Origin of the sequence: Streptomyces sp. NBC_00057 (genome assembly GCF_045041165.1) — a bacterium.
GTDB lineage: Bacteria > Actinomycetota > Actinomycetes > Streptomycetales > Streptomycetaceae > Streptomyces.
In genome coordinates this window covers 6897415-7012757 of the sequence record NZ_CP108256.1, presented here as the reverse complement: position 1 = coordinate 7012757, position 115343 = coordinate 6897415, and the positions used below count along the sequence as shown (strand labels likewise).

96 protein-coding genes, 1 tRNA gene, 1 pseudogene and 1 riboswitch (2 of these 99 only partly in view) are annotated in these 115343 nt (G+C 70.4%); of the genes and pseudogenes, 51 read left to right on the top strand and 47 right to left on the bottom strand.

Annotation, left to right across the window (positions count from 1 at the left end; genetic code table 11):
* Positions 1 to 1335 carry the 5' portion of a cation acetate symporter gene (locus tag OG953_RS32955; protein ID WP_405688880.1) on the bottom strand. It extends 306 nt beyond the left edge of the window, so only the first 1335 of its 1641 coding nucleotides appear in the window; its start codon is at positions 1333 to 1335; its stop codon lies off the left edge, out of view.
* Positions 1332 to 1697, bottom strand: coding sequence for a DUF485 domain-containing protein (locus OG953_RS32950; protein WP_405688879.1), 366 nt, complete (start codon positions 1695 to 1697; stop codon positions 1332 to 1334). The genes OG953_RS32955 and OG953_RS32950 overlap by 4 nt, the downstream gene beginning before the upstream one ends.
* A gap of 335 nt (positions 1698 to 2032) precedes the next feature.
* Here OG953_RS32950 and OG953_RS32945 point away from each other — a divergent pair, with 335 nt between their 5' ends.
* Together OG953_RS32945 and OG953_RS32940 are read left to right on the top strand one after the other, a co-directional pair.
* Positions 2033 to 3568, top strand: coding sequence for a S8 family peptidase (locus tag OG953_RS32945; protein ID WP_405688878.1), 1536 nt, complete (start codon positions 2033 to 2035; stop codon positions 3566 to 3568).
* Positions 3569 to 3671: 103 nt separating this feature from the next.
* Positions 3672 to 5093: a CoA transferase gene (locus OG953_RS32940; RefSeq protein WP_405688877.1), complete on the top strand. Its 1422-nt coding sequence runs from the start codon at positions 3672 to 3674 to the stop codon at positions 5091 to 5093.
* Here OG953_RS32940 and OG953_RS32935 read toward each other — a convergent pair.
* The 3 genes from OG953_RS32935 to OG953_RS32925 are packed head-to-tail and all read right to left on the bottom strand — an operon-like array spanning position 5083 to position 7712.
* Positions 5083 to 6126 (bottom strand): zinc-dependent alcohol dehydrogenase family protein, encoded by a 1044-nt coding sequence (locus OG953_RS32935; RefSeq protein WP_405688876.1) that lies wholly within the window; start codon positions 6124 to 6126, stop codon positions 5083 to 5085. The genes OG953_RS32940 and OG953_RS32935 overlap by 11 nt on opposite strands.
* Positions 6127 to 6147: 21 nt before the next feature.
* On the bottom strand, positions 6148 to 6837 hold the full coding sequence (locus tag OG953_RS32930; RefSeq protein ID WP_405688875.1) for a lysoplasmalogenase: 690 nt from the start codon (positions 6835 to 6837) through the stop codon (positions 6148 to 6150).
* Positions 6834 to 7712: a sterol desaturase family protein gene (locus OG953_RS32925; RefSeq protein WP_405688874.1), complete on the bottom strand. Its 879-nt coding sequence runs from the start codon at positions 7710 to 7712 to the stop codon at positions 6834 to 6836. The genes OG953_RS32930 and OG953_RS32925 overlap by 4 nt, the downstream gene beginning before the upstream one ends.
* A 149-nt stretch (positions 7713 to 7861) precedes the next feature.
* Here OG953_RS32925 and OG953_RS32920 point away from each other — a divergent pair, with 149 nt between their 5' ends.
* Positions 7862 to 10957 (top strand): NACHT domain-containing protein, encoded by a 3096-nt coding sequence (locus OG953_RS32920; RefSeq protein ID WP_405688872.1) that lies wholly within the window; start codon positions 7862 to 7864, stop codon positions 10955 to 10957.
* On the opposite strand, the gene OG953_RS32915 is transcribed toward OG953_RS32920, so the two are convergent.
* The 8 genes from OG953_RS32915 to OG953_RS32880 form a co-directional block, all read right to left on the bottom strand.
* On the bottom strand, positions 10954 to 11667 hold the full coding sequence (locus OG953_RS32915) for a VIT family protein (RefSeq protein WP_405688871.1): 714 nt from the start codon (positions 11665 to 11667) through the stop codon (positions 10954 to 10956). The two genes, OG953_RS32920 and OG953_RS32915, sit on opposite strands and share 4 nt — an antisense overlap.
* 51 nt (positions 11668 to 11718) lie before the next feature.
* Entirely contained in the window at positions 11719 to 12333 is a 615-nt protein-coding gene (locus OG953_RS32910; protein WP_266736360.1) for a hypothetical protein, read from the bottom strand.
* Positions 12330 to 12638, bottom strand: coding sequence for a hypothetical protein (locus OG953_RS32905; RefSeq protein WP_383708679.1), 309 nt, complete (start codon positions 12636 to 12638; stop codon positions 12330 to 12332). The genes OG953_RS32910 and OG953_RS32905 overlap by 4 nt, the downstream gene beginning before the upstream one ends.
* Positions 12617 to 17812 carry a caspase family protein gene (locus tag OG953_RS32900; RefSeq protein WP_405688869.1) on the bottom strand — a complete coding sequence of 1732 codons (5196 nt, stop codon included), beginning with the start codon at positions 17810 to 17812 and terminating at the stop codon, positions 12617 to 12619. Before OG953_RS32900 ends, OG953_RS32905 begins: the two co-directional genes overlap by 22 nt.
* Before the next feature lie 88 nt (positions 17813 to 17900).
* The gene (locus OG953_RS32895; protein WP_405688868.1) at positions 17901 to 19130 is read right to left on the bottom strand and encodes an amidohydrolase family protein; all 1230 of its coding nucleotides are present in this window, start codon (positions 19128 to 19130) and stop codon (positions 17901 to 17903) included.
* The gene (locus OG953_RS32890) at positions 19130 to 20407 is read right to left on the bottom strand and encodes an amidohydrolase family protein (RefSeq protein ID WP_405688867.1); all 1278 of its coding nucleotides are present in this window, start codon (positions 20405 to 20407) and stop codon (positions 19130 to 19132) included. The genes OG953_RS32895 and OG953_RS32890 overlap by 1 nt, the downstream gene beginning before the upstream one ends.
* Positions 20408 to 20417: 10 nt before the next feature.
* On the bottom strand, positions 20418 to 21302 hold the full coding sequence (locus tag OG953_RS32885) for an SDR family NAD(P)-dependent oxidoreductase (RefSeq protein ID WP_405688866.1): 885 nt from the start codon (positions 21300 to 21302) through the stop codon (positions 20418 to 20420).
* Positions 21299 to 22099: an acetoacetate decarboxylase family protein gene (locus OG953_RS32880; protein ID WP_405688865.1), complete on the bottom strand. Its 801-nt coding sequence runs from the start codon at positions 22097 to 22099 to the stop codon at positions 21299 to 21301. Before OG953_RS32880 ends, OG953_RS32885 begins: the two co-directional genes overlap by 4 nt.
* Positions 22100 to 22249: 150 nt before the next feature.
* Between OG953_RS32880 and OG953_RS32875 the strand changes: the two genes are divergently transcribed.
* From OG953_RS32875 to OG953_RS32850, 6 genes are all read left to right on the top strand, one after another.
* Positions 22250 to 22924, top strand: coding sequence for a TetR/AcrR family transcriptional regulator (locus OG953_RS32875; RefSeq protein WP_405688864.1), 675 nt, complete (start codon positions 22250 to 22252; stop codon positions 22922 to 22924).
* Between the two features lie 29 nt (positions 22925 to 22953).
* Positions 22954 to 23952: a DEDDh family exonuclease gene (locus OG953_RS32870; RefSeq protein ID WP_401991794.1), complete on the top strand. Its 999-nt coding sequence runs from the start codon at positions 22954 to 22956 to the stop codon at positions 23950 to 23952.
* Between the two features lie 64 nt (positions 23953 to 24016).
* Complete coding sequence (locus OG953_RS32865) at positions 24017 to 24250, top strand: hypothetical protein (protein WP_405688863.1); 234 nt, start codon at positions 24017 to 24019, stop codon at positions 24248 to 24250.
* A 71-nt stretch (positions 24251 to 24321) separates the two neighbouring features.
* On the top strand, positions 24322 to 25146 hold the full coding sequence (locus tag OG953_RS32860) for an SURF1 family protein (protein WP_405692190.1): 825 nt from the start codon (positions 24322 to 24324) through the stop codon (positions 25144 to 25146).
* Between the two features lie 120 nt (positions 25147 to 25266).
* Positions 25267 to 27066 (top strand): glycoside hydrolase family 15 protein, encoded by a 1800-nt coding sequence (locus OG953_RS32855; RefSeq protein ID WP_405688862.1) that lies wholly within the window; start codon positions 25267 to 25269, stop codon positions 27064 to 27066.
* A gap of 5 nt (positions 27067 to 27071) precedes the next feature.
* Positions 27072 to 27827 carry an SDR family oxidoreductase gene (locus OG953_RS32850; protein WP_405688861.1) on the top strand — a complete coding sequence of 252 codons (756 nt, stop codon included), beginning with the start codon at positions 27072 to 27074 and terminating at the stop codon, positions 27825 to 27827.
* An 83-nt stretch (positions 27828 to 27910) separates the two neighbouring features.
* Here OG953_RS32850 and amaP read toward each other — a convergent pair whose 3' ends face one another.
* The 5 genes from amaP to OG953_RS32825 are packed head-to-tail and all read right to left on the bottom strand — an operon-like array spanning position 27911 to position 30225.
* Positions 27911 to 28489: an alkaline shock response membrane anchor protein AmaP gene (gene amaP / locus OG953_RS32845; protein WP_405688860.1), complete on the bottom strand. Its 579-nt coding sequence runs from the start codon at positions 28487 to 28489 to the stop codon at positions 27911 to 27913.
* Between the two features lie 5 nt (positions 28490 to 28494).
* Positions 28495 to 29181, bottom strand: coding sequence for a DUF6286 domain-containing protein (locus tag OG953_RS32840; protein WP_405688859.1), 687 nt, complete (start codon positions 29179 to 29181; stop codon positions 28495 to 28497).
* Positions 29178 to 29540, bottom strand: a complete 363-nt coding sequence (locus OG953_RS32835) for a hypothetical protein (protein ID WP_405688858.1) — start codon at positions 29538 to 29540, stop codon at positions 29178 to 29180. The genes OG953_RS32840 and OG953_RS32835 overlap by 4 nt, the downstream gene beginning before the upstream one ends.
* Positions 29537 to 29728, bottom strand: coding sequence for a hypothetical protein (locus tag OG953_RS32830; protein ID WP_405688857.1), 192 nt, complete (start codon positions 29726 to 29728; stop codon positions 29537 to 29539). Before OG953_RS32830 ends, OG953_RS32835 begins: the two co-directional genes overlap by 4 nt.
* Before the next feature lie 32 nt (positions 29729 to 29760).
* On the bottom strand, positions 29761 to 30225 hold the full coding sequence (locus OG953_RS32825) for an Asp23/Gls24 family envelope stress response protein (protein WP_405688856.1): 465 nt from the start codon (positions 30223 to 30225) through the stop codon (positions 29761 to 29763).
* A 92-nt stretch (positions 30226 to 30317) separates the two neighbouring features.
* Between OG953_RS32825 and OG953_RS32820 the strand changes: the two genes are divergently transcribed.
* Positions 30318 to 31019, top strand: a complete 702-nt coding sequence (locus OG953_RS32820; RefSeq protein ID WP_405688855.1) for a hypothetical protein — start codon at positions 30318 to 30320, stop codon at positions 31017 to 31019.
* A gap of 71 nt (positions 31020 to 31090) precedes the next feature.
* Here OG953_RS32820 and OG953_RS32815 read toward each other — a convergent pair whose 3' ends face one another.
* From OG953_RS32815 to OG953_RS32805, 3 genes are all read right to left on the bottom strand, one after another.
* Entirely contained in the window at positions 31091 to 31882 is a 792-nt protein-coding gene (locus OG953_RS32815) for an enoyl-CoA hydratase/isomerase family protein (RefSeq protein ID WP_405688854.1), read from the bottom strand.
* Positions 31883 to 32033: 151 nt separating this feature from the next.
* Complete coding sequence (locus OG953_RS32810; RefSeq protein WP_352163566.1) at positions 32034 to 32255, bottom strand: helix-turn-helix domain-containing protein; 222 nt, start codon at positions 32253 to 32255, stop codon at positions 32034 to 32036.
* A 341-nt stretch (positions 32256 to 32596) separates the two neighbouring features.
* Positions 32597 to 34195, bottom strand: a complete 1599-nt coding sequence (locus tag OG953_RS32805; protein WP_405688853.1) for an ABC-F family ATP-binding cassette domain-containing protein — start codon at positions 34193 to 34195, stop codon at positions 32597 to 32599.
* Between the two features lie 272 nt (positions 34196 to 34467).
* Here OG953_RS32805 and OG953_RS32800 point away from each other — a divergent pair.
* Both OG953_RS32800 and OG953_RS32795 read left to right on the top strand, forming a co-directional pair.
* Positions 34468 to 35274: pseudogene (locus OG953_RS32800) on the top strand (neutral zinc metallopeptidase).
* A gap of 145 nt (positions 35275 to 35419) precedes the next feature.
* Positions 35420 to 35833 (top strand): VOC family protein, encoded by a 414-nt coding sequence (locus OG953_RS32795; RefSeq protein ID WP_405688852.1) that lies wholly within the window; start codon positions 35420 to 35422, stop codon positions 35831 to 35833.
* A 57-nt stretch (positions 35834 to 35890) separates the two neighbouring features.
* Here OG953_RS32795 and OG953_RS32790 read toward each other — a convergent pair whose 3' ends face one another.
* The 3 genes from OG953_RS32790 to OG953_RS32780 all read right to left on the bottom strand — a co-directional run bounded on the left by OG953_RS32790 (position 35891) and on the right by OG953_RS32780 (position 39295).
* Positions 35891 to 37201 carry a hypothetical protein gene (locus OG953_RS32790; protein WP_405692188.1) on the bottom strand — a complete coding sequence of 437 codons (1311 nt, stop codon included), beginning with the start codon at positions 37199 to 37201 and terminating at the stop codon, positions 35891 to 35893.
* Positions 37202 to 37386: 185 nt separating this feature from the next.
* Complete coding sequence (locus OG953_RS32785) at positions 37387 to 38514, bottom strand: alpha/beta hydrolase (protein WP_405688851.1); 1128 nt, start codon at positions 38512 to 38514, stop codon at positions 37387 to 37389.
* Between the two features lie 121 nt (positions 38515 to 38635).
* Positions 38636 to 39295 carry a class II aldolase/adducin family protein gene (locus OG953_RS32780; protein ID WP_405688850.1) on the bottom strand — a complete coding sequence of 220 codons (660 nt, stop codon included), beginning with the start codon at positions 39293 to 39295 and terminating at the stop codon, positions 38636 to 38638.
* Positions 39296 to 39557: 262 nt separating this feature from the next.
* Between OG953_RS32780 and OG953_RS32775 the strand changes: the two genes are divergently transcribed.
* The 9 genes from OG953_RS32775 to cobI all read left to right on the top strand — a co-directional run bounded on the left by OG953_RS32775 (position 39558) and on the right by cobI (position 52853).
* Entirely contained in the window at positions 39558 to 40823 is a 1266-nt protein-coding gene (locus OG953_RS32775; protein WP_405688849.1) for an anion permease, read from the top strand.
* 35 nt (positions 40824 to 40858) lie between these two features.
* Positions 40859 to 41089 carry a hypothetical protein gene (locus tag OG953_RS32770; protein ID WP_405688848.1) on the top strand — a complete coding sequence of 77 codons (231 nt, stop codon included), beginning with the start codon at positions 40859 to 40861 and terminating at the stop codon, positions 41087 to 41089.
* 171 nt (positions 41090 to 41260) lie between these two features.
* A riboswitch (cobalamin riboswitch) is annotated at positions 41261 to 41392 on the top strand.
* A gap of 144 nt (positions 41393 to 41536) precedes the next feature.
* A complete protein-coding gene (locus OG953_RS32765) occupies positions 41537 to 42565 on the top strand; it encodes a cobalamin biosynthesis protein (RefSeq protein ID WP_405688847.1) in 1029 nt (342 codons plus the stop codon).
* Positions 42562 to 44118 (top strand): cobyric acid synthase, encoded by a 1557-nt coding sequence (locus OG953_RS32760; protein WP_405688846.1) that lies wholly within the window; start codon positions 42562 to 42564, stop codon positions 44116 to 44118. Before OG953_RS32765 ends, OG953_RS32760 begins: the two co-directional genes overlap by 4 nt.
* A gap of 8 nt (positions 44119 to 44126) precedes the next feature.
* Positions 44127 to 47777, top strand: a complete 3651-nt coding sequence (gene cobN, locus OG953_RS32755) for a cobaltochelatase subunit CobN (RefSeq protein ID WP_405692187.1) — start codon at positions 44127 to 44129, stop codon at positions 47775 to 47777.
* A 172-nt stretch (positions 47778 to 47949) separates the two neighbouring features.
* Entirely contained in the window at positions 47950 to 49959 is a 2010-nt protein-coding gene (locus tag OG953_RS32750; RefSeq protein WP_405688845.1) for a putative cobaltochelatase, read from the top strand.
* On the top strand, positions 49959 to 50558 hold the full coding sequence (gene cobO / locus OG953_RS32745) for a cob(I)yrinic acid a,c-diamide adenosyltransferase (RefSeq protein ID WP_405688844.1): 600 nt from the start codon (positions 49959 to 49961) through the stop codon (positions 50556 to 50558). The genes OG953_RS32750 and cobO overlap by 1 nt, the downstream gene beginning before the upstream one ends.
* A 10-nt stretch (positions 50559 to 50568) precedes the next feature.
* The gene (locus OG953_RS32740; RefSeq protein WP_405688843.1) at positions 50569 to 52110 is read left to right on the top strand and encodes a cobyrinate a,c-diamide synthase; all 1542 of its coding nucleotides are present in this window, start codon (positions 50569 to 50571) and stop codon (positions 52108 to 52110) included.
* Positions 52107 to 52853: a precorrin-2 C(20)-methyltransferase gene (gene cobI, locus OG953_RS32735; RefSeq protein ID WP_266362423.1), complete on the top strand. Its 747-nt coding sequence runs from the start codon at positions 52107 to 52109 to the stop codon at positions 52851 to 52853. The genes OG953_RS32740 and cobI overlap by 4 nt, the downstream gene beginning before the upstream one ends.
* A 23-nt stretch (positions 52854 to 52876) precedes the next feature.
* On the opposite strand, the gene OG953_RS32730 is transcribed toward cobI, so the two are convergent.
* Positions 52877 to 53599 (bottom strand): ZIP family metal transporter, encoded by a 723-nt coding sequence (locus OG953_RS32730; RefSeq protein WP_405688842.1) that lies wholly within the window; start codon positions 53597 to 53599, stop codon positions 52877 to 52879.
* Between the two features lie 97 nt (positions 53600 to 53696).
* Here OG953_RS32730 and cobM point away from each other — a divergent pair, with 97 nt between their 5' ends.
* Genes cobM through cobC form a run of 6 tightly spaced genes read left to right on the top strand, consistent with a single transcriptional unit; the run spans position 53697 to position 60098 of the window.
* Entirely contained in the window at positions 53697 to 54545 is an 849-nt protein-coding gene (gene cobM / locus OG953_RS32725) for a precorrin-4 C(11)-methyltransferase (RefSeq protein WP_327275920.1), read from the top strand.
* Positions 54542 to 55798 carry a precorrin-6y C5,15-methyltransferase (decarboxylating) subunit CbiE gene (cbiE, locus tag OG953_RS32720; protein ID WP_405688841.1) on the top strand — a complete coding sequence of 419 codons (1257 nt, stop codon included), beginning with the start codon at positions 54542 to 54544 and terminating at the stop codon, positions 55796 to 55798. Before cobM ends, cbiE begins: the two co-directional genes overlap by 4 nt.
* Positions 55795 to 57519 (top strand): precorrin-3B C(17)-methyltransferase, encoded by a 1725-nt coding sequence (gene cobJ, locus OG953_RS32715; RefSeq protein WP_405688840.1) that lies wholly within the window; start codon positions 55795 to 55797, stop codon positions 57517 to 57519. Before cbiE ends, cobJ begins: the two co-directional genes overlap by 4 nt.
* Entirely contained in the window at positions 57516 to 58124 is a 609-nt protein-coding gene (locus OG953_RS32710) for a precorrin-8X methylmutase (RefSeq protein ID WP_405688839.1), read from the top strand. The genes cobJ and OG953_RS32710 overlap by 4 nt, the downstream gene beginning before the upstream one ends.
* Entirely contained in the window at positions 58121 to 59026 is a 906-nt protein-coding gene (locus tag OG953_RS32705; protein ID WP_405688838.1) for a sirohydrochlorin chelatase, read from the top strand. Before OG953_RS32710 ends, OG953_RS32705 begins: the two co-directional genes overlap by 4 nt.
* Positions 59010 to 60098: an Rv2231c family pyridoxal phosphate-dependent protein CobC gene (gene cobC / locus OG953_RS32700; RefSeq protein ID WP_405688836.1), complete on the top strand. Its 1089-nt coding sequence runs from the start codon at positions 59010 to 59012 to the stop codon at positions 60096 to 60098. Before OG953_RS32705 ends, cobC begins: the two co-directional genes overlap by 17 nt.
* 140 nt (positions 60099 to 60238) lie before the next feature.
* Here cobC and OG953_RS32695 read toward each other — a convergent pair whose 3' ends face one another.
* Positions 60239 to 61225, bottom strand: a complete 987-nt coding sequence (locus OG953_RS32695) for an SCO1860 family LAETG-anchored protein (RefSeq protein WP_405688835.1) — start codon at positions 61223 to 61225, stop codon at positions 60239 to 60241.
* A gap of 335 nt (positions 61226 to 61560) precedes the next feature.
* Positions 61561 to 62637: an amidohydrolase family protein gene (locus OG953_RS32690; protein ID WP_405692185.1), complete on the bottom strand. Its 1077-nt coding sequence runs from the start codon at positions 62635 to 62637 to the stop codon at positions 61561 to 61563.
* A gap of 132 nt (positions 62638 to 62769) precedes the next feature.
* Between OG953_RS32690 and OG953_RS32685 the strand changes: the two genes are divergently transcribed.
* The 6 genes from OG953_RS32685 to OG953_RS32660 all read left to right on the top strand — a co-directional run bounded on the left by OG953_RS32685 (position 62770) and on the right by OG953_RS32660 (position 68593).
* The gene (locus tag OG953_RS32685; protein WP_405688834.1) at positions 62770 to 63876 is read left to right on the top strand and encodes a pyridoxal-phosphate-dependent aminotransferase family protein; all 1107 of its coding nucleotides are present in this window, start codon (positions 62770 to 62772) and stop codon (positions 63874 to 63876) included.
* 394 nt (positions 63877 to 64270) lie between these two features.
* Entirely contained in the window at positions 64271 to 64735 is a 465-nt protein-coding gene (gene ectA, locus OG953_RS32680) for a diaminobutyrate acetyltransferase (protein WP_405692183.1), read from the top strand.
* Positions 64736 to 64829: 94 nt separating this feature from the next.
* Positions 64830 to 66098, top strand: a complete 1269-nt coding sequence (gene ectB, locus OG953_RS32675) for a diaminobutyrate--2-oxoglutarate transaminase (RefSeq protein ID WP_405688833.1) — start codon at positions 64830 to 64832, stop codon at positions 66096 to 66098.
* 67 nt (positions 66099 to 66165) lie between these two features.
* The gene (locus OG953_RS32670) at positions 66166 to 66564 is read left to right on the top strand and encodes an ectoine synthase (RefSeq protein ID WP_405688831.1); all 399 of its coding nucleotides are present in this window, start codon (positions 66166 to 66168) and stop codon (positions 66562 to 66564) included.
* Positions 66565 to 66567: 3 nt separating this feature from the next.
* The gene (gene thpD, locus OG953_RS32665) at positions 66568 to 67461 is read left to right on the top strand and encodes an ectoine hydroxylase (protein WP_405688830.1); all 894 of its coding nucleotides are present in this window, start codon (positions 66568 to 66570) and stop codon (positions 67459 to 67461) included.
* Positions 67462 to 67567: 106 nt separating this feature from the next.
* The gene (locus OG953_RS32660; RefSeq protein ID WP_405688829.1) at positions 67568 to 68593 is read left to right on the top strand and encodes a VOC family protein; all 1026 of its coding nucleotides are present in this window, start codon (positions 67568 to 67570) and stop codon (positions 68591 to 68593) included.
* 37 nt (positions 68594 to 68630) lie between these two features.
* Here the strand turns inward: OG953_RS32660 and OG953_RS32655 are convergent, their stop codons facing one another.
* From OG953_RS32655 to OG953_RS32640, 4 genes are all read right to left on the bottom strand, one after another.
* Positions 68631 to 69692, bottom strand: coding sequence for an aminotransferase class V-fold PLP-dependent enzyme (locus tag OG953_RS32655; RefSeq protein WP_405688828.1), 1062 nt, complete (start codon positions 69690 to 69692; stop codon positions 68631 to 68633).
* A gap of 119 nt (positions 69693 to 69811) precedes the next feature.
* Positions 69812 to 70531: a DsbA family oxidoreductase gene (locus OG953_RS32650; protein ID WP_405688827.1), complete on the bottom strand. Its 720-nt coding sequence runs from the start codon at positions 70529 to 70531 to the stop codon at positions 69812 to 69814.
* 265 nt (positions 70532 to 70796) lie between these two features.
* On the bottom strand, positions 70797 to 71558 hold the full coding sequence (locus OG953_RS32645; RefSeq protein ID WP_405688826.1) for a hypothetical protein: 762 nt from the start codon (positions 71556 to 71558) through the stop codon (positions 70797 to 70799).
* Positions 71559 to 71602: 44 nt separating this feature from the next.
* Positions 71603 to 75085: an FG-GAP-like repeat-containing protein gene (locus OG953_RS32640; protein WP_405688825.1), complete on the bottom strand. Its 3483-nt coding sequence runs from the start codon at positions 75083 to 75085 to the stop codon at positions 71603 to 71605.
* A gap of 726 nt (positions 75086 to 75811) precedes the next feature.
* Here OG953_RS32640 and OG953_RS32635 point away from each other — a divergent pair.
* The 4 genes from OG953_RS32635 to OG953_RS32620 all read left to right on the top strand — a co-directional run bounded on the left by OG953_RS32635 (position 75812) and on the right by OG953_RS32620 (position 84486).
* Positions 75812 to 83047 (top strand): putative adhesin, encoded by a 7236-nt coding sequence (locus OG953_RS32635; protein WP_405688824.1) that lies wholly within the window; start codon positions 75812 to 75814, stop codon positions 83045 to 83047.
* A gap of 25 nt (positions 83048 to 83072) precedes the next feature.
* Positions 83073 to 83531, top strand: coding sequence for a hypothetical protein (locus tag OG953_RS32630; protein ID WP_405688823.1), 459 nt, complete (start codon positions 83073 to 83075; stop codon positions 83529 to 83531).
* A 458-nt stretch (positions 83532 to 83989) separates the two neighbouring features.
* Positions 83990 to 84241 carry a hypothetical protein gene (locus OG953_RS32625; RefSeq protein WP_405688821.1) on the top strand — a complete coding sequence of 84 codons (252 nt, stop codon included), beginning with the start codon at positions 83990 to 83992 and terminating at the stop codon, positions 84239 to 84241.
* A gap of 20 nt (positions 84242 to 84261) precedes the next feature.
* Positions 84262 to 84486, top strand: a complete 225-nt coding sequence (locus OG953_RS32620; protein ID WP_405688820.1) for a hypothetical protein — start codon at positions 84262 to 84264, stop codon at positions 84484 to 84486.
* A 57-nt stretch (positions 84487 to 84543) separates the two neighbouring features.
* On the opposite strand, the gene OG953_RS32615 is transcribed toward OG953_RS32620, so the two are convergent.
* Positions 84544 to 86136, bottom strand: coding sequence for an ABC transporter substrate-binding protein (locus OG953_RS32615; RefSeq protein ID WP_405688819.1), 1593 nt, complete (start codon positions 86134 to 86136; stop codon positions 84544 to 84546).
* Positions 86137 to 86922: 786 nt separating this feature from the next.
* On the opposite strand from OG953_RS32615, the gene OG953_RS32610 reads away from it, so the two are divergent.
* Both OG953_RS32610 and OG953_RS32605 read left to right on the top strand, forming a co-directional pair.
* On the top strand, positions 86923 to 87333 hold the full coding sequence (locus OG953_RS32610; protein ID WP_405688817.1) for a multiprotein-bridging factor 1 family protein: 411 nt from the start codon (positions 86923 to 86925) through the stop codon (positions 87331 to 87333).
* Positions 87285 to 87440 carry a hypothetical protein gene (locus OG953_RS32605; RefSeq protein WP_405688816.1) on the top strand — a complete coding sequence of 52 codons (156 nt, stop codon included), beginning with the start codon at positions 87285 to 87287 and terminating at the stop codon, positions 87438 to 87440. The genes OG953_RS32610 and OG953_RS32605 overlap by 49 nt, the downstream gene beginning before the upstream one ends.
* Before the next feature lie 24 nt (positions 87441 to 87464).
* Here OG953_RS32605 and OG953_RS32600 read toward each other — a convergent pair whose 3' ends face one another.
* Both OG953_RS32600 and OG953_RS32595 read right to left on the bottom strand, forming a co-directional pair.
* Entirely contained in the window at positions 87465 to 88076 is a 612-nt protein-coding gene (locus OG953_RS32600; protein ID WP_405688815.1) for a DUF1349 domain-containing protein, read from the bottom strand.
* A complete protein-coding gene (locus OG953_RS32595; RefSeq protein ID WP_405688814.1) occupies positions 88073 to 89593 on the bottom strand; it encodes an aldehyde dehydrogenase (NADP(+)) in 1521 nt (506 codons plus the stop codon). The genes OG953_RS32600 and OG953_RS32595 overlap by 4 nt, the downstream gene beginning before the upstream one ends.
* 155 nt (positions 89594 to 89748) lie before the next feature.
* Between OG953_RS32595 and OG953_RS32590 the strand changes: the two genes are divergently transcribed.
* The 4 genes from OG953_RS32590 (at position 89749) to OG953_RS32575 (ending at position 94131) form a co-directional block, all read left to right on the top strand.
* Entirely contained in the window at positions 89749 to 90519 is a 771-nt protein-coding gene (locus tag OG953_RS32590) for an IclR family transcriptional regulator (protein ID WP_405688813.1), read from the top strand.
* A gap of 2 nt (positions 90520 to 90521) precedes the next feature.
* On the top strand, positions 90522 to 90995 hold the full coding sequence (locus OG953_RS32585; protein ID WP_405688812.1) for a GNAT family N-acetyltransferase: 474 nt from the start codon (positions 90522 to 90524) through the stop codon (positions 90993 to 90995).
* 102 nt (positions 90996 to 91097) lie between these two features.
* Entirely contained in the window at positions 91098 to 92549 is a 1452-nt protein-coding gene (locus OG953_RS32580; protein WP_405688811.1) for a peptidoglycan D,D-transpeptidase FtsI family protein, read from the top strand.
* 340 nt (positions 92550 to 92889) lie between these two features.
* Positions 92890 to 94131, top strand: a complete 1242-nt coding sequence (locus OG953_RS32575) for an MFS transporter (RefSeq protein ID WP_405688810.1) — start codon at positions 92890 to 92892, stop codon at positions 94129 to 94131.
* Here OG953_RS32575 and OG953_RS32570 read toward each other — a convergent pair.
* On the bottom strand, positions 94114 to 95292 hold the full coding sequence (locus OG953_RS32570; protein ID WP_405688808.1) for a hypothetical protein: 1179 nt from the start codon (positions 95290 to 95292) through the stop codon (positions 94114 to 94116). The genes OG953_RS32575 and OG953_RS32570 overlap by 18 nt on opposite strands.
* Positions 95289 to 96248, bottom strand: coding sequence for a 5-dehydro-4-deoxyglucarate dehydratase (locus OG953_RS32565; protein WP_405688806.1), 960 nt, complete (start codon positions 96246 to 96248; stop codon positions 95289 to 95291). The genes OG953_RS32570 and OG953_RS32565 overlap by 4 nt, the downstream gene beginning before the upstream one ends.
* Positions 96249 to 96579: 331 nt before the next feature.
* On the opposite strand from OG953_RS32565, the gene OG953_RS32560 reads away from it, so the two are divergent.
* From OG953_RS32560 to OG953_RS32550, 3 genes are all read left to right on the top strand, one after another.
* Positions 96580 to 97389, top strand: coding sequence for an NAD-dependent epimerase/dehydratase family protein (locus OG953_RS32560; protein ID WP_405688805.1), 810 nt, complete (start codon positions 96580 to 96582; stop codon positions 97387 to 97389).
* A gap of 67 nt (positions 97390 to 97456) precedes the next feature.
* Positions 97457 to 97675, top strand: a complete 219-nt coding sequence (locus tag OG953_RS32555; protein WP_405688804.1) for a hypothetical protein — start codon at positions 97457 to 97459, stop codon at positions 97673 to 97675.
* A gap of 80 nt (positions 97676 to 97755) precedes the next feature.
* A complete protein-coding gene (locus OG953_RS32550; RefSeq protein ID WP_405688803.1) occupies positions 97756 to 98967 on the top strand; it encodes a TerD family protein in 1212 nt (403 codons plus the stop codon).
* Between the two features lie 108 nt (positions 98968 to 99075).
* Here the strand turns inward: OG953_RS32550 and OG953_RS32545 are convergent, their stop codons facing one another.
* The 5 genes from OG953_RS32545 to OG953_RS32525 all read right to left on the bottom strand — a co-directional run bounded on the left by OG953_RS32545 (position 99076) and on the right by OG953_RS32525 (position 104612).
* Positions 99076 to 99306, bottom strand: coding sequence for a hypothetical protein (locus OG953_RS32545; protein ID WP_037711258.1), 231 nt, complete (start codon positions 99304 to 99306; stop codon positions 99076 to 99078).
* A 78-nt stretch (positions 99307 to 99384) separates the two neighbouring features.
* Entirely contained in the window at positions 99385 to 100965 is a 1581-nt protein-coding gene (locus OG953_RS32540; RefSeq protein WP_405688802.1) for a TROVE domain-containing protein, read from the bottom strand.
* A gap of 355 nt (positions 100966 to 101320) precedes the next feature.
* Positions 101321 to 101402, bottom strand: a tRNA-Ile gene (locus tag OG953_RS32535).
* Positions 101403 to 101477: 75 nt separating this feature from the next.
* Positions 101478 to 102938, bottom strand: coding sequence for an alkaline phosphatase PhoX (locus tag OG953_RS32530; RefSeq protein WP_405688801.1), 1461 nt, complete (start codon positions 102936 to 102938; stop codon positions 101478 to 101480).
* 219 nt (positions 102939 to 103157) lie between these two features.
* Positions 103158 to 104612 carry a hypothetical protein gene (locus OG953_RS32525; protein WP_405688800.1) on the bottom strand — a complete coding sequence of 485 codons (1455 nt, stop codon included), beginning with the start codon at positions 104610 to 104612 and terminating at the stop codon, positions 103158 to 103160.
* Between the two features lie 197 nt (positions 104613 to 104809).
* Between OG953_RS32525 and OG953_RS32520 the strand changes: the two genes are divergently transcribed.
* Entirely contained in the window at positions 104810 to 106657 is a 1848-nt protein-coding gene (locus tag OG953_RS32520) for an endonuclease/exonuclease/phosphatase family protein (protein WP_405688799.1), read from the top strand.
* 13 nt (positions 106658 to 106670) lie between these two features.
* Here OG953_RS32520 and OG953_RS32515 read toward each other — a convergent pair whose 3' ends face one another.
* On the bottom strand, positions 106671 to 107384 hold the full coding sequence (locus OG953_RS32515) for an antibiotic biosynthesis monooxygenase (RefSeq protein ID WP_405688798.1): 714 nt from the start codon (positions 107382 to 107384) through the stop codon (positions 106671 to 106673).
* Between the two features lie 136 nt (positions 107385 to 107520).
* Between OG953_RS32515 and OG953_RS32510 the strand changes: the two genes are divergently transcribed.
* Positions 107521 to 108654 (top strand): lipid II:glycine glycyltransferase FemX, encoded by a 1134-nt coding sequence (locus tag OG953_RS32510; protein ID WP_405688797.1) that lies wholly within the window; start codon positions 107521 to 107523, stop codon positions 108652 to 108654.
* Between the two features lie 48 nt (positions 108655 to 108702).
* On the opposite strand, the gene OG953_RS32505 is transcribed toward OG953_RS32510, so the two are convergent.
* Complete coding sequence (locus OG953_RS32505; protein ID WP_405688796.1) at positions 108703 to 109332, bottom strand: DUF4232 domain-containing protein; 630 nt, start codon at positions 109330 to 109332, stop codon at positions 108703 to 108705.
* Positions 109333 to 109541: 209 nt separating this feature from the next.
* On the opposite strand from OG953_RS32505, the gene dapA reads away from it, so the two are divergent.
* Positions 109542 to 110426 (top strand): 4-hydroxy-tetrahydrodipicolinate synthase, encoded by an 885-nt coding sequence (gene dapA, locus OG953_RS32500; RefSeq protein WP_405688795.1) that lies wholly within the window; start codon positions 109542 to 109544, stop codon positions 110424 to 110426.
* Here dapA and dapD read toward each other — a convergent pair.
* Together dapD and OG953_RS32490 are read right to left on the bottom strand one after the other, a co-directional pair.
* Positions 110423 to 111412 (bottom strand): 2,3,4,5-tetrahydropyridine-2,6-dicarboxylate N-succinyltransferase, encoded by a 990-nt coding sequence (gene dapD / locus OG953_RS32495; RefSeq protein WP_405688794.1) that lies wholly within the window; start codon positions 111410 to 111412, stop codon positions 110423 to 110425. The two genes, dapA and dapD, sit on opposite strands and share 4 nt — an antisense overlap.
* Positions 111413 to 111501: 89 nt before the next feature.
* Positions 111502 to 112731, bottom strand: a complete 1230-nt coding sequence (locus OG953_RS32490; protein ID WP_405688793.1) for an MFS transporter — start codon at positions 112729 to 112731, stop codon at positions 111502 to 111504.
* A gap of 111 nt (positions 112732 to 112842) precedes the next feature.
* Between OG953_RS32490 and OG953_RS32485 the strand changes: the two genes are divergently transcribed.
* A complete protein-coding gene (locus OG953_RS32485; protein ID WP_405688792.1) occupies positions 112843 to 113730 on the top strand; it encodes a winged helix-turn-helix transcriptional regulator in 888 nt (295 codons plus the stop codon).
* 100 nt (positions 113731 to 113830) lie between these two features.
* Here the strand turns inward: OG953_RS32485 and OG953_RS32480 are convergent, their stop codons facing one another.
* Together OG953_RS32480 and OG953_RS32475 are read right to left on the bottom strand one after the other, a co-directional pair.
* On the bottom strand, positions 113831 to 114367 hold the full coding sequence (locus OG953_RS32480; RefSeq protein WP_114243907.1) for a TetR/AcrR family transcriptional regulator: 537 nt from the start codon (positions 114365 to 114367) through the stop codon (positions 113831 to 113833).
* A complete protein-coding gene (locus OG953_RS32475; protein ID WP_093899538.1) occupies positions 114367 to 114687 on the bottom strand; it encodes a multidrug efflux SMR transporter in 321 nt (106 codons plus the stop codon). Before OG953_RS32475 ends, OG953_RS32480 begins: the two co-directional genes overlap by 1 nt.
* A gap of 110 nt (positions 114688 to 114797) precedes the next feature.
* Here OG953_RS32475 and OG953_RS32470 point away from each other — a divergent pair, with 110 nt between their 5' ends.
* Positions 114798 to 115343: the start of a hypothetical protein gene (locus tag OG953_RS32470; RefSeq protein ID WP_405688791.1), read on the top strand. The gene runs 558 nt beyond the window's last position; only the first 546 of its 1104 coding nucleotides appear in the window; it begins with the start codon at positions 114798 to 114800; its stop codon lies off the right edge, out of view.

Sequence of the window (115343 nt, the reverse complement as noted above, 5' to 3'; positions counted from 1 at the left end):
CGGCAGATTGGCGGAGGCGGCGACGGCGAAGGCGAGCGCCACCAGCCCGGCGACGTTCATGTCGCGGGCGAAGGCGCCCAGGGCGATCGCGACCGCACCGATGAGGACGGTGGCCCAGCGGGCGGCCCGCATCTCCTCCTTCTCGGTGGCCTTCCCCTTGCGGATGACATTGGCGTAGATGTCGTGCGCGAAGGAGGACGAGGAGGCGAGGGTGAGCCCCGCGACGACGGCGAGAATGGTGGCGAAGGCGACGGCCGAGATCACGGCGAGCAGCACGGCGCCACCGGTGGAGCCGACCCCGCCGAGGTACTCGGCGAGCTGTGGGGCGGCCGCGTTGCCGGCCGGGTTCTTCGCCTTGATCTCGTCCGGGCCGATCAGGGCCGCGGCGCCGAAACCGAGCGCGATCGTCATCAGGTAGAACGCGCCGATGATGCCGATGGCCCAATTGACCGACTTACGGGCGGCCTTGGCGGTCGGCACCGTATAGAAGCGGATCAGGATGTGCGGCAGGCCGGCGGTGCCGAGGACCAGGGCGATGCCGAGGGAGAGGAAGTCCAGCTTCGAGGTGCCGGTGGCGCCGTACTTGAGGCCGGGCTCCAGGAACGCCGCTCCGTGGCCGCTCTTCGAGGCGGCCGTGCCCAGCAGGTCGGAGATGTTGAAGTTGAACTTCAGCAGCACCAGGAAGGTCATCAGGAGGGCACCGGCGATCAGCAGCACGGCCTTGACCATCTGGACCCAGGTGGTGCCCTTCATGCCGCCGATGGTGACGTACACGATCATCAGTACGCCGACCAGCGCGACGATGAGGATCTTGCCCGCGTCGCTGGTGATGCCGAGGAGCAGGGAGACCAGGACGCCCGCACCCGCCATCTGCGCCAGCAGGTAGAAGATCGAGACGATGATGGTGGAGACGCCGGAGGCGGTACGGACCGGGCGCTGCCGCATCCGGTAGGCGAGGACGTCGCCCATCGTGTAGCGGCCCGAGTTGCGCAGCGGTTCGGCGACCAGCAGCAGGGCCACCAGCCAGGCGACGAGGAAGCCGATGGAGTACAGGAAGCCGTCGTAGCCGAAGAGTGCGATGGCCCCGGCGATCCCGAGGAACGAGGCCGCCGACATGTAGTCGCCGGAGACGGCGAGTCCGTTCTGGAAGGCGGTGAACTGGCGGCCGCCGGCGTAGAAGTCGGAGGCGCTCTTGGTCTGCCGTCCGGCCCAGACGGTGATGCCCAGGGTCGCGGCGACGAACACGGCGAAGAGCGTGATGATCAGCGGCCGGTGCTCGGTGGTCGAGGAGGCGGCCAGTTGGAGGGCGGGGTGCGAGTGGTACGCGGCGCTCATGCGTCGGCCTCCATACGGGACTTGATGGCCTCTGCCTTCGGGTCGAGCTTCGCGGCTGCGTGGCGCGAGTAGAGCCAGGCGATGAGGAATGTGGTGACGAACTGGGCGAGGCCGAAGACGAAGGCCACGTTGATGTTGCTGTACACCTTGGTGCCCATGAAGCCGCCCGCGTAGTTGGACAGCAGCACGTACAGCAGGTACCAGAGGACGAAGGCGATGGTCAGCGGGAAGGCGAACGAGCGGTGGGCGTGGCGCAGTTCGCCGAACTCCGCGCTCTCCTGCGTCGCGATGAACGCCTCGGTCGTGGGCTCGGCAGGGCGGGTTTCCGTAATGCCCTCGGGCGGCGGTGCATCGGTAGCCACGGAATCTCCTCGCGACGCGGGTGCGGTGGTGGTGGAGGCGGTGGATTTCACTGGGGAACCTCGATGTCGGGGATGGTGGTGCGTCTCCCCTGACAACGGCACGGAGAGCGCGGCGAAGCGGTTCACCGCGAGTTCGCACTTCTCGAACTCGCCTCTCCGTCGCGGCTCCGTCGCGGCTTCGTCGCGGCCTCGTCGCCTCTTCGCGCCCATCCGGTCGAACCGAGTGCCCCCAACTCATTGAATAGTGGGGCTGATCAGCGATAACTTCACTCGTCATGTACGCGACTGGGCACATCCTGTGTCCGGTCGACAGGCACGGATGATGTGGAGACCCCATGGCTCATCTGGGATCCAGACGGACGCGCGCACTGACGCTGCCCGTCGGACTGGCACTCACGGCCTCGCTCGGCTTCCTGCCGACGGGTGCCGCTTCTGCCGCACCGGTGGACGCGCAGCCCACGGCGGCGGTGTCGACGGACGGCCCGAAGCTCTCGTACGTCGTCAACACGCGGAGCAATCACGGCACCGTCAAGCAGGTGAAGAAGGCGATAGCCGAGGCCGGCGGCACGGTGGTGATCGCCTATGAGCAGATCGGCGTCATCGTCGTCGAGTCGCAGAACCCGGACTTCGCGCAGTCGATCCGCCGGGTCAAGGGTGTCGATTCGGCGGGGGCCACCCGCACCAGCCCCATCGTTCCGCAGGCCACCACGGACATCGGGGTCGAGCAGCCGCTCACCGCCGAGCAGGCCCGGAGCGCGGCGGCGGAGGCGACGGCGGACCAGGATCCGATGGAGCCCCTGCAGTGGGATCTGCCCGCCATCAAGGCGGACCAGGCGCACCGGGAGACGCTGGGCAGCAGCAAGGTCACCGTCGCGGTCATCGACACGGGTGTCGACGACACCCACCCGGACCTGGCGCCGAACTTCAGCCGCGGGGCCTCCGCGAGCTGTGTGTCCGGGGCGCCGGACACGACGGACGGTGCCTGGCGCCCCAAGGCCGGTGAGAGCGACCACGGCACGCACGTGGCGGGCACCATCGCCGCCGCGAAGAACGGCGTTGGGGTGACGGGGGTCGCCCCGGGCGTGAAGGTCGCCGGAATCAAGGTGGCGAACCCGGACGGCTTCTTCTACACCGAGTCGATCGTCTGCGGCTTCGTCTGGGCCGCCGAGCACGGTGTCGATGTCACCAACAACAGCTACTACACCGACCCGTGGATGTTCAACTGCAAGAACGACCCGGACCAGGGCGCCCTGGTCGAGGCCGTCGCCCGCGCCACGCGGTACGCGGAGCACAAGGGCACGGTCAACGTCGCCTCGGCCGGCAACAGCAAGTTCGACCTGGCCTCCGGCGCGATCGACGACACGACCAGCCCGAACGACACCACGGCCGTGACCCGGACGATCAACCCGCGCGAGTGCCTCGACATCCCGGCGATGCTGCCGGGCGTCGTAACCGTCTCGGCAACCGGTGCCAAGGGTCTGAAGTCCTCGTACTCGAACTACGGGAACGGCGTCATCGACGTCGCAGCTCCCGGCGGCGACTCGACGGTCTACCAGACGCCCGCACCGCCCGCGACGAGCGGTCTGATCCTGTCCACGCTGCCGGGCGGCAAGTACGGCTACAAGGCCGGTACGTCGATGGCCTCCCCGCACGTCGCGGGCGTCGCGGCCCTGATCAAGTCGACGCACCCGCACGCTTCGGCGGCTGCCGTGAAGTCGCTCCTGACGGCCGAGGCCGACGCCACCGCGTGCGGCGCACCGTACGACTACAACGGTGACGGCAAGATCGACGCCGTCTGCGAGGGCGGCAAGAACCGCAACGGCTTCTACGGGGCCGGTGTGGTGAACGCGCTGAACGCGGTCCGCTGGTAGGGAATGTGACGCAGTCGGGAGGGGCGGCCGAAGGCTCCGGCCCCTCCCACTGGCCTCCCCAGGTCTCTTCCGGGTGAGTGACACTCAGTGCCATAGTGCGGGGATGAGCAACGCACGTATGTCCGGTACGGAGCAGGCCTGGGCGGCACTGGGCGGGGATCCCGCGCTTCTCGCGCACATCGTGACGAGCGGTCCCGACGGGCTGCTGCCCGCCCGGCTGCCCACCATGGAACTGGCCCGTTCCGCCGTTACGGTCTGCTCACTGGCCGCCGCCGAACTGGCCGCCCGCCGCACCGCGCGCCCCGTGCCGCAGGTCCTGGTCGACGACGGTGCGGTGGCCACGGCGTTCACGAGCGAGCGCCATCTGCGGATCGACGGACGCGCACCGACCAACTTCGCCCCGCTGTCCCGGTTCTGGCGCACGGCGGACGGCTGGGTCCGTACGCACGCCAACTACCCGCACCACCGGGCCCGGTTGCTCGCCACGCTGGGGCTGCCCGCGGACACCTCGGACGACATCGCCGTGGACGCCGTCGCCGCCTCGTTCGCCGGGCGCCGGGGACCGGAGATCGAACAGACGGTGTACGCCGCGGGCGGGCTGGCCGTGGTCGCTCGTACGCCCGAGGAGTGGGCGGCCGACCCTCGGGGTGCCGCGGTCGCGGGCACGCCGCTGGTGGCCAGGGACCGTATCGACAGCGCGCCGGTCCGCCGGACGGCGGCGCTCGCCGGTGAACCGCTGCTGCCCGCTGCCGGGTTGCGTGTGCTGGACCTCACCCGGGTCATCGCGGGGCCCGTCGCCACCCGTACGCTCGCGCTGCTCGGCGCGGATGTCCTGCGGATCGACGCCCCGCAGCTCCCGGAGAGCCAGGACGCGCACAGCGACACCGGTTTCGGGAAGCGGTCGGTCATCCTGGATCTCGGCAGCCGCTCCGGTGCGGCCGCGTTCGACGAGCTGCTGGCCGGCGCGGATGTGGTCGTCATCGGCTACCGGCCCGGTGCGGTCGAACGGTTCGGCCTGACGCCGGAGTCCCTGGCCGCGCGCAGGCCGGGGCTGGTGATCGGGCGCCTGTCCGCCTGGGGGCACGGTCCATGGGCGCAGCGGCGCGGCTTCGACAGTCTGGTGCAGGTGGCCACCGGCATCGCCTCGGTCGAGGCCGCGGCAGGACCCGAGAACCCGCCCGGTGCGCTGCCCGCCCAGGCGCTCGACCACGGCACGGGCTATCTGCTGGCCGCCGCCGTGCTGCGCGCACTGACCGAGCAGCACGACGACGGCGGCTCCCGGCTGGTCACGCTCTCGCTCGCCCGTACCGCCGCCTGGCTGCTCGACGAGCTGCCCGCTCGGCAGGTGCCCGAGACCGGGGCCGGGGGTTCGTACGACCCGGAGAAGTGGCTCACGGAGACGGACAGCCCGCTGGGCCGGCTGCGTCACGCCCTGCCGCCGGTCGCCTTCGACGGTTCCCCCGCCGACTGGTCGCGCCCGCCCGGCCCGCCGGGGGCGGACGCGACCGCCTGGCTCACGGCTTGATGAGCACCTTCAGCGCCGTCCGGTTGTCCATCGCCTTGTAACCGGCGGGGACGTCGTCGAGGCCGATCGTCAGGTCGAAGACGGGCGACGGGTCGATCGTGCCGGACAGCACGTCGGGGAGCAGCTCCGGAATGTACGTGCGCACGGGGGCGACGCCGCCGCGCAGGGCGATGTTCCGGCCGAACATGACGCCGAGGTCCAGGCCGGTGCCGCTGCCGTGCGGCACGCCGACGTAGCCGATGGAGCCGCCGTCGCGGGTGATCCCGACGGCGGTGCGCATCGACTGCTCGGTGCCGACGGCCTCGATCACGGCGTGTGCGCCCTCGCCGCCGAGCAGTTCCCGTACGGCTTCGACGGCCGCTTCGCCGCGCTCGGCGACGACGTCCGTGGCGCCGAAGGTGCGGGCGATGTCCGTACGCTCCTGGTGGCGGCCGAGCGCGATGATCCGCTCGGCGCCGAGCCTCTTGGCGGCCATGACACCGCACAGTCCGACCGCTCCGTCACCGACGACCGCGACCGTGGTGCCGGGCTTCACGCCCGCGCCGACGGCGGCGTGGTGTCCGGTGCCGAGCACATCGGACAGGGCCAGCAGCGCGGTGAGCAGGTGGTCGTCAAAGGCCGCGGCGGCGGGGAGCTTGACCAGAGTGCCGTCGGCGAACGGGACGCGCACGGCCTCGCCCTGCCCGCCGTCGGAGCCGACCGAGCCCCAGAAGCCGCCCTGCGGGCAGGAGGTGGTCAGACCCTCCGCGCAGTACGCGCAGGTGCCGTCGGACCAGACGAAGGGCGCGACGACGAGGTCACCGACGGCGAAGCCGACCACCTCGGAACCCGCCTCCTCGACGATCCCGAGGAACTCGTGCCCGATGCGCTGGCCGGGCTGCCGGGCGGACTCGCCGCGGTACGCCCACAGGTCGCTGCCGCAGATACAGGCCCGCAGGACCCGCAGCACCACATCGGTGGGCTGCTGGACCGTGGGGTCGGGCACCTCCTGCACGCGTATGTCGTGGGGGGCGTGGATGACGGTGGCGCGCATGCGTGGGGGTCCTTGCCGTTCTCAGCTACTGATACTCCGTTCACGGTACGCCCCAGGGGTGGCACCAGCCCTTTTCGCATCGGGTGCGAGGCCTCCGAGGGTCAGCAGGAACTGTGCGGCGATGTAGGTGAGCATGACCCAGAAGTCGGGGGCGGGCAGCTGCGGCCAGTCGGCGATGCCGGTGGCGATGAGCGCGTCGGAGAGCAGGAAGAGCGCCCCGCCGGCGGCCGCGTACCGGCCGAGGGTGCCGGCGCGGTACGCCATCGCCGTGAGCAGCAGGCTGTAGCCGGAAATCGGAATCCGCATGTCCGCCGGCAGCCCGCTCCAGAGCAGCGCGATGAAGGTGGCCAGGACGGCGGCGTACACGGCCCCGGCGAGCAGCGAACTGCGGGCACGTCCGAAGAGCCACAGATAGCAGATGTGACCTGCGGCGAAGGAGCCCATCCCGATGAGGAAGGCGACATCGGAATCGGGCAGCAGGAACGTGTCGCCGCCCCAGCCGAACAGGAGGGCCGCGACGAGCAGCCGGGGGCCGCGCCGTGCGGCGGCGTACCCGGCCAGCAGCGGCATCAGCAGGGGCTTGGCGACGATGTGGGCGACCGAGACGCCGGCGAGGACGCCGAAGAGGTCGACGGCCGAGGCCACGAAGAAGGCGATGAGCAGCGGGCGTACGAGACGTTCCCGCCGGTCCGTGACGGCTGCGGCGCTCATCCGATGCGCTCCTGGGCGGGGACGGCCGTACGGGCGGCCGTTTCGGCCGGCTGCCAGCCGGGCCCGCGGAAGATCCGCCCGGCCCGCTCGCTCCAGCTGCCCGCCGCCCGCACATCGCGGGCGATGGCGGCGTACTCATGGGTGGCGACACGGAGCGGATTGAAGGTGTCGATGTTCTTGGTGAGGCCGAACACGGGCCGCTCGGTCTCGGCGGTGAAGGACCCGAAGAGCCGGTCCCACAGGATCAGGATGCCGCCGAAGTTCCGGTCCAGGTAGCCGCCCTGCGATGCGTGGTGCACCCGGTGGTGGGAGGGCGTGTTCAGTACGTACTCGAAGGGTCTGGGCAGCTTGTCGATGCGCTCCGTGTGCACCCAGAACTGGTAGACGAGGTTCGCCGACGAGCAGAAGGCGAGCGCGGCCGGATGGACACCGCAGGCGATGAGCGGCACATAGAACGGCCAGACGGTCAGCGAGGTCCAGGGCTGGCGCAGCGCGGTGGAGAGGTTGAACTTCCGGCTGGAGTGGTGGACCACATGGCAGGCCCAGAGGATCCGGATGATGTGGTGGCCCCGGTGCGACCAGTAGTAGAAGAAGTCCTGCGCGAGCAGCATCAGCAGGACGGTCCACCACAGCACGGGGACACGGAGCGGGGTCAGCTCGTAGACCGCGGTGTAGATGGCGACGATGGGCACTTTCCACAGCAGGTCGAAGACCAGGCTGCCGAGCCCCATGGTGATGCTGGTGACGGCGTCCTTCGCCTCGTACCCGGCGGCTTCGTCATCGGGATGGAAGTGGTGGAGAGCCACTTCGAGGACAGTGAGCAGGACGAAGGCCGGTATGGACCAGAGTACGACATCGGGCAGGTTCGGCGGCATGCGAGCACCGTAGAGCCGCAGGTCGGCCGGGCACCAGACGTTGTTACCAACAAGTATGCGAGACGCGGTGTCAGCAGTCTTTGGTGACTTCTGCCAATGCGGGCATCGTACGATCCCTGTACTGGAGCTTCCGTGGGGGAGGAACTGCCGTGCAGGGTCTGGAAGTTGCGATGTTTCGGCTGGCCACTACGGTGATCGGCACGGTCACCAGATCGCTGGTGACGCCGAAGCCCGGCGCGGGCCTGGTCCCGGACCCGGTGCGCCCGCTCCCCCGCCCGGCGAAGCCGGACCGCCTGGCGAAGGTGCTCGGCGGGCGGCTGGCCCAGTCGTACGCCGGAGTGCCGGAGCACGAGCGGCTGGCCGCCGTGGAAGCGGTACGGGACACCTTCGCGGCAGCGGGCGAACTGACGGCGGACCGGCTGTTCGCCTTGGACCTGGAGCCCGAGCGACTGCGCGCCGAGCTGTCGGCGCCCGCCACGGGCCTCTCGGAACGTGCGGTCGAGCTGTACGAGGAGCTGCTCGGCCGGTGCTGCGCGCATGTCGTGGAGCAGCTGACCGCCCAGCCGTCGTTCGCGGCGCGGGCGGCGGTGGAGCAGGTCCGCGCGGCGGAGCGGACACGGGAGCTGGTGGAGGACGTCCGGGCCCGGGTGGGCCCGCGCCCGGACGCGGCGGCGCTGGACTTCGAGCGGCGCTACGCGGAGTTCGTGGCCGCGGCGAACAGCCGGATGGGGTTGTTCGGGCTGACGCTGGGGCGGTCGGCGAGTGAGTGGCGGCTGGAGACGGCGTACATCAGTCTGGCGGTGAGTTCCCATGACACCAGTCCGCAATGGTGGGAGCTGTCCGCGCCGGACCGGGTGACGGTCAGGGCCGAGCAGGCGCTCCTGGAGACCAACCGGCTGCTCCTGCACGGCCCGGCGGGTTCCGGGAAGAGCACGCTGGTGCAGTGGCTGGCGCTGAATGCCGCACGCCGCACGTTCGACAGCGAGCTGATGGACTGGAACCGCTGCGTACCGTTCGTCCTTCGGCTGCGCGCCTTCACCTCGTACGAGACCCTGCCCGCCCCGGACGACTTCCTGCGCGCGGCCGGTATTCCGCTGCACGGCGCGGCGCCCGCGGGGTGGGCGGACCGGCTGCTGACCGAGGGCCGGGCGCTCGTCCTGGTCGACGGGGTGGACGAGGTCCCGATGCGGCTGCGCAACCGGACCGAACGCTGGCTCAAGAACCTGATCGCGGCGTACCCCCGGGCCCGCTACGTGGTGACGACCCGGCCGTCCGCCGTCCCGGACGGGTGGCTGGGACAGCAGGACTTCGTCGCGCACTCGCTGCTGCCGATGGAACGGGACGACATCCGCGCGTTCATCGGGCACTGGCACGATGCGGCGAGGGCGGAGTGCCCGTCCGACGACGACCGGGCGCAGCTCGACACGTACGAGGGCTCGCTGCGGCGGGCGGTCGGAATGCGCCGGGATCTGGGCCGGCTGGCGACCAATCCGCTGATGTGCGCGCTGCTGTGCGCGCTGAACCGGGACCGGCGGATGCAGTTGCCGCGCGCCCGCAAGGAGCTGTACGACGCGGCGCTGGACATGCTTCTCGTACGCCGGGACACCGAGCGCGAGATCGTGGGCGTCGAGGGCGTCGACCTGACCCGGGAGGAGCAGACGGCGCTGCTCCAGCGGTTGGCGTACTGGCTGATCCGTAACGGGCAGGTGGAGGCGGATGGCGAAGAGGCCGTCGCGATGGTGGCGGAGTGGCTGCGGGCGATGCCGCAGGTGCGGGGCACGGCGGAGCAGGTCTTCTCGCATCTGCTGATCAGGAGCGGACTGCTGCGCGAACCGGCCCCGGGCGCCGTGGATTTCGTACACCGGACGTTCCAGGACTACCTGGGCGCGAAGGCGGCGGTGGAGGCGCGGGACTTCGGGGTGCTTGTGCGCCATGCGCATGATGACCAGTGGGACGACGTGGTGCAGATGGCAGTGGGGCATGCGCGGGTGGACGAACGGGCTGTGCTGCTCGGCAAGTTGTTGCGCCGCGCGGACCAGGAGCCCGACCATGAGCACCGGCTGGTGCTGCTGGCGGCGGCGAGCCTGGAGCACGCTCCGGAGCTGGACCCGGACATACGGCAGAGGGTGGAGGACCGCACCGAGGGCCTGCTGCCGCCGGCCACGGTCGAAGACGCCGAGGCGCTCGCGAAGGTCGGTGAGCTGGTGCTGGGGCTCTTGCCGGGTCCGGATGAGGTGAACGAGAACGAAGCGGCCGCGATCGTACGGACTGCGGCAAAGATCAAGGGAGACGCGGCGTACGAAGTCGTCTGCCGCTTCGGGGGCGATGGGCGGCAACAGGTTGCGGTGGCCCTTTCCGAGGCCTGGAGTTCCTTCGCCGCGGATCTGTACGCGCGCGACATCATGGCGGGCCATGCCTGGGACGACGGCAGATACGCCTACGTCCAAACCAGGGACCAGCTGGCCGCGCTGCGTCATCTCCCGCACGCCCGGTGGGTGCATCTCCAGGGCGACCACGAGGACTTCCCGCAGGTGACGTCACGACCGGACGTGGAACGGCTCTTCGTCTTCCGCAACCGGGAACTCGACGATCTGAGCCGTATCGCGGCCATGCCCCGGCTGCGCGAGATAGGCCTCAGCATGTGCCCGTGGGTCGAGGATCTCGGACCACTGGCCCGGCCGGGTCTTGAATGGCTCTCCCTGGTCGAACTGCATCCGCTGCTGGACCCGGGCCCGATCGGGGACATGCCCGACCTGCGGCAGCTCACACTCAGCCACCCATTTCTCATCGAGAGCATCGGCGAACTCCCCGTACTCCACCGGCTCACCAACCTGTCCCTGTACCAGCAGACCAGGTACGTGAGCCTGGACGGGCTCGAACACTGGTCGGCCCTGCGTGAATTGACTCTGAGCGGCACCACGCATGTGCGGCAACTGGCGAGCATGGCCCCGCTCGGCAGGCTGGAGTCCCTCACCCTGCATCAGCTGTCCCCGCTCGACCTCAGACTGCTCACACCACTCACCGAGCTGGGTACGCTCTGCCTCTTCCAGTGCGAGGCACCGGACGGATTGGCACCACTGCGCGAGTTGACCGGCCTCATGTCGCTGGAACTCGCCGCGTACTCCGGCCCCGTGGACCTGACGCCGTTGAGTGGCCACACCGAGCTGACCATCACGCTCTCGTACGGCACCGTGGCCACCGGCACCGAACTCTTCCCGCCCGAGCGCATCGTCCGCCGCTCCTAAACGCCCACCGCCCCCAGCAACTCCCCCGCCCCATAGGTGACCGCCATCGCCACCGCTCCACCGCCCATGTTCCGCAGCACCGCGGGCCCCGGCGCCGCATCCCCCAGCCGTGCGCTCCACCAGCCCGTCAGTGCCAGCGCCGCCAGTACCGACAGCACGGTCACAAGGAGCCGCAGCGACGACGGGGGCAGCACGATCGCCAGCAGGGGCAGCAGCGCACCCGCCGTGAACGCCAGGAAGCTCGCGCCCGCCGCATGCCACGGGTTCGTCAGCTCGTCCGGGTCGATGCCCAGCTCGACCTCCGCGTGGGCGCGCAGCGCATCGCGTTCGGTGAGCTGGAGGGCGGCCTCGCGGGCGACCTCACGGCTCAGCCCCTTGCCCTCCAACAGGCCGGTGAGTTCGACCAGTTCGGCCTCCGGGGCCTCCGCCAGCTCCCGTTTCTCCGTGGCCAGCGCGGCCCGCTCCGAATCGCGCTGGGTGGAGACCGATACGTACTCGCCCGCCGCCATCGACATGGACCCGGCCAGCAGTCCCGCCAGGCCCGCCGTGAGCAGGATGCCGCGGTCCCCGGTCGCCCCGGCCACGCCGACGACCAGGCCCGCGGTGGAGACCACCCCGTCGTTGGCGCCGAGCACCGCGGCACGCAGCCAGTTCAGCCGCGCGCCGAGGCCGTTGCCGTGCGGTTCGTCGTGCGCCTGGGTATCCGTCACCCCGGGATGGTCTCACTCCGCCCGGTCACCGGACGCGTACCGACACCACGCTCAGCACTGTGGTGTCGGCGTGAGCGACCGGACATCACCTGCCGGTATGCGCCGCAACTTCCCCTTGCCGCCCGTCTTGATGGTCACCGCGTCGCCATTGCTCAGCACCAGTTCGCCGCATGTGATGCCGACGGGCGTGGAGACCAGGACTTTCGGCCCGGCCGGCTTCTCGTCCTTGGCCGCTTCGGCCGGCACGACCCAGGAGACCGCGATGGCCGCCACGATCGCCGACAGCCCGACGACCGAGCAGCGCCGCGCCGCGGTCAGTGCGTCGTGGGTGTGCTCGACCTCGTCCATCACGGCAGACAGCAGCTTGTCCCCGCTCAGCCACATGCGCTGCCCGAGCTGACCGTGCGCGGCACGCACCGCGACGAGCGCTCCGGTGAGCAGCAGAGCGAACGCCAGAACGAGGAGCGCCGCCGTCGTCCAGCGCCATGTCGCGGGCATGCCCGCGACGCTTTCGCGGCCCTTGAGGACGAAGACGACGCCGACGAGCCCCGTCAGTGCCGTGAGCCCGTTCCGCCAGCCCTCGGCCTGTTTCCGTACGGCGGTGAGCTGTTCGAGCTGGAGCTGCTGGCCGAGCTGCGCGAACCGTTTCCTGGTCAGATCGGTCATGGCACCGGCACGTCCCAGAACGCGCCGCAGCCGGTGTCCGGCAATTCGGACGGCCGGTCCGGATGCGGGAATCCGCACTGGCAGTAGACGAGGATGCTGCCGGTGAGCCGCTCCGGTGCGCGCCGTCGGCCTTTGTACGGGCCGAGCACGCCGTACGCCACCCGGAACACACTGCTCGCGTGGCAGTTCGGGCAGGGGCCCGTGACCGTGTACCAGCGGCCGTCGGCGGAGAGCGCGACGGTGGGGCTGCCGGCCGGCGCGAGCTCCTGTTCCCGGAACGGTGTCAGATCGTGGGCCGGGGGCATCCGGTGCTCCTTTCGTTCGCCGCCGCGCGGTACGGCTCCGCGGGCGGTGTCGGTGCCGGGGCGTCGGGGTACGTGTCGGGCACTTCCAGGCCGAACACTCCCGCGTACAGCTTGAGCCGCTCGACGACTGCGGCGGTGGCCCATTCGAGTTCCCGCGCGCTGACGGCGATCCGCTCGCCGGAGACCCGGCCGCCGAGCGCCGGGGCGCGGCCGGTGTACTCCTCGGTGAGCAGGATCAGATCCTGCCACAGCGGGATCCCGGGGAACTCCGGTCGCTCGACGAGCAGTTCGACCCCGAAGGGACGGTAGAGCGCGAGCCGGTCCCAGGCCCGGTCCATCGGCCAGCCGAAGCGCGCGGCGACCCGCAGGAGATCGATCGGGCCAACCGGCCGGTCGCCGGCCAGGTCGTCGAGGAACATCGCCGTGTCGTGCTGCGTGGGACGCCACTGCGCCCACTCCGCGGTGGCCATGTCGTCCTGGGGCGTCCATGGGCTGCCGAGCACAGCGAACCGGCTCAGCTCCCGCACGCTGTCTCCGAGCGTGCCCTCCCTGCTCCGGGAATGCTCCACCAATTTGCGCACATCGGGCCCTGGGAGCCATTCCGGCCCGGCCGCCGCCCCTGTGCAACTGGCCTCGACATCTGCCATGCTGACGCGGGCGTCGACGAGTTGCGCGGGCAGCGGGCTGGTCTCCGGCTCCATGCCCAGCAGTGGTCCCAGTTCAGAGAACTTCGCGTACACCGAGCCGAGCGGGAGTTGACACGCAGCGGCCACCAGCAGTGCATAGGCAGAGTCCAGACGCGTCGGGCCGCCCGCGTTCTTGAGCCACTTCACACCCCACGACCACGGCATCAGCAGGTTCATGTCCTCCTGGGGAACGGTGAGCCAGCGATCGACAAGCTCCCCGGCCCTGTCGTCCACCAGCCCGGACTCCGCCAGGTTCGTCAGACTCGCGACGATTTCGGCCGTACCGGCCTGGGACCTGCGCACATTGACAGCGATTTCGGAGAGCGGCGCCAGATAGGGGGGTGGGATCTCCCGTCCGCTGCACACCTCGTAGGACTCGGTAGGGATGGTCGGATCCTCCAGCAGCTCGGCCTCCAATTTACTGAAGACCCTGCCCTTCAGGCCACCCGGCTCAGGAAGCTGCATTTCTCTCGATTTGAACCATGGAGCGAAACGCTCGTACACCTCGCCTACGGTTTCTGATTCCACAGAAGAGGCCCTGGCCCAAGTCCGCAGAGCCGGACCACGCGTTTTCCAGAATCGCTGCCCGAATGCAATATTCACCTGTTCGAATGTCAGGGTCGATTTACCCTCGGGAACGATTCCTTCCATCTCGCCGTCGGTCGAGATCCCGAGCCATCCGTATCGAGTCACCACATTTTCGTACTCTTCTCGAGAAAACATCTCCTCGCCTTCGATCCGCCACCCCATTTCGACAAACTTCGGATGGCGGGATAGGATCGATATTTCTCGACGAGTCGCGACCGAATGTTCAGGAACGTCATCAAGCTCGACATCCAACGGGGCCAAAGGAAATCCTAGTGCAGTGAATCGCTTCGCCCGCGCCAGCGACTCACGCCAAGAAAGTTCCCCCTGCACCGAGAATCGGCTCAGCACAGACACAACATCACCGAACGGTCGACTCTCGTCCTCGTCCACCCCCGTCCACAGCCGGATCAGCGGTGTGCCGAGTCCCTCTCGACCATCCGTGAGCAATGCGCAGTCCACCGAGTCGAGTTCCGTGCTGTGCGCGACTTCGAGATCGGGAACAGAGGGAACTCGAACACCGGCAATCACGTACCGCCGCAATCGGCGCACTAGTTCCGCGAATGTCAGAGGGCGATCCCCGGTCCGTGACACCGTCGCCTCTTCGAAGTGAGCTCTTTCCCTGAAACGAAAGGCGGCCATCCGGCTCTCCCAGGAAACCGGCTGCGGGTACCCCGCCAGCGAGTCCGGCACCGGCGCGTCGGCCCATTTACTACCCACCGGGATACGGACAGAGCGCAGGACAGCCGCCCGCCACGCCAGCAGTCCGGGTGGGACCCACTCGAGGACCTCCCTCAGATAGCTGGGGAGCGTCCCGTCTCTGAGCATATAAATATCCATCGGAATGCATCCGACTTTACGCAGTGGAACTTCCGCACCCCGATCCCAGCCACTCGTACTGACAATCAGCGCATCGTCATCGAGAAGTCTGGCGACCAGCAGTTCCGCACTACCGAAGTCACTGATCGCGAATTTCCAAAGCCACTCCACGGTGAACCACGGAGGAAATTCCATGCGCTGAGCCAATTCGCGAACGTGGCTCGTCATCCAATTTTTGTCGAACTTCAGGATCTGGGTCCTGCTGGTGTTCAGATCCGGAGAATGAGTCTCCCTGAGGTCCACGACGCAGCCGTACGGAACCGCATCCGAAGACGAATAGTTCCCTACATACCCGGGCGACCTGCTCGGCGCCTCTTCGCGGCTGTTTGTCGGCGTCCAGATGCCGTCGACGAGCAGGCAGCCCTGCCCAGGAACCCACCACACGTGCTGACCAGCCCTTACCGGCCCCGAAGCCTCCCCGTCGTAGTAGAGGACGCCCTTCTCCCACTCCTTGACCACGGCGCCGTTCCGCTCCACCCGCATGGTGTAGTCGCAAAGCCATACCCGCTTGGCCAGTTCGTTCGCCACGTCGATCACGTCGCCATTGAGATAGAGGCGCACCCGGGTCCCGCCTCCCGGCTGGGCGGCGTCGCTCTCCTTGATACGGAAGAGGCTTCCGCTCGACGCGATGTCCACCCGCAGCCCGCGGCTGGATTCCGGGCGGCCGAACTCGTCCGTGACGCGGGTCCAGATGCTGATCTCGTCGGCCAGCATGAAGTAGCTGAACACACCGATCCCGAAGCGGCTGTTCGGATAGAGCCTGAGGTCCTTGTCCACCGCGCGCCAGCGGGCCTGTTCCCTGCGGTACTCCCTGGACTGCTCGAACCGGCGGCCCGCACGCGAGAAGGTGCTGCGCAGCGCGGTCTGGCCCATGCCCACGCCGTTGTCCTCGCACTCCACGTACGGGCGGCCGTCCTCGTCGACACCTTGCCGGAAGACGATCTCGCCGTCCCAGCCCTGCCGGATGCCTTCCTTCTGCTCGCCGTACAGCACCCGTGCGTTGCGGTAGCGGCAGGCGTCGAGGGCGTTCTGGTAGAGCTCGCGCAGGGCCAGGGTCCGGTCGCCGTACAGCTGGGAGCCCATGAGGAGTTCACGCATCTCGTCCTCGGCGAGGCTGAAGCGCATGAGCGGCAGTCCGTAGGCGTCGCCGCGGCCCGCGGCGTCGTACTGAGGGCGCAGTCTGCGGCAGGTCACACGTTCGGGGAGGTGGGTGAGCGGGCCTCCGGTCTCGCCCGACGCGAGGTGCTGCTTGATGTGCTGCACGGCGTCGTCGGCCCAGCCGGTCAGCGTCTCCAGTGCGGCGTGCACCGCGGGGTGCGGGCACGGCAGGTCCAGGTCGAGCGAGGTCCCGAGGCGGTCCCTGGACCAGCGCAGCTCCTGGACACCGGCGACCGCCTGGGCGGGGACGAGGCCGTCGGTGACTCCGATGTTGTCCACCAGGACGCCCGGCATGTCACGGAGGTCTCCGCCGAGGAGGCCCGCGAGGCCGATCAGCCAGGACAGTTCACGCGGCCGCCATCGTTCGGCGGGGCCGTTGCGCGGCAGGACCTGCTCCGGCCCCTGCGGTCCCTCGGCGGGTTCGCGCTCCCCGGCGTACGGCTGCGACGGCACCACGGCGGTCTGGCGGCAGACCCGCATCAGCCCGTCCATGAGTTCCGCGGACCGGACGGACGCCTCACCGGTGCCGAGCAGCGCGGAGGCGAGCGGGGCGAGCAGGCCCGGCGCGTAGGTGTCCCAGAGCTCTTCGCGCCCCGCGACATGGCGGTGCATCAGCCAGGCGGCGACGGCCCCGGCCTCCTCCTTCGCGCCCCGGCCCGCCAGTTCGCGCCCCTTCCGCCAGATCAGCGGATGCGCGGCGAAGGTGTGTTCGAGGTCGATCCGGGCCTCGTCGCGCCCCGGTTCGCCCGCCGCCGGTTCGAGCTGGAAGGGATTGGCGGCCGCCGCCTCCTTGACGCCCATCGCGTAGACGGCCTCGCGGACGAACGGCGCGGCCATGAGCACGGCGAGCTCTGACGGGTCCAGCAGCGGACCGCCGTGGGTCACCGACGGAGCCAGCAGCGCCCGCAGTCCGCTCGTCAGCACCCGTACCGGAAAGCCGTCGTCGGCCCAGGGGTCGGGGATCTCGGTCAGTGACTGCGCCCGCAGCCTGGCGCACTCCAGGGCCAGCCGCTCCAGGGCCTTCTGCAGTTCGTTTCTGCGGTCCTCACCGCACTGGACGGCTGCCCAGAGCTCCGGGTCCCGGATCGCGACCGACCACTCCTCCTGAAGTGTCTTTCCGGTGCAGAGTTCGGTGCCGGCGATGGCCGCGGGGCCGCTCGGTGCGTAGTGCACGGTGGGCCGTTGCTCGTGCTGGGCGGTCCGGGCGAACTCCGCGGTTCTGCGGACGGTGTGGGAGATGACGTCGCTGACGGTCCGCGGGGACGTGTCCGAGGCCAGGGCGTCCGCGAGCGCCCTGGTGAAGTGGCTGCCCTGGAGTTCGTCCGAACCGCAGGTCTGGCCCGCCGCACAGCCGAAGACGACGGCCACCCGGTCCCGCCACGACGGAAAGTTGGTCGCGGGCCCGCCGAAGGAGCCCACACCGTCGGGTTGTTGCGCATCACGGCAGGCGTCGATGGTGAGCAGGACCGTGCCCGCCTTGCAGCCCTTGAGCAGCGTCGTCAGATCGAGGCCGATCAGGCTGTCGGCGTCGACATGCGGCGGATCGGTGGACCAGTTGAGCTGTGCCTCCGAGGGCACGAGGTAGTCGGCGCCGTCGACGGACAGTCCATGGCCGGTGAAGTGGATCAGTACCGTGCCGTCCTCCGGCGCCGTGCAGCAGACCCGGCTGATGGCGCTGACGATCCGGGATCGCAGAGCCGGCCGGTCCGAGGAGAGCCCCAGTGTCTCGACGCTGTATCCGGACGAACGCAGCGCGGCATCCATCAGCTCGACGTCCCGCTGCACGGCTTGGGTCAAGTCCGTGAAATGGTCGCTCAGTTCGTACTGCGGCACAGCGATGAGCAGTGCCTGCCTGCTGTTCCCCACGGCCGTCGCCTCCCCCCGTCGGGCCTGATCGTGCAGATCACCATGCCACAGGTGAACGGCGGACCGGACGGGGTTCGGCGACCACGGGTCACCAGACGCGTACCGACCCGCCCGGCGCGAAGGCGGGGCTGGTCGCGCCGGCCGGGATCTCCTTCAGTGGTTCGGCGATCGCCTCGACCGTCGGGCCGACCTCGGCCGCGATGCGGTCGAGCGCCGCCAGGTCGAAGCCGTAGACGCGGGCCGCGTTGCCGCCGGTCATCGCCGCGACCTCCTCGGGCTCCACGCCCGCGTACGCGATCCGCAGGGCCTCCCGTGTGTACGGGGCGGTGCCCTCGTCGTGCGGGTAGTCGCTGCCCCACATGATCTTGTCGAGGCCGATCCGGTCGCGCAGCGGCACCTCGTGGGGGCGCATGAAGCTGGCGCCCACGTAGCAGTTGTCGCGCCAGACCTCGCTGGGGCTCGCGCCCATCGAGGCGGCCAGGCCCGCACCGAACCTGGATTCGGCGGTGGTTGCCCGGGTCGCCGCCGCGACCAGGCGGCCGTGGTAGTAGTCGAGCATCTCGACGACGCCCGGGATCCAGCCGGAGCCCTGTTCGGTGAGGACCAGTTTCAGTCCGGGGTGGCGGCGGAAGGCCCCGCAGAAGATCAGGTGCCACAGCGCCCGGTGGGAGAACCAGGTCGTCTCCACCATGAAGACGGCGCGGGCCGCCGGTTCGTCGCCGAGCGGCGGGGAGGCCGAGCCGCCGTGGTGGTTCACCGGTACGTCCAGCTCCTCGCAGACGGCCCACAGCGGGTCGTACACCTGCGAGTACAGCTCCGGGACGCCCGAGCCGGGCGGGGCGCCGGGCAGCAGGATGCCGCCGGTGAGGCCCGCCTCCTTGGTGCGGCGGACCTCGCGGACCGCTTCCGCCGGGTCGTTGAGGAGGATCTGTGCCACGCCCGCGCGCCGGCCCGGTGCCTGCGCGCAGAAGTCGGCGAGCCAGCGGTTGTGGGCGCGCAGGCCGGCCCAGCGCTGTTCGTACTCCTGCCGGGAGGGCGCGGGCGCCATCAGGGAGGCGGAAGGGAAGAAGGGCGGGATGGTGTTGGGAAAGACGACCTCCGCGACGATGCCGTCCGCCTCCAGTTCGGCGAGGCGGCGCTGCGAGTTCCAGTTGCGGTCGGCGGTATCGGCGACCAGGTCCTCGTACGGGTTGACGTAGGCCGCCGCCCAGGCGTCGAAGTCGTCGCGGTGCTTCGACTCCAGGTAGGGCCTGTAGTCCAGGAGGTCGGCGCCGGCGTGGCAGTCGGCGGAGATGACGGTGTAGCGCTCGCGGTCCATCAGTCGGCCCCCAGGACCGGGAAGTCGTGGCCGGTCAGCCAGTGCCGGCCGGTCTCGCGCGAGCGCGCCCAGGACGCCTCGACCGCCGCCTGGTCGGTGCTCTGGCCCAGGTCGGCGGGGGTGGGGCCGATGCGCTCGGCGATCGGGGCGAGCTTCGACGTGTCGAAGCCGAAGACCTCGGCCGCGGCGAGGCCCAGCATGCGGCGCGTCTCGGCCACCGGGATGTCGTGGAAGGTGTTGCGCAGCCAGTTCGCGGTGTTCGGCCAGGTGCCTTCGGGGTGCGGGAAGTCGCTGCCCCACAGGATGTTGTCGACGCCGATCTCGTACCGCTGGGCGAGTTCGCGGCGTTTGGTGTTGGTGGCGCAGATGAAGACCTGGCGGTCGAGGTACTCGTGCGGGGGCCGCTTCAGTTCGGCGAACGGGGAGAGTTTCTTTCCGCCGTGGGCGCCGAGGTAGAGCCGGTCCATGAACCAGAGGAGGTTCGGCAGCCACCAGCAGCCGGACTCGGCGACGCCGAACCTCAGCCCGGGATGGCGTTCGAAGGCGCCCGACCAGAGCAGGAACCAGAGCGGGCGGGAAGGCCACCAGGTGACCTCGGAGACGTAGATCCCGAGATGGTCGCCGTACTCGTGGCGCGGGGCCGCCCCGGAGTGCGTGACCACCGGCATGGCCGTCTCGGCGGCAGCCGCCCACACGGGGTCGTAACGGCGGTCGTGGTACGGGGCCTTGTCCACCCACATGGAGGGGATCATGAGCGCACCGAGTCCGGACTCCTTCGCCCGGTGGATCTCCGCGACGACCCGGTCGACCTCGCCGGTGACGGGCAACAGGGCGACCCCGCAGTGGCGTTCGGGGTTCTGCGAGACGAATTCGGCGAGCCAGCGGTTGTGGGCCTGCGCTCCCGCCATGCCCAGTTCCGGGTCCTGGTCGCCGGAGAGCCCGAGGCCCACGCCGAACGGGGCGGCAGTCCGGCTGTCGACGGCGTCCGCGTCGGGGAAGACGACCTCGGCCGCCACCCCGTCGCCGTCCAGTTCCTTCAGGCGCCGGGCGGCGTCCCAGCCCCCCTTCAGGCCTTCCTCGTTGTCGTGGAACCACTTGTCGGCGAAGGCCTCGTTGCGTACACCGAGGCGGGTCATCTCCTCGCGGCGGCGGTCGCGCCCGGCGAGGAAGTCGTCGAAGTCCCGATGGAAGCGGGGGTCGAGATAGGGCCGGTACTCCTCGGTGGGCAGCCCGGCGTGGCAGTCGGAGGAGATGATCAGGTACGGGTCGTCGGTCATCGCTCGCTCCTCAGTCGAGTACGAAGTTCTCCAGGTACGACGGGTTGGTCCGGTCGAGCATCGACTGCGACCTGGCGCGGATCTGCCGGTCGCTGTGCTCGCTGTCCGGCAGCATCCAGAAGCGGTCGGCGCGTATCCCGTCCACGACGGTCCCCGCGACGTCCTCCACCGGGGTGAACTCCACCTCGTTGCCCGCCGCCCGCATGGCGGACTCCCACTGGTCGAGGCTGCGGTACGGGGTCCTGCGCGGGCGCTCCTTGGCGTACCGCTCCGGCCGGTTGCGGTGAGACTCCCACAGTCCGGTACGGAGCATGTGCGGGCCGGGGAAGAGCACCGAGGCGCCGACCGGCGCGCCCTCCGCTCTCAGATGTGCGTACAGCGACTCGGTCATCGTGACGACGGCGGACTTGGTGACCGCGTACACGGCGGCGGTCGGCAGCGGGGCGATCCCGCCGTCGCCGGACGAGGTGTTGACGACATGGCCGGGGCCGCCGCCCGCGATCATGCGCGGCACGAACGCCTGGATACCGTGGAAGACACCCCACACATTGACCGCGAACGCCCACTTCCAGTCGTTCGGCTCGTGCTCCCACATCCGGCCCTCGGCCCCGGAGCCGACACCGGCGTTGTTGCACAGCACATGAACGGCGCCGAAGGTGTCGTACGCGGCTTCGGCCAGGGCCTGTACGGATTCCCGCTCGCCGACGTCGACGACCCTGGCCAGTACCTGCGCACCGTCCTGGCGCAATTCGCCCGCCGCCTTGTCGAGCGCGCCCTCCTCCACATCGGCGAGGACGACCTTCAGCCCCTCGGCAGCGAACCTGCGTGCCATCGCGAGGCCGATGCCGCTCGCGGCGCCGGTGACGACGGCGACCTGGCCCTCCTCCAGTCTCATCGGACGCTCCCTTCCGGCGGGCCGTCGTGGATCTGCTGCGGGTCGTCGTAACGCTGGTGGATGTACGGCAGCAGGGCCTCGGCGCTCACCCGCTCCACGGCCCTGCCCTGCTGGTCGCTGGTCTTCTCGCCGATGGTGAGGTCGACCAGCCGTCGTACGGGGAGGTCGGCGACCGGGTCGTACATCGACTCGCGCAGCACCACATCGCCCGAGATGCGTTCCAGTCTGCGGACCTTCTCGTGACGGGTGCAGTGGATCAGGACGGGGTCGGAGTCGAAGCCCTCACCGTCCACCGCGGGCAGGAATTTGAAGTAGAAGTCGAGCTTGACCGTCGGTCGGGGCAGCGGGAGCGATCCGCTGACCACGCCCCGCACCTCGACGAACGCGATGCCGTGCCGGGCGAGCGCGGCCCGGACGACGAGGCCGTCGCGTTCGACGGTCACCTCGCCGAGCTTCTTCGGTTCGCCGAACACCTCACGGCCGCCGATCAGCGCCCGTTCATGGGTCATCGGCATGACGAGCGGATACCAGCCCTCGTGGCCGTCGTGGACGGCGGCGACGGCGACGGAGCCCGCACCGAGTGGGTAGCCGGGGAGATCGACCGTACTGATGTTGGCCCGGACGAGAGGGCGCTGCGCGGGTTCGAGAGGCGGCGGGAGGACGGCCGCCACCGCGTCGGGGTCGCTCTCCCAGAGGGCCACCACGCCGGTGGACCAGATGTCGGGGAGTGTGGAGCGGGCCGCGCGGGCCGCCGCGATCTCGGCCTCGGTGCGCGCGCCGTACCGTGCACGTGCCATGCCGTACCACCCTTCTCGATCGTCCGTGAATCCGTTCTCCGTGTCTCCGTGTCCCGGTTCTCCGCACCGGGTCCTGTAACACAGTTACACCGACGTCGATGAAGGGTAAATAGGCATGCACGTAATGGAGTTCGAGAATCAAGGAGCGCTGTGGCGCGTTCGTCACTGACCCGCGAAGAGGTCCTGGACACGGCCGGCGCCCTGGTGAAGCGGCACGGCCCGCAGGCTCTCACCATGCGCGCTCTCGCCGCGGAACTGGGCACCGCGGTCACGTCGATCTACTGGCACGTCGGCAATCGTGAATCGCTGCTGGACGCCCTCGTCGAGCGCACCGTGCAGGAGATGGGCACCCTCCGCCCGGCCGGCCGGACCCCGGCGGCCCGTATCGTCTCCGTCGCCCGCGGCCTGCGCCGCGAACTGCGGGCCAGGCCGCATCTGATCGCGATGGTCCACGAACGAGGGCTCACCGAGCGGATGTTCCTCCCCGCGCAACAGGCCCTCGTCCACGAGGTGCACGCCGCGGGGCTGCGCGGGACGCGGGCGGCGGCAGCGGTGCGGGCGGTGCAGTTCCAGACCGTCGGCTTCCTGCTCGTCGAACGCAACCGGGAGCGGTCCCCCGTCCAGTCACCCGGCGAGGGCGATCTGTGGGCCGCGTCCACCGCGGACGACGACCCGGCACTGGCCCGTGCACTGGCCCGGCCCGCCGACCCGGACCGACTGTTCGCGGATTCCGTACGGGCCCTGGTGGAGGGGTTGCTGGCGGGCCCCGTACAACAGGGGTCGCGCCGCGGTACCGGCATGCGGGGGCGGGAGACAGCCGAATAGGGGACTGTCAGTCGCGGCCCGTATTCTCTGTGACCATGCTCGACGACCGCCAGACCGCAGCACCGTGGCCGACCGCCTACCCGCAGGGGTACGCGGTCGTCGACGTGGAGACCACCGGACTCGCACGGGACGACCGGATAGTGTCCGCTGCCGTCTACCGCCTGGACGCGCAGGGCAATGTCGAGGACCACTGGTACACCCTCGTCAACCCTCAGCGTGATCCCGGTCCCGTCTGGATCCACGGACTGACCAGCGATGTCCTCGAAGGCGCTCCGCTCTTCCCGGAGGTCGCCGCCCAGCTCTCCGAGCGGCTCGCCAACCGCGTGCTCGTCGCGCACAATGCGGCTTTCGACTGGTCGATGCTGGCCCGGGAGTACGCACGGGCCTCGGTCACCGCCCCCGTCGAGCAGCGACTGTGCACCATCGCGCTCTCCAAGGAGCTGCGGCTGCCGCTGCCCAACCACAAGCTGGAGTCGCTGGCCGCGCACTTCGGAGTCGTGCAGCAGCGCGCCCACCATGCCCTGGACGACGCCCGGGTGCTGGCCGAGGCGTTCCGGCCGAGTCTGCATGCGGCGGCGCGGGGCGGGGTGCGGCTGCCGTTGCTGGAGTGCCGGCCGCTGACCGAGTGGTCGGACTCCCCGGTCACACCGCGGGTCGGCTACCAGCCTTCGTACGGTCAGAACAGCTGGCGTCCCTCGCGCAAGCGTCCGGCGTGCCCGTATCCGAACCCCGGACGGTACGAGAAGGACAAACCTCTCATGCAGGGCATGCGGGTGGCGTTCTCGGGGGACACCTCCGTCGACCGCGAACTGCTGGAGGACCGGGCCGTGGAAGCCGGGCTGCACGTGGCGACCAGTGTGTCCCGGCTGACCAGCCTGCTCGTCACCAATGACCCGGACTCTGCGACGTCGAAGACGGTGAAGGCGAAGTCGTTCGGCACACCGGTTCTGGACGAGAGCGCGTTCACCCACCTGTTGCGCGATGTGGCGCCGGCGTCGACGCGGGCGGCCGCGCCGTCATCGGAGTGAACCGGGGCCGACTCGCCCACCCGCCGCTCGCCCGCCGCCGCCCTTGCGTCCCACCCTGTGGCGCATGGCACGTTGCGAGGTTTGCGGAAACGACTACGGCATGTCCTTCGAGGTGCACGCGCAGGGCTCGGTGCACGTCTTCGACTGTTTCTCCTGCGCCATTCACCGCATGGCGCCCATCTGTGAACACTGCAGGGTCCAGATCATCGGCCAGGGAGTCGAGGTCGACGGGCACTGGTTCTGCGGCGGTCACTGCGCCCGCGCCGAGGGGAAGGTGGGCATCATCGACAAAGTCTGATCACCGGCCACCGCGCCCCCTTCCCCCACCCCTCCGCGATGCACCCCATGACGCAGTTGTACCGTCATGGGGTGTACCGCTTCCTGTTGACCCGGCAGTGGCTGATCCTCGCCCTCCTCTCCCTCGTCCTGATTCCCACGATGGTCGAGCTGGGCTTCTGGCAGCTGCACCGGCATGAGCACAAGGTCGCGCAGAACTCTCTGATTTCCCACAACCTCAAGGCAAAAACGGTTCCGGTCACCTCGCTCACCTCCCCGGGTCACACGGTCCCGCGCTCCGACTACTGGCGAGCGGTGACGGCCACGGGTACGTACGACACCGCACACGAGGTGGTCGTACGCCGCAGGACCTCCACCGACGGCCGGATCGGCGTCCATGTACTGATCCCGCTCGACCTCAAGGGCGGCGGCACGGTCCTGGTCAACCGCGGCTGGGTACCCTCCGCCGAAAGCCAGCGCACCTTCCCCGACGTACCGGCCGTGCCCAAGGGCGAAGTGACCATCACCGGGCGGCTCAAGGCCGACGAGACGACGAGCGCCAGCGGCATCAAGGACATCTCGGACCTGCCGGACCGCCAGGTGATGCTGATCAACAGCGCCCAGGAGGCCAAGAGGCTCTCCCGGCCCGTGCTCGGCGGCTACATCGAGCAGACCGGGCCCGAGCCCTCCGGCGACTCCCCGGAACTGATCGCGGCTCCTGACGACAGCTCGATCGGCCCGCACATGGCGTACGCCGTGCAGTGGTGGCTGTTCGCCGCCGGTGTCCCGGTCGGTTTCGTGGTCCTCGCCCGCAGGGAGAAGCGCGACCGGGTGGAGGCCGCGGCCAAGGCCGCCGCCGGGGAGCAGGATGCCTCCGAGCCGAAGAAGCCGGAGCAGCCGGAACCCGCGACGGCCTGACACCGGCTCCGCCCGGGTGTCGGCGAGCTGTCCGAGGGCCGGCATCGGCTGTCCGTCGGAGTGACCCCCATCTCTCCTGGGACTGCTTAGCGAGGCCCAGGTTCGGGAACACGCCAGAACGTGACCCCACGCATCGAGGACTATGCCCTCATCGGCGATCTCCAGACAGCCGCCCTGGTCGGCAGGAACGGTTCTGTCGACTGGCTGTGCCTGCCCCGCTTCGACTCGGGCGCCTGCTTCGCGGCCCTGCTCGGCGACGAGGACAACGGCCACTGGCGGATCGCCCCGAAGGGTGCCGACACCTGCACCCGACGCGGCTATGCGGGTGACTCCCTCGTCCTGGAGACGTTCTGGGAGACCCGTACCGGCACGGTCAAGGTCATCGACTTCATGCCGCAGCGCGATCAGGAACCCGATGTCATGCGGATCATCGAGGGCATCAGCGGCACCGTCGAGATGAGCTCCGTGATCCGGCTGCGCTTCGACTTCGGCTCGGTCGTGCCGTGGGTGCGCCGCTCGCAGGGGCACCGGGTGGCGGTCGCGGGGCCGGACTCGGCCTGGCTGCGCAGCGAGCCGCCGGTCAAGACATGGGGCCAGCAGTTCTCCACCTGCTCCTCGTTCACCGTCTCCGCGGGCGAACAGGTGGCATTCGTCCTGACCTGGCACCCCTCGCACTCGCCCCGCCCCGATCTCGTCAACCCGTTCGAGGCGCTGAAGAGCACCCTGTCCGACTGGGCCGAGTGGTCCGCGCGGTGCAAGTACCGGGGCCCGTACCGGGAGGCGGTGATCCGCTCGCTGATCACGTTGAAAGCGCTCACCTTCGGTCCGACCGGCGGCATCGTGGCAGCTCCCACCACCTCGCTGCCCGAGGAGATCGGCGGTGTACGGAACTGGGACTACCGCTTCTGTTGGCTGCGGGACTCCACCCTCACCCTCGGCGCCCTCATCTCGGCCGGCTATCTGGAGGAGGCCGCCGCCTGGCGGGACTGGCTGCTGCGGGCCGTCGCCGGGGACCCGGCCGACCTGCAGATCATGTACGGCCTGGCGGGCGAACGCAGACTGCCCGAGTCGGAGCTGCCGTGGCTGAGCGGATACGAGAACTCCAGCCCGGTCCGGATCGGTAACGCCGCGGTCCGCCAGCGTCAGCTCGATGTGTACGGAGAGGTCATCGACTCGTTGCGGCTCGCGCGCGAGGCGGGCCTGGACGACAAGCCGCACGCCTGGAGTCTTCAGCTCAGCCTGCTCGGCTTCCTGGAGTCCACCTGGCGCGAGCCGGACGAGGGGCTGTGGGAGATCCGAGGCCAGCGCCGCCACTTCGTGCACTCCAAGGTGATGGCCTGGGTCGCCGCCGACCGTGCCGTACGCACCCTGGAGAAGAACCCCTTGCTGGCCGGCGACGCCGACCGGTGGCGGGCGATGCGGGACGCCGTGCACCGGGAGGTGTGCGAGAAGGGGTTCGACCCGGTACGGAACACCTTCACGCAGTCCTACGGCTCCCGGAATCTGGACGCCGCGACGCTGCTGATCCCCCGGACCGGTTTCCTGCCGCCGGACGATCCCCGGGTGGTCGGGACGGTCGACGCGGTCCGGGACGAGCTGGGCAGCGGCTGCCTGGTCCGCCGCTACAGCACGGACGGCGCCTCGATCGACGGGCTGCCCGGCAGCGAAGGGGCCTTTCTGGCGTGCTCGTTCTGGCTGGCCGACGCCCTGCGCCTGACCGGGCGTGCCGAGGAGGCCAGAGAGCTCTTCGAGCAGCTCCTGGCACTCCGTAACGATGTGGGGCTGCTCGCCGAGGAGTACGACACCGTCGGGCACCGGCAGGTCGGCAACTTCCCGCAGGCGTTCAGCCACATCGGGCTGGTGGGCACCGCCATGGCGCTGGCCGGGGAGGACACGCTGGAGGGCGACACGGCAGGATAGGGCCCATGGATCTTGGACTGAAGGACCGTGTGTACATCGTCACCGGAGCGAGCCGGGGGCTGGGCAACGCCACGGCGCGGGCGCTGGCCGAGGATGGCGCGAGGGTGATCATCACCGGCCGGGACGAGAAGCGCGTCGAGGCGGCCGCCGCCGAACTGGGGCCGGACGCCGTCGGCCTCGCCGCGGACAACGCCGACCCCGCCTCCGCGCAGCGTCTGGTGGACAGCGCGCACGAGCGGTTCGGGCGGCTCGACGGCATTCTCATCAGCGTCGGCGGGCCGGCGCCCGGCTTCGTCACCGACAACACCGACGAGCAGTGGCAGTCGGCCTTCGAGTCGGTGTTCCTGGGCGCGGTACGCCTTGCCAGGGCCGCGGCGGCCACGCTCGGCGAGGACGGGGTCATCGGCTTCGTGCTCTCCGGCTCCGTGTACGAGCCGATCGCCGGGCTGACGATCTCCAACGGTCTGCGCCCCGGCCTGGCCGGTTTCGCCAAGTCCCTGGCCGATGAGCTCGGCCCCCGGGGCATCCGCGTGGTGGGGCTGCTGCCGGGCCGGATCGGCACGGACCGGATGCGTGAGCTGGATGCGCTCTCGGGCGATGCGGAAGCCTCTCGTACGGCCAATGAGGCAGGTATTCCGCTGCGGCGCTACGGCACTCCGGAGGAGTTCGGTAGGACTGCGGCGTTCCTGCTCTCGCCCGCAGCGTCCTACCTGACGGGCATCATGCTGCCGGTCGACGGCGGCTCCCGGCACGGCTTCTGAACCGGCCCGCTCCGCCCTGGATCGCCGGACGGGTTCGCTTCCTCAAGCCCCTCCGGCGATCGGGGGCGCCACGGCAACGGACGTCAACTCACCCTTTCCGCACGGTGCTTGACCGCCCTCAACCGCACCTCGGCCGGGAGCTCCGCCAGCCCGGCCGAATCCCGCGCATGGGCCAGTGCCTCGTCGGTGAGGCGGCCGAGCGCCTCGTCCGGCGCCGCGTGCGGCTCCATCAGCAGGCGGATCCTGGCGTGCGGCGAACTGCGCCGGCCGGTCAGCACGACCTGGGCGCGAGCCACCCCGTGCAAGGTCCCCGCCTCATCGGCGAGCACCCCCTCCAGGGCCCGGCCCCGCAGGAGCGCGCCCTCGCCGTCGCCGCTGTCCACCAGCACCTCGGCGAGACGGGCGCGGCGCAGCTGGGCCAGCAGCCACCACAGGGCGAGGACGACCACGACGGCCAGGAGCGCGATCACCGTCGGCCACCACCATCCCTCGCCGCGCCAGCGGTCCCGGTCGGCCTCGCTGAGGAGCACATCGTCCTTGCCGTACCAGGGCCACCAGGACGGCACGGAGAGGCCGAGCCCGGCCGCGAGCACCGCACCGCCGCCGCAGATCAGCACCAGCCCGGCCAGGCCGAGCAGTACCCGGTTGACGGTCCTGAGCAACGGGCTCACCCCTTCTTCGCGGGACGGCGGACATGTACGGACAGGCTCGGTGGCCTGGCCAGGCCCAGTTCCTTGATGCCGGTCCCGAGCACGGTGTCCAGATCGGCCCGTACGTCGTCGAGTTCACGGAAGTGCGACACCGCACGCACCCCGACCTTGCCCCGGCCCATCCGGACCCGTACCGACTGCACACCCGACACCTCGATGGCCCGGTCCCGCAGGACCAGTGCGGCCGCGGCCCGGTCGAGGCCGGCCCGTACGCCGGGGCGGTCGCGGCGCATCGGCAGCAGGTCGCGGAGTCCGGGGGTGACGGCGAGCACGAGCAGCCACAGGCCGATCGCCACGGCGGCCGCCGCGCCGGCCAGCACCCAGACGTTGTCCAGCGGCCGGCCGGCGAGCTCGTCGGCCAGCGTGCGGCGCCACTGCATCGCCGGGTGGTCGGCCCGTACCGCCGCCACGTCGTAGAGCAGCAGACCGGTGCCGCCGAGGACCACCAGGGCGAGGATCGCCGCAGGGATGCGGCGCGCGGACCAGAAACGGCCCGCCCTGCCGCCGCCCTCCTGCTGCGCGGGCACCGGGTCGTGGGCGGCGGACGAGGCGGACCGGTCGAGTTCGAGCACGGTCCCCTGCTCGACGGACGGGGTGGTGGGCAGCGGTTGCGTACGGTGTTCCGGTTCGTGGGGTTCGGTCATCGGATCCTCCCCTGTGCCGCGATGCTCGCTCCCGTCGGATGCAGGCGCTCGACCTGTACGGCAACCTCGGGCACTTCCATCCCCGCCAGCGCCTTTACCCGCTCGGTGACATGCCGACGTACCCCGCCGCACTGGCGGCCGATGTCGCAGGGGTATCCGAGCTCCAGGCTCACCCGGACCCGGGCGGTGTCGCGGTGCACCGTGACCGTGGCGCGCGGCGAGGCGCCTTCCTCCGGCGGCTCGTCGATCGCCTCCTTCGCCGCCTGTGCGGCGATCTTCGCGACCACCCGGTCGGCGATCCGGGTCTCCCCGCGCTCACCGGCGGCGACCCGGCCGCTCGCCTCCGACAACGCCGTCACCGCCGTCGGTCGCCGCGCTCGCGACTCCGGAAGAAGTCGCCGGGCTCCAGGTCGCCCTCCAGGAAGCGACCGACGATGAAGCCGATCGCCCCCAACGCGGCCACCAGCACAAAGGCCCCGAAACCGCCGAAGTACCCGGCGAATCCGAGCGCCATGCCGGCCACCATGCCGACCACAGCCATGTTCATCCTGCGCTCCTCAACTGCCTCGGTCAGGAGGCCTACTGGAGATGTGGCTCGGGTTCTTCTTCCTCGTCGGGCAGCTTCACATCGCTGACCGCGATATTGACCTCTACGACTTCGAGGCCCGTCATCCTCTCGACCGCCGCGACCACGTTCTCCCGTACGTCACGGGCGACATCGGCGATCGACACGCCGTAGTCGACGACGATCTCCAGGTCGAGGGCGGTCTGTGATTCGCCGACCTCCGCCTTGACCCCTCGGGTGACGGACTTCCCACCTCCGGGTACCCGTTCGCGCACCGCTCCGAACGTACGCGCGAAGCCGCTGCCCATCGCATGGACACCGACCACGTCACGTGCCGCCATTCCCGCGATCTTCTCGACCACGCCGTCGGCGATGGTCGTACGGCCACGGGTGGCGGGGGCTCCCCCGCCGCGCTTGGTGATCGGGCTCGATTCCTTGTCGGGGCTCTCAGGACGGTTCCGCTGTGGGGTGTCGGTCATCGCCACTCTTCCCTTCGGGGCAGGTTGGACCTCGCTGCCCACATTAAGTGCGCTTGCCCCGTCTCGCGCCGTGGATGCGGCAGGCTGGGGAAATGACGACGGCTGACAGCCCGCACAGGGCCGACGGATGGACGGCAGCGGTTCGGCGACGGCTCGGCCTCGGCCGACTGCTTCCGCTGGGCGGTCCGGCGGACGGGGCCTGGATCTCGGAGCGGGCCGCGGCCTGGGTGTTGCGCGACGCGGTGGGCGGGCCGGGACCTGGACCGGCGCTCGGGGAGCTCAGGATCTCCGTGGCTGATCCGGACCGGGCCCCGGACGCGGAGGTGGAACCGCCGCCGAGTGCGCTGCCGCCGGGGCCGCTGCGGATCGAGGCGACCATGTCGGCGATGTCCGGCCGGCCGCTGCCCGCCGCGGCCGCGGAGCTGCGCTCGGCGCTGCTGACGGCGGCCGCGCACCGGCTGGGCCTGGTGGTCGCCGAGGTGGATCTCCGGGTGACGGAGCTGCTGGACACACCACCCGAACGGCGGGCGCCCGCACCGGCCGAGGTGCGCTCGGCGAGGCCGGAGGGGGCGGCGGGGCTCGCTGCCGCGGGTGTTCCGGGTGTCGTGACGCTGACCCGGGTGCTGGGCGACGCGGTGCACGAGGGCCCGGACCGTGTACGGGTCGAACTGGCGACGGACTCCGGCCACCGGGCGCTCGATGTGGCACGTGCGGTACGGGGCGCGGTGGCGGATGCGGTGAAGGGGCGTCCCTCGGTCGCGGTGCTGGTCACGGCGGTGGTGGAGCGGGACTGACCATCGGACGGGGCTGACCGCCGGACGGGCCCGAGGAGCGAGCCCGCCCGGCGATCGAGGGCGCAGCCCTCTCAGTCGGTGATGCCCGCCAGGTCGCGCAGACGGCGGCCCTGCGCGGCGCGCTCGGCGACGCGCTGCTCCTCGTAACCACGGGAGACGGCACCGCTCAGCAGCGCCTTGGTCTCCACGACCGCGTCGCGCGGGGCAGCCAGCAGTGCGCCGGCCAGATCGCGGGCGGCGGCGTCCAGTTCGTCGGCGGGGACGACGAGGTTGGCCAGGCCGGTGCGCTCGGCCTCCGCAGCGTGCACGAAGCGGCCCGTGGCGCAGATTTCGAGCGCGCGGGCGTACCCCACCAGGTTGACCAGGGGGTGTGTGCCGGTGAGGTCGGGAACCAGACCGAGGCTGGTCTCGCGCATGGCGAACTGCACGTCCTCGGCGACGATCCGCAGATCGCAGGCGAGGGCGAGCTGGAAGCCGGCACCGATCGCATGCCCCTGGACCGCCGCGATCGACACGATGTCGTTGCGGCGCCACCAGGTGAACGCCTCCTGGTACTCGGCGATGGTCGCATCGAGCTCGGCCTCCGGGCCTCGCGCCATGTCGAGGAAGGACGGCTCGCCGTCGAACCCCTCGGGGGTGAACGCCTGCCGGTCGAGGCCCGCGGAGAAGGACTTGCCCTCGCCGCGGAGCACAACGACCCGCACATTGCCGGGCAGTGCCCGTCCGGCCTCTGTCAACGCCCGCCACAGAGCGGGGGACTGAGCGTTGCGCTTGGCCGGATTGGTGAGGGCCACCGTGGCAACCGCGTCATCGACGGTGAGTCGTACGCCGTCCTTGTCGAGCACAGAGTCGAGCGAGGTCATGGGGCGCCTCCGGATCGGGTCAGTCAGCACTTCGAGCTAAGTGACTGAACAGTAACCACCCGGCCGACATCACGATCGACCGGGTGGCCACCGCCGAAACCGGTGAGCCCCGGGGCGGGCCGGACGACCTTCCCCGATCCGCCGAAGGCCGTCAGGCCGTGGCGGCCTTCTTGCCTCGTGTCGCTCCGCCGCGTCCACGCAGCGCGACTCCGGACTCACTGAGCATCCGATGGACGAATCCGTAGGAGCGGCCGGTCTCTTCGGCCAACGCCCGGATGCTCGCACCGGAGTCGTACTTCTTCTTCAGGTCTGCCGCGAGCTTGTCACGCGCGGCGCCGGTAACCCGGCTGCCCTTCTTCAGAGTCTCGGCCACCCGTGCCTCCTCATGGGAAGTGCGCTCTGGACTCTCATGATCACCCCTCGGAGGCTTCCTGGCCACCCATTCGGCAAGGTCCGTGCAACCGGATTCCCGCCCGGAGAACGGGCCCACACGACCGGAATCCTGCATTCCGCGGGGCTGTGGGGGCGAGTGGGGACAGGCTCGGGATGAACCTCCAGGTCAGGGCCACACGGGGATCGCGGCCCCAAATGGGTGCGCCCGGCAGGCATCTGCCGGGCGCCGCGCCGAGGTACGAGACGTACTCACGCAGATGATGGATCACGCATAGGCCGAATGATCCAGACGAAGTGGATCAGACGGTGACGGGGCCGGGATCAGGCCAGCGCGACGAGGTCCTGGTAGTCCGCGCCCCACAGGTCCTCGACACCGTCCGGCAGCAGGATGATGCGCTCCGGCTGAAGCGCCTCGACCGCTCCCTCGTCGTGCGTGACGAGGACGACGGCGCCCTTGTACGTACGCAGCGCGCCGAGGATCTCCTCGCGGCTGGCCGGGTCGAGGTTGTTCGTCGGCTCGTCCAGGAGCAGCACATTGGCGGAGGAGACCACCAGGGTCGCCAGTGCGAGACGGGTCTTCTCGCCGCCGGAGAGGACGCCGGCGGGCTTGTCGACGTCGTCGCCGGAGAAGAGGAACGAGCCCAGCGTCTTGCGGACCTCGACGAGGTCGAGATCCGGGGCGGCGGAGCGCATGTTCTCCAGGACCGTGCGCTCCGGGTCGAGGGTCTCGTGCTCCTGGGCGTAGTAGCCGAGCTTGAGCCCGTGGCCCTCGATGACCTCGCCGGTGTCGGGCTTCTCGGCACCGCCGAGGAGCCGGAGCAGGGTGGTCTTGCCCGCACCGTTGAGGCCGAGGATGACGACCCGGGAGCCCTTGTCGATGGCGAGATCCACATCGGTGAAGATTTCGAGCGAGCCGTAGGACTTGGACAGTCCCTCCGCCATCAGGGGGGTCTTGCCGCACGGCGAGGGCTCGGGGAAGCGCAGCTTGGCGACCTTGTCGGAGACCCGGACGGCCTCCAGGCCGGAGAGCAGCCGCTCGGCGCGCTTGGCCATGTTCTGCGCGGCAACGGTCTTGGTGGCCTTGGCGCGCATCTTGTCGGCCTGCGAGTTGAGGGCCGCGGCCTTCTTCTCGGCATTCTGCCTCTCGCGCTTGCGGCGCTTCTCGTCGGCCTCGCGCTGCTGCTGGTAGAGCTTCCAGCCCATGTTGTAGATGTCGATCTGCGAGCGGTTGGCGTCGAGATAGAAGACCTTGTTGACGACCGTCTCGACGAGCTCGACATCGTGGGAGATCACGATGAAACCGCCGCGGTAGGTCTTGAGGTAGTCGCGCAGCCAGACGATCGAGTCGGCATCGAGGTGGTTCGTCGGCTCGTCGAGCAGCAGGATGTCGGCGTCCGAGAACAGGATGCGGGCCAGCTCGACGCGGCGGCGCTGACCGCCGGAGAGTGTGTGGAGCGGCTGTCCGAGCACCCGGTCGGGCAGGCTGAGCGCGGCGGCGATGGTGGCGGCCTCGGCCTCGGCGGCGTATCCGCCCTTGGTGAGGAACTCCGTCTCCAGGCGCTCGTACTTCTTCATCGCCTTCTCACGGGTGGCGCCCTTGCCGTTCGCCATCCGCTCCTCGTTCTCGCGCATCTTGCGCAGGATCTCGTCGAGACCGCGGGCGGAGAGGATGCGGTCGCGGGCGAGTACGTCGAGGTCGCCGGTGCGCGGGTCCTGCGGGAGGTAGCCCACCTCGCCGGAGCGGGCGATGGTGCCGCCGGCGGGGTTGCCCTCGCCTGCGAGGCACTTGGTGAGGGTGGTCTTACCCGCTCCGTTGCGGCCGACGAGGCCGATGCGGTCGCCCTTGGCGATACGGAAGGAGGCGGACTCGATGAGGATGCGGGCGCCGGCGCGCAGCTCGATGCCGGAAGCGGTGATCACGGTAAAACTCCAGGGCGGTGTGGACGGCGGGCGGGACGATGACAGAGTTCGACTCGACGCCGTTACTCATGCACAAGGAGATTTGCCATACGGGTCATTCTACTGGCGGTGTGCAACTGCTTTTCCGCATGCACTCACGGCACTTGCCGAAATCTCGCTCAGCGCTGCGGCTCCACTCCACCGCGCGACCAAAAAAGGGCATTGCGGTGTGAACTACCTAATACTCGGCGGAGGTGGTGAGACCACCACGGCCGGAGCAGAGGGTGGTGCCCATGCAGTTCGACGACGACGCCGATCTGGACACGTCCGAGGTCCAGGATGTGCGTGGCAGCCGCATCCCCGGCGGCAAGGCCACCGTGGGCGGCGGCATCGCCGGTCTCATCGCACTGATCCTGGGGCTGTTCTTCGGCGTCGGCCCCGATCAGCGCGGCCTGTCGTCCGGCGACTCGGGTACGAGGCGACCGCGTCCTCGGCGGCACAGGTGCAGCAGTCCTGCCGGACCGGGCAGGACGCGAACACCAGGGACGATTGCCGGACCGTCGCGGTGGTCAACAGCAGCCACCGCGTGCGGCACCGCGACCTCGGCGGTCGGGCCGTTCTACTGCCCGGGTGACCGAAAGGTCTATCTGGACCTGGGTTTCTTCGACGAGCTGCGGACGAAGTTCGGCTCCAGCGGCGGCCCGTTCGCCCAGGCGTACGTCGTCGCCCATGAGTACGGGCACCATGTGCAGGACCTCATGGGGACGCTGAGCCGCTCACAGGACAGACCGACCGGCGCCAACAGCAAGGCGGTCAAGGTGGAACTGCAGGCGGACTGTTACGCCGGGGTCTGGGCGCATCACGCGACGACCATGCCCGACGAATCGACCGGGCGGCCGCTGATCACCTCGTTGACACAGGCGGACATCCGGGACGGGCTCGACGCGGCGGCCGCTGTCGGCGACGACCGGATCCAGGAGAAGTTCCAGGGCCGGGTCACGCCTGAGTCCTGGGCGCACGGCTCGGCCGCGCAGCGGCAACAGTGGTTCACCACCGGCTTCCGCAGCGGCGACATGGCCGATTGCAACACCTTCCGCTGAGCCGGGCCGTTTGCAGCCGGGCCGTCCGAGCCGGGCCTCTTGAGCCGAGCCGGGCCGCTGTCAGCGGCCGGTGGAAGACTGAGATGCAGATCACAGAGACAGGTCACAGAAACAGGTCACGGGAGTACGAGAAGGGGTGAGCGCGATGGCAGGCGCACCGGCCGGCGTTCCGACGATCTATCCGACGATTCTGTACGACGACGCGAAGGCCGCGATCAGGACGCTGACGGAGGGCCTCGGCTTCAGCGAGGAAGCGGTGTACGAGGGCGAGAACGGCACGGTGCTGCATGCGGAGCTGTCCTGCGGCAACGGCAGGGTCATGCTGGGCTCCAAGGGCCGCGAGGGTGTCTTCGCCAAGGCGATGCAGGGCGCAGGCCCGGCCGGTGTCTACGTCGTGGTGGACGAGGTCGATGAGCACCACGCCCGGGCCGTGGAGTACGGGGTGGAGATCCTGATGCCGCCCACGGACCAGGACTACGGCTCCCGCGACTTCATTGCGCGGGACGCGGAGGGCAATGTGTGGAGCTTCGGGACGTACGCACCGGGGTCAGCGGACTGACGGGCGGTCGGCCGGACGGGCTTGGGGCCGAGCCCGTCCGACGCGGACTCACCCGCGCTACGCGCCGCCCGTGTGCACCTGGAACGCGGCCCGGCGCACCGCTTTGGCCAGCGCGGGGTCCGGGTGCGCGGCGGCCAGGGCCACCAGGACCTGCACGGTGCGCGGGTGGCCGACTGCCCGTACCTCGTCCAGCAGCGCCGGCACCGTGCCCTGAACGGCCGAGTCGAGATGGCGGACCAGCAGCCCGGTCTCGCCGTGGTCCGCGACGGCCGCCGCGGTGTCGACCCAGAGCCAGGTGGCTTCCTCGCGGCTGAGGACGTCCTGGGCGTCCTCGGGGTCCGCTCCGCCGTACTCGGCCAGCCACAGCAGCGCGTAGGGGCGCAGCGAGGGGTCGCCCACGACGGAGCGCACCTCGGGCTCGGCGGGGGCGCCGACGACCCGGAGTGCCTCGAAGGCGAGCCCGCGCAGCAGCGCGTCCTCCCCGCGGGCGACGCCGAGGAGTTCGGCAACGGCGCTGCCGACGGGACGGGCGGCGAGCCAGGCTCGGTATTCGGCGCGGGCCGGGCCGGGGGTGAGCCGGGCGCAGCCGAGCAGCATGTCCGCGGCGGACTGCTCGATGTTCCCGGCCGGGCTCTGGGCCGCGACGCAGATCTGTTCCAGCTTGACCCAGACCGCCCAGTTGCCGAGCGGGGTGAGGGTGGCATGTCCGGCGCCGAGGGTGAGCGCGCCTACCGCGGCCAGTCCCTCAAGGGCCCAGTCGAGAAGGAGGGCGACCAGGGCTGCGGGGTGTGCCGCGGGGGCGGATTCGGCCGGTGCGGGCGGCGCCTGCGGCCCGTACGGCACCTCGCAGCGCTCCTCGTGGAGTTCCGCGACACGCTGGCCGAGAAGGTCCAGGAGCGCGGGCACGGTGACCGGGCCCGCCGAGAGCTGGAGGAGGGAGAGCACCTGCGGCACGGCCTCGACGGCCTCTGCGACCGCGGTGGACTCGATGCCCTCGGGCGCGGGGTGGACGAGCGACCACGCGTCGAAGAGCGCCACCCAGCCGCGGAGCACGGCGGAGTCGTCACGGTCCCAGGCGCGCAGCCGCCAGCCGGGGCGTGCGGTGTCGCCGTGCAGTTCGACCAGACCGGCGAGCCGGGCCCGGTCCCAGCCGGAGCGCACCTGGGCCGGGGACAACTCCAGGGCTGTCGCGGCCCGTTCGAGGGCCTGGGCGGCCAGGGGCGGCGCGCCGGGGATCGCGCCGTCGGCTGCCCAGCGGGCGATCCGTACGGCGTCGGCGAGGGCCGTCCTGGCCTGGCGGGCCAGTTCCGCCCTGGGGGGGGTGCCCTCCGGGGGGCGAGGAGCCGGCCTGGTGCGCCGGGTGGTCACGGCCTTGCGAGCGGTGGCAAGGGGTCGCGGGCGGACAAGTCGCAGCCTGGAGTCGCGCGGGGTACGGGACGTCACGGGGAGCAGTCTTGCCCCTGACGGCCCGAAAGCCCAAACGGAACCCGAATTCGCGGTGGAAGGGGGTGACGGGCGGGGTCCGCACCAATCGGCCGATCCCTGGCATCAGGTCACATCAGGGGCGTGAGGAAGCGGCGCAGGGCCTCTTCGTAGTGGACCGGATCGGCATTCCACATCGCCGCATGCGGAGCCTGCGGTACGGCGCGCAGGGCGACCAGGTCCGGGCGGCGGGCGGCGAGATCGCGGGACGGCTGCCAGGGGGCCAGGGTGTCGTTCGGGCCGTGGAAGATCAGGGTCGGGACGTGCAGCGCCGTTGCGACGGAGCCGTCCAGGAGCCGGGCGCCGCGCAGCCCGGTCTGTCCCTGGGCCGCGCGGACGGCGAGCGGCAGCAGTGCGGTCGGGACACCGCGGGCGACGGCCAGGGCGCGCAGCGTGGTGACCCAGTCCAGGACCGGGGAGTCGAGGACGAGACCGCAGATCCGGTTGCGGAGCGCGGAGTTGACGGCCGCGTGCAGCGCCATCGAGGCACCGGTGGACCAGCCGTGCAGGACGACCTTCTCGGCTCCGTACCGCACGGCGAAGCGGATCGCCGCGTCCAGGTCGCGCCATTCGGACTCGCCGAGGTGGGCGAGGCCGTCCGGGGAACGCGGCGCTCCGGCGTCGCCACGGTAGGCCAGGTCGAGCACGGGCAGGCGCAGATCGTGCAGGAACTCCATGACGTTCATGGGGTGTTCCCTGGTGGTGCCGAGGCCGTGCACGGTGATGACCCAGGTGTCGCGGGGGCCGGGCAGGAACCAGGCGGGCAGGGGGCCGAGTTCGCCGGGGATCTCGACTTCGTTGTGATCCAGTCCGAGGGCCGACGAGGGGTCGCCGCTGTGCAGCTGCGGGGTGATGCGGACCTTGGCGCCGGTTTCCAGGCTTCCGCGGTTGACTCGTTCCAGTCTGCGGACGACGGTGTCGGGGGCGTGGTGGGCGTGTTCGATCACCGGGCCGACGACGGCGTGGACGTCGTCGGCCACCAGTCCGTACGTACCGGGCCGCAGGGCGGCGAAGGAACGCGTCAGGGTGACCTGCCCGGCCGCTGTGGCGTGCACGGTGAGTCTGCGGTCGGCTGGGAGCGGTCGTCCGGACGGCGCTCCGAGTGCGGCGTCGCTGGCGTACCGGCCGGCTGCGACCGCTGCCGCACCGACGCCGAGGATCGTGGTGACGGCTGCTGCCGTGACTGTTGCCGGGCGCACTGCTTCAGTGTCGTGGGGTGCGCCGCACCCTGCCAGCGGACGGGGCCGTCCGGTGCCCCGGCAGGGGCAGCGGACGGATGGGATGGGACAGCCAGGACAGCGGGGACAGGCAGGGGTCGGGTCAGCCCGGTTGTCCGTATCCCTTCAGTGCCTCCTGTACGTCGCGCAGCTGGGCCGGGGAGAGCAGGGTCGGGGCGTGTCCGGGGACGGAGCTCGCGGTGAGCCAGAGCCGGCAGAGCCATTCCAGCTGGGCGGTCCTGTCGTACGCCTCGTCCAGGGTCGCTCCGTAGGTCACGGTTCCGTGGTTCTGGAGCAGGCAGCCCATACGGCCCTGCAGAGCGTCGAGCATGTTCTCGGCCAGCTCCTCGGTCCCGTAGCGCGCATAGGCCGCGACCCGGACGGGGCCCCCGAGCACGGCGGCGGCGTAGTGGACCGAAGGGACCTCGGGGACCAGGGTGGAGACGGCCGTGGCGTGCACCGCGTGGGTGTGCACGACTGCGGCGGCGTCGCTGTTCCGGTAGACCGCGAGATGGAGCGGGAGTTCGCTGGTCGGGGCCAGTTCGCCGAGGACGCGGTTGCCTTCCAGATCGACGCCGACGGCGTCCTCGGGGCGGAGCCGGTCGTACGGCACTCCGCTCGGGGTGACCAGGACCGTCCCGCCGACCCGCGCCGACACATTTCCCGAGGTCCCGACGACGAGGCCGTCCGCCGCCGTCCTGCGGGCGGTGGCGACGACACCGTCCCAGGCACGTTCGATCGCGTCCCGTTGCTGATCGCTCATGCGGAGATCCTGTCAGCCCTGGAGGCGAACGGGTAAGCGATCGGCGGGATAAGTCACAAACCGGAGAAGTTCACAAAAGGGGTTACGGGGGGCGAATCAGGCCCGAATCGGCCCTGCGCCCGGCCCGCACCGCCCCGCGAAGGACAAACGGAACGACCCGACCCCAGTTGGAGTCACCACAGCGCCCCGCCCAGTTCACCTTCCGTTCATCCAGGTTGCCTACGGTCCACATGCCAATGACGTCGAACGATTGCCTGGGTAGATGGAACACATCACGCTGCTACTCGCGATTGTGATCGTGACAGCTCTAGTGTTCGATTTCACGAACGGTTTCCACGACACCGCCAACGCGATGGCGACCACCATCTCGACCGGTGCACTCAGACCGAAGACAGCGGTGGCCATGTCCGCCGTTCTCAACCTCGTCGGCGCGTTCCTGTCGGTCGAGGTCGCCAAGACGATCTCCGGCGGGATCATCAACGAGGACGGGCTGCGGACAGAAGTCATCTTCGCGGCACTCGTCGGCGCCATCCTGTGGAATCTGCTGACCTGGCTGGTCGGACTGCCGTCCAGTTCCTCGCACGCCCTGTTCGGCGGTCTGATCGGCGCAGCCGTGATGTCGGCGGGCTGGTCGTCGGTCAACGGCGACACCGTCGTCACCAAGGTGCTGCTCCCCGCGGTCGCCGCCCCGATCGTCGCCGGTCTGGCCGCACTGCTGGCCACCAGGCTGACGTACCGGATCGGCGGGAAGATCCGCAACGACGCCCAGGAGAAGGCCACTGCCAAGGGCTACCGTGCCGGCCAGATCGCCTCGGCCGGACTGGTCTCCCTCGCCCACGGCACCAACGACGCGCAGAAGACCATGGGCATCATCACCCTGGCCCTGGTCACCGGTGGCGTCCTGCAGCCCGGCTCCAACCCGCCGGTCTGGGTCATCGTCTGTGCCGGTACGGCCATCGCACTCGGCACCTACCTGGGCGGCTGGCGCATCATCCGCACCATGGGCAGCGGCCTCACCGACCTCAAGCCGCCGCAGGGCTTCGCCGCGCAGACCAGCGCGGCCACGGTCATCCTGGCCTCCTCGCACCTCGGCTTCTCCCTCTCCACCACCCAGTCCTGCTCCGGCGCCGTGATGGGCGCGGGCCTCGGCCGCCAGGGCGGCGTGGTCCGCTGGTCCACCGCCACCCGGATGTTCGTCGCCTGGGGTCTGACACTGCCGGCCGCGGGCCTGGTCGGCGCGGGCGCGGAACTCCTCACCAAGCAGGGCACCTGGGGTGTCGTGGTCGTCGCGGCGCTGCTCGTCGTGGGCTCCGGGGCGATCTGGCTGGTATCGCGCCGCAAGCCGGTCGGCCACGGCGATGTCGCGCCGACGGGCGGCGACGCCGAGCCCGCGGGGGTCGTCACCACGGCCATCGCCGCCGTCAGCCCGCCGCTCACCGCGGCCCAGGCAGCGGCCCAGGACCTCAAGACCACCATTCCGGCTCCGGCCGGAACCACCCAGGACCCGGCGCGACCCGCCACCGTCTAGGCCAGCCGCCTAGGCAGGCCGTCTAAGGATTCAGCATGAACATCGACTGGGCAGCCCTCGGCTCCGTCTTCGGCGTCTCCCTCGTCGTCACCGTCGCGCTGGTGGGTTTCTTCACCCTGGGCATCGTCGGTCTCTCCAAGCAGCCCGAACCGGCGGCGCAGGGCGGCTCCGGCGGCTCGCTGCTGCTGGCCCGCGTCGGCGCGTACGCCTGCTTCGCGCTGTGCGCTGCGGCGGTCGCGTACGGCATCTATCTGATCGTCGCCTGAGCCCTCCTCCGCGTACTCCCCCGTCGGGCCGGACACACCTCGTGTGTCCGGCCCGTTGTGGTGTGCCCGGCCCGATGTGGGGCTCAGCACACTGCACCGTCGCAGGTCAACGGCAAGTTGACGGGCGTTCGCGGAGCGTGGTGGACTGCCGGAGCCAATTACGGCGACAGCAGAGGAAGCCGGTGCGAATCCGGCGCGGTCCCGCCACTGTCACCGGGGAGCAGTCCCCCACACCGGAAGTCACGGCACGCGCGAGCGGGTTGGAAGGCCGGGGGAACTGCGGATCCGGGAGCCAGGAGACTCTCGTCGCCGGTCACGTCGAACCAGGGCGCGGACCCTGAGTGAGGACATATCGCCATGCCTGGCTGCCGTGCGTCCGTTGCTGTGGCGCTCTCGACGAGAGCCGCCTGTACGAAGGTCCTTCGAGGCGTAACGGCCGGTTGAGCCGTGCGTGCCGACCGCATTTTCGCGTACGGCGCCACGGCCGGTCTGATCGGCGATCTGCTGCTCGGTGACCCCCGCAGGGGACATCCGGTCGCCGCCTTCGGGCGGGCCGCAGCAAGCGTCGAGCGCTGTCTGTGGCGCGACCACCGCGGGTGGGGCGCGCTGCACATGCTCGTCTGCGCCGGAGGCGCCGCGGGTGGTGCCGCGCTGATCACCCGTGCCGTACGCAGCCACCCCGCCGCCTCCGTCGCACTGACCGCGGCCGCCACCTGGTCCGTCGTCGGCGGTACGTCCCTGGGGCGTGAGGCCCGGGCGATCGGCGGCGCCCTGGCCGCCGGTGACATCGAGTCGGCCCGTGAGCGTCTGCCGCATCTGTGCGGGCGCGACCCGTACTCCCTCGACGGACCGCAGATCGCCCGTGCCGTGGTGGAGTCCGTGGCCGAGAACACCTCGGACGCCGTGGTCGGCGCCCTGGTGTGGGGTGCGCTGGCCGGTGTGCCCGGCCTCGTCGGCTTCCGGGCCGCCAACACCCTCGATGCCATGGTCGGCCACAAGTCGCCCCGCCACCGACGCTACGGCTGGGCCTCGGCCCGCCTCGACGACCTCGCGGGCTGGCCCGGTGCCCGGCTCACAGCCCTGCTCGCCGTGGCCGCCGGGGGGCGGCCACGTGGAGCGGTACGGGCGTGGCGGGCCGACGCGGCGAAGCACCCGAGCCCCAACGCGGGCCCGGTGGAGGCCTCGTTCGCGGGTGCGCTCGGCGTACGGCTCGGCGGGACCCTCGCGTACGGCGGCCGGGTCGAACACCGCCCCGTCCTCAACGAGGCGACGGGCCGGGCGGTGGAGACCGAGGACATCGAACGCGCGGTACGGCTGTCGCGCCGGGTGAGTGCGCTGGCCCTCGGCGTGTGTGTGGCAGGACGACTGGGTGCGGGCCTCGCCGCACGACGGATCGCAGGACTTCGGTCCGCAGGACTTCAGGTCACGGGGCTTCAGATCACAGAACGTCGGATCGCAGGACGGAGACGGACATGAGCGGCGGGCTGCTGGTCGCCGGAACCACCTCGGACGCGGGCAAGAGCGTCGTCACGGCAGGCATCTGCCGCTGGCTCGTGCGCCGGGGCGTCAAGGTGGCGCCCTTCAAGGCGCAGAACATGTCGCTGAACTCGTTCGTCACCCGCGAGGGCGCCGAGATCGGGCGCGCCCAGGCCATGCAGGCCCAGGCCGCCCGGGTGGAGCCGACCGCGCTGATGAACCCGGTCCTGCTCAAACCCGGCAGCGACCGCTCCAGCCAGGTCGTCCTGATGGGCAGACCGGTGGGCGAGATGAGCGCACGCGGCTACCACGGAGGCAGGCAGGAAGCGCTTCTCGGCACGGTCGTGGACTGTCTGGAGCAGCTTCGGGGCACGTATGACGCAGTGATCTGCGAGGGGGCGGGCAGTCCGGCCGAGATCAATCTGCGGCGTACGGACATCGTGAACATGGGCATCGCACGGGCGGCACACTTCCCGGTGGTGGTCGTCGGCGACATCGACCGCGGTGGCGTCTTCGCCTCGTTCTTCGGTACGACGGCGCTGCTCGACGCCGAGGACCAGTCGCTGATCGCCGGCTACCTCGTCAACAAGTTCCGCGGCGACGTGTCGCTGCTGGAGCCCGGCCTGGAGATGCTGCGCGGGATCACCGGACGGCAGACCTACGGGGTGCTGCCCTTCGCCCACGGCCTCGGCATCGACGAAGAGGACGGGATGGGGGTCCCCCCTGCTCGAACGCAGTTGAGAGCTTGGGGGAGGGTCTCGCTGCGCGGAGCCGTACGCGAATCGGTCGTCGCGCCGCCGCACGGCGACGACGTGCTGCGCGTCGCGGTGTGCGCCGTACCCCTGATGTCGAACTTCACCGATGTGGACGCACTGGCCGCCGAACCGGGCGTCGTCGTCCGGTTCGTGGACCGCGCCGAGGAGCTGGCCGACGCCGACCTCGTCATCGTGCCGGGCACCCGCGGCACCGTGAACGCGCTGGCCTGGCTGCGCGAGCGCGGCCTCGCCGACGCCCTGGTGCGGCGTGCCGCCGAGGGCCGGCCGGTCCTCGGTATCTGCGGCGGCTTCCAGATCCTCGGTGAACACATCGAGGACGACGTCGAGTCGAGGGCCGGGCACATCGACGGCCTCGGCCTGCTGCCCGTACGCATCCGCTTCGACCGCGAGAAGACCCTCGCCCGCCCCGCCGGCGAGGCGCTCGGCGCCCCCGTCGAGGGGTACGAGATCCACCACGGCGTCGCCGATGTACGCGGCGGCGAACCGTTCCTGGACGGCTGCCGAGTCGGCGCCGTATGGGGCACCCACTGGCACGGCTCGCTGGAGAGCGACGAATTCCGCCGCCGCTTCCTGACCGAGGTCGCGCGGGCCGCCGGCCGGCGCTTCGTCCCCGCCCCCGACACCGGCTTCGCCGCGTTGCGCGAGGAACAGCTCGACCGCCTCGGCGACCTCATCGAAGAACACGCGGACACCGACGCGCTGCTGCGGCTCATCGAGTCGGGCGCACCGTCAGGACTTCCCTTCATCGCCCCCGGAGCACCTGGAGCACGCGCATGAACGCCCCTATGAGCACCGTGCTGTTGCTGTCGACCGCCGACACGGACCTCCTCGCCGCCCGCGCCTGTGGCGCGCGGTACCGGATCGGCAACCCCGCCCGCATCGACGCCCACAAGGAACTCCCCGCACTGATCGAGGGTTCCGCCGTCGCCGTCGTCCGCCTCCTCGGCGGCAAGCGCGCCTGGGAGGACGGGCTGGCTGTCCTCAAGGCGTCCGGCATCCCCACCGTGCTGCTGGGCGGCGAGGCCGTGCCGGACGCGGAGCTGATGGCCGAGTCGTCCGTACCCGCCGGTGTCGTCGCCGAGGCGCTGCGCTACCTCGTGGAGGGCGGTCCCGGAAACCTCGTAGAACTGGCCCGCTTCCTCTCCGACACCGTCCTGCTGACCGGCCACGGCTTCGCCGAACCGCAGAAGATGCCCGAGTGGGGCCTGCACGGCAGCCGCGAGTTCGTCGAGGGCCGCCCGACCGTCGGCGTGCTCTTCTACCGGGCGCACCAGCTGTCCGGGAACACCTCGTTCGTGGACGTCCTCTGCGACGCGGTCGAGGCCCGTGGCGCCAACGCCCTTCCCGTGTACTGCGGTTCGCTGCGCGGCGCGGACACCGGTCTCTACGAACTGCTCGGCAGGGCCGACGCCCTGGTCGCCACGGTGCTCGCGGCAGGCGGCACCCGTGCGTCGGACGCCTCCGCCGGGGGCGACGACGAGGCCTGGGACATCGGCGCGCTCGCCGATCTGAACGTCCCTGTGCTGCAGGGCCTGTGCCTGACCTCCGCGCGCGCCGCGTGGGACGCCTCCGACGCCGCGCTCTCCCCCATGGACGCCGCGATGCAGGTCGCGATCCCCGAGTTCGACGGCCGTCTGATCACCGTCCCGTTCTCCTTCAAGGAGCAGGGTCCCGACGACGTACCCGTGTACCGCGCCGACCCCGAACGGGCCGCGCGCGTCGCAGGAATCGCGGTGCGCCACGCCGTCCTGAAGCACAGGACGAACGCCGAGAAGAAGCTCGCCCTCGTCTTCACCGCCTACCCGACCAAGCACTCGCGCGTCGGCAACGCCGTCGGTCTGGACACGCCCGCATCGGCGGTGCGGGTCCTGGACGCCCTGCGCGACGCCGGTTACGCGGTCGACGGGCACCCGGACAACGGCGACGAGCTCATCCACCGACTCATCAACGCCGGTGGCCACGACGTGGAGTGGCTGACCGAGGAGCAGCTCGCGGCGGCCCCCGCGCGTGTGCCGCTCGCCGACTACCGGGCCTGGTTCGACAAGCTGGAACCGCAGTTGCGCGACTCGATGCTGGAGCACTGGGGCGAGCCGCCGGGTTCGCTGTACGTGGACGGGGACGACATCGTCCTCGCCTCGCTCCGGTTCGGGAATGTGGTGGTGCTGATCCAGCCGCCGCGCGGCTTCGGCGAGAACCCGATCGCGATCTACCACGACCCGGACATGCCGCCGTCCCACCACTACATGGCGACGTACCGCTGGCTGGAGAACTCCTTCGGCGCGGATGCCGTCGTCCACATGGGCAAGCACGGCACGATGGAGTGGCTGCCGGGCAAGGGCCTCGGCCTGTCCGCCGGTTGCGGCCCCGACGCCGTGCTCGGCGAACTGCCGCTGATCTACCCGTTCATCGTCAACGACCCGGGCGAGGGCACCCAGGCCAAGCGGCGTGGGCACGCCACGGTGGTGGACCATCTGGTGCCGCCGATGGCGCGCGCCGACACCTATGGCGACCTGGCCAAGCTGGAGCAGCTGCTCGACGAGTACGCGCTGGTCAGCGATCTCGACCCGACGAAGGCCCCGTCGGTGCGGGCGCAGATCTGGACGCTGGTGAAGGCCGCCGAGCTGCATCACGACCTCCATGTCGACGAACAGCCCGGCGACGACGACTTCGACTCGTTCGTCATGCACATCGACGGCTACCTCTGCGAGATCAAGGACGTCCAGATCCGGGACGGCCTGCACATCCTGGGCGGCGGTCCCGTCGACGAGGCGCAGGTCAACCTGGTGCTGGCCGTGCTGCGCGCCTCCCAGGTGTGGGGCGGTACGGCGAACGCGCTGCCGGGGCTGCGGGCGTCGATCGCCGAGTACTTCGGGCTCGGCGAGAAGGAGTTGCTGGCCGAGCCCGGCGCCGCGGTGAAGGTGCCGGTCGAGCTGACCGAACTGGTCGACGGCCCGGCGCGTACCGGTGCGGATGCGATCGATCTGCTGGAGCAGCTGTGCCGCCGGCTCGCTGAGGGCATGGAGGAGCGCGGCTGGGACATCGCGGCTGCGGCGGGGCTGGTACGGGACGTACTGGGCGTCGAACTCCCGGATGCGGTGGCCGTATTGGGCTTCGCGTGCGAGGAGGTCGTACCGCGTCTGGCCCGGACGACGGACGAGATCGACCACATTCTGCGGGCGCTGGACGGCGGCTTCGTACCGGCCGGTCCGTCCGGATCGCCCACGCGCGGGCTCGTCAATGTGCTGCCGACGGGCCGCAACTTCTACTCCGTGGACCCGAAGGCGATTCCGTCGCGGCTGTCGTGGGAGGTCGGCCAGTCGCTCGCCGACTCCCTGATCGCCCGGTATCTCGCCGACACGGGCGACTACCCGAAGTCGGTCGGCCTGACCGTGTGGGGCACCTCCGCCATGCGTACCCAGGGCGACGACATCGCGGAGATCCTTGCGCTGCTCGGCTGCCGGCCGGTGTGGGACGACGCGTCGCGGCGGGTGACCGGGTTCGAGGTCGTACCCGTGAGCGAGCTGGGGCGCCCGCGCATCGATGTGACCGTGCGGATCTCCGGGTTCTTCCGCGATGCGTTCCCGCATGTGGTGGGGCTGATCGACGATGCGGTACGGACGGTGGCGGAGCTGGACGAGCCCGCCGACGCCAACTACGTACGGGCGCACGCCGACGAGGACACGGCGGAGCACGGCGACCGGCGTCGGGCGACGGCACGCATCTTCGGGTCGAAGCCGGGGGCGTACGGAGCGGGGCTGCTGCCGCTGATCGACGCGCGGAACTGGCGGAGCGACGCGGATCTGGCCGAGGTGTACGCGGTGTGGGGCGGTTACGCGTACGGGCGCGGGCTCGACGGGCGGGCGGCGCGCGGGGACATGGAGACGGCGTTCCGGCGGATCGCGGTGGCGGCGAAGAACGTGGATACGAGGGAACACGACATCCATGATGCGGATGACTATTTCCAGTACCACGGCGGCATGGTGGCCATGGTCCGGCATCTGACTGGCGAGAGCCCCGAGGCGTATGTCGGTGACAGCGCCACGCCCGACCAGGTGAAGACGCGGACACTCGGCGAGGAGACGCACAGAGTCTTCCGCGCGCGGGTCGTGAACCCGCGCTGGATGGCGGCGATGCGGCGCCACGGGTACAAGGGTGCCTTCGAGATGGCCGCGACCGTCGACTACCTCTTCGGGTACGACGCCACGGCGGGGGTCGTCGACGACTGGATGTACGAGAAGTTGTCGGCGGAGTACGTGTTCGACCCGGAGAACCGGGAGTTCATGCAGAAGTCCAACCCCTGGGCGTTGCGCGGGATTTCGGAGCGGCTGCTGGAGGCGGCCGAGCGGGGGCTTTGGGCGGAACCGGACCAGGAGACCCTGGACCGGCTCCGGGCGACCTACCTCGAACTTGAGGGAGATCTGGAGGGAGGCGAGTGACTGCCTCTTCTGGAATCCCCGCATCGGCGGGGAGCAGTCGACCAGGTCGTGTTCCCGTGTGTCGACGTCCGGACCACCTCCGCATCGGCGGGGAGCACGTCTTGACCATTGCAGCTCGACAGCCGGAGCCCATGGTGACCTGGCATGAATCACCCGGAGGAGTGATCAGCGCGTGAGTACCCCCTACCCCTTCACCGCCATCGTCGGGCAGGACGATCTTCGGCTCGGGCTGCTGCTGAACGCCGTCTCGCCCGCCGTCGGCGGCGTGTTGGTGCGCGGCGAGAAGGGCACCGCCAAGTCCACCGCCGTGCGTGCGCTCGCCGCGCTCATGCCGGAGGTTCCCGTCGTAGCCGGGTGCCGGTTCTCGTGCGACCCGGCGTCGCCCGATCCGGCGTGTCCCGATGGCCCCCACGAGGCCGGAGCCGGCGTGTCGCGGGATGCGCGGATGGTCGAGCTGCCCGTCGGTGCGTCCGAGGACCGGCTGATCGGCGCCCTCGACATCGAGCGGGCGCTCGCGGAGGGGGTGAAGGCGTTCGAGCCGGGGCTTCTGGCTGACGCACACCGCGGTCTCCTGTACGTCGACGAAGTCAATTTGCTGCATGACCACTTGGTCGACCTCCTGTTGGACGCCGCCGCCATGGGCGCCTCGTACGTCGAGCGCGAGGGTGTGTCCGTACGGCACGCGGCGCGTTTCCTGCTGGTCGGGACCATGAACCCCGAAGAGGGTGAGTTGCGACCCCAGCTTCTGGACCGGTTCGGGCTGACCGTCGAGGTCGCCGCGTCCCGCGAGACCGATCTGCGGGTCGAGGTCGTGCGGCGGCGTCTCGCGTACGACGACGATCCTGCGGGTTTCGCCGCCGAGTGGGCCGACGAGGAAGGCGCGTTGCGGGACCGGATCGTTGCCGCGCGTGCACTGCTTCCCGAAGTGCGTCTCGGGGACGGGGCGTTGCGGCAGATCGCGGCCACCTGCGCGGCCTTCGAGGTCGACGGGATGCGCGCGGACATCGTGATGGCGCGGACGGCCACCGCCCTGGCCGCGTGGGCCGGGCGGACCGACGTGCTCGCCGAGGATGTGCGGCAGGCCGCCCTGCTCGCGCTCCCCCACCGGCGCCGGCGCAATCCGTTCGACGCGCCGGGTCTGGACGAGGACAAGCTCGACGACACGCTGGAGCAGAACAGCGGCGAGGACGACGACCCGGACCCGGACGGCCCCGGTGGCGGCGGCCGGCCCCCGCAGGGCGACGGGCCCGACACACCGCCGCAGCCCGAGGGCGAGTCGGGCGACACGCCCGCGCAGTCCGTTCCCGAGCAGGGGCAGGGGCAGCAGTCTTCCGGGGGCGGCGAGCAGCAGCCCGTACGCGCCGCCGAGCCGTTCCGTACAAAGATGCTGAGCGTGCCGGGTCTGGGCGAGGGCGCGGCGGGCCGGCGATCCCGGGCGCGTACCGAGCACGGGCGTACGACCGGTGCGCGGCGCCCGCAGGGCGCCCTGACCAAACTGCATCTCGCCGCGACCGTGCAGGCCGCTGCCCCGCATCAGCAGGCGCGGGGGCGGTCCGGGCGGGGACTGGTGGTCCGGCGGGACGATCTGCGGCAGGCGACCCGGGAGGGACGCGAGGGAAACCTCGTTCTCTTCGTGGTGGATGCGTCCGGATCGATGGCTGCCCGGCAGCGTATGAGTGCCGTGAAGGGTGCGGTCCTTTCGCTGCTGCTGGACGCGTATCAGCGGCGGGACAAGGTCGGGCTGATCACCTTCCGGGGCAAGGATGCGGAGGTGGTGCTGCCGCCGACGTCGTCGGTGGACGCTGCGGCGGCACGGCTGGAGATGCTGCCGACCGGTGGGCGTACCCCCGTCGCGGCCGGGCTGTTGAAGGCCCATGACGTGCTGCGGGTGGAGCGGCTGCGTGATCCGTCGCGGCGGCCGTTGCTGGTCGTGGTGACCGACGGGCGGGCGACCGGGGGGCCCGAGCCGGTGGCGCTGGCGTCGCGGGCGGCGCGGCTGCACGAGGTCGATGGCACCGCGTCCGTCGTCGTGGACTGCGAGTCGGGGCCCGTACGGCTCGGTCTCGCGGGAAGCCTCGCGCGCGATCTGGGGGGCACCGCCGTCACGCTCGACGAACTGCGGGCCGACTCGATCGCCGGGCTCGTCAAGGACGTTCGGGGAACCAGCAGGAGGGCCGCGTAATGCCGCAGGGACAGCCGACCACCGTGCCGGACGACGGGCTCACCACCCGTCAGCGCCGCAACCGCCCGCTGCTGGTGGTGCACACCGGAATCGGGAAGGGGAAGTCGACGGCGGCCTTCGGGCTCGCGCTGCGCGCCTGGAATCAGGGGTGGCCCATCGGGGTCTTCCAGTTCGTCAAGTCGGCGAAGTGGAAGGTCGGCGAGGAGACCGCGCTGAAGGTCCTCGGAGCCAGTGGCGAGGGTGGGTCCGTCGCCTGGCACAAGATGGGCGAGGGCTGGTCGTGGGTCCAGCGCGACAAGCAGCTGAACAACGAGGAGGCGGCTCGCGAGGGCTGGGAGCAGGTCAAGCGCGACCTGGCCGCCGAGACGTACCGGCTGTACGTCCTGGACGAGTTCGCGTACCCGATGCACTGGGGCTGGGTCGACACCGACGAGGTGATCGAGGTGCTGCGGAGCCGTCCCGGTACGCAGCATGTGGTCATCACCGGGCGCAACGCGCCTCAGAAGCTGGTGGAGGCCGCCGACCTGGTGACCGACATGTCGAAGGTCAAGCACCCGATGGACGCCGGTCAGAAGGGTCAGCGGGGCATCGAATGGTGAGGGGCCCGGGGTGAACGTTCCGCGTCTGGTGATCGCCGCGCCCTCGTCGGGGAGCGGCAAGACGACCGTGGCCACGGGGCTGATGGCGGCCTTCGCGGGGCGGGGACTTGCCGTGTCCGCTCACAAGGTCGGGCCCGACTACATCGATCCCGGCTATCACACGCTGGCCACGGGGCGGCCGGGGCGCAATCTCGACGCGTACATGTGCGGTCCAGAGCTGGTCGCTCCACTGTTCGCGCACGGGGCGCGCGGCTGCGATCTGGCGGTCGTCGAGGGCGTGATGGGGCTGTACGACGGGGCGTCGGGGAAAGGCGAGCTGGCGTCGACCGCTCAGGTCGCGAAGCTGCTGCGGGCGCCTGTGGTGCTGGTGGTCGACGCGTCGTCGCAGTCGCGGTCCGTGGCCGCGCTGGTGCACGGCTTCGCCTCGTGGGATCCGCAGGTGCGGATCGGTGGCGTGATTCTGAACAAGGTCGGCTCCCAGCGGCACGAGGTGCTGTTGCGGGAGGCGTTGGACGAGTCGGGTGTGCCGGTGCTGGGGGTGTTGCGGCGGGCCGAGCAGGTGGCTGTGCCGTCGCGGCATCTGGGGTTGGTGCCGGTGGCCGAGCGGCGGGGCGACGCGGTGGGCGCCGTCGCGGCAATGCGGGGGCAGGTGGTGGCGGGGTGCGATCTGGAGGCGCTGATGGCCTTGGCGCGGTCTGCGCCTGCGGTGCCGGGTGAGGTGTGGGATGCGGTGGGCGCGGTGGGCGCCTGCGGCGGGGCTGTTCCCCTGCCCATCCGCAAGCTCTCAACTTCGTTCGAGCAGGGGAGACCCCACTCTTCCCACAACCGGGGCTCCGCCCCGGACCTCGGTCCTCAAGCGCCGGACGGGCTGAAAGATGCCCTTGACCGCCCGGCGGACCGGGGTGTGCCGGAGGGGCTTGGTGGGCCGGAGGGAGTGGGTGCGCCGGAGGGGCCGAATGTGGTCGCTGTCGCTGCCGGGGCGGCGTTCACCTTTTCCTACGCCGAGCACACCGAACTGCTTGCCGCCGCCGGCGCCGAAGTCGTGCCGTTCGATCCGTTGCGGGACGAGGCGTTGCCCGAGGGCACTCGGGGGCTGGTCATCGGTGGCGGATTTCCGGAGGTGTACGCGTCGGAGCTGTCCGCCAACGCGGCACTGCGCAAGGCCGTTGTCGAGCTGGTGGAATCCGGGGCTCCGGTGGCTGCCGAGTGTGCGGGGCTGCTCTATCTGGCGCGTTCGCTCGACGGGCTGCCGATGTGCGGGGTCCTCGATGCCGAGGGGCGGATGTCCGAGCGGCTGACGCTCGGCTACCGGGAGGCCGTGGCGGTCTCCGACAGTGTGCTGGCGGCGCCCGGGACGCGCGTGCGCGGGCACGAGTTCCACCGGACCGTGCTGGAGCCGGGCGCCGGGGCCGAACCGGCGTGGGGTCTGCATCAGCCGGAGCGTCGCGTGGAGGGATTCGTACAGCAGGGCGTGCACGCGAGTTATCTGCATACGCATTGGGCTTCGGCGCCCGGTATGGCCCGCCGATTCGTTGAGAGGTGCAAGGGATGAACCACGGTCACGGTACGAGCAGGCTGGTCGGCGTCGGTGTCGGACCCGGTGACCCGGAGCTGGTGACCGTCAAGGGTGTGAACGCGCTGCGTGGTGCCGCGGTCGTCGTCGTGCCGGTGATGGACACCGGTGAGCGGGGGCGGGCCGAGGCGACCGTCCTGCATTACGTGGCGGCGGACAAGGTCGTACGTGTGGTGTTCGCGCTGAATGAGCGGACGGACCGGGCGCGCCGGGAGGCGGCGTGGGACGCGGCGGGTGAGCGGGTCGCGGAGCTGCTGCGTACGCATGGTTCGGTGGCGTTCGCGACGATCGGCGACCCCAATGTGTACTCGACGTTCACGTATCTCGCGCACACGATAGGTGAGCTGCTGCCGGGTACGGCCGTGGAGACCGTTCCGGGGATCACGGCCATGCAGGATCTGGCCGCCCGCAGCGGTGCGGTGCTGACGGAGGGCACGGAGCCGCTGACGCTGGTACCGGTGACCGCCGGGGCCGCGGTGCTCAAGGAGGCTCTGGAAGGTCCCGGCACGGTCGTCGCGTACAAGTTCGGGCGGCTGGCCGCGGAGGTGGCCACGGCACTGCGTGAGACGGGGCGTACCGAGGACGCGGTGTGGGGTTCGGCGCTCGGGCTGCCCGAGGAGTCGATCCGGCCGGCGGCGGAGCTGGCCGAGGGGCCGTTGCCGTACCTGTCGACGCTGATCGCGCCCGCGCCGCGCGACGGCGGGCGGGGCGGGAAATTGTGAGGCGCCCGGGTGCGGCGCGGTGGTCAGTCCGCGATGCCCACCACAAACCAGATGAGGCCCACCCCGGCCACCGTGCACAGCAGCGTGGAGCGGGCCGGGTGTTCGTGGTGTGCCTCGGGGAGGATCTCGGCGGCGGCCAGGTAGAGCAGTGCGCCGCCGAAGAAGCCGAGATAGCAGCCGAGCGGTTCCTCCGGAAGAGTGAACAGCAGTGTCGTCGCCGCGCCCACGAGCGGGGCCACGGCGTCCGCGAACAGCATGAACACGGCCTTGCGGCGGGCGTTCCCGTACAGGCTGGTGATCGTGTAGGTGTTGAAGCCGTCGGCGAAGTCGTGCGTGATGACGGCGAGGGCGACGGCGGCTCCCATGCCGGCGCCCACCTGGAAGGCCGCGCCGAGCGCGACACCGTCCATCAGGCTGTGGCCGACCATCGCCGCCGCTGCCGTGAGTCCGACCTGCGGCACCCTCTCCTCGCCCGCGCCGTGTGCCGCCTGGCGTACGGCGAGCAGACGCTCCACCAGGTGGGCGACCAGGAAGCCGCCGACGAACAGCAGCAGGGCCGCCGGGACGCCGAAGACCGGATCGCCCGCGGCGTCGATCGCCTCCGGCAGCAGGTCCAGGCCGACCACGCCGAGCATCAGTCCGCCGGCGAAGCCGAGCACCAGGTGGCGGCGGTCGGTGACGCGTTGGGCGACCCAGCCGCCGGCCAGGGTCATCAGGAACGCGCCGAGCGCCACGAACACCGCCATGCGCTCTTGCTAGCCGATTGACCCCGGTGCGCGCATCTCACCGCGCCCTGCCGTCCGTCCCACCCTTCTGTCCCGTTTTCCGAAAGGACCCCGTCCCATGTCCGAAGCAGTCGACGCAGCCGGCACGGTCGCCGCGCCCACCCACGGCAAAGTGACGTTCGTCGGTGCCGGCCCCGGCGCCGCCGATCTGCTGACCTTCCGGGCGGCGCGGGCCATCGCTGATGCCGACATCGTCATCTGGGCGGCCAGCCTGGTGCAGGCGGAAGTTCTGGAGCATGCCCGGGAGGGCGCGGAGATCCTCGACTCGGCGCAGATGTCGCTGGAGCAGGTCGTCGCCGTGTACGAACGCGCGGCCGCCGAGGGGCTGAAGGTGGCCCGTATCCACTCCGGCGACCCGGCGCTGTGGGGCGGCACGCAGGAGCAGGTCGACCGGTGTGCCGGGCTGGGGGTCGCGGTCGAGATCGTGCCGGGGGTGTCGTCGTTCTCGGCCGTCGCGGCGATCGCGCAGCGGGAGCTGACGATTCCGGAGGTCGCGCAGTCCGTGATCCTGACCCGTCTCGGTGGCGGCAAGACGCCGATGCCGCCGGGCGAGGAAGTACGGGAATTCGCGCGCCACGGCACGACGATGGCGCTGTTCCTGTCGGCCGCCCGGTCCGGGCAGCTCACCCAGGAGCTGCTGGAGGGCGGCTATCCGACGTCGACGCCGGTCGTGATCGCATACCAGGCGACCTGGCCGGAGGAGCTGATCCTGCACTGCACGATCGAGACCCTGGAGGAGACGGTCAAGGAGCACAAGCTCTGGAAGCACACCCTCTTCCTGGTCGGCCCGGCGCTTTCGGCTTCGGGAACACGTTCGCACCTCTACCACCCGGGGCACTTCCACGGTTTCCGCAAGGCCGACAAGGCGGCGCGGGCCGAACTGCGCGCCCAGCGGTCCGGCTCGTGATCCGGGTCTTCGGTACGGGGACGGGCGAGCCGCTCGGTCCCGAGGTCCAGGACGCTCTGGCCGTGGCCACGTCGGTGGTCGGCGCCCGGCGTCATCTGGAAGCCGCGGGGCCGCCGGAGCAGGTCGAGCGCATCGTGCTCGGTCCGCTGGCGCCGGCGCTCGACCGGATCGCGGAGCATGCGCACGGGGGCGGGGGGCGGGTGGTCGTGCTGGCCTCCGGTGACCCCGGATTCTTCGGGATCGTACGGGCACTGGCCGATCGTTTCGGGGCGAGTGCGCTCGATGTGCGGCCGGGTTCGCCTTCCGTCGCGGTCGCGTTCGCCCGCCTCGGGCTGGCGTGGGACGACGCGGTCGTGGTCAGTGCGCACGGCCGCGACCCGCGTACCGCGGTGAACGCATGTCTGGCGCACCCGAAGGTGGCCGTCCTGACCGGGCCCGGCGCCGGGCCCGCGGAGCTGGCGGCCGGGCTGGCGCACGGAGCCGAGGGGCGCACCCTGGTCGTGGCGACGGCGCTCGGCGATCCGGAGCGGGAGCGCATCGAGCGGCTGACCCCTGCCGAGGCGGTGGCCCGCGACTGGCCGGATCCGGTGAGTGTGGTGCTGTGTCTGGACGAGTCCCGGGTGCTCTCCCCGGTACGGACCGTCGCGGGGCCGCCCGCAGGGCCCGGCCGGTGGGCGCTGGACGAGACGGAGTTCGAGCACCGCGACTCGATGATCACCAAGTTCGAGGTGCGGGCGCTGGCGCTGGCCCGGCTGGGACCGCGCACCGGTGACCTGGTGTGGGACATCGGTGCGGGTTCGGGTTCGGTTGCGGTGGAGTGCGCGCGGCTCGGCGCGGCCGCCGTCGCCGTGGAGAAGACCTCGGACGGGGTCGAGCGGATCAGGGCGAACGCGGCCGCGCACGCGGTGTATGTGCGTGCGGTGCACGGCTCCGCGCCCGCCGTGCTCGACGGTCTGGGCGACCCGGACGCGGTGTTCATCGGGGGCGGCGGGCGTGAGCTGCCCGCCATCGTGACGGCGTGCGCCCGGCGGGCGCGACGCTCGGTGGTGGTGGCGCTGGCGGCGCTGGACCGGGTGCCTCAGGTGCGTGCGGCGCTGGCCGGTGCCGGGCTCGTGCCCGAGGGCGTGCTGCTGCAGTCCTCCCGGCTGGCGCCGCTGCCCGGCGAGGTGACGCGGCTCGCCGCGACCAACCCGGTCTTTCTGCTGTGGGGCACCCGCCCCGCGGTCCGTGCAAGTGAAGGAGCAACCCATTGATCGGCCTGATCTCCGCCACGGCGGCGGGCACCGTCGCCCGCGACCGGCTGGCCGCGGCCTGGCCCGGCCGCACCGTGGTCTACGAGGGACCGGTGCGCGAGGCCGTGCAACGGGCGTTCGCCGAGTGCGAGCAGCTGGTGTGTTTCCTGGCGACGGGGGCCGTGGTGCGGCTGCTCGCACCGCTGCTGTCGGACAAGGCCTCGGACCCGGGTGTCATCTGTGTCGACGAGGCGGGTCGCCATGCTGTGGCGCTGCTCGGCGGGCACGGTGGCGGGGCGAACGCCCTGGCCGGGGCGGTCGGTGAGGTGCTGGGCGCGGCGCCGGTCGTGACTACGGCGACGGACGCGGCGGGGGTGCCGGGGCTGGACATGCTGGGCCTCCCCGTGGAGGGCGATGTGGCCGGGGTGTCGCGCGCGATGCTCGACGGGGCGGGGGTGGAGCTGCGGGCGGATGCGGTGTGGCCGTTGCCGCCGTTGCCGTCGAATGTTTCCCCCGGCGCCGCGGGTGCCGCGGTGCTGCATGTCACCGACCGGATCACGGAACTCGGGGCGCGGGCCGCCGTGTTGCGGCCCGCGTCACTCGCTGTCGGGGTCGGCGCGTCCAAGGGCGCGCCGGTCGAGGAGGTCGCCGGGCTGATCCGGGACGCCCTGCGCGAGGCCGGGCTGTCGCCGCTGAGCATCGTAGAGTTGGTGACGGTCGATGCGAAGGCGGACGAGCCGGGGATCGTCGGCGCGGCCTCGCAGCTCGGCGTACCGCTGCGGACGTACGCCGCCGACGAGTTGGCCCGTATCGAGGTGCCCCATCCGTCCGGCGCACCGCTCGCCGCCGTCGGAACGCCCTCCGTCGCGGAGGCCGCCGCACTCGCCGCGGGGGGTGAACTCCTCGTCCCGAAGCGGAAGTCGAACCCTGTGGGGCGGGCCGCGATGGCCACGTGTGCGGTGGTGCGCCGCAGCCCGCGCGGGCGCCTGGCCGTCGTCGGTCTCGGCCCGGGTGCGCGCGATCTGCTGACCCCGCGGGCCCGCGAGGAGCTGCGGCGGGCCTCGGTGCTGGTCGGGCTCGATCAGTACGTCGACCAGATCAGGGACCTGCTGCGGCCCGGCACCACCATTCTGGAGTCGGGGCTCGGCGCCGAGGAGGAGCGGGCCCGTACGGCGGTCACCGAGGCGCGCAAGGGGCATGCGGTGGCGCTGATCGGCAGCGGTGACGCGGGCGTGTACGCGATGGCGTCGCCCGCGCTCGCCGAGGCCGGCGCCGATATCGATGTGGTGGGTGTGCCTGGTGTGACGGCCGCGCTGGCGGCTGCCGCGATCCTGGGCGCCCCGCTGGGCCACGACCATGTGTCGATCAGCCTCTCCGATCTGCACACTCCGTGGGAGGTCATCGAGCGCCGGGTACGGGCCGCGGCCGAGGCCGACATCATCGTGACGTTCTACAACCCGCGCAGCCGCGGCCGCGACTGGCAGCTCCCGAAGGCCCTGTCGATCCTGTCCGAGCACCGGGAACCGGCGACACCGGTCGGTGTCGTACGCAATGCCTCGCGCCCTGACGAGAGCAGCCGGGTGACCTCGCTCGCCGGTCTGGACCCGGCGACGGTGGACATGATGACGGTCGTGACGGTCGGCAACACGGCCACCCGGGAGATCGCGGGCCGCATGGTGACACCGCGCGGCTACCGCTGGCAGTCGGCCACCACGGCCCCCGCACAGGAGGGAGCCGAGTGAACCGGCCCTGGGAGAGAACCGTTCACCCCATCGAGCAGGAGTCGTTCCGGCGGCTGCGCGCCCGCCTGGACACCTCGCACTTCGCACCGCTGACCCGGGCCGTCGTGGAGCGGGTCATCCACTCCGCGGCGGATCTGGAGTACGCGACGGACCTGGTCTGCGACGAGGCGTCGCTCGTCGTCGCACATGCGGCGCTGCACGCCGGTGCGCCGGTCGTCACCGATGTGGAGATGGTCGCGGCGGGCATCACCCGCCGCGAGACCGTGTGCCGTCTCAAGGAGGCCAGGTCCGGCCTGGGGCTGACCCGTTCGGCACATGCGATCCGGCTCGCGTACGAGCAGGTCGGGCCCGGCGCGATCTGGGTGATCGGCAATGCGCCGACCGCGCTGGAGGAGCTGCTCGTCCTCGATGCCGCGCCCGCGCTCGTCATCGGGCTGCCGGTCGGTTTCGTCGGTGCGACCGAGTCGAAGGCGGCGCTGCGCGAGAGCGGTCTGCCCGCCGTGAGCAATGTGTCCGAGAAGGGCGGCTCGGCGGTCGCGGCCGCCGCTCTCAATGCCCTGCTGTACCACCCCGTGCCCCCCACGAACACCGAGGAGAACCTGTGACCACCCCGTCCACCCAGCCCGCACTGCTCATCGCCGGCCACGGCACCAGGGACGAGGGCGGGGCCGCGGCGTTCCGTGACTTCGTGACCGAGCTGGGCGAGCGCCACCCCGAACTGTCCGTCGCGGGCGGCTTCATCGAGCTGTCCCCGCCACCGCTCGGCGACGCCGTGACCGAGCTGGTCGAGCGCGGTGTGAAGCGCTTCGCCGCCGTGCCGCTGATGCTGGTGTCGGCCGGGCATGCCAAGGGCGACATTCCGGCGGCGCTGGCCCGTGAGAAGGAGCGCCACCCCGGCATCTCGTACGCCTACGGCCGTCCGCTCGGCCCGCACCCGGCGCTGCTGAAGGTGCTGGAGCGCCGGGTCGACGCGGTGCTGGGCGACACCGACCGGTCCGAGGTGACGGTGCTGCTGGTCGGGCGCGGTTCGACCGACCCGGACGCCAACGCCGAGGTGTACAAGGCGGCGCGGCTGTTCTGGGAGGGCCGTGGTTACGCGGGGGTGGAGACGGCGTTCGTCTCGCTCGCGGCGCCGAACGTACCGTCCGGTCTCGACCGTTGCGTGAAGCTGGGTGCCGGGCGCATAGTCGTTCTGCCGTACTTCCTCTTCACCGGCATCCTGCCGGACCGGGTGCGTCATCAGACCGAGGAGTGGGCCGCCGCCCACCCGGAGCTCGATGTCCGCTCGGCCGAAGTCATCGGTGCGGCCGAGGAACTGTACGACCTGGTCATGGAGCGCTACCGGGAGGCCGTCAAGGGCGATCTGCGGATGAACTGCGACTCATGCGTGTACCGGATCTCGCTGCCGGGCTTCGAGGACAAGGTGGGGCTGCCGCAGCAGCCGCACTTCCACCCCGACGACGACGGCCATCACCACCCCCACGGCGGTCATGCACACTCACACTGAAAGACCCGACGCCACAGGCGCGGGCACGCACGATCTGCGGCACCACGGTGACGCGGAAGTACGGGGCCGGGATCTGACCGACCTCGCCGTCAACGTACGGGCCGATACGCCCCCGGCCTGGCTGAAGGCGCGGATAGCCGCGTCGCTGGTCACGCTCGCCGCGTACCCGGACGGCCGTCCGGCGCGGGCGGCGGTCGCGGCCCGGCACGGGCTGCCGGTGGAGCGCGCGCTGCTGACGGCGGGTGCGGCAGAGGCTTTCGTGCTGATCGCACGGGCGCTGCCGGCCTGCCGTCCGGTCGTGATCCATCCGCAGTTCACCGAGCCCGAGTCGGCACTGCGTGCGGCCGGGCATGAGGTGCGGCGGGTGCTGCTGTCGGCCGAGGACGGTTTCCGGCTGGACCCGGCGGCGGTGCCCGAGGACGCGGATCTGGTGGTGGTCGGCAATCCGACGAACCCCACGTCGGTCCTGCATCCGGCGGCCGTGCTGGAGGAACTGGCGCGCCCCGGGAGGACGTTGGTGGTCGACGAGGCGTTCATGGACGCGGTGCCGGGCGAGCGCGAGGCGCTGTGCGGGCGTACGGACATCCCGGGGCTCGTGGTGCTGCGCAGCCTCACCAAGACCTGGGGGCTCGCGGGGCTGCGGATCGGCTACGTACTGGCCGCCCCGGAGACGATCCGCGCGTTGGAAGACGCGCAGCCGCTGTGGCCGGTGTCGTCCCCGGCGCTGGCGGCGGCCGAGGCGTGCATGGAGCCGCGGGCCCTGGCCGAGGCGGCTGCCGCGGCGGAGCGGATCGCGGTGGACCGGAACCATCTGGTCGCGGGACTCAGGGAGTTCACCGAATTGCGGGTGGTGGAACCAGCCGAGGGATCGTTCGTCCTGGTGCGGCTGGAGGGGGCCGCCGAGGTACGGGAGCGGTTGCGGGCGCTGGGGTTCGCGGCGCGGCGTGGCGATACGTTTCCGGGGCTCGGTCCGCTGTGGCTGCGGCTGGCGGTACGCGACCGTACGACGACCAACCGCTTCCTGCAGGCACTCGACCAGGCACTGCAGACGCTGACCGCGGTCACACGCTGACGGGACGGCCGCGCTCCGTCTCACACCGACGGGGAGCGGCACTCCGCACGCTCACGGGGAGCGGCGTTCCATCACGCGAACGCCGCTCCCCGCTCCCCTCCTGACCTACGACTGCCCCCCTCGGGCCTTGGGTTGCGGGGTCAGCCCTGGGCGCGGCGCCTGGCCACGACCATCGCCCCCGCGCCCACCGCCAGCAGCACGGCCGCGCCGCCCGCGATGTACGGGGTCGTGGAACTGCCGCCCGTCTCCGCGAGGTTGGAGTCGACGGCCGGGGCATGACCGGTGCCGGTCTGGGGCTTCACATCGCCGCCGTCACCGCCCGTGCTGCCACCGCTGCCGGAGGTGCCTCCGCCACTCGTCCCGCCGTTGCCGGAACCGCCGCCGCTGGAGCCGCCGTTGTCGCCGCCTCCGGTCGCCTTCGGCGTCTCGCAGGTCGCCTCGGCGAGCGTGACCTCACCCTGCACATCGGCGACATTCAGCTTGAGCGGGTTGACCGAGACCTTCAGCTGAAGCGCGGCCGCCGCTGCCGTGCGCGAGGTGGTGTGCGTCTTCGACAGGTCGAGGGTCACCTCGCCGACGCCCGGCACCTTCACCTGTGTGGTACCGCCCGCGGTGAGGGTGATCCGCTTGCCGAGGACCGACACGTGCCCCAGCACGTTCGACTCGGCGACCGGCTTCCTGCCCACCTCGCAGACCGCCTTGGAGGTGACCTTCTCGACCTCGATCAGCGAGAGCAGCGGCAGTCCGGGCACATGGACCCGGGCCTTCGCGAGATTGCTGTAGCCCTCGGCCCTGTGCTTGCCGACGGTCGCCCTGGCGGTGGCCACATCGGCGCTCAGCACGCTGAACGGCTGTCCGTGGTCCACCCCGTCGAGCCGCACGCTCAGCGCGGTCTTGTCGGCGCTGGCAGGTGCCTGCACTTCATTGAGCGTGGCCTTGAGCGGCACATCGATCGTCTTGTTCAGGAGCGAGACGTCGAGTGCGGTACGGAGCACGACCGCGCTCGCCTTCCCGTCGCCGGTGGTCGTGGTGGTCGCGGTGGCGGCCTGCGCCGGGACGGCGACCAGCAGGGCGACGGGAGCGGCGGCGACCGCCAGGGCGGCCAGGCGGAAGGTATTGCTGTTCAAGATGGTGGAACCCCCACAAGAGACATGGAGCCACCGGCGCCGTCCAATGGGGGACATCGCGGGCACCGGTGACCTCGACCCCGAAAGCTTTACGCACGGAGGGTGAACTGGCAGACACCTGACGTGAGTTCACTCCAAAGGGGGGTTTTCGCGTCTGTATTCGATTATCTCGGTACGTTCGTTCCTCGGAGTCACCCGATCCACTGAGCGCGGACGGCGCGGAGACCGACTGCGCCGGGGTGCGCGCAAGGGTGATTCAACGACATGGCAGGGATTCGGTAACTGCCTGTCAATACGGCACACCCCGGTCGGGAGGCGGCTCCGTGAGCCGTCACTCAGCCGATCACCCGCCCGTTCAGCACCACGCGTCGCGGCGCCGCCAGCACCCGTACGTCCACCCGCGGGTCCTCGTCGTACACCACCAGGTCCGCCGGTGCGCCCTCCTCCAGCACCGGCCGCCCGAGCCACTGACGCGCAGCCCAGGTCGTCGCGGACAGCGCGTCCAGGGCCGGGATGCCCGCCTTCACCAGCTCGGCGACCTCGTCCGCCACCAGCCCGTGGGCGAGCACCCCGCCCGCGTCGGTGCCGACGAAGACCGGGATCCCGGCGTCGTACGCGGCGCGCACGGTGTCGTAACGCCGCTCGTGCAGCCGCCGCATATGGGCCGACCAGCGGGGGAACTTGGCGTCGCCGCCCGCCGCGAGCGAGGGGAACGTGGCGATGTTGACCAGCGTGGGGACGATCGCGACACCGCGCTCGGCGAAGAGCGGAATGGTGTCCTCGGTCAGCCCGGTGGCGTGCTCGATGCAGTCGATGCCGGCCTCGACGAGATCGCGCAGCGAGTCCTCGGCGAAGCAGTGTGCGGTGACCCGGGCGCCGAGCCGGTGCGCCTCGGCGATGGCCGTCTCGACGGCCTCGCGCGGCCAGCAGGCGGTCAGATCGCCCACCTCCCGGTCGATCCAGTCGCCGACCAGCTTCACCCAGCCGTCGCCACGGCGCGCCTCCTGTGCGACGTACGCGACCAGCTCGTCCGGCTCGATCTCGTAGGCGTAGTTCCGGGTGTATCTGCGGGGCCTGGCGATATGGCGGCCGGCCCTGATGATCTTCGGCAGGTCCTCGCGGTCGTCGATCCACCGGGTGTCGGACGGCGAACCCGCGTCCCGCAGCAGCAGCGCACCCGCCTCCCGGTCGGCGATGGCCTGCTTCTCGCTGGTCGCCGCGTCGACGGCACCGTGATGGTCGAGCCCGACGTGACAGTGGGCGTCGACCAGCCCCGGCAGCGCCCAGCCGGTGACGGTCACCGCCTCGTCCGCGCCGGCCGGCCTCCCGTACGAGATCCGTCCGTCGACGACCCAGAGCTCGTCGCGGACGTCCTCCGGTCCGACGAGCACCCGCCCCTTCACGTGCAGCACCTGCGGCGCCTTGTGATCACTCATGAACAGCACTGTACGAGGCACCGCGCGGCGCCCTGGGTACGCTTCGACGGAAGCACTGTCCGTACGCAGCACCGCGGCGCACCGACCCGATCCGAAGAGAGCACCACCGTGACGCACCCCTTCCTCGACCTCGCCCCGCTCACCGCCGCGCATTTCGCGGCCATCGAGAAGCGGGTGGCCGGCCTCCTCGCCACCGAGCAGGACGTCGTCATCATGCAGGGCGAGGCGCTGCTCCCCCTCGAAGGCTGCATCCGGGGCGGCGCCCGGCCCGGCTCGACCGCGCTGAACGTCGTCACGGGGCCGTACGGACAGACCTTCGGGAACTGGCTGCGCGACTGCGGTGCCAACGTCGTCGATCTGGCGGTTCCGTTCCACACGGCGGTCACCGCCGACCAGGTCGCACGCGCGCTGGCCGAGCACCCGGAGATCGACTTCGTCTCCCTGGTCCACGCCGAGGCGGCGACCGGCAACACCAATCCGGTCGCCGAGATCGGCGAGGTGGTCCGTTCGCACGGGGCACTGTTCATGCTGGACGCCGTCGCCTCGGTGGGTGCCGAGCCGCTGCTGCCGGACGTGTGGGGCGTCGACCTCTGTGTGATCGGCGCGCAGAAGGCGATGGGCGGCCCGGCCGGGGTGTCGGCGGTGTCGGTGAGCGAGCGGGCCTGGGAGCGGATCGCCGCCAACCCCCAGGCCCCGCGCCGCTCGTACCTCTCCCTCCTGGACTGGAAGGAGCGCTGGATCGACGGCGGTCGCAGGGCGCTGCTGCACGCCCCCGCCCAGCTGGAGATGCTGGCTCTGGAGGCCTGTGTGGAGCAGATCGAGGCCGAGGGTCTGGATGCGCTGATGACCCGGCACGCCTCGGCTGCCGCGGCGACGCGTGCGGGTGCGGTGGCGCTCGGCGGCGGTCTGTCGCCGTATGTGCACGAGGCGAAGGACGCGGCGCCGGTCGCGACGACGCTGCGCGCCCCGGCGGGCGTCGATGCCTCCGGACTGGTCGCGCGGGCACTCGCGGCCGACCCGTCGCTGCCGCTGATCGCGGGCGGCGGTGCGCTGTCCAAGGAGATGATCCGGGTCAATCACTACGGTGTGGACGCGACGCGGGGCGCGGTCCAGTCCTCGCTCGCGGCTCTGGGGGCGGCGCTGGCCGATGCGGGCCGGCAGGTCGACTTCGAAACTGCCCGCAAAGCCGTTTCGGAAACCTGGCCGAGCGAGTAGATCCGCACCGGAACGTCAATATTCCATAAATGCGGGGAGCTGCTCTATTCAGAGCAGCTCCCCGCATTCTTCTGCCCGCTTTCCCGGACCCTAAACACCCAGGTTTCCAGAAGCCCGATCCACACAATTCCGTTGCTTCACGCGAGAGTTACGACCTTGTGACCGACTCCACAACGCGGCCGTTATGCCGGATAAATAGCACCCAAATCAGAAGAAAGCACAGCCGGATCGCACCGGTGCACGCGCCCGCGTGATAACACAAAGGAGCACTCCACCCAACCCCTTACGTCGATGCAATTTCAGAATTTGCTGGGTAAATTCAATTCGCATGACCGCAGCACCAGCAGATTTTGCAAGTGCCCGAAGCGAATTCCTCACCATCGACACCCCACGAGTGGAGGACGGAGCCGCGATCTGGCGCATCGCCCGCGACTCCGAGGTCCTGGACCTCAACTCCTCGTACAGCTACCTGCTGTGGTGCCGTGACTTCGCGGCCACCTCCGTGGTCGCCCGCGACGAGACCGGCGGGCCCGTTGCCTTCGTGACGGGATACCTCCGGCCGGACCGCCCCGAGACACTCGTCGTCTGGCAGGTGGCCGTCGACCACGGCCACCGCGGGACCGGACTGGCGGGAAAGCTGCTGGACGCGCTGACCTCGCGGGTCGCAGCCTCGCAGGGCCTGGCCTCGGTCGAGACGACCGTCACCCCGGACAACACCGCGTCGGACCGGCTGTTCACCTCCTACGCGCAGCGCCACGACGTGGCCCTGGAGCGTGAAGTGCTCTTCGACGGCGGGCTGTTCCCCGAGGGAACGCATCTGCCGGAAGTGCTGTACCGCATCGGCCCGTTCCACGCCTGAGCGCCTCGGCCCGTTCCACGTCCGAGCACCTCGGCCCGTTCCGCACCTGGGCACACCGCCGCCCGTCACACCCCCCTCAAGCAGGAGATTCCCTGTGACCATCACCCCGCCCGCGCTGAGTGTCTTCGAGACCCTGGAGTCGGAGGTACGGAGCTACTGCCGCAGTTGGCCCGCAGTGTTCGACCATGCGCAGGGCGCCCGACTGACCGACGAGGACGGCCACACCTACCTCGACTTCTTCGCCGGCGCCGGATCGCTCAACTACGGCCACAACAACCCGGTGCTGAAACGCGCGTTGATCGACTACATCGAGCGCGACGGCATCACCCACGGCCTCGACATGGCCACCACCGCGAAACGCGCCTTCCTGGAGTCCTTCCAGAACAACGTGCTGCGCCCGCGTGATCTCCCGTACAAGGTGATGTTCCCCGGCCCGACCGGCACCAACGCGGTCGAGGCGGCGCTGAAGCTGGCCCGTAAGGTGAAGGGGCGCGAGTCGATCGTCTCGTTCACCAACGCCTTCCACGGCATGTCGCTGGGCTCGCTCGCCGTCACCGGCAACGCCTTCAAGCGGGCCGGGGCCGGTATCCCGCTGGTGCACGGCACCCCGATGCCGTTCGACAACTACCTCGACGGCCGGGTACCGGACTTCCTCTGGTTCGAGCGGCTCCTGGAGGACCAGGGCTCCGGTCTCAACCAGCCCGCCGCCGTGATCGTCGAGACGGTGCAGGGCGAGGGCGGCATCAATGTGGCGCGCCCCGAGTGGCTGCGGGCGCTCTCCGACCTGTGCCACCGCCGCGACATGCTCCTGATCGTCGACGACATCCAGATGGGCTGCGGACGCACGGGGGCGTTCTTCTCGTTCGAGGAGGCCGGCATCACCCCCGACATCGTCACCCTGTCCAAGTCCATCAGCGGCTACGGACTGCCCATGTCGCTCTGCCTGTTCAAACCGGAGCTGGACATCTGGGGGCCGGGCGAGCACAACGGCACCTTCCGCGGCAACAACCCGGCGTTCGTCACGGCCGCCGCCGCGCTGGACGCCTACTGGGCGGACGGACAGATGGAGAAGCAGACCCTGGCCCGGGGCGAGCAGATCGAGCAGGCACTCCTTGCGATCTGCGACGAACACGCCCGGCTCGGTGCGCAGTTCCGGGGCCGCGGCCTGGTCTGGGGCATGGATTTCACCGACAAGTCGCGCGCCGTCGCGGTCTGCGCCCGCGCCTTCGAGCTGGGCCTCCTGGTCGAGACCTCCGGTCCGCAGAGCGAGGTCGTGAAGCTGCTGCCGCCGCTGACCGTCACCCCCGAGGAGCTGGACGAGGGCCTGCGGACCCTGGCCCGCGCAGTCCGCGAGACCGCCTGATCCCGGACCCGCCCCGACGCGGGTCCGACGAGAAACACCGCCGCAGAGAGAAAGGCACCGACCCACCGTGATCGTCCGATCGTTCAGTGACATCGAGAACACCGACCGGCATGTGAAGGCCGCTTCCGGAACCTGGGAGAGCAAGCGCATCGTGCTCGCGCAGGAGAAGGTGGGTTTCTCGCTCCACGAGACCACGATGTACGCGGGTACCGAGACGTCGATGTGGTACGCGAACCACATCGAGGCCGTCCTGTGCGTCGAGGGCGAGGCCGAGCTCACCAATGACGAGACCGGCGAGAAGCACTGGATCACCCCCGGCACGATGTACCTGCTGAACGGCCATGAGCACCACACCATGCGGCCGAAGACCGACTTCCGCTGTGTCTGCGTCTTCAACCCACCGGTCACCGGACGGGAGGAGCACGACGAGAACGGTGTCTACCCACTGCTGACCGAGGAGCGCTGAACCATGACCACCGATGTACGTGCCGATCTGTACCCCACACGCGGCGCAGCCGAGATGATCACACCCCGTCAGGACCCGGTCATCTGGTCCCCGCCCGGAGCCCCGGGGCCGGTCGCCGTGAAGGATCTGCAGGGCTTCGAGCGCGACGGCTTCCTCACCGTGGACCAGCTGATCACACCGGACGAGGCCGCCGCCCACCACGCCGAACTGGACCGGCTGATCACCGATCCGGCGGTGCGGGCCGACGAGCGCTCGATCATAGAGCCGAAGTCGCAGAAGGTACGGTCGGTCTTCGAGGTCCACCGGATCAGCGAGGTCTTCGCCCGGCTGGTCGGCGACGAGCGCGTGGTGGGCCGGGCCCGTCAGATCCTCGGTTCGGACGTGTACGTCCACCAGTCCCGGATCAACGTCAAGCCGGGTTTCGGCGCTTCGGGATTCTACTGGCACTCGGACTTCGAGACCTGGCACGCCGAGGACGGCCTGCCGAACATGCGGGCGGTGTCCGTGTCGATCGCGCTGACCGAGAACCACGACACCAACGGCGGGCTGATGATCATGCCCGGTTCGCACAAGTCGTTCCTCGGCTGTGCCGGCGAGACGCCGAAGGACAACTACAAGAAGTCCCTGAAGATGCAGGATGCCGGCACCCCGTCCGACGAGGCGCTGACGAAGCTGGCCGACCGGCACGGCATCAAGCTCTTCACGGGTAAGGCTGGTTCGGCGACCTGGTTCGACTGCAACTGCATGCACGGCTCGGGGGACAACATCACCCCGTACCCGCGCAGCAATGTCTTCATCGTCTTCAACAGCGTGGAGAACGCCGCCGAGGAGCCGTTCGCGGCACCGGCGCGGCGTCCGGAGTTCATCGGGGCGCGGGACTTCACACCGGTGAAGTGACGTACCGGCGAGCTGAACCGGGCAGGGGTGGGGCGGCATCCGTCGCCCCACCCCCCTCTCCAAACCTGGTGGACCGTGGCGGCCGTGAGCGGCGACAGTGGGGCCCATGACTTCACTGGTACGTCACATCACGATCGACTGCGCCGACGCCTACGAGCTCGCCGGTTTCTGGTCCGGGGTGCTCGGCGCCCCGCTCTCCGCCGAGGACGCCCCCGGCGATCCCGAGGCACTCGTCGAGGCCCCCGGTGCCGCGCTGCTGTTCATCTCGGTGCCGGAGCCGAAGAGCGCCAAGAACCGTCTGCACCTGGATATTCAGCCGCAGGACCGCACCCGCGACGAGGAGGTCGAGCGGCTGCTCGGCCTGGGCGCCACTCTGGTGGCCGACCACCGCAAGCCGAACGGACGGGGCTGGGCGACGCTCGCCGATCCGGAGGGCAATGAGTTCTGTGTCGAGTGCAGTGCGGCGGAACGGGCCGCGCTGACCGGGACCCGGCTGCCGGTCACGGCGGACGACGTGACCACCGCGGTCCGCCTCGCGGTCGACGCGCTCCGGGAATCCCGGGCAGGCAACTGGCTGGTCCCGGCCGGGTCGTTGGAGTGGGACTGCTGGGAGACCGCGGAGCATCTGAGCGACGATCTCTTCTCCTACGCGGCCCAGCTGGGCCCGCGGCAGCCGCCGCTGGACGCGTACGTCCCGTACCGCTGGAACGCCGAGCACAAGGGCGGACCGGTGAACGCGATCTTCGCGGACCGGTCGGCCGGACCCGCCGGGCTGCTCCAGACGCTGGAGGCGAGCGGCGCGCTGCTGGCGGCGATGGTACGGACGGCCTCGCCCGAGGTCCGCTCGTACCACTCCTACGGGGTGTCCGACCCGGAGGGCTTCGCCGCCATGGGCATCGTGGAGACCCTGGTGCACGTGCATGACCTCGCCGCGAGCCTGGACGTCCCCTGGATCCCGCCGGCCGGCCTCTGCGACCGGGTACTGGCCCGGCTGTTCCCGGACGCCCCGAAGGACGCCGACCGATGGGCCGTCCTGCTCTGGGCCACCGGCCGCGGCGAGCTGCCCGGTCATCCCCGGGTCACCTCGTGGAAGTGGCACAGTGCGCCGCTGGACGGGTCCGGCCGGGCGTAGCGGGGGCCGGGCGGGCTCAGCCGGCATCCGGGCGGGTTCAGCCGGCGAGCACGTCCAGGGCACGGTCCACATCGGCCTCCGTGTTGTACAGGTGGAAGGCCGCGCGCAGACTCCCCGCCCGGTTCGAGACCATCACCCCGGCCCGCACCAGCTCCGGCTCCCGCCGGCCGAGTCCGGGCACGGCCACGATCGCCGACTCCCCCGGCACCGCCTCGTGCCCCAGCCCGGCCAGCCCGGCCCTCATGCGGGCGGCGAGCCCGGTGGCGTGGGCGTGGACGGCGTCGATGCCGACCTCGCCCAGCAGCGCGAGGGAGTGCTCGGCGCCGTGGTACGAGAGGAAGGCCGGCGGTTCGTCGTAGCGCCGGGCGGTCGGGGAGAGCCGACCGACCGGGCCGTACGTACTGTTCCCGGGGTCATCGGAGGCGACCCACGCGGCGAAGACGGTCGGCAGGGTGCGCTGCGCCTCCTCCGTGACGGTGAGGAACGACGCACCCCGCGGACAGAGCAGGAATTTGAAGCCGCCGGTGACGGTGTAGTCGTACGCCCCGGCGTCCAGCGGCAGCCAGCCGGCCGACTGGGTGGCGTCGAGCAGCGTCCGGGCGCCGTGGGCGGCAGCCGCCGCACGTACCGCGTCCAGATCGGCGATCCGGCCGTCGGCGGACTGCACGGAGGAGAAGGCGACGAGGTCGGTGCCGGGCCGTACCGCGTCGGCCAGCCCGTCCAGCGGGACGTAGCGCATCTTGAGATCGCCACGGACCGCGAACGGGCTGACGACGGAGCTGAACTCCCCTTCGGGCGCCAGGACTTCGGCCCCCGCCGGCAGTGAGGCCGCGATCAGCCCGACGTGTACGGAGACCGAGCTGCCGGTGGCGACCCGGTCGGCGTCGACACCGGCGAGGCGGGCGAATCCTGCCCGGGCCGCTTCCACCGCCTCGAAGTCGCCGGAGCCGGCCCTGCGGCCCGTGGCGATCGCCTCGGCGAGCGCCCTCACCGCGTCCACGGTGCGCCGGGGCAGCAGCCCACAGGTGGAGGTGTTGAGGTAGGTGGTCTCCGGCGCGAACTCGTCGTCCACCGTACGGCTGAGCGAAGTAGTCTCCATGAGCCCAGCCTGAAGCCCCCTTGACTCATCGTCAATTACAAAGAGTCAAGGGGTACATGCAAGCAATGCTTATGTATGCAGCTGAGCGAGGTGTCGGGCGACGGTGTCGGCCTGTGGCGTCAGGCGTTGCTGCCGGACTGCGGGACCTCGCAGGCACCGTCGGCGTCGCACGCCGCGGCGTCCCCGCCGATCGCGGTCAGCGGCCGGTCCTTCCACGCCTGTTCGAGCGCCTGGGCGAAGACCTCGGCGGGCTGGCCGCCGGAGATCCCGTACCGACGGTCGAACACGAAGAACGGCACCGCGTTGGCCCCGAGCTCGGACGCCTCGCGCTCATCGGCCCGCACCTCGGCGGCGTACGCCTCCGGGTCGGCGAGGACGGCACGCGCCTCGTCGGCGTCGAGCCCGGCCTCGACGGCCAGCTCGATCAGCACGTCACCGTCGAAGACGGAACGTTCCTCGGCGAAGTTCGCCCGGTAGGCGAGGCCCAGCAGCTCGTCCTGGCGGCCGCGGGCCTTGGCCAGGTGGAGCAGTCGGTGGATGTCGAAGGTGTTGCCGTGGTCGCGGCCCTCGGTGAAGTAGCCGAGGCCCTCGGCCTGCGCGTTGGCCGCGACGTTCGCCTCCATGGCCTTCGCCTCTTCGCGGGTGCGCCCGTATTTCTGCGCCAGCATGTCGATCACCTGAACGGTGTCGCCCTTGGCATGCGTGGGGTCGAGCTCGAAGGACCGGTGCACGACCTCGACCTCGTCGCGGTGGGCGAATCCCGCCAGGCCCTTCTCGAAGCGGGCCTTCCCGATGTAGCACCAGGGGCAGGCGATGTCGCTCCAGATCTCGACGCGCATGTCTCTTCTTCTCTCCGTGTTCTCGTAACGACAGCTCAGGCGGCGCGGAGCCACCCTCCGCTCCCGTGGACAACGCAGGAGCGGACGCCCTCATTCCCTGGTTGCGCGGGGCCGGTCGTCCCGCCGGCGCGTGGCCGGACGGCGGCGTCGGGGAAGGCTCCCGGCCGATAGGCAGACGCCGGAGGCAGGCTGCCCAGTTCTTTGCGGCTGGGGTGGTCGGTGCCGTCAAGGGTGAAGCGGGGCAGGGCGTGAACTGGGCACAAGCTCAGGAGAGGGCGGCGAACTGCGTGTCCACGACTGCGGGCGGCACGGCCAGATCCTTCGGGGACGCGGACGCTCCGGCGGCGGTGGTGGTGAAGAGGGAAACCGTGGCCCCCCGGCGCATCACGATGACCTTCTGGGCAAACTCGCTCCCGTCCGTTCGCAGGGTCACTCCGAACCCCATCGCCTGGTCCGCCCCCTGGGGCGCCAACTCCCGCACCGCGCCCGTCACCTGTCGCTCCTTGCCCGCGACCTTCATGGTGAAACCCTGCCCACAGGAGTCGGCGGCGGTGGAGAGCCTCGCCAGAGCGTCGACGGCACCCTCCTCCTCCTTGTACGAGGCGAGCGTCACCGTGGTCACCAGGCCGTCACCGGAGACCCGGCGCACCACCGTATCCTCGGGGCCGCCGAGCGCTGTACCGGCCACCGCGCGGGCCAGCGGCCGGCATGTCTGGTCCGCCTCGACGTCATCGGCCTTCGGGACTTCCTTGTCCGTCGGGGTGGTGACCTTCGCCCCGGGGACGCTGTCGCTCTTCAGCGCCTTCCCGGCCAGTCCGGCCGGCCCGGTGGCGGCCGGACTGGCGGCCGCCCCGCGCTGCAGGCCGTACGAGGGCGAGCCCGCCCCACCGCCCCCCGCCACGGAACACGCCGTCGCGAGGACCAGTGTGGCGGCCGACAGCGCGGCGGCCGTGCCCCTGCGTGCGGCGGGGCCGGGGCGGACGCCCCTGGCCGCGCCGGTGCCCGCGCCGCGTGCGTACTGCTTCATCGTCGTGTCCCTCGAACGTGCCTGGTGGTCGGAGCGGGGCCGCATCAGCCGAGCGCCATCTTGTTCTCCCAGCCGCCGCTGATGACGGTGGTCGCGCTGCCGCCCCAGGTGGCCGTCGCCTTGTAGAAGCGCACGGTGCCGTCGGCCATGAGCGCCCAGATGTCGGGGATGCCGTCACCGGAGACGTCCGGGGTGCCGGTCATCAACGGGATGCTCGCCAGGCTCCAGCCCGTACCGAACTCGGCGTCGGCTCCGGTCAGGGAGTTCGCCGCGCTGGCGAGGGAGGTCAGGCTGGTGCCGCCGCCCGCGTCGGGCTTGCCGAGGCGCAGCAGCAGCCGGTTGGTCGCGAACGTCCGATACACCAGGTCCACGGAGCCGTCGCCGTTGTAGTCGCCCACGTTGACCAGGTCACGCTCCGTCCAGGCCGACGAGGAGAGCTGGGTTGCGGTCTGGAAGGTGCCGCCGGTGTACCCGGAGAAGACCCACAGGGTGTCGCCCGAGGTCGCGAAGAGCTCCGGGCGGCCGTCGCCGGTGATGTCGCCGGTCGCGAGGATCTGGGTGAACGTCGACGGACTGGGGGCGTTCGACGGCAGCCACACCTCGGTGCGCTGCTCGACGTCGACACTGCCGTAGCCGTCGCCCCGGTAGATGTAGAGCTTGCCGTCGCCGGTCCGGGCGACCAGGTCCTGGATGCCGTCGCCGGGCAGGAAGTCACCGTTGTGCGTGATCAGTGACGGCTTCCCGGCCGGGTCGAGCCAGTAGTCGCCGCCGTCGGAGATGCCGTCCTCGTCGAGGTCGGCCTCCAGGCTCACGCCGTCCCGGTGGGCGGCTTGGAGCGAGACATGGATGTCGCCTGTGCGAGTGGCCGGATACAGCCGCAGGTCACCGGTGGCGTCGAGGAGGTAGAGGTCGGCCACGCCGTCCCCGGTCACATCACCCGCCGCGTCCTTGGTGTTCTTGGGGGTGACGTAGAAGAGGTACTTGGTCGCCGAGGGCGACGTGTTCCCCGAACTGTCGACAGCCTTGGCGTAGAGAATGTTGGGGCCGGCCGCGAGCGGCGGGATCGACACGGTGACCGACCCGCCGGCGGTGACCGTCGGGGTGGTCTTGTTCAGGCTGCTGGAGTTGACCGAATAGGTGTACTTGACGGTGTCGGTCGAGCCGGCCGCCGCGAAGGTGAACTTCCCGGTGGTGCCGAACGTGACCTTGCTCCAGTTGGTGCCGTTGCCGTCGTCCTCGGGGTAGTCGGTGGAGGTGATCTCCGGCGAGTTCGGCGCCGAGGAGTCGTAGACGAAGCCGCAGTTGGCGGTGGTCGGCGGACCGTAGGTGGAGGCCGCGCCCGACGAGTCGAGGGCCCGTACCCGCCAGAAGTAGGTCTTGCCGTTGGTGAACTCGCTCGCCGTGCCGTCGGCGCCGTCGATGACCACGCTGGCCGCGCCGGTCGAGTCGACCGTCCGGTTCCCGTCGTAGATCTTGGTGCTGCTGCCGGACTGCCAGATCTCGAAATCGAGGTACTTCAGGTCACCGTCCGGGTCGCTCGACTTGGCGGCCAGCGTCACGTCGCTCAGCCCCACCGAGGCGTACGGGCTGGTGGTGTCGCAGCCGGTGCCCGGCGAGATGTCGAGACCGGTGGGCTCGGCCGGCTTGCGGTTGTACGTGATCACGATCTTCGGTGCGGAATCGCTCTCGGCCTTGAACTTCTTCCAGGAGTAGGAGGAGTCCTCCGTGCTCGCCTGGAGACCGATGGTGAAGTTGGTCCAGCCGCCGTCCGCCGCGTCCTGCGCGGCCGACTTCCCGTCGTACACCACGTAGGCGTCCGGGCAGGACGACGAACTCCAGCCGTTGGCGAAGGACTTCCTTCCGATCTCCTCGGTCCAGGACGGCTGGTTGTTCCACGTGGTGGAGGAGGAGATGCCTCCGGTGCGCCAGACCTGCATCTCGCGGGCCGAGCACGACCAACTGTACGTCTCGTAGAGCCTCAGGTCCGCCTTGGTGACCGTGGCGCCTTTGATACTCGATGTCCAGGCCAGCCGGAAAAACGAGCGGGACAGACCACCGGTGGTCGACTCGTAGCCGACCCGCGCCTCAGTGGTACCGGTGTTGTAGTTCGCCCCGTCGTAGAAGCTGGACGTCGGGTACTTCTTGTACGTCGTCGTCCAGTTCTTCGTCTTGCCGGTGATCGACGGGTCGATGAAGACCGGCCAGACCGTCTTCGAGCTGGTCAGCAGCCCCTCGTCCGGGGTGATGGCCAGCGTGGCGTCGGTGCTGCCGCCGCCGGTGAGCGTGGCCGCGCCCAGCGCGGTGTGCGCGCCGATCTGCGGGCCGGCGAGGCCGGGCAGGTCCAGCACCTCGGTGTCGGCGGAGCGGAAGACGGCGCGCGAGACGGTGGTGCCCGCGGCGGCCGGGCCGGAGCCGTACGCCGACTGCTGCGCCGGGTCGTCGGAGGGGTCGTCCTGGGCGGCCGGCGTGGACGGGGCGGGGGCGGGGGCGGTGGTGGCCTCCTCCCCCTCCGGTGCCGCCGTGTCGTCGGTCTCCGGGGCGTCCGGGTTCTCGGGCGCGTCCGTGGGCTCCTCGCCCGGCTCCTCGGAGTACGACGGTGAGGGTTCGTCACCGGGCTCGGGGGCCACGGGGTCGGCGCCCTCCGTCACGGCCGGCCGGCCGGCGGAGTCCCACAGGAACGGGGTGGGCGAGACCGCGATCTCCGCACCGGCCTCGTCCCTCGCGGTGACCGCGTGCGTCACCGGGTCGAGGTGGAAGGTGAGGTCGGGGGAGCTGAGGCGGTACGAGAGGTCCGCCCCGGCGAGAGCGGAGGCCGCCTCGGCGTCGTGCACGACGAGCACATGGGTGAAGCCGCTGTCGCGTGCCGTCAGCAGCATGTCGACCCCGTCGAGCACGCCGGGATACAGGGCGGTGTCCCCGTCGATCTGCGGCTCCGGGAGCTCCCCGGGCCAGCTCATGGTGATCTCGTGCCCGCCGGAGCTGAGGGTGACGAGGTCCTGGTAGGCGGAGGCGTCGTCGGTGGCAGCGGTCACGGCACGGGGTGACGAAGCGCGCGACACGGTGAACGAGGCGTGCTCGGCCCCACCGGCCTTGCCCTTGCTCTTCCCGGCGGTACTCTCGCCGCCGCCGGGGGAGAAGACCACCGGGTCGGACGCGGCCTTCGGCTCCCAGCCCCGGTCCGTGCGGGCCAGGGTGGTGTCCAGGGACTTCCAGACACCGCCGACCTCGGCCCGTACCGGTACCGCGCTCGCGGTGAGTTCGAAGCTGCCGTCGGGCAGCGCGAACGTCGTCGACGTGGCGTCGCGCAGGGCGGTCACCTCGACGCGCTTGCCGGTGCGTACGGCCTGCCGCTGCGCCCCGCTCTCGTCGAGCGGTGCGGTGGCCGGCGAGACCGGAGTGGCAGCCGGTGCGGCCGGGTCTGCGGGGTCGGGCCCGAGCAGGGCGAATCCGAGACCGGCCGCGACGAGCGCCGCCACTCCCGCCGCGGTGCGCCGGACGGTGGCCCGGCTGGGACGACGACGTTCCACGGTGCTGGATTCCCTCCCCCAAAAACGGCATGAGCCATTTCCGGAGAAGATGTCCTGGCGTCGGCAATGCCGTGCTCGCCGGGGCGTTCCGAGAATGCGCACGCCGTCACGTTTTCAGTGAGCCCCCGTCCCTCTCGGATTTCTCTCCGCTGTCCGGAGTTCCTCCCCCGACAGAGGAGGGGCGAGAGAGAAGCATGCCGGAAGGATCACGTCGCATCCATAGGTGTGACCTTCCTGTGTGCACGACCCCGTGTTCACGGTCCGGACCTAGTCAACCCCGCTGAGCTGGCAAATCACCCACCGCTCAGGCCCGCTGACGGTTCGACAGCGTGCGGGTAACTGGTCAAATCACTGCAAAAAGTTGCGCGGGGAGGTCGCTAGATGCCTCCGTTCACCACTTTGCCCATATCTAAGTTGATCTTGAAGTGAATGGGCGCCAATTTCCTGAATGAGGGAATAGTAGAAGCAAAGAGAACATAGATGAAAAATGTCGCGTGAGTGAGATCACTGCTACCCCAGATCATTTGACGAGTTGTGAATTCATGGCTGACCATTCGGCGAATCAAGTAGCCTTCGGCGCCCGGTGTTTCGCACGGTTCGGCCGGTGGTCGGGATCGACTGTGGGGGGCTGCGGCCGTCGTGTGGGGATCACTTTCGTGGAGTGGCCGGGGGAGGCTTCCCGGCACCGAGAAACAACGTCGTCGTCAGAGACGGGCTCGCATCGGCGTGATCGTCGTCGCCGCCACCGCCGTGACGGTCGGCATGCTGCCGAGCGCCTACGCCGTGCCGCCACCGAGCAGCCGGTCGGGGGTCGACCTCGTCGACCTGCCGAAGCCCGTCCTCGCGGACGGTGAGGACGGCGGCGGTCTGGCCGACATGACCACCGGCGAGGTGCCGCCGACCGAGGACTACGAGCCGAAGAAGACCACCGCGCCGACGGGGACCGGCATCACCACGCCGGCCACCGGTACGGTGGCGGCCCTGACGCCCGGCGAGACCCAGCCGATCAGCACGCTGCCGATCGAGATCGGTGCTCCCGCCACCGCCACCGCCGAGGAGACGACAGCACTGGAGGGCGACTGGCAGGTCGCTCTCGCCAGCCAGGCGGAGTCCGCGGCGGCCGACGTCGAGGGCCTCGTGTTCACCGTGACGCCGCCGGCCGGTGCCACGGGCGACGCGGTGGTCGCGCTCGACTACACCGACTTCGCCGAGCTGTACGGCGCCAACTGGGCGGACCGGCTTCAGCTCGTCAAGTTCCCCGAGTGCTTCCTGACCACTCCGGACGTCGAGGCGTGCTCGGAGCCGACCGAGGTCGACACCACCAACGTCGTCGTCCCCCAGGAAACCGACGTCGAGGGTGACGGCATCCTCGACGGTGAGCGCCGCATCGAGGCCACCCTCGATGTCGCCGACCTCACCGACACGGCCGCGTCCGTGAACACGGCGTCGGCGACCACCGGGTCCATGGTGTCCACGGCGCTGTACCGCACCCCCTCCACCACCTCGGTCCCGCTCACCCGTGCGGCGGCACTGAGCGCGGCGAGCAATTCCGGGTCCTCCGTCTTCATGGCCACGTCCAGCGGCGGCGGCGCGAAGGGTGACTTCTCCGCCACCCCGCTGGCCAGCGCCGGTTCCTGGACGGCGGGCAGCAGCTCGGGCGCATTCTCGTACACGTACCAGCTCCAGCCGCCGTCGGTCCCCGGCGGCCCGGCACCGAGCCTCGCCTTCGGCTACAACTCGCAGGGGGTGGACGGCCGTACGTCCACCACCAACAACCAGGCTTCCTGGATCGGTGACGGCTGGGAGTACAACCCCGGCTCGATCACGCGCACCTACCGGACCTGCCGTGACGACACGTCCGGCGGCAACAACGCCAACCGCAAGACCAGCGACCTCTGTTACGGCTCCGACAACGCGACCCTGACCCTCGGCGGGACCACCACCGAGCTCGTCAAGGACGACAAAGAGACGGGCAACGAGTGGGTCACCGCCAACGGCGACGGCTCGCGAGTCCGGCTGCTGAAGAACACCGCGCTGGGCAACGGCGACTCCCTCGGCGAGTACTGGGAGGTCACCACCCGCGACGGCACCATCTACTACTTCGGGATGCACAAGCTCCCCGGCTGGAGCGACAACGGCACCGCCGACGACGACCCGGTGACCGACTCGGTCCTCACGGTGCCCGTATCCGGCAACCAGCCCGGCGAGGACTGCTACGACGCCGACTTCACCAAATCCTTCTGCAACCGCGGCTGGCGCTGGAATCTCGACTACGTCGTCGACACCTCCGGCAGCGCCATGTCCCTGTGGTGGGACAAGGAGAAGAGCCTCTACGCCAAGAACATGAAGTTCAAGACCCCGGTCTCCTACGACCGGGGCGGCTACCTGAAGCGCATCGACTACGGGCAGCGCGCGAGCACCCTGTTCAGCGCCCAGCCGCTGGCCCGCGTCGATTTCGCGGTGGACGAGCGGTGCTTCGTCGAGGACGGCATCGCCTGCTCCGAGGCCAACTTCACCTCGGGCGACTACGCCAAGAACCACATCTGGTACGACACCCCCGCCGACCTCCTCTGCGAGTCCGGCAAGGACTGCTACGTCCCGGTCCCGACCTTCTGGACACGCAAGCGGCTGGCCCAGGTCACCACCTCCACCCAGCGCACCGAGGGCTCCACCGCGCTCTCCAAGGTGGACAGCTGGACGCTGGAGCAGTCGCTGCCGGCCGAACGCACCGACGAGGGAACGGCCCTGTGGCTGGACTCCATCACCCGCAGCGGATACGGCACCGACGGTAAGTCGCTGCCCCTGCGGCCGGTGACCTTCGTCCCCAACACCCAGCCCATGCCGAACCGCGTGCGCCGGGGCGAGAAGGACCCCAACCCGACGTTCGATCGCCTGCGCGTCGAGCGGATCATCAGTGAGTACGGCGGCGAGACCTTCGTCGACTACCGCGAGCCCACTGGTCCGTGCAGGACCGGATCGGGCTTCCCGGCCGTCGAGAGCAACACCGGTCTGTGCTACCCGGCGTACTGGCACCCGGACCCGGACAAGGTCGACGAGTCCATCGAGTGGTTCAACAAGTACGTCGTCGACACCGTGCAGGAGCTGCCGGGCGTCAAGGGCATCGCGACGGTCACCACGTCGTACGTCTACGGCGACAACGGCGACACCAAGGGCGCCTGGGCACTGAACCAGGCCGAGTTCTCCAAGAAGAAGACCCGCACCTACGACCAGTGGCGCGGTTTCTCCCGGGTCCGCACCATCAGCGGCGCCGACATTTCGGACGCCTACGAGGGCAGCGCGCAGTCCATGTCGGAGGTGCGCTATTTCCGGGGCATGAACGGGGACCCGCTCCCCGGCGGCGGCAAGCGCGCCGTGACCGTCAAGGACAGCGACGGGGCGGACATCGCCGCCGACGACCTCGCCCTCCAGGGTCGCGTCGCCGAGGAACTCGACTACACCGGGCTCGACGGCACCATGATCTCCCGGTCCGTCGACTACCCGAAGGTCGTGGAGCTGGCGAGCCGCACCCGGGCCGACGGCATCCCGCCGCTCAAGGCGTACCGGGTGCTGGACGACCACACCATCACCACCACCCGCTCCTCGGGCACGTACGACGTGAACGAGACGCGACCGTGGCGTTCGCTGCGCACCAACACCACGTACGACACCACCTACGGCCTGCCGCTCACCGTGGAGTCCCTCGGTGACACCGGCAAGACCGGCGACGAGACGTGCTCGGTCCTCAGCTACGTCCACAACACGGCCAAGAACCTCATCGGCCTGGACAAGGAGACGCTGACGACGGCGGGCACGTGTGCCGCTGCCGCCACCGCCCCCGTCTCCGCCCGTATCGCCGGCTCCCGCATCGCCTACGACGACCAGGCGTTCGCCGCCACCCCGACCTCTGGTTCGGCGACCACCACCTGGTCGCTGGACGGCACGGGCAGCACCTGGCAGCAGACCGCGAAGCTCACGTACGACTCCTACGGTCGCGTCCTGACGACGACCAACGCCAAGAACGAGACCGAGAAGACCACCTATACGCCGTCCACCGGCCAGGTCTACTCGATCAACGAGGAGAACGCGAAGGGCCACACCTCCACCACCTACCTGGAGCCTGCCCGGGGCACCACGCTCAAGGAGGTCGACGCCAACGGGCGCACGACCCTCTACCAGTACGACGCGCTCGGCCGCACCACCGCAGGCTGGGGAACCTCGCAGGCCGCCACCGAGGCCCCCTCGGTGAAGTTCACCTACAAGACCGCACCCGGTGAGCCGGTCAACGTCATCAGCTCCACGCTGAAGGACAACGGCGTCGAATACGACGACTCCGTCGTCTTCTACGACGGCCTCGGCCGCGAACGCCAGCGCCAGGAACCGGCGGTCGGCGACGGACGCCTGATCACCGACACCATCTACAGCGCCAACGGCACCATCGCGCGCACCAACAACGGCTACTACGCCGACGGTCTGCCGCAGCCGGTGATGTTCGAGGTCGACTCCGACTTCAAGATCCCGAACGCCACGCTGTACAAGTACGACGGCCAGGGCCGCGTCCTGTCCGAGACCCCGTACATGGCGGGCGCCACGGTGCCCGCCAAGGCGACGCGCTACGAGTACGGCTACGACTGGTCCACCGTCATCCCGCCCACCGGCGGCGCCGCCCAGCGCACCTGGAGCGACGCGCAGGGCCGCACCGTCCGCGTCGACACCTACACGGACGCGGCACGCACCGCGTTCAGATCAACGACGTACTCCTTCGACGCCCGTGGCGACCAGGTCAAGGCGGAGGACTCCACCAAGAACGTCTGGTCCTGGACCTACGACGCCCTCGGCCGGCAGGTCACGGCGACCGACCCGGACACAGGCACGACCAAAACCGCGTACGACGTGCTCGGCCGCCCCGAGGCGGCCACCGACAGCAAGCAGTCCACGACCTGGACGAAGTACGACGAGCTCGGCCGCGTGACCGAGCAACGGAAGGGTTCCTCCACGGGCGAGCTGCTGACGTCTGCCACCTACGACCAGGTCATCGGCGGCCTGGGATTCCCGTCCACGACAACCCGTTACACGGACGGGCTGCCCTACACCAAAACCGTCACGGGCTACACCGCCGAGTACCAGCCGACGGGTATGAAACTGACGCTGCCGGCGACGATCGCGGCGCAGTACGGACTCCAGGAGACCTACGCCTACGCCTACGAGTACAGCAAGTCCGGTCAGCTGAGGTCGGCCTCGCTGCCCGCGGCGGGCGGTCTCTCCCCGGAGAAGATCGTCACCCGGTACAACGAGGACGGGCTTCCGATCTCCACGTCGGGCCTGGACTGGTACAACGCGGACACCGACTACAGCGTCTACGGCCAAGTCCTGCGGGCGGTCACGGGTGAGAACCCCAACCGGGTCTGGACGACCAACCTGTACGACGAGCGGACCGGTGAACTGACGAAGTCGTACACCGACCGCGAGTCCACCAGCGACACCTCAACGGTGCTCGGCAACCGCGTCAACATGCGTTCCTACGCGTACGACCCGGCCGGCAACGTCACGAAGATCGAGGACGCGGTCGACTCGGCCACCGACCGCCAGTGCTTCAGCTACGACCCCATCGGTCAGCTGACGCAGGCGTGGACGGCGTCGGACACAGAGTGTGCGGTGAAGGCCGACGGGACGCCGAGCGCGCCGACGATCGGTGCCGCGGGCGACGGGTACCACAAGTCGTACACGTACGACGCCATGGGCAACCGCAAGACCGAGGTCGACCACTACCTCGGCACCGCAGGCACCCCGACCACGGTCCTCGACCCGGCCAAGGACGCCACCACCTCGTACACCTACGGCAAGGCGGACGGCACCCAGCCGCACACCCTGACCGGGATATCGTCCACCTACCTGACGGACGCGGGTGCCAAGGTCACCAAGGCCTCGACCCGTACGTACGACGACGCCGGAAACACCGAGACCCGAACCGACGGCGGCGACGAACAGGGCCTGACCTGGACCTGGGACGGCAAGCTGGAGTCGGTCACCGGCTTCGGCGAGGGCGGCGCGGGGGCCTGGATCGGTCTCTCCGGCAAGTGCCTCGACCTCTCGTCCAGTTCGACGGTCGCGGGCACCGCGCTCCAGCTCTACGCCTGCAACGGCACCCGCGCTCAGCAGCTGAGGATCGAGGGTGCCACGCCCACCGATTCGTCCAAGGGCGCGTTGAAGGTCCTCGGCCGGTGTGTCGTGCCGAAGGACGGCGCGACCGCCGACGGAACAGCGGTCGTGATCGCGGACTGCACGGGGGCCGCGGCCCAGCAGTGGACTGCGGTCGGGGCCGGTCACAAGCTCAAGCACGTCGCCTCGGGCAAGTGCCTGGTGGTCCCGGGTGCCAACTCGGCCTCGGGCACGGACCTTCAGCTCGGTACGTGTGACGCGAGCGGGGCAGCCCAGTCGTGGGCCCCGGCGGACGAGACCACGTACGTCTACGGGCCTTCCGGTGAGCGGCTGATGGCGCTCACCACGAGCACCCGGACCCTGTACCTCGGGGACACCACCGTCTCGGTCAACGCCGACGGGACGCCTGCCTACACCGAGCGTTACTACCAGCAGGCCGGCGGCCCGGTGGTGATGCGCTTCAAGCAGGGCAGCGGCGCCGACCAGCTGTCGATGCAAGTCACCGACCAGAACGGCACGGCCTACGCCAACGTCAAGCTCGCCGCGGGCAACGCGGTGAAGTTCGACAAGACCGACCCCTTCGGCGTCGCCCGCAAGAAGAACGCGGGTTGGCTCTCCCACAAGGGCTACATCGGCGGCGAGGACGACAACTCCACCGGTCTGGTCCAGCTCGGGGCGCGTGAGTACGACCCGCAGACGGGTCGCTTCATCTCCCCGGACCCGGTGCTCGACATAGCCGACCCGGTCCAGATGAACGGGTACGTCTACTGCGAGAACAACCCCGTCACCTTCGCCGACCCCAGCGGTCTGATGATGGACGGCGGCGGGGGCGGCGGGGGCGGTACAGCCGAGACTGCCGAGGAGGCCTGGGCCAACCAGCAGCTGAACACGTCGATGTCCGAGATCATCATGAATGTCGGCTGGGCGGTGTTCAAGGAGTTCATCGGCTGGAACGACGTCGTGAGCTGCTTCTCGCGCGGCGACATGTGGGCCTGCGGTTCGCTGATCATCGACGCGATCCCGTGGACGTCGGTCTTCAGCAAGGGCAAGAAGATCTGGCGCGCGGTCGAGAAGACGTTCAGCGCAATCAGCGCCTGGCGCAAGGCCCAGGAGAAGGCCCGCAAGATCATCGCAGCCGCCAAGGCCGCACGTGAGGCGGCCAAGAGGGCTGCCGCAGCGGCCAAGGCAGCCGCCAAGAAGGCTGCGCAGGCAGCGAAGAAGAGGGCACAGGAAGCAGCCACCAGAGCCGCGAAGAAGGCGGCCGAGAAAACTGGGAACGCGGTACAGAAGAGCAAGAAGCTCGCAGCCAAATCCACGGAGAAGCGCGGTTCGGGAGCCTCCTCGAAGCGCACGGGGCGTAAGGATTCCAATGATCAGCCGCTGGTGGTGAAGGGGCGCGAGCAGAAGAACGTCGGCGAGAAGAAGAAGGGGCCTGAAAGCGTAACCACCGGCCGGCGTCCCGACGGGGAGACCGTCTTCTCCGGTCACGGGACCATCGGACGGAACACGGGAAGCTTCATGGTTCCGCAGGGGACCACGCTGAACTTCTACATTCCGCACCGCAGAACCCTCAACGACAGCGCGGGGCTCGCGGTCGAGCGCGGCAGTCCGGACGCCCCGGACGTCGTGGAGTCCTTCGGGCCGGGGGACGTGCTTCCCGACTACATCTTGGGCCCCCCGACCGACCTCAACATCATGGGCGGCAGCCTGACCGTCACACGGGATACCGGGATCAGCGCGCTCATTCGGCAAGGCATGGGTAACGTCCACATGGCCATGTGCCGGGAGTTCAACCCGTTCTTGTGATGTCGCGAGCGAGGTAATGTGGCCGGTGCCCGCCATGGGCACCGGCCACGCCGTTTTTTTCCTGTCGGAAAGGAAATCCTTGACTTACTATCCCGAACTTTCGCTGTACGATTTCGACTACCATGCCGAGCCCGAGGGGCTGACCGTTGGCTGGCTCGAAGGTGATGAGAGCTACACCATCGGGGATGTGTCGGTCGAGGATTGGGAGATCCTTTCCGACCTGGGGTCTCTCATGCAGAACAAGAGCCGCGGATATCATTACTGCACGATATGCACGGAAATGTTTGAGCATTTCGGTGAGTCCGCTCGATTTGAATCCAGATATCGTCTGGGTAATGCCGAAATCCGGGTGGTCTCCGATGCCGGGGAACTCTATGTGGCGCCGAATCTGGTACTCCACTACATCGTCGACCACGGCTACTGCCCGCCTGATGAATTCATCGAGGCGGCGCGGGACGAGGCGCGACGCCGCTGGGGCGCCTAAAGCGTGTTGCAGAACGCTCAGGAAGATCGCGTAGAAGCTCCACCCCGAGATCGACAGCTAAAGGCGGCGATCTCGCGTACGTCGAGCTGTTCGCCCCAGGTGAGTTCGCGTTCGCCGACCGCGTCCGACTCGACCGTGATGCGGACGCGGGCAGCTGCGGCCCGGATGGCGTCGGCGAGGACAGCAACGGTGACGGCAACGCCGGCGGACCGCCGCCCCGCGAGGCCACGAACGTCGCCGCCTCGGCCCCGCTTGGCGGCTGCACTCCTGTCCGGGGGCGCATCAGCCAGCAGCAAGAACTGTTCAAGGACGCTGCCCCGGGCCCCGGCTGTCCAAGGGATGGGGCCGCGTGCGGGAACGGGTGCGTCGTGGGGTAGGTGCGCGGGGATGGGGCCTGCCGCCACGTCCACACAGCTCCCGAGCCACCCGCCGGAAGGATCTCGGCAAGCTGGTCCAGGGTGAGCCTCCATCGCCGGGTCAACGCCTCGGCCGACTCCTTCCGGGCCCCCCAGAAGCCCCGCACCACACGTCGCATGCCCTGCCTCCGCCGCCCGACGCCCGACGCCCGAACCTACCCCGGGCCGGATCAGACCGTGGCCGCCGCGACCGGCGCCACGGTCAGCCTGCTGAAAGAGGCACGGTACGCGCTCGGGGTGAGGGCGAGGCGGCGCTGGATGGCGCTGCCGCGGGCCTGGCTCTGCCGCCGCTGACCGCGGCCAGGATGGAGGCCGTGCCGACGGACCGGGCCGGTGTCGCCGCGGGCGCCCTGAACGCCGCCCGCCAGGTTTCCGGCGGCCTGGGCGTGGCGGCGTTCGGCGCCTTGGTCGCGACCGGCTTCGAGGGCGGCCTCCGAATGAGCCTGGCCGTCAGCGCCGCACTGCTGACGCTGACGGCACTGGCAACGACCCGGCTGCCGAGTGGCGGGCCGACCGCCTCGTCGAGGGACAGCAACTGAGCTGCCGGGAGCGGCGCGAACAGCCCGACGAGCGGACCCCGTAGAACACGGCCTCGGCTAATACGCAGTGGTGAGTTCCCAGAACCGGAAGACAGTCGATGTGTCCAGGCAATTCTGAAGGCCCCGGACGTTCTCGTGGGCGACTGCGTACTGTTTGCCCTGCCAGAGCGGCAGGAGCGGCAGCTCGCGCGCCACGATGTCCTGCAGCTTGATGAACTTCTGCCGGGTGCTCGCGCGGTCGGTCATGGACGAGGTCTGCGGGATGATCCGGTCGGTTATCTCGCTGTTCTCGTAATTGTTCGACAGGACGTTGCCCTTGCCGAAGAACGGCTGGGTGAAATTGTCGGGGTCGGGATAGTCCGGCACCCAGCCCTTGACGTAGACCCCGTACACGCCGTCGGCGATGTCCTTCTCGTACTGGTCGAACGGGACGGTCTCCATCCTGGCGTCGAAGAGTCCGCTCTTGTTCAGCTGATCCGCGATGGTCCGCAGTTCGTCGTCGGTGGCGGGTCCGTAACGGCTCGGGGTGGACCAGAGGGTGAGTTTCACCTTGTCGGTGATACCGGAGTCCCTCAGGACATCCTTCGCCTTCTGCGGCTGCGGGCCGTCGCCGTACGTGTCGAAGAAGGAGGTGCCGTGGCCGGTGATGCCGACCGGGACGATCGAGTAGAGCGGCGTCGCCGTGGACTGGTAGACATCGCTCAACAGGGAGTTGCGGTCGAGGAGATAGGCGATGGCCTTGCGCACGGCGATCTTGCCGACCACGGGGTCGGCCATGTTGAAGACCATGTGCTGGACCTCGGCGCTGCTGCCCTGGACTACGTCGATGCCGTCCTTGCCCGCCGTGGGCGAGGCATCCAGGGCGGCTATCGCCTTGGCGGTGAGGCCACGGTATGCGACGTCGACCTCGCCCTTCTCCAGGGAGGATTTGAGGGCCTGCTGGTCGCCCTGGAAAAGTCGCAGCGTCACGCCGGAGTTCTTCACCTCGGCGGTTCCGTGGTAGCCGGAGTAGACCGAGAAGACGGCCTTCGACTTGTCGAAGGAGTCCAGCATGTAGGGACCGGAGCCAACCGTTTTGCCGCCCTTGAGCAGCCTGTCCTTGGGATAGACGTGACGGTCCACGATGGAACCGGCACCCGATGCGATCTTGCTGGGAAATGTCGCATCGGGCACCTTGAGGTGGAAGACGACGGTCTTCTCGCTCGGGGTGCTGATCGACGAGATGGTGGAGAGCAGCGGCGCCGGGCCCGCCGGGTCGTTGATTCCGATCGCCCGGTCGAAGGAGTATTTGACGTCCGCCGAGGTGAGGCTGTTGCCGTTGCTGAACTTCAACCCGCCACGCAGGGAGCAGGTGTAGGTCTTGCTGCCGTCCGAGAAATGACACTCCTCGGCAGCCTCCGGCACAGGGGTGGCACCCCCGGGCGGGAAGCTCAGCAAGGACTGGAAGACGTTGTTGAACAGCAGCCAGGACCCCGGGTCGTACCCCGAGGCCGGATCCGTCGCAAGGATGCCGTCGGACATCCCGACGACCATTTTCCCCTTGTCCTCGTCGAAGGGCCAGATCTCACCTTGGGAGCCGCAACCCGTCAGCAGCACCCCTGCCAATCCCCCGGCGATCAGAGTGCTCGACCACCTCGTACGAACCTTCACAGAACGTGCCTCATACTCTCGGCCGGCTCCATGGGGGTGTCCCCGGACAACCGGATCGGGTCAGGAAGTACTGCGAACGCCGCGACCGTCCAGCACTGTCAGCCCGGCCGAGCGCGGTGGTGCGGACCGACAGCCTGCCTGGACCCGGTGTTCACCAGGAATTCCATGCGTGGTGACTGGCTGCCAATTTTACTGCCGGTGAACGAAAGAGGGCAGGTCATGGTCGGTCTCGTGGTGCCGCGAACAATCTAGTAGTCCACCGCACTGCGCGATGGCACATCGTGCGCCAAAAATTGCCGCTGCCGGCCGGTGCTGTTGGCCTGGTATGCCTGGTATCAGATCACGGTTTTCGAGCTGACCGACCCGGTCGCCATCCCCGCCCAACCGACCGGCGAACAGGACCCGGAGGAGGCAGCACACGGGCCGCATGGCGTCACCGTGGGCCGCTCTCCGGAAACCGTGGCTCCCACCGGCTCCGGACGACCATCACGTTCCATCACCGCACTACCGAGGCCGAAAATCATCGATCATCTACGGAACACGCGAGCCCCTGACGTCCATCATCAGGCCATGGGTGCCCTCATGCCGGCACAGACGCGTATATAGCGTGCGGTGGGGGCGGATGGGCACCATTCCCGGTACGACGAGGTGCGGGTGCGCTCACTTGCTGCCGGGGGCCTGTGGGTTGTCCGGGCAGGGTGCGCAATCACCGGCAGGAGGTCGCCCGACGCCCGATCGCGTCGCGGAGACCTCTGCCCATACCGTCTTGCCGGACGGCGGGTACGGATGTACGCCCCAGTCCGCCGCAAGGGCATCGACGATGATCAGCCCCCGGCCTCCTTCAACGGCTTCCCGGCACGCAGCGGGGAGGCGTTCGCCGCACGGGTCCGTGACCTCGATCCGCAGCCGTCCGCTCGGGAGGAGGGCGAGTCCGAGACGGAACCCCCGCCCGTCCAGCCGCCCGTGCATGACCGCGTCAGCCGCCGGTTCGGCGACGACGAGCGGGCCGGCCTCACCCAGCGGGAAGTGGGCGACCGACTCGGGTACAGCGAGGACCTGATCCGGTCGCTGGAACGAGAACGCAGAACACCACAGCCCGAGTTCCTGGACGCGGCGGACAACCTGTCGGCGCGGTCATTGACGAGTCCGTGCTCTGCCGGGCCGTGGGTGGGCAGAACGTACGCCAAGGGCAGCTGAAGCACTTGCAGTACCTCGCGCGGCTGCGCAGGCGGGCGGGGTCTGAGCCGACGCACCGCGGGCCCGACGAACATCCTCGCCCTCCGGGCCGGAGGGCGAGGATGTAGGTGACGGTGAAGGCGTCCGAGCGCTCAGCTGCCGTCGCGCAGGTCGTCAAGTCCCGTCGTGCAAAACGCGATCCGGTCGAACGTCGCCTCGCAGCCCTCGCCCGTCGGGGACTGGACCAGGAAGCCGACCGACGCCTCGGCCGCCTGCTCCGGCTCGCCGAGGGCGAAGACGCGGACGAAGGTCCACTTCTCGCCGTCGGCCGAGGCGTGGAAGGCGAACGCGTTGCCCGTGCGGCTGAGGCGCAGCCAGAAGCTGTCGCCGTCCACGACGAAGGAGTTGACGTCGTCGGAGTGGCCGCGGGTGACGACCGTGCAGACGGTGGGGTGATCCGGGGAGAGTTCCAGGCAGATCTTGGCCCACTCCCGTTCCCCGACGTGGAGGTAGAGCACGCCGGCGTCGAAGGCCGCGGCGAAGCCGACCTTCACCCGGGCGAGCAGCTGGAAGTCGCCCCGGGGTGCGGGGCCGAGGAGGCGGGGGGCGTCGCTCACGGAGTCGAGGTCGTCGCCGCCCGGCGGTACGAACCGGTCCTGTCGGGCGCCCGCCCGGCCGGTCAGTACACCGTTCTCGTACGTCCACTCGGCCTCGGGGCCGAACGGGTGTAGTTCAAAGGGGAGTTCGGGGAGGTGCGGGGTCATGCGCGACGGCCGTCGACTCGGCGGGGCAGGTTCAGGGGGTTGTCGTCGTGGAGCTCCGGCGGGAGCAGGGCCTCGGGGGTCGTCTGGTAGGTGATGGGGCGCAGCCAGCGTTCGATCGCGGTGGCGCCGACCGAGGTGGAGGTGGAGGTGGTGGCCGGGTAGGGGCCGCCGTGGTGCTGGGCGGGGGCGACGGCGACGCCGGTCGGCCAGCCGTTGACGAGGACCCGGCCGGCCAGCGGGGTGAGGGCCGCGAGGAGTCCGGGGGCGTCGGCGTCGGCGCCGTCCGTGGCCGTCTGGAGGGTGGCGGTGAGGTTGCCGGGGAGCCGGGAGAGGACGGCGGTGATCTCGTCCTCGGAGGCGTACCGGGCGACGACGGTGACGGGGCCGAAGCACTCCTCAAGGAGCGCGTCGTGCGGGCCCTCAACAGCAAGGAGGTGCGCCGGTACGGTCAGGAAGCCGGCCGCGACGCTGTGGTCGCCACCCGCGCCGGGGGTGACCGGGGCCTCCACGTCGGGGAGTTCGGCCCGTTCGCGTACGCCTGCGAGGAAGGCGTCGCGCATCCGGTGGTCGAGCAGGACGCCCGCCTCGGTGTCGCTGACCGCGTCGGTCAGGGACTTCAGCAACCGGTCGCCGGTCTCGCCGGCCGGGGCCAGGACGAAACCGGGCTTGGTGCAGAACTGGCCCGCGCCCATGGTCATCGAGCCCCCGAGCCCGGCGCCGATCTGCTCGCCGCGCTCGGCGGCGGCCGCCTCGGTGACGACGACGGGGTTGAGGGAGCCCAGCTCGCCGTGGAAGGGGATGGGGGCGGGGCGGGCCGCCGCCGCGTCGAACAGGGCGCGGCCGCCGCGTACCGAGCCGGTGAAGCCGGCGGCGGCGACGAGCGGGTGCTTGATCAGCTCGACGCCCGCCTCGAAGCCGTGGACCAGGATCAGTACGTCCTCGGGCAATCCGACCTGCGCCGCGGCCCGGCGCAGTACGGAGGCGCACAGCTCGGAGGTGGCGGGGTGGTCGGGGTGTGCCTTGACGACGACCGGGCAGCCGGCCGCCAGTGCGCTCGCGGTGTCGCCGCCGGGGACGGAGAAGGCGAGCGGGAAGTTGCTGGCCGCGTACACGGCGACGACCCCGAGCGGGATCTTGTAGCGGCGCAGATCGGGCCAGGGCGGGGTCCTGGTGGCGTCCTCGTGGTCGATGTGGATGTCGAGGAAGGCGCCTTCGTCGACGACCTCCGCGAAGGCCCGCAACTGGGCCGCAGTGCGGGCGAGTTCGCCGGTGAGCCGGGCCGGTCCGAGTGCGGTCTCCGCGTCGGCGGCCTCGATGACGTGCTCCCCGGCCTCGGTGAGCAGATCGGCCGCGGTACGCAGGAACGCGGCGCGCACGGTGCGGTCGGCGAGCGAGTCGCGTACCGCATGGGCGGCCCGGACCGCGCGGTCCACCTCCTCCGCTGTAGCCTCCACCGCAACCTGCTCACGCGGGTTCCCGGTGCGGGGGTCGACGCTCCAGACTGGTACTGCTGCCACCGTGATTCCTTCCGCTCCACTGCCACACATCAGAAGTTGTTCGGTATTCTGAACAGAGTTCCCGATCGTGAATATGAAGCGACTCTATTTCCGGGCGTTCAGTGTTGGCAAGGAGTCGCAGGGTTTCGTAAGTGGGCTGGAAGGGGCGTAGGGCGATGTCGGTTGCCGAGTCTGGTGGGGCACAGGTCAAGTCCGCGGTGCGGACGGTGGAACTCCTCGAATACTTCGCCGGGCGGCCCGGCATGCACTCGCTCGCCGCGGTGCAGGAGGCCGTCGGCTATCCCAAGTCCAGCCTCTACATGCTGCTGCGCACCCTGGTGGAGCTGGGCTGGGTGGAGACCGACGCGACGGGCACACGGTACGGGATCGGCGTACGGGCCCTGCTGGTCGGCACCTCGTACATCGATGGTGACGAGGTCGTCGCGGCCGCCCGCCCGACCCTGGACAGGCTCTCCGACGACACGACGGAGACCATCCACCTGGCCCGCCTCGACGGGACGAACGTGGTGTACCTCGCCACCCGGCAGTCCCAGCACTATCTGCGCCCCTTCACCCGCATCGGCCGTCGGCTGCCCGCCCATTCCACCTCGCTCGGCAAGGCGCTGCTCGCCACCCACAGCGACGAGCAGGTCCGCAAGATGCTCCCTCAGACGCTGCCCGCGCTGACCGAGCACACCATCACCGACCGCGAGAAGCTCATCGAGGAGCTGCACCTCATCCGCGAGCAGGGGTACGCGGTGGACCGCGAGGAGAACACCCTCGGGCTGCGCTGCTTCGGCGTCGCCATCCCGTACCGCACCCCCGCCCGCGACGCCATCAGCTGCTCGGTGCCGGTCGCCCGGCTCACGCCCGCGCACGAGCAGATGGTGAAGGACGCTCTGTTCGACGCGCGGGACCGGCTGACGCTGGCCACCCGGAGGCTCTGATCATGCGGGTTTCCCTGCGCGAGGTGCGCGACAGCGATCTGTCATTGTTCTTCGCGTTCATGTCCGACCCGGAGTCGGTCAGGACGGCCGCCTTCACCAGCGAGGACCCCACCGACCGGCATGCGTTCGACGCCCACTGGCGGCGGATCCTGGCCGACGGCTCCATCGTGATGCGGACGGTGGTCGTGGAAGGCGTGGTGGTCGGCAACGCCGGGGCGTACGGGCCGCCGGACGACCGCCAGGTCACCTACTGGATCGACCGGGTGCACTGGGGCCGCGGGCTCGCGACGGCAGCGCTGCGCGCGCTGCTCGACGTCGTACCGGAGCGCCCGCTGCACGCACGGGCCGCGGCCGACAACACCGGTTCGCGCCGGGTGCTGGAAAAGTGCGGATTCGCCGTCACCGGCAAGGACCACGGGTACGCGCACGCCCGCGGCGAGGAGACCGACGAACTGCTGTTCACCCTGCCGGGGTAACCCGGGGAATCACCACCGGCCGCCCCGGCCGATCATGAGGAATCGGTGAGAAACGGCACAACCGGGAACGCCGCGCGGCGCCCCGCTCGTCCATCCCGTGGGATGAACAAGACGATCAGGCACACCTCGGTCTTCTGCCTGCTGCTGGTCCTCGCCCTGCTGGTGCGGGCGACCTGGTTGCAGGCGTACCAGGCAGAGGCGCTCGCAGACAACGAACACAACCGGCGGAACACCATCGCGCAGTACGCGCAGCCGCTCGGCGACATCATCGTGGCCGGGAACCCGGTCACCGGATCGAAGAAAACGGTGGGCAGCGACCTCGCGTACAAGCGCACCTATACCGAGGGCGAGCTCTACTCGGCCGTCACCGGCTACAGCTCGCAGGCGTACGGTGCCACACAGCTCGAAGGGATCTACAGCCATGTGCTGGACGGCACCGACGACCGGCTGAAGAGCCCGATGGACGTGGTGACGGGCAAGCAGGCGGCCCCCGGCAACGTCCTGACGACGATCGACCCGGATGTGCAGAAGGCGGGGTACGAGGCGCTCGGCGACGACAAGGGCGCCGCGGTCGCGATCGACCCGAAGACCGGGCGGATCCTCGGCATGGTCTCCACCCCTTCGTACGACCCGTCGACGATCAGCGGGACGACGGACGGCGACGCCTGGCAGAAGCTGCTCGACGACGAGAACAAGCCGATGGTCAACCGTGCCCTGCGGCAACCGCTGGCACCCGGTTCGACGTTCAAGCTGGTGGTGGCGGCCGCCGCGCTGGAGAACGGGCTGTACGGCTCCGTCGACGAGCCCACGAACAGCCCCAATCCATACACCCTGCCCGACACCAGCACCGTCCTGAAGAACGAGAACGCCTCGGCCCCCTGCGAGAACGCGACGCTGCGCACCGCGCTCCAGTACTCCTGCAACAACGTCTTCGCGAAGGTCGCAGCCGACCTCGGCCAGGACAAGGTCAAGGCGACGGCGGAGAAGTTCGGCTTCAACACCGAGAAGCTCGATGTGCCGGTACGGGCCTCCAAGAGCGTCTACCCGTCCGACATGGACAAGCCGCAGACGGCGCTGACGGGCATCGGCCAGTTCGAGGTCACCGCGACGCCCCTGCAGATCGCCATGGTCTCGGCCACCCTCGCCAACGGTGGCGAACTGGCCGCACCGCACATGGTGTCCGAGGTGACCGACTCCAAGGGCAACACGCTGCAGGACTTCTCGGATGGGGACACCAAGCGGGTCGTATCGCAGTCCACCGCCGAGCAGCTGCGCAGCGCGATGGTGACCGTCGTCGAAGAGGGCACCGGCACCAACGCCCGGATCGCCGGAGCCGAAGTGGGCGGCAAGACGGGTACAGCGCAGAACGGCGTGGGCAACAGCAACACCCCGTACGCCTGGTTCACCTCGTACGCGAAGGACAACTCCAACGGCAAGGAGGTCGCGGTGGCGGTGGTCGTCGAGGACTCGGGTGCGGCCCGCGCGGAGGTCAGCGGCAACGGTCTGGCCGCGCCGATCGCCCAGAAGATGATGAAGGCAGCGCTCAAGGGGTGAGAGGGGCAGGCGCGGAGGCCGGGCTCCGGCTGTCGGAATCCGGCCGATGACGTCCGCCGCCCGACCCCTGCGCGCCCGACGGACTCGCCGAGATCGGCCCGCCGCGCAGCTGCTTCACGCCGAGCAGCTGCGCGGTGAGGATCGCGTGCTTGATCGCCTCCAGCACGTACTGTCCAACGCTTCTGACAGAAGAACTTCACGGACATCCGGCATGCGCCGTACGCCCGGTGCAGTGGCAACGGGTGCGGCCGAGTAGGAGTAGGGCATCCGCCCGATGCCGTCGGACGTCCTTACTCACCAGCCTGACCACGTGACGAGCGTGCGGATCAGGAGGGCTGCGGTGGGTGCGACGGCAAGGTCGGCAACGGTACGGGTGCTGCGGGACCGTACGGCGGGGCTGTTTCTCACGGCGGTCGTCGTCTCCGGATTCGGCAGTTCCGCGATGTCGCTGGCGGCGGGGATCTGGGTCAAGTCGCTGACCGGCTCGGACAGTCTGGCGGCGCTCGCCCTCTTCGCCGTCTGGCTGCCGGTGCTCTTCGGGCCGGCCCTCGGGGCGGTGGCCGACCGATGGCCCAGGAAGCCGCTGCTGGTCTGGTCGAACGTCGTCATGGCCCTGCTGCTGACCACCTTGACCGCGGTGGATTCGGCGGGGCGGATCTGGATCCTTTTCGCGGTGCTCGTGCTGTACGGGACCAGCTTCGTGCTGATGGACTCGGCCGAGTCGGCCCTGGTCGCACAGGCCGTGGACGCCCGCCTGCTGGGCGATTTCAACGGCTTGCGGATGATGGCGAACGAGGGCATGAAGCTGCTGGCCCCGCTCACCGGTGCGGCGCTCTACGCCCGCTTCGGGGGCGCCTCGGTGGCCCTGCTGGACGCGGCCTCCTTCGCGCTGGCCGCCGGGCTCTACGGACTGCTGCGGGTACGGAAGCAGGACCCGGCGACGGTCAGGGACCGGGAGGGCGGATGGGCCGCCGGGATGCGGCAGGTCTGGGGGTCGCCAGTGCTGCGGCCGCTGGTGCTCGCCGGATCGGTCACGATGCTGTGCGCCGGTCTCAACGGGGCGACGCTGTACGCCGTCGTGGACGGGAGGCTCGGTCACTCCCCCTCGTACGCGGGTGTGCTCTCCGTGGCGCAGGGCGTCGGGTCCATCATGATCGGGCTACTGGCCGGGCCACTGCTGCGGCGGCTGCCGGAACGGGTGTTCACGGCGGCGGGGATCGCCGTGTTCGCGGTGGCGGTGGGGCTGCGGGCGCTGCCGTACGACGCGGTGGCGCTGGTGGCCTGCGGCCTGATCGGGGCCGGACTGCCGTGTGTACTGATCGCCGCGATGACGGCGGTGCAGCGGGAGACGCCGGACGCGCTCCTGGGCCGGACGGCGGCGACCGCCGGCACGCTGATGTTCGCGCCCAACGCGGTGGCGCTGGGGCTCGGCGCGGGGCTGGTCGCGCTGGTGGACATACGGGTGCTGCTGCCGCTGGTGGGCGCGGCGGCGTTGCTGACGGCGGTGCTGCTGGTCACGGACCGGCGGGGACGGCTGACGGACGCCCCCACCGGCCCGCTTCCTTCATCGACCGAGGCGTGACAGTGCTCGGGCGACGGTCCCGAGGTCCGGGTCGGAGGCCAACCCGGCGTGGTACAGGCGCAGTTGGTTCGCGCCGCACGATGCCGCATGCGCGGCGTCGCGCTCCAGCGTGGTGGGGCTGCCGCCCATCCCCGTGACCACGGTGAAGTTGGCCGCGAGCACGCCCTCGCGCCCGGCGAACGGGCCGAGTACGGCCTCGCGCGCCGCGTCGCCGCCGGTGCAGGGCAGCACCACGCCGTCCGCCACGGACAGGATGTGCTCCGGGTCGACACCGACGTTGGCGCCACAGCGGTACGGCGCGGGGTCGGCGTGCAGCAGCACCTGGAAGCCCGGCTCCGCCGCCGCCCGTACGGCGGCGACCGCGGACTCCTGGAGCGTACGTGCGACCCGGCCGCGCCACTGGAGGGTGGCGGCGGCGAGGTCGGCGCCGAGGAGCTTCTCGATGCCCGCCCACCCGACCTCCGGGGAGCCGGAACCGGACCAGGCAGGCTTCAGCGCGCGGCGTACGGTCGCGGCCAACTCGTCGGCGTCCAGGCCGTGTTCGGCGTATCCGGTCCGGCAGTCGGGGCAGAAGCAGAGCGACATCAGATACTGTGCCGCGTCCCCGAGGCCGACGCCCGCGATCTTGTCGTGGGCGTGCAGATGCGCGAAGCCGTACCAGCCGCAGGACTCCAGCTCGGTGCCGCGCGCACCACCGCGTACCGCCGCCTCCGCCGCCAGAGCGACCAGGTACTCGCCCACCGCGGGCCGTGCGATGCACGGCGCCCAGGGGTAGCGGTCGCCGTACGCGTTGACCACGGAGGTGTCCGGGTGCTCGGCGCCCAGCCGGGAGTTGTGCGCCAGGACCACCCAGGTGTGCACCTCAAGACCGGCGTCGGTGAGGGCCTGTGCGGCCTCGGCGTACGGATCGGCCGAGGCCACCCAGGACTGCTCGTACGGACGGAGCTCGCGCCCCGCCCACCGGGCGGCGCCCGGCGGGTAGAGCACCGCGGCATGCTCGGCCGTGACGATGCGGCGGCCGGGGTGGCGCGGGGTCAGCGCCCGGGTGGAGTGATAGGCGGCGGCGAGCGTCACCTGCTGGACTCCCAGGTCGGCGACGCGGGCAGCCGCGTCCGGGTCGCCGACGACGTCCCACGGGTAGAGGAAGGCGGAAGTCTTCACCCGCGCTGCTCCTGCCCGTACTTCTCCAGCAGGGCGCGGCCGCGCGCGATGATCTCGGTGAGCTCCTCGATGTGGGCGGCGGGCGGCTCGCTGAGCGGGGTGCGGACCTCGCCCACGTCCAGGCCGCCCAGCCGGACGGCTGCCTTGACGAGCGAGACCGCGTAGCCGCGGCCCTTGGCACGCAATTCGACGAGCGGCCGGTAGAAGTGGTCGAGGAGCGCGCCCGCGAGATCGTCGTCGCCGGAGTCCAGCGCCCGGTAGAAGGCGAGCGCGATGTCGGGTGCGAAGGCGAAGACGGCGGAGGAATAGAGGGTGACGCCGATGCCCCGGTAGGCGAGGCCGGTGAGTTCGGCGGTGGGCAGCCCGTTGAAGTAGAGGAAGTCCTGGCCGGGCAGTTCGGTGCGGACGGCGCTGACGATCCGCTGCATCAGGTCGAGGTCGCCGTAGCCGTCCTTGAGGCCGATGATGCCGGGCGTCCCGGCCAGTGCGACAACGGTCTCCGGGGTGAAGACGGCATTGTCCCGCTGATAGACGATCGTCTCCAGACCGGTGGCCGCGGCGAGCGCCGTGTAGTGGCTCAGCAGCCCTGCCTGGTCGGCGAGGACGAGATACGGGGGCATGGCGAGGAGCCCGTCCGCGCCCGCTTCCTCGGCGAGCTTCGCGTACTGGATCGCGAGCGCCGTGCCGTATCCGGCTCCCGCGACGACGGGCACCTCTCCGGCGGTCTCCTCGACGGCCGCGGCGACGACGAGGCGGAATTCCTCCGGCGTCAGGGCATGGAACTCACCGGTGCCGCAGCAGGCGAAGACGGCCGCAGCACCGGCGTCGATGCCGGTCCGTACATGCGCGCGGAAGGCGTCGACGTCGATCGCGCCGTCCGGTCCGTACGCGGTGACGGGGAAGAAGAGCGGCCCGGCGACACGGGTGAGTCGGGCGGCAAGAGGGGCTGAGGTCACGGGCGCTCCCTGAGCAGGTTCAGGCGTACACACTTCTGATCGGTGTCCATATTCATGAACACCCTCACGCTAAGGCAGCAGCCCGGCACAGGTCAAGGCGGGAACGCGCAACCCGCCCGATCGCAAAGACGGAGTTACCGACTCCACGGGAGGCTCCGCGAGAGGGGTGCCCGACACTTGACGCAGTACGTCACGACTTCTTAGCTTGTCCATGCATATGAATACTGTCCATGGATTTGACGTCCCGCGGGTACATGTCGCAGGTACCGCAGGGGCCGCGCACGCGCGCGCAGGCCGCGCGCGTGCACCTAAGTACCGAGGAGATCCGCATATGCCCGCTCCCCGCACCGTCCTGCTCACCGGCGCCGCCGGCGGCCTCGGCACCCTGATGCGCGGACTTCTGCCCGCGTACGGCTACGAGCTCCGCCTCCTCGACATCGCCCCGGTCGAGGGCGAGCCGGACGCGATCACGGCCGATCTCGGTGACAAGAAGGCGCTGCGCGAGGCCGTACGGGGTGTCGACGCGATCATCCACCTCGCGGGCATCTCCCTGGAAGCCTCGTTCGACAAGATCCTGAAGGCGAACATCGAGGGGACGTACAACCTCTACGAGGCCGCGCGCGAAGAGGACGTCGGGCGCATCGTGTTCGCCTCCTCCAACCATGTCGTCGGCTACACCCCCCGCCCGCTGCCCGGCGACCCGCTGATCCCCATCGACGCCCCGCGCCGCCCCGACACCTTCTACGGCCTGTCCAAGTCCTTCGGCGAGGACCTCGCCCAGTTGTACTGGGACCGGCACGGCGTGGAGACCGTCTCCGTACGCATCGGCTCCTGCTTCCCCGAACCGACATCCGTACGGATGCTCTCGGTCTGGATGAGCCCCGAGGACGGCGCCCGGCTCTTCCACGCCGCGCTCACCGCCGAGGACGTGCGGCACACCGTCGTCCACGGCTCGTCCGACAACACCCGGCTGTGGTGGGACCTGACGACGGCCCGCTCGCTCGGATACGAGCCGAGGGACGACTCGGAACCGTACGCGGCCAAGCTCATCGCCGAACAGGGTGAGCTGGACCCGGACAACCCCGACCACGCCCACCTCGGCGGCCAGTTCTGCACCAACCCGCCGATCTGGCCGCACTGAACCCGCGGCTCGGGTCCGCGGAAATCCTCGCGACAGCGCACCCTGACAGACGGCAGGATGCGGAGCCATGCCGAGACCTTCCGGATTCCTGTACGAGCAGCACGGCGACGCGAGCGTCACCATCACCCACCACGGCCGCCCCGCGGGCACGCTGCGCGGCGGCCGGGCCGAGAAGTTCCTGGCCGAGGTGGCATCCGGGGACGCGCAACTCGTGATGGCCCGATGGACCGGGGCGTACAAGCACGGCAACGAGCGCACGGCCCGCAACCACCCCCGCAATCGCTGATGGAGGGGCTCCGGCCCCGCACGGCCGAAGGTCCGCGAAGGTAAGGGAACGGCAAAGCCCGGTCGTTCGTTACCCCGTGCATGACCGCTATGACCCCCGGCTCGAACATCCCTCTCTCCGCCGCCCGCGTGGCAGTGGACGTCTCCGCACCGGTGCGGCTCGACGTTTCGGGCCTGCTGCTCACCGCCGACGGCAGGGTGCGCTCCGACGACGACTTCATCTTCTACAACCAGCCCGCCGGCCCCGGCGTGAGCTACCGCTCCGGCGGCGGCACCGCACCGGACGCGATCGTGGTGGACACCACCGCGGTCCCGTCCGGCATCGAGAAGATCGTCGTCACGGCGAGCCCGGATGCGGCGGGCCAGACCTTCCAGAGCATCGAGCCCACCGCGACCGTGCGCAACGCCGACGACGGCAGTGTGCTCGCCACCTTCACCCCGCCCCAGCTGGGCACCGAGACGGCGCTCGTGGTCATCGAGGTCTATCTCCGCAACGGCGCCTGGAAGGCCCGCGCGGTCGGCCAGGGCTATGCGAACGGACTGGCCGGTATCGCCACTGACTTCGGCGTCTCGGTCGAGGAGGAGCCCGCCGCCGCGCCCGCGCCCACCCCCGTCGCGCCCCCGATGCCCACCGCCGCCCCGGTGGACCCACGGATCCCCGCGCCTGCGGCCCCCGCGGCCCCGCCTGCCGCTGCTCCCGCGCCCGCCGCCTCCGGCAAGATCAACCTCGACAAGGGCCGGGTCAGCCTCCAGAAGAACCAGACCGTCTCCCTGGTCAAGGGCGGCCGGCCGCTGCTCTCCCAGGTCAAGATGGGCCTCGGCTGGGAGCCCGCGTTCCGCGGCAAGGACATCGACCTCGACGCCTCGGTGATCGCCTACGGTCCCAACCGGAACCACCTGGACAGCTGCTACTTCGGCAAGCTCTCCATCCTGAACGGTGCCATCAAGCACTCCGGCGACAACCTCACGGGCGAGGGCGCGGGGGACGACGAGGTGATCGTCGTCGACCTGGGCCGGATCCCCGCGGAGGCGACCGGCCTGGTCTTCACAGTCAACTCTTTCACCGGCCAGAAGTTCAGCGATGTCGCCAAGGCCTACTGCCGGCTGATCGACGCCGCCACCGGCGAGGAACTGGTCCGCTTCGACCTGACCGGCGCCGAGCCGCAGACCGGCGTGATGATGGCCAAGCTGATCAAGCAGTTCTCCGGCGAGTGGGAGATGACGGCGATGGGCGACTTCGTGAAGTCGCGCACCGTCCGAGGCATGGTGAAGCCCGCCGCCCAGGCGCTGTAACCCCGCAAGAGCTTCCGACACACGGCTTCAGGGGCACCTGCGAATGGCAGGTGCCCCTGAAGCCGGAGAGCGTAACGGGGACGCGGACGCTGTGCGTTGCCGCCTCTCTCAGAGCTTGGTCAGCTTGGAGTACGGGCTCAGGATCCTCCCCTGTCGCCCCGAGAAGTCGATGAGCACTGCGTCGTTGTCGCCCTCGACAGCAAGGACGCGACCGAGTCCGAACTGATCGTGCGACACCCTGTCGCCCACATCGAACAATTCGACCGGTGGGGCCGCCTGGGCCGGGCGGTTGAAGGGACTGGAAGGCAGGTGACGCCGGGATCCGGCTGACTGTTTCATTACCTTGAGTATGCGCCCTGGGAACGCCCGACGCCATGCCCGTCCACTTCTGGGGGCGCACTGATGCCGGATTCGTAATCAGAGATTCCAGGGCCAGTCCGCGTCCCGGCCCGCTTCCAGCAGCGGCACCATGCGGAACGCCGCGTCCGAAAGACCCCCGAAGGTGTGGCGATTCCCGCCTCCCGACGGGGCGTGCCCGACCCGGTATCCGGCCAGGTTCCAGGTGTAGACGGGCACGCCGGACGGCACGGCCGCGGTGGCATCCGCGGCGTACGAGAACGACGCCTGCTCGTCGGTGACGATCAGTACCCGGTCGTGCTTCCGGTAGTGCCGGCGCACCGCCTCCGCGGTGTTGGTGCCGCCGAGGTCACCGAAGCGCTCCAGGACCTTCAGCACGGACTCGCCCCGGCGGTACTTCACCGGTGCGCTGTTCGTACCGAACTGCACGAGATCGGCGTCGGCCGCCCGTAGTGCCAGTGCCGTACCGAAGATCGCGGCGGCGTCGGCCCGGTTGAGCTGCGAGCGGTCCGAGAGCGGCGACCACATCGAGCCCGAGCGGTCGACCAGGATCAGCGTCCGCCCCGGCAGCGCGGGCACATTGCCCAGGGAGTGGCCGAGCGCCTTCTCCAGCGGATGTGCCCAGCGCAGCGAGGGCGCGTGCTGGTAGGCGGCGAGGTAGCGGAACGGGAACTGCCGCGATGCGGCGACCACGGCCGGATCGCAGATCTTCGCAGCCACCTGCGCGGCGACCTCGTCCGATACGCCCGCCTCGTCGAAGTTGCGCAGATTGCGGACGAGCGCCATCGCACCCATCGACGGAATCACCGCTTCCCAGGCCTTGGCGTCCATCGGCCCCTGCAGCCAGCCCGCCAGGGCCTCCCAGGTCATGCCCGCCGCAGCCAGCCGGTCCGCACCGTCCGCACCGTCGACCACTGCCCGCCGCTCCTCGACCGGCAGCTCCATCAGCGCACGGTGGGCGGTGAGGGTGCGATTGGAGGCCGGCACCACGGCCGCCTCCGGGTGGTGGCGACGGTCGAGGGCGTACCGGAACAGCTCGCCCTGCCACGGCTTCTCCGGGTCGGGCGAGGCGTGCACCAGATTCAGGATGTCGCCGAAGCGGTAGCCCTTGGACGCGGTGTCGTACTTCAGCAGCGACTTGCCGTTGTAGAGGCGGCGCACGGCATCGGCGATGCCGCGCTTGACGGGCTTGGGCACGGCGCGGCCGTAGCGCGAGGTCCAGTACCCGAGAAGTTCACCGGGCTCGTCGGCGCGCAGCAGGACGGAGTCGACGACCTGCCGGTTGGACGGTCCGTCCTCGGCCCCCGCGTCGAGCCGCGCCTTCACATACTCGGCGGCGCCGACGATCGAAGCGGTACGCATCTGACCGTCGCGGCGCAGCCAATGGAGCAGACCGGCGGTCCACTCGGGGTCGCCGACGGCGAGCACCCGCACCAGTTCGGCGAACCGGTTGTCGCGCCGCTCGCCGTCCTCGTAGAAGGTCTGCTGCGAAACGAAATTGGCGACCGCGAGCAGAAACAGCTCGGAGCGGTTGTCGCGGAGATGTCCTCGGCCGCCCTGATGGGTCGGCGCGGTGCGCCCGGTCGACTTCACGGGCGAGGTGGTGCGGGGCTTGGTGATGCGGATGTTGAAGCGTGCCATGTGAATTCCCCCGAATTCATTGGGAGAAGGCACAGCGGGAAAGGGTGCCCGAGATCAGGAGTCGGCGACGGGCTTGCCTGATGCTCCACCCCTTGAGCTACCGGCCGTGGCCGGACGGGACTTGAACCCGCAACCGTCAGATCCGAGAAGTATCCGTCACCTGCGCACCGGGCACCCCCCGATGTCTGTGCCTCCCGAGATCAGAGTCGGCGGCGGCAGTTTCATGGCAAGAAGTAGCCGCAGCCTGCGCACCGGGAGGTGCATGCAGTCATTGCTGATGAAGTTGTGATGTCCAGAGATCAGGGTCGGCGGAACCGACGAAGGTGCTCTGCCAACTGAGCTACACCGGAACGAGTTCCGGTGGCGGGACTCGAACCCGCGACATCCCCATTATCAGTGGAAGTAGGTCCTGCCTGCGCACCTGGACACAGACAGGACTCTAGAGGGGAACTCCACGGCGCGCGAGGGAATTACGCGCGGGCGACTCACCCGGCCTCCGGTGGTACCGGACGTCAGTGACGGTTCGGCTGGCGCTTCCACGGACCGGTGATGGCGAGCATGATGCCCGGCGTCTGGATGTTGGCGTACAGCGTCTTGCCATCGGGCGAGAACGTGACACCGGTGAACTCGCTGTACTCCGGCTCCTGTTCGCTGCCGATGTTCAGCTCGTTGCGGGCGATCGGGTACGTGCGACCGCTGTCGGTCGCCCCGAACAGGTGCTGGATGCCGTTGCCGTCCTCGGAGATGACCAGACCGCCGTACGGCGAGACGGTGATGTTGTCCGGGCCGTCGAAGGCGCCGTCCTTCGACGGGTCGGCGTTCACACCGAGGAGCACCTTCAGCGTCAGCGTGCGGCGCTTCGGGTCGTAGAACCAGACCTGGCCGTCGTGCTGGACCGGGCTCTCCGCGCGGGCGAACGAGGAGACGATGTACGCGCCGCCGTCGCCCCACCACATGCCTTCGAGCTTGCGTGCGCGGGTGACCTCGCTGTCCGCGAACTGCTTGCGCACCGAGACGGTCTTCGCGTCACGGTCGGGTACGTCGACCCAGTCCACGCCGTACACCGTGCCGATCTTGGTGGCGCGGGACAGGTCGTCGACGAACTTGCCGCTGCTGTCGAAGCACTTGGTGGCCTGGAGGACACCGGCGTCGTCGGCGAGCGTGCGCAGCTTGCCGCGGCCGTGCCGGAAGCCGTGCGGCGGAACCCAGCGGTAGAGCAGTCCGTTGGGGCCCGCGGCGTCCTCGGTCAGGTAGGCGTGGCCGCGCTTGGGGTCGATGACGACGGCCTCGTGGGCGTACCGGCCGAGCGCCTTGATCGGGCGCGGGTCACGGTTGGCGCGCTTGTCGTACGGGTCGACCTCGAAGACGTAACCGTGATCCTTGAGCAGGCCGTTCTTGCCGGCCTTGTCCTCGGTCTCCTCGCAGGTGAGCCAAGTGCCCCACGGGGAGGCGCCACCCGCACAGTTGGTGGACGTACCGGCGATGCCGACCCACTCGGCGGTTCGGCCGTCGTGGCGGGTCTCCACGACGGTGCAGCCGCCGGCCGCGACCGGGTCGTAGACGAGGCCCTCGGCCAGCGGCACCGGGTGCTCCCAGCCGGCACGGGTGCCGCTCAGCTCGTGGTTGTTGACGAGCAGGGTGACGCCGCGCGGGCCCTCGAAGGTGGCCGTGCCGTCGTGGTTGGAGGGGGTGTACTCGCCGGACTCCAGCTTGGTGACACCGCTGTGGGTGATGACCTTGTAGGAGAAGCCGACGGGCAGCGCGAGGAGTCCCTCGGGGTCGGCGATCAGCGGCCCGTAGCCGGGCTCGTGGCTGTGACCGTGGTCGTGACCGTGGCCGTCGTGGCCGTGCTTCGAGTCCTCTGCGGCCAGGGCACCGGGCGCGGTGGCCAGCGCGGCGACCGTACCGGTCAGGGCGATGCCGGCACCGGTGAGGGCGGACGTTCTGGTGAATTCCCTGCGCGTGAAGGGCATCACGTACTCCTGGAGCAACTGGGCAGATTGTTGGCGCGCCCACAGTCGCGCCCCTGCGCCAACACCAGTTGAACTACGGACGACGTCGAGGGGCATCCTTCCTGTGCAGTTGGCCGGATGTGGTCGGCCGGAGTGGATGGCGCGCCCGTTCCGTGGCGTCCGCCGCGAACCGCCACGCTCACGCCGCCCGCGTGAGCGGGCGGCGCAACCGCCTGGGTCTCAGGCCCCTGTCCGCGACCGCGCCTTGAACGCCGCCTTGCGGGCCTCCTTGGCCTTCTTCTTGTCGCTGTGCAGCCGCCCCATCGCTTCGAGGACGTCCGCCGTGGCCGGGTGTTCCACGCGCCACGCCTCGTCGAAGAAGCCGCTGTGCCGGCCTGCCAGGCCCTCGACCAGGCCCTGGAGCGCTTCCAGATCGCCCTCGGACTCCAGCTGGGCCGCGATCGTGTCGATGGCGAGCCAGAAGATCATCGACTCCGGCGGTGCGGGTACGTCCACCGCGCCCAGCTCCGCGAGCCAGACCCGTGCGAGACCGCCCAGCTCGGGGTCGTCCAATACTGCGCGTACCGCGGGCTCCGCCTCCGCACCGACCAGGGCGAGCGCCTGCTGGCAGTGCAGGCGGCGCAGCGGTGCCTGCTGGTCCGCGCCGCGTGCCGCCGCGAGGAGTTCGGCCGCGGCGCCGTCCGCGCCGCGCCGGGTGAGCCACAGCTCGACCTCGCTGCGCGCCGCCGTCTCGGGGTAGTACGCGATGCCGCCGAGGAGTGCGTCGGCGGCCTTGTCCGCGAGGTCACCGATCGCCGGGGCGTCCACTCCGGCCTCCAGCATCCGGGCCCGGATGCCGTACAGGCCGAGCGGGGTCAGCTTCACCATTCCGTACCGGGTGACGTCCTCGTCGTCGGCGGGCGGGGTGGCGTCCTCCCCCTCCTCGGCCAGCAACGCCTCGTCCAGCGGGCGGTATTCGACGATCCCGATGGGTTCGAGGACCCGGAACTGGTCGTCGAGGCGCATCATCGCCTCGGACACCTGCTCAAGGACGTCGTCGGTGGGCTCGCCCATGTCGTCGGGCACGATCATCGACGCGGCGAGCGCGGGCAGCGGTACGGGCGCCGCGTCCGCTCCGCCGTCGCTGACAGTGAGCAGATACAGATTGCCGAGGACCCCGTCGAGGAATTCCGCCTCGACCTCCGGGTCCCAGTTCAGGGATTCGAAGTCGATCGAGCCGTCCTCGCCGACGAGATCGGCGAAGTCCTCGAAGACGGGCGCGGTGGCGTCGGCGTGGACGGCCTCCAGACCGTCGAGCCAGATCGAGAGAACGTCCTGCGGTGAACCGCCGGTGATCAGCGCCAGGTTCTCACCGGCGGAGGCGGTCCCCTCCGCGTCCTCTCCCGCGGCCTCCTCCGGGTCCTCGATGTCGACGAGCCCCGTGTCGACCGCGAGCCGCCACGCCTCGCTCGCCTCCGCCGCACCGTCCTCGTCCGCCGTGAGGCCGAGGTGCTCGGCCGCCGCGGGCAGCTGTTCCTCGACGAGCTCGCCGCCGGCGCCGACCCGGGTCTCCGGGCCCGCCCAGCGGGCGAGCCGGACAGCGCGGGCGAGCAGCGGCGCGGCAAGCGCGTCCCGTGCCAGCTCGGCCTCGGTGCGCAGCCGTACGGGCGGCAGGGTGGGGCGCTCTGCGGACATCAGGTGGTTCTCCTCGGGACGTACGGGGCGTACGGGTTCAGGCGGCCCAAGCGTAGACGCATTTCGCCCCATGCCACCCGGTTCATGCGACGGACAGCGGAAGTCGACCCGGGGGACCTTGACAACTGCCTTGCCCACACAAGAGATTGACGCGCGTAGACCCCCATTCCTGACCCTCGATACCCCCGGAGCCCGTGATGCCCGCCGCATCGTCCAGAACGACCGCTGTCTCCGCCGTAGTCACCGCTGCGCTCGCCGCGGGCCTGCTCACCGGCGCAGCCACCACCTCCGCGTCCGCCTCCCCGTCCGCCGACGGCCAGGTCCGGATCCACGACATCCAGGGCACCACCCGGATATCCCCGCTCACCGGCCGGCAGGTCAGCGGTGTCGCGGGCATCGTCACGGGTGTACGGACGTACGGCTCGAAGGGCTTCTGGTTCCAGGACCCCGAGCCCGACGCCGACCCCGCCACCAGCGAGGGCGTCTTCGTCTACACCGGCTCCGCGCCGACCGTCGCGGCCGGTGACGCGGTCACGGTCTCCGGCACGGTCACCGAGTACGTCCCGGGCGGCCTCTCCTCCGGCAATCAGTCGCTCACCCAGATCAGCAGGCCCACCGTGGCGGTGGTGTCCTCCGGCAACGCGCTGCCCGCGCCGGTGACGGTCTCGGAACGCTCGGTCCCCTCGCGGTACACCCCGGAGGGTGACCCCGCGGCGGGCGGCTCCATCGACGCGCTCCCCCTCGCCCCGTCCCGCTACGCCCTGGACCACTACGAGTCCCTGGAGGGCATGAACATCCGCATCGGCACCTCGCGGGTGGTCGGCGCCACCGACCCGTACGCCGAACTGTGGGTGACGGTGAAGCCGCACGAGAACGCAAGCCGCCGCGGCGGGACGGTCTACGGCTCGTACACCGCGCAGAACACCGGCCGGCTCCAGATCCAGTCGCTGGTGCCGCTCGCCGAGCAGCCGTTCCCCACCGCCGATGTCGGTGATGTGCTGTCCGGTACGACCGAGGGGCCGCTCGACTTCAACCAGTACGGCGGCTACACGCTGACCGCCCGCACCCTGGGCACGGTCACCGGCAAGGGCCTGCGCCGGGAGACGACCCGCAAGCAGCGCGGCGGCGAGCTGGCGGTGGCGACGTACAACGTCGAGAACCTCGACCCGGGCGACCCGCAGGAGAAGTTCGACGCGCTCGCCGCCGCCGTGGTCCACAACCTCGCCTCGCCCGACATCGTGGCGCTGGAGGAGATCCAGGACAACAACGGCGCGAAGAACGACGGTACGGTCGCCGCCGACCAAACCGTCAAGAAGTTCACCGACGCGATCGTGGCGGCGGGCGGCCCGGCGTACGAGTGGCGTTCCATCGACCCGGAGGACAAGAAGGACGGCGGTGAGCCCGGCGGCAACATCCGCCAGGTGTTCCTCTTCAACCCGGAGCGGGTGTCGTTCACCGACCGCGCGGGCGGCGACGCGACGACGGCAACCGATGTCGTGCGGGAGCAAAGCCGGGCGGCCCTGACCCTCTCCCCCGGCCGGATCGACCCGGCGAACGCGGCGTGGCAGAACAGCCGTAAGCCGCTCGCCGGAGAGTTCAGCTTCCGCGGCCGTACGGTCTTCGTCGTCGCCAACCACTTCGCGTCCAAGGGCGGCGACGAGTCCATCGTCTCGCAGCACCAGCCGCCGACCCGCTCGTCGGAGGTCCAGCGGCACGCGCAGGCCGAGGCGGTCAACACCTTCGTCGAGAAGCTGCTGAGCGTCCAGAAGAACGCGGACGTCCTGGTCGTCGGCGACATCAACGACTTCGAGTTCTCCGGCACGACAAAGGCACTGACGGCCGGTGGCGTGCTGTACCCGGCGGTGAAGTCCCTGCCGCGCCCGGAGCGTTACTCGTACGTCTACCAGGGCAACACCCAGGTCCTCGACCAGATCCTGACCAGCCCGTCGATCGACGACTTCCGCTACGACAGCGTGCACATCAACGCCGAGTTCGCCGACCAGAACAGCGACCACGACCCGCAGGTGCTCCGCTTCCGCCCGTAGCCCCCGCTCGACGCTACGCGTCCGCCCTCGGCCCCATGCTGAGCGCGGGCGTGTACCGGTGCACGCCTGAGCCGACGACCCCCGGGTACGACTGCACCCGCCCCCACTGCGGCGTCCTCGACCCGATCCCGTCACCTGACCCGGCCAGCGCGTCGGCGTGGGCCTGCGCGCTCTGCCATTCGGCGTAATTGAGTACGCGCGTTCCGTCGGTGCTCACATGGAAGTGTCCGGAGATGCCGCCGGGGGCGGGCGCGGGATCGGTCCCCAACGCCTCGAACACGGTGTCCACCCAGTCCCGCTGCCGCGCCTTGTCCGCCCCCTCGAACTCGATGCCGACGATCGCGACGCACCCCGGCTCCCGCCCGTCCCCCTCCCGCGGCAGCGCGGAACGGTACAGCTCAAGGGTGTGCAGCCCCAGCCGCTGGATGCCCGGCACGGCGGCGTCGATGTCCGCGTTGCGTTCGTCCCTGCCGTGCCGGAAGAAGTCCTGATACGCCTGCTCCCCACTCCACTGGGTGTAGTGGAACAGCGTTTTCCCGTCCTCACCGACATGGACGGTGTACGAGAGAAGCCCCGGATGCGGCCACTCACGGCTGTCCCACGCCCTGCGGATGGCCTCGACCGTCTGCCGCTGCCGCTCGGGGGTGCCGACATCGCAGGTGCTCGCCCTGACCAGTCCGACGTCGTTACGGGCAAGATCAGGACGGGATTCGAATTGCACACTCATGACGGGTCCTCCTGAATGGTGCACCCATGCGGTGCGCCGCTGCCGACCACACTGATACGTCAAGTGCGCTTGAGGTCAACACCACTCCCTGTTGACGCCGTCAGGCCCACCGACAGGACAACGAACGGAGTACCGCATGAAGCTGCGCCTCAAGGCGATCACCCGTGAGGAACATCTGGCGTTCGTCGCGAGCCGGCCCGCCGTGAGCCATATGCAGGTTCCGTCGTGGGGCGATGTGAAGCCCGACTGGCGCGCGGGGAGCATCGGCTGGTTCGACCGGGACGGCACCGGCCCGGAACGGATCGTCGGAGCCGGGCTCGTCCTCTACCGGCCGATCCCCCGGGTGCGGCGCTATCTGGCCTATCTGCCGGAGGGCCCCGTCATCGACTGGCACGACGCCGGTCTGAGCCGGTGGCTGGATCCGATGCTGGCGCATCTGAAGGCGCAGGGTGCGTTCTCGGTGCGCATGGGCCCACCGGTGGTCGCCCGGCGCTGGGACGCCGGGACCGTCAAGGACGCCATCGCCGACCCGGCCACCGGTCGGCTGCGCGACGTGGAGGCGGATGTGAACGAGCCGCAGGCCGCCCAGGTCGTGGAGCAGCTGCGCCGACTGGGGTGGCAGCAGGGCGAGGAGGGCGGCGAGGAAGGTTTCAGCGCCGGACAGCCCCGGTACGTCTTCCAGGTACCGTTCGCCGGGCAGTCGCTGGAGACGATCCGGGGCAATCTGAACCAGCAGTGGCGGCGCAACATCAAGAAGGCGGAGAAGGCGGGCGTCAAGGTCGTCGAGGGCGGTTACGAGAACCTCCCTGCCTTCTACGAGCTGTACCGCGAGACGGCCGAGCGCGACCGCTTCATCCCCCGCCCGCTCGTCTACTTCCAGCGCATGTGGACCGCGCTGCGGACCGAGGACCCCGACCGGATGCGGCTCTATCTCGCCCATCACGACGGCGAAACGCTCGCCGCGGCGACGATGCTGACCGTCGGGAACCACGTCTGGTACTCCTATGGCGCCTCGACCGGCCGCAAGCGCGAGGTCCAGCCGAACAACGCCATCCAGTGGCGCATGATGAGCGACGCGCACGAGCGGGGCGCGGCCGTCTACGACCTGCGTGGCATCACCGACACCCTGGACGAGAGCAACCATCTCCTGGGCCTGCTGCGCTTCAAGGTCGGCACCGGCGGCCGCGCAGCCGAGTACATCGGCGAGTGGGACCACCCGATCAACAAGGTGCTCCACAAGGCCTTCGCCCTCTACATGGCGCGCCGCTGACCCCGCCCGCTCCAAAGGGCGTCGAGCGCCGCCGTTCGATTCGCCGGGCTACCGGGACGGTTCGGTCCGCCAGGCGGTCATGTTCAGCTCGTCGAGCAGCCGTACGTCGCTTCCCTCCAGCGGGAAGGTGCGCGCTTCCAGGCCGGGGGCCGGTGCGATCTCCAGCGCGTCGCCCTCGATGAGGTCGCCGCCGGTCGGGGTGGAGACCCAGGCGAGGAGCGACCGCATCGTCTCCCCCGGCTTCAGCATGACCTCCTTCGGCCCCGGGTCGCTCCCCATGTAGGAGGAGCCCGGATTCACCGGGACCGGCAGCGGGTCACCGGCGTCGTCCAGGGCCCGGACGGACGGATACCCGTCGACGCGGTACGGCTTGCTGCCGCAGTTGGTGAGGGTGAGGCCGACGGCCCGGTGGCCCAGCGCGGCCTCGACCTCGCCCATCTCGACGACGACTCCGGAGGACGGACAGTCGGCGCCCGCGGTGGGCGCGGGGGCGGGCCCCTGCCCCGACGGAGGCGGCGGCCGGTCGGGGAGCGCGGCGGAGATGCTGGGAAACGGTGACGGCAGCTTGTCGGCGTGCACCCCGTACGAGGCGCTCGCTGTGGGCTCCGGCTCGCCCTCGCCCGCCGGCACGAGAAATCCGGCGCATCCCGAGAGCGACAGGCCCAGCGCCCCGGCCATGAGCACGGTCGCCGTCGGCCTCCGTCTCCCGGCCCTCGCCCGTTTCGGTTCCCGCACGCTCATGAACCGCCCCCGTGTCGGTCGGCCGCATAGGCGTTCGATCATGCCAGAGCGCGGAGCCCCCTCCCACAATTGTTGAGCATTTCTTCCCCTCCACCCCAAGAAGAACTAAGTGGACCTTCACGGTTCGGCCGACCGACACTTCAGGGATGACAGCACCTGTGGCCCCCTTCGGCCGCGCGCTCTGCGCGATGATCACGCCGTTCACCGCTTCCGGCGCGTTGGACCAGGACGCCGCCCAGAAGCATGCCACCTCTCTGGTCGCCGACGGCTGCGACGGTCTGGTGCTCAGCGGCACCACCGGCGAGTCCCCGACCACCACCGACGCCGAGAAGACCGCACTGCTGCGGGCGGTCAGGGCGGCGGTCGGCGACGGCGTGCCGATCGTCGCCGGGGTCGGCAGCTCGGACACCCGGCACACTGTGGCCCTCGCCCAGCAGGCCGAACAGGCGGGCGCGGACGGCCTGTTGGTGGTGACGCCGTACTACAGCCGACCGCCGCAGGCCGCCGTCGAGGCGCACTTTTGTCGCGTCGCCGACGCGACCGGCCTTCCGCTGATGCTGTACGACATCCCCGGCCGCACCGGCACGCGCGTCGAGCCGGAGACCCTGCTGAGACTGGCGGAGCACCCGCGCATCGTGGCCGTGAAGGACTGCGCGTACGACCTGCTCGGCTCCACGAAGGTGATCGGCGCGACCTCGCTGGCGTACTACTCGGGCTGCGAGGAACTGAATCTGCCGTTGTACGCGGTGGGCGCGGCGGGCTATGTCAGCACGGTCGCCAATGTCGCACCCCGGCAGCTGAGGGCGGTCCTGGACGCCTTCGACGCCGGGGACACCGCGGGGGCCGCCCGGCTCAACCGGCTGACCGTCCCGCTCGCGGAGCTGATGATGGCGTCCGGACTGCCCGGCACGGTCACGGCGAAGGCGCTGCTCGACGCCGGACCGGTCCGGGAACCGCTGCAGCCCGCCGGGCGCGAGGCGGCCGACGGGCTGCGGAGGGCGTACGAGGAACTCCTCGCCGCTACGAGCTAGTTGTGGCTGTGCAGGACGTCGTTGAGGCCGTCCCAGACCGCGTTGTTCGGGCGGGCCTCGACGGCGCCGGTGACCGAGTTGCGGCGGAAGAGGATGTTCGAGGCGCCGGAGAGCTCACGGGCCTTGACGATCTGGCCGTCCGGCAGCGTGATGCGGCTGCCGGCCGTGATGTAGAGCCCGGCCTCGACGACGCACTCGTCGCCGAGCGCGATCCCGACACCGGCCTCGGCGCCGATCAGGCAGCGCTCGCCGATGACGATGCGCTCCTTGCCGCCGCCGGAGAGGGTGCCCATGGTGGAGGCTCCGCCGCCGATGTCGGAGCCGTTGCCGACGACGACACCGGCGGAGATCCGGCCCTCGACCATCGACGTGCCGAGGGTGCCCGCGTTGAAGTTGACGAAGCCCTCGTGCATGACGGTGGTGCCGGAGGCGAGGTGCGCGCCGAGCCTGACCCGGTCGGCGTCGGCGATCCGGACGCCCTTCGGCGCGACGTAGTCCGTCATCCGGGGGAACTTGTCGACCGAGGTGACCTGGAGGTGCAGGCCCTCGGCGCGGGCGTTCAGCCGCACCTTCTCCACGTCGTCGACGGAGACCGGGCCGAGCGAGGTCCAGGCGACGTTGGTGAGGAGGCCGAAGAGGCCGTCCAGGTTCTGACCGTGCGGCTGGACGAGGCGGTGCGAGAGGAGGTGCAGGCGCAGGTACGCGTCGTGCGCGTCGAGCGGCTTGTCGTCGAGCGAGGCGATGACCGTACGTACGGCGACGATCTCGACACCGCGGCGGGCGTCCACGCCGATGGCCTTGGCGGCGCCCTCGCCGAGGAGGTTGACGGCCTGGTCGGGGGTGAGCCGTTCGGTTCCGGCCGGGCCGGGCTCTGCGGTGAGCTCGGGGGCGGGGAACCAGGTGTCGAGAACGGAACCGTCGCCGGCGATGGTGGCGAGGCCGGCGGCGACGGCGCCGGTGGTGCGAGCAGGAGTCGTGTCGGTCATGACACGAACCTAACCGGCGAGGCACCGCCGGAGCCAACCGGTCTCGCCGGATGGTCGCGCGCGGTCCCCGGGAGCCCACGACCGCCCGGTCAGCCGGGCTGCGCCTGCCGTTCGGGTGCCGGTGCGGGTACTACCTCGCGCACCGGCCCGCGCAGCCGCCGCACCGCCAGCACCGCCGCCCCCGCACCGCCCGCCAGCACCGCGCAGGCCGGCCAGAGCAGTCCCGGCGCGGCGGCGTAGAGGGCGCCGCCGATCGGCGGCGCCAGCACCTGGCCGCTGATGGAGGCGCCCGCGTACAGGCTCTGGAAGCGGCCCTGCGCATGGGCGGGAGCCTGGTCGGCGACGTACGCCGTCGCGGTGGTCTTGTAGAGGATCTCGCCCGCGGTCAGCGACGCCATCATGGTGACGGCGAACAGCGCCCCGGACCCCGGGATCAGCACCGCGTATCCCAGCCCCACGAGCAGCAGCCCGGTGCCCACGATGCTCAGCGGCGCGCGCCGGCGCAGCGCGTGCGCCGCGGGGAGTTCCAGCAGCAGGATGAGGCCGCCGTTGACGGAGAGCAGCCAGCCGTAGAACTGGGCGCTGTGGCCGTGCTCGGACAGGAAGACCGGCAGCGTCGAGTACTGCTGCCGGTAGACGAGGTCGACGCAGAGGATCGCGGCGAGCAGGACCAGTACGGCGGGCCTGGCCCGCAACTCCCGCCAGAGCCCGGGTGCACCGGGCTCACGCACCGGCCGGTTGTGCGCGGTGCCGTGCGCCGGAAGCACCATCGACGCGTATCCGGCGAAGAGCAGCGTCCCGAGGCCGTCGGCGACGAACAGCCAGTCGTACGAGAAGTGGGCGGCGATCAGCGCGCCGAGCGGCGGGCCGACGGCGAACGCCGCGTTGCTCCCGGCCCGCACGAGGGCGAAGCTCTGGCGCCGACCGCCCTCGGGGACGGAGACGGCGACGAGTGCGGCGTTGGCTGCGCGTACGACACCTGCCGCGTACTGCGCGAGCGGCAGCACGCCGTACATCGCCGCGACCGGCAGGACCGGCAGGGTGGCGAGCGCCGTCCCGCTCACCAGCGAACCGGTCAGGAGCATCCGGCGGTGGCCGTAGTGGTCGCCGAACCAGCCGCCGGTGAAGTTCCCCGCGACCAGGCCGATGCCGCCGACGCCCGCGATCACTCCGGCCTGCGGGACGGTCAGTCCGCGCGGGCCGGTCAGATAGATGAAGAGATAGACGAAGGTAAAGCTGACGACTCCATTGAGAAAGGAACCGAAGGCCAGCAGCCGTACCGTGCGCGGTACGGCCCGCACGATCCCGAAGGACCTCATACGCGACACCCTCCCAAGTGAGTCTCCCTTGGGAACGGACTATGGCATCATGCTTTCCTACAGGTCAATCAGGTAAGAGACGACCGCGGGAGACCGGCGGAGGAGGAGCCCATGCCCCAGCGCACCAGCCTGGCCGACGCCGACTGCGCGATCGCCCAGGCGCTCGATGTCGTCGGCGACTGGTGGACCCTGCTGATCGTGCGGGACACGGCGCGCGGGGTGCACCGCTTCGACGCACTCCAGGAAGAGCTGGGCGTGTCCCGCAAGGTACTGACCGAGCGGCTGCGGCTGCTGGTCGACGCGGGAGTGCTGTCCCGGGAGCCGTACCAGGATCGGCCGCCCCGGTACGAGTACCGGCTCACCCGGCGTGGACGCGCACTGCTGCCCGTACTGATCGCGCTCCAGGACTGGGGCGACACCTGGGTGATGGGAGACGGGGAGATGATGGCAACGGCCACGGAGGCGTCGAAGGAGGCGGCCCGGGTGCACGCCCTGGTGGGCATGCGCCTGCCCGAGCTGCAACTGCTGGACTACGACGGCGTGTTGCACGACCCGGTCGCCGACACCCCGTACACCGTCCTGTACTGCTTCCCCAGCGCCTACGCCCGCCGGGACGCCTATCCGCCGGGCTGGTCCGAGATCCCTGGGGCGAGCGGCTGCACCCTCGAATCCTGTACGTATCGCGACCAGTTGGCCGAGTTCACGGCGGCGGGCGCGACCGTGCACGGGGTGTCCACCCAACGCCCGGACGAGCAGCGGGCGTTCGCGGACGCGGAGCGGCTGCGTTTCCCGCTGCTGTCCGACGCGGAGCTGGAGCTGACGGCGGCGCTGCGACTGCCGACGTTCCGTGCGGCGGGGACCAGCCGGCTGAAGCGGCTGACGCTGGTGGTGGACGGGGACCGGACGATCCGCGAGGCGTTGTACCCGATCACGGACATCGAGGCGAGCGTGCAGGCGGCGCTGACAGCGATCCGAAGGGCAAGCCCGTCCGGCGAGTGAGGGGCACTTGAGGCCGGAGCGGCCCGGAAGCCGGGCCGGTACGGCGCTTGAGAACAGAGCAGCCCGGAAACCGAAGCCGTCGGGCTTGAGTGCGGAGCCATCAGCCGGCGACGCGGCCCAGCATCTCCCGCGCGTACGCCTCGTCGTACTCCCCGCCGGTGAGCAGCACCTGCAGACAGATCCCGTCCATGAGCGCGATCAGCGCCCTCGCCGTGGCCGGATCGGTCCGCCGGGACAGCAACTCGGCCGTGCCGTCGGTCCATTCGGCGGCGACGGGCCGCAATGCGGGTCTGCGGAGCGCGGCGAGGTACAGCTCGTACTCCAGCTCGGCCCGCCCGCGCCCACCGGAGAAGTACTCCCCCAGCAGCCCGGCCAGTTCCCCGGCAAGGTCGGCGGCCGGGTCTGTCAGGGCCCCGCACTCCCGCATGACCTCGGCGAAGTTCTCGTTCGACCGGCGCAGGGCCGCGATCAACAGCTCGTCCAGCGAGGCGAAGTGATACGTCGTCGAGCCGAGCGGCACATCGGCCTCGGCCGCGACGGAGCGGTGGCTGAGCCCCGCGATGCCCTTGGCGCCGACCACCCGGATCGCGGCATCGATGATGCGGCCGCGCCGCTCGGGGTCGTAACGGCGTGTCATCAGTGGGCCCCTCCCAGATTCAGCACCACCACTCCGGCGATGACCAGCGCTATGCCCGCCAGCTTGACCGGATTGCCGGACTCCCCCATGAAGAGGATGCCGATGGCGGCGACCGCGGCGGTCCCGATCCCGGCCCAGATGGCATAGGCGGTGCCCATCGACAGCGTCTTCAACGTCTGGGCGAGCAGCGTGAAGGCTATGAGATAGCCCGCGACGGTGATGAGCGAGGGCCAGAGCCGGGTGAAGCCCTCGCTGTATTTCATGGCCGTCGTGCCGGCCACCTCCGCCGCGATCGCCGCGGCAAGCAGTCCATATCCCATGTGTACGAGTGTACGCATCGCTGTTGGCACCACAGTACGGCAGCTTTGCGCCATCCGGGACGCTACGGTGTCCCGACCAGCACGCAGGACGACAACACAACGGAGCAGCAGTGGCGCAGGACGCAGGGTGGGGCGGCGGTCCGCCGTACGGCGGAGCACCGTACGGAGGGCCACCGGGGTGGGGCGGCTGGATGCCGCCGCCGAAGCCCGGAGTGATACCGCTGGCACCCCTGAAGCTCGGGGACATACTCGGCGGCGCCTTCAGCGCGATGGGGCGCTACTGGAAGCAGCTGTTCGGCATCGGTGTGGCCGTGTACGGCGGGGCGCTGGTCGTCGTGGGGGCGGCGGCCCTGATCGCGTACTCCGCGGTCAGTGACCATCTGCACCGGATCATCTCGCTCAGCGCCGAGGAGGACCCGTCGTCGACGGACCTCACACCGGTACTGATCGCCCTCGGCACCGTCTGGCTGATCGCCATGGCCGCACTCATGATCAGCGCAGCCATGATGTACGCGACCGTTCCCGCGGTCCTGCAGGAGGCCGTACTGGGCAGGCCGACCACCTTCTCCGTCATCTGGCGCCGGGCCTGGGCCCGCGTGCCGGCGTTGATCGGAACGGTGATCCTGACGGCCCTGATCGCGATGATCCCGGTGGTG

Excerpts from the sequence above, each read along its gene's own strand:
- OG953_RS32545 (WP_037711258.1), bottom strand. The coding sequence starts at position 99,306 with ATGAAACAGTCAGCCGGATCCCGGCGTCACCTGCCTTCCAGTCCCTTC.
- OG953_RS32655 (WP_405688828.1), bottom strand. The coding sequence starts at position 69,692 with ATGGAGACTACTTCGCTCAGCCGTACGGTGGACGACGAGTTCGCGCCG.
- OG953_RS32760 (WP_405688846.1), top strand. The coding sequence starts at position 42,562 with ATGAGCGGCGGGCTGCTGGTCGCCGGAACCACCTCGGACGCGGGCAAG.
- OG953_RS32660 (WP_405688829.1), top strand. The coding sequence starts at position 67,568 with ATGACTTCACTGGTACGTCACATCACGATCGACTGCGCCGACGCCTAC.
- thpD (WP_405688830.1), top strand. The coding sequence starts at position 66,568 with ATGACCACCGATGTACGTGCCGATCTGTACCCCACACGCGGCGCAGCC.
- OG953_RS32530 (WP_405688801.1), bottom strand. The coding sequence starts at position 102,938 with ATGCCCTTCACGCGCAGGGAATTCACCAGAACGTCCGCCCTCACCGGT.
- OG953_RS32610 (WP_405688817.1), top strand. The coding sequence starts at position 86,923 with ATGTACGCCCCAGTCCGCCGCAAGGGCATCGACGATGATCAGCCCCCG.
- OG953_RS32840 (WP_405688859.1), bottom strand. The coding sequence starts at position 29,181 with ATGACCGAACCCCACGAACCGGAACACCGTACGCAACCGCTGCCCACC.
- OG953_RS32730 (WP_405688842.1), bottom strand. The coding sequence starts at position 53,599 with ATGGCGGTGTTCGTGGCGCTCGGCGCGTTCCTGATGACCCTGGCCGGC.
- OG953_RS32580 (WP_405688811.1), top strand. The coding sequence starts at position 91,098 with ATGAACAAGACGATCAGGCACACCTCGGTCTTCTGCCTGCTGCTGGTC.
- OG953_RS32505 (WP_405688796.1), bottom strand. The coding sequence starts at position 109,332 with ATGGCCGGGGCGCTGGGCCTGTCGCTCTCGGGATGCGCCGGATTTCTC.
- OG953_RS32555 (WP_405688804.1), top strand. The coding sequence starts at position 97,457 with ATGCCGAGACCTTCCGGATTCCTGTACGAGCAGCACGGCGACGCGAGC.
- OG953_RS32910 (WP_266736360.1), bottom strand. The coding sequence starts at position 12,333 with ATGACCGATCTGACCAGGAAACGGTTCGCGCAGCTCGGCCAGCAGCTC.
- dapD (WP_405688794.1), bottom strand. The coding sequence starts at position 111,412 with ATGACCGACACGACTCCTGCTCGCACCACCGGCGCCGTCGCCGCCGGC.
- OG953_RS32590 (WP_405688813.1), top strand. The coding sequence starts at position 89,749 with ATGTCGGTTGCCGAGTCTGGTGGGGCACAGGTCAAGTCCGCGGTGCGG.
- OG953_RS32925 (WP_405688874.1), bottom strand. The coding sequence starts at position 7,712 with ATGCCGCCGAACCTGCCCGATGTCGTACTCTGGTCCATACCGGCCTTC.
- OG953_RS32650 (WP_405688827.1), bottom strand. The coding sequence starts at position 70,531 with ATGCGCGTCGAGATCTGGAGCGACATCGCCTGCCCCTGGTGCTACATC.
- dapA (WP_405688795.1), top strand. The coding sequence starts at position 109,542 with ATGACAGCACCTGTGGCCCCCTTCGGCCGCGCGCTCTGCGCGATGATC.
- OG953_RS32480 (WP_114243907.1), bottom strand. The coding sequence starts at position 114,367 with ATGACACGCCGTTACGACCCCGAGCGGCGCGGCCGCATCATCGATGCC.
- OG953_RS32945 (WP_405688878.1), top strand. The coding sequence starts at position 2,033 with ATGGCTCATCTGGGATCCAGACGGACGCGCGCACTGACGCTGCCCGTC.
- cobN (WP_405692187.1), top strand. The coding sequence starts at position 44,127 with ATGAGCACCGTGCTGTTGCTGTCGACCGCCGACACGGACCTCCTCGCC.
- OG953_RS32645 (WP_405688826.1), bottom strand. The coding sequence starts at position 71,558 with ATGAAGCAGTACGCACGCGGCGCGGGCACCGGCGCGGCCAGGGGCGTC.
- OG953_RS32525 (WP_405688800.1), bottom strand. The coding sequence starts at position 104,612 with ATGTCCGCAGAGCGCCCCACCCTGCCGCCCGTACGGCTGCGCACCGAG.
- OG953_RS32865 (WP_405688863.1), top strand. The coding sequence starts at position 24,017 with ATGGCACGTTGCGAGGTTTGCGGAAACGACTACGGCATGTCCTTCGAG.
- OG953_RS32510 (WP_405688797.1), top strand. The coding sequence starts at position 107,521 with ATGAAGCTGCGCCTCAAGGCGATCACCCGTGAGGAACATCTGGCGTTC.
- OG953_RS32940 (WP_405688877.1), top strand. The coding sequence starts at position 3,672 with ATGAGCAACGCACGTATGTCCGGTACGGAGCAGGCCTGGGCGGCACTG.
- OG953_RS32585 (WP_405688812.1), top strand. The coding sequence starts at position 90,522 with ATGCGGGTTTCCCTGCGCGAGGTGCGCGACAGCGATCTGTCATTGTTC.
- cobC (WP_405688836.1), top strand. The coding sequence starts at position 59,010 with ATGCACACTCACACTGAAAGACCCGACGCCACAGGCGCGGGCACGCAC.
- OG953_RS32775 (WP_405688849.1), top strand. The coding sequence starts at position 39,558 with ATGGAACACATCACGCTGCTACTCGCGATTGTGATCGTGACAGCTCTA.
- OG953_RS32795 (WP_405688852.1), top strand. The coding sequence starts at position 35,420 with ATGGCAGGCGCACCGGCCGGCGTTCCGACGATCTATCCGACGATTCTG.
- OG953_RS32780 (WP_405688850.1), bottom strand. The coding sequence starts at position 39,295 with ATGAGCGATCAGCAACGGGACGCGATCGAACGTGCCTGGGACGGTGTC.
- OG953_RS32815 (WP_405688854.1), bottom strand. The coding sequence starts at position 31,882 with ATGACCTCGCTCGACTCTGTGCTCGACAAGGACGGCGTACGACTCACC.
- OG953_RS32850 (WP_405688861.1), top strand. The coding sequence starts at position 27,072 with ATGGATCTTGGACTGAAGGACCGTGTGTACATCGTCACCGGAGCGAGC.
- OG953_RS32830 (WP_405688857.1), bottom strand. The coding sequence starts at position 29,728 with ATGAACATGGCTGTGGTCGGCATGGTGGCCGGCATGGCGCTCGGATTC.
- OG953_RS32550 (WP_405688803.1), top strand. The coding sequence starts at position 97,756 with ATGACCGCTATGACCCCCGGCTCGAACATCCCTCTCTCCGCCGCCCGC.
- OG953_RS32770 (WP_405688848.1), top strand. The coding sequence starts at position 40,859 with ATGAACATCGACTGGGCAGCCCTCGGCTCCGTCTTCGGCGTCTCCCTC.
- OG953_RS32820 (WP_405688855.1), top strand. The coding sequence starts at position 30,318 with ATGACGACGGCTGACAGCCCGCACAGGGCCGACGGATGGACGGCAGCG.
- OG953_RS32895 (WP_405688868.1), bottom strand. The coding sequence starts at position 19,130 with ATGGACCGCGAGCGCTACACCGTCATCTCCGCCGACTGCCACGCCGGC.
- OG953_RS32485 (WP_405688792.1), top strand. The coding sequence starts at position 112,843 with ATGCCCCAGCGCACCAGCCTGGCCGACGCCGACTGCGCGATCGCCCAG.
- OG953_RS32600 (WP_405688815.1), bottom strand. The coding sequence starts at position 88,076 with ATGACCCCGCACCTCCCCGAACTCCCCTTTGAACTACACCCGTTCGGC.
- OG953_RS32475 (WP_093899538.1), bottom strand. The coding sequence starts at position 114,687 with ATGGGATATGGACTGCTTGCCGCGGCGATCGCGGCGGAGGTGGCCGGC.
- OG953_RS32935 (WP_405688876.1), bottom strand. The coding sequence starts at position 6,126 with ATGCGCGCCACCGTCATCCACGCCCCCCACGACATACGCGTGCAGGAG.
- OG953_RS32520 (WP_405688799.1), top strand. The coding sequence starts at position 104,810 with ATGCCCGCCGCATCGTCCAGAACGACCGCTGTCTCCGCCGTAGTCACC.
- OG953_RS32885 (WP_405688866.1), bottom strand. The coding sequence starts at position 21,302 with ATGAGACTGGAGGAGGGCCAGGTCGCCGTCGTCACCGGCGCCGCGAGC.
- OG953_RS32490 (WP_405688793.1), bottom strand. The coding sequence starts at position 112,731 with ATGAGGTCCTTCGGGATCGTGCGGGCCGTACCGCGCACGGTACGGCTG.
- OG953_RS32560 (WP_405688805.1), top strand. The coding sequence starts at position 96,580 with ATGCCCGCTCCCCGCACCGTCCTGCTCACCGGCGCCGCCGGCGGCCTC.
- OG953_RS32905 (WP_383708679.1), bottom strand. The coding sequence starts at position 12,638 with ATGCCCCCGGCCCACGATCTGACACCGTTCCGGGAACAGGAGCTCGCG.
- OG953_RS32515 (WP_405688798.1), bottom strand. The coding sequence starts at position 107,384 with ATGAGTGTGCAATTCGAATCCCGTCCTGATCTTGCCCGTAACGACGTC.
- OG953_RS32825 (WP_405688856.1), bottom strand. The coding sequence starts at position 30,225 with ATGACCGACACCCCACAGCGGAACCGTCCTGAGAGCCCCGACAAGGAA.
- cobM (WP_327275920.1), top strand. The coding sequence starts at position 53,697 with ATGTCCGAAGCAGTCGACGCAGCCGGCACGGTCGCCGCGCCCACCCAC.
- OG953_RS32890 (WP_405688867.1), bottom strand. The coding sequence starts at position 20,407 with ATGACCGACGACCCGTACCTGATCATCTCCTCCGACTGCCACGCCGGG.
- cobI (WP_266362423.1), top strand. The coding sequence starts at position 52,107 with ATGAACCACGGTCACGGTACGAGCAGGCTGGTCGGCGTCGGTGTCGGA.
- OG953_RS32880 (WP_405688865.1), bottom strand. The coding sequence starts at position 22,099 with ATGGCACGTGCACGGTACGGCGCGCGCACCGAGGCCGAGATCGCGGCG.
- cobO (WP_405688844.1), top strand. The coding sequence starts at position 49,959 with ATGCCGCAGGGACAGCCGACCACCGTGCCGGACGACGGGCTCACCACC.
- OG953_RS32930 (WP_405688875.1), bottom strand. The coding sequence starts at position 6,837 with ATGAGCGCCGCAGCCGTCACGGACCGGCGGGAACGTCTCGTACGCCCG.
- OG953_RS32540 (WP_405688802.1), bottom strand. The coding sequence starts at position 100,965 with ATGGCACGCTTCAACATCCGCATCACCAAGCCCCGCACCACCTCGCCC.